This window comes from Micromonospora sp. NPDC049301 (assembly GCF_040678715.1).
Classification (GTDB): Bacteria; Actinomycetota; Actinomycetes; order Mycobacteriales; family Micromonosporaceae; genus Micromonospora.
Genome location: NZ_JBFAQO010000011.1, coordinates 1 through 113,947, shown reverse-complemented (window position 1 = coordinate 113,947; position 113,947 = coordinate 1). Strand labels below are relative to the sequence as shown.

At 73.4% G+C, this 113,947-nt stretch carries 106 protein-coding genes, 3 tRNA genes and 2 pseudogenes (1 of these 111 cut by a window edge); 40 read left to right on the top strand and 71 right to left on the bottom strand.

What is annotated here, in order from left to right; translation table 11 throughout:
* Positions 1-628, bottom strand: a pseudogene (locus AB0K07_RS27085) (hypothetical protein); it reaches 471 nt to the left of the window's first position.
* Positions 629-888: 260 nt separating this feature from the next.
* Here AB0K07_RS27085 and AB0K07_RS27080 point away from each other — a divergent pair.
* The 5 genes from AB0K07_RS27080 to AB0K07_RS27060 all read left to right on the top strand — a co-directional run bounded on the left by AB0K07_RS27080 (position 889) and on the right by AB0K07_RS27060 (position 6,524).
* Entirely contained in the window at positions 889-1,248 is a 360-nt protein-coding gene (locus AB0K07_RS27080; RefSeq protein ID WP_363759115.1) for a YraN family protein, read from the top strand.
* A 36-nt stretch (positions 1,249-1,284) separates the two neighbouring features.
* Entirely contained in the window at positions 1,285-2,805 is a 1,521-nt protein-coding gene (locus AB0K07_RS27075) for a YifB family Mg chelatase-like AAA ATPase (protein ID WP_363759112.1), read from the top strand.
* Positions 2,802-4,082, top strand: a complete 1,281-nt coding sequence (gene dprA, locus AB0K07_RS27070) for a DNA-processing protein DprA (RefSeq protein WP_363759109.1) — start codon at positions 2,802-2,804, stop codon at positions 4,080-4,082. Before AB0K07_RS27075 ends, dprA begins: the two co-directional genes overlap by 4 nt.
* 93 nt (positions 4,083-4,175) lie before the next feature.
* Positions 4,176-5,216 carry a tyrosine recombinase XerC gene (locus AB0K07_RS27065; RefSeq protein ID WP_363759106.1) on the top strand — a complete coding sequence of 347 codons (1,041 nt, stop codon included), beginning with the start codon at positions 4,176-4,178 and terminating at the stop codon, positions 5,214-5,216.
* Positions 5,217-5,342: 126 nt separating this feature from the next.
* Entirely contained in the window at positions 5,343-6,524 is a 1,182-nt protein-coding gene (locus AB0K07_RS27060; RefSeq protein WP_363759103.1) for an aminotransferase class V-fold PLP-dependent enzyme, read from the top strand.
* Here the strand turns inward: AB0K07_RS27060 and AB0K07_RS27055 are convergent.
* Positions 6,445-7,119 carry a M23 family metallopeptidase gene (locus AB0K07_RS27055; protein ID WP_363759099.1) on the bottom strand — a complete coding sequence of 225 codons (675 nt, stop codon included), beginning with the start codon at positions 7,117-7,119 and terminating at the stop codon, positions 6,445-6,447. The two genes, AB0K07_RS27060 and AB0K07_RS27055, sit on opposite strands and share 80 nt — an antisense overlap.
* Before the next feature lie 254 nt (positions 7,120-7,373).
* On the opposite strand from AB0K07_RS27055, the gene AB0K07_RS27050 reads away from it, so the two are divergent.
* Positions 7,374-8,552, top strand: a complete 1,179-nt coding sequence (locus AB0K07_RS27050) for a sulfite oxidase (RefSeq protein WP_363759096.1) — start codon at positions 7,374-7,376, stop codon at positions 8,550-8,552.
* Between the two features lie 63 nt (positions 8,553-8,615).
* On the opposite strand, the gene AB0K07_RS27045 is transcribed toward AB0K07_RS27050, so the two are convergent.
* The 12 genes from AB0K07_RS27045 to proS form a co-directional block, all read right to left on the bottom strand.
* Positions 8,616-8,939: a DUF2469 domain-containing protein gene (locus tag AB0K07_RS27045; RefSeq protein ID WP_007075222.1), complete on the bottom strand. Its 324-nt coding sequence runs from the start codon at positions 8,937-8,939 to the stop codon at positions 8,616-8,618.
* A complete protein-coding gene (locus AB0K07_RS27040; protein WP_363759093.1) occupies positions 8,936-9,748 on the bottom strand; it encodes a ribonuclease HII in 813 nt (270 codons plus the stop codon). The genes AB0K07_RS27045 and AB0K07_RS27040 overlap by 4 nt, the downstream gene beginning before the upstream one ends.
* A complete protein-coding gene (locus tag AB0K07_RS27035; RefSeq protein WP_363759090.1) occupies positions 9,742-10,230 on the bottom strand; it encodes an NUDIX domain-containing protein in 489 nt (162 codons plus the stop codon). Before AB0K07_RS27035 ends, AB0K07_RS27040 begins: the two co-directional genes overlap by 7 nt.
* A gap of 49 nt (positions 10,231-10,279) precedes the next feature.
* Positions 10,280-10,915 (bottom strand): signal peptidase I, encoded by a 636-nt coding sequence (lepB, locus tag AB0K07_RS27030; protein WP_363759087.1) that lies wholly within the window; start codon positions 10,913-10,915, stop codon positions 10,280-10,282.
* 10 nt (positions 10,916-10,925) lie between these two features.
* Positions 10,926-11,795 (bottom strand): signal peptidase I, encoded by an 870-nt coding sequence (gene lepB / locus AB0K07_RS27025; RefSeq protein ID WP_363759084.1) that lies wholly within the window; start codon positions 11,793-11,795, stop codon positions 10,926-10,928.
* 181 nt (positions 11,796-11,976) lie between these two features.
* A complete protein-coding gene (rplS, locus tag AB0K07_RS27020) occupies positions 11,977-12,333 on the bottom strand; it encodes a 50S ribosomal protein L19 (RefSeq protein WP_074317771.1) in 357 nt (118 codons plus the stop codon).
* A 143-nt stretch (positions 12,334-12,476) separates the two neighbouring features.
* Positions 12,477-13,250, bottom strand: coding sequence for a tRNA (guanosine(37)-N1)-methyltransferase TrmD (gene trmD, locus AB0K07_RS27015; protein ID WP_363759081.1), 774 nt, complete (start codon positions 13,248-13,250; stop codon positions 12,477-12,479).
* Positions 13,251-13,257: 7 nt separating this feature from the next.
* Positions 13,258-13,845, bottom strand: a complete 588-nt coding sequence (rimM, locus tag AB0K07_RS27010; protein WP_363759078.1) for a ribosome maturation factor RimM — start codon at positions 13,843-13,845, stop codon at positions 13,258-13,260.
* Entirely contained in the window at positions 13,845-14,105 is a 261-nt protein-coding gene (locus AB0K07_RS27005) for an RNA-binding protein (RefSeq protein WP_172862164.1), read from the bottom strand. Before AB0K07_RS27005 ends, rimM begins: the two co-directional genes overlap by 1 nt.
* Positions 14,080-14,553 (bottom strand): 30S ribosomal protein S16, encoded by a 474-nt coding sequence (gene rpsP / locus AB0K07_RS27000; RefSeq protein ID WP_363759075.1) that lies wholly within the window; start codon positions 14,551-14,553, stop codon positions 14,080-14,082. Before rpsP ends, AB0K07_RS27005 begins: the two co-directional genes overlap by 26 nt.
* Before the next feature lie 242 nt (positions 14,554-14,795).
* Positions 14,796-15,443 (bottom strand): DUF402 domain-containing protein, encoded by a 648-nt coding sequence (locus tag AB0K07_RS26995; RefSeq protein ID WP_363759072.1) that lies wholly within the window; start codon positions 15,441-15,443, stop codon positions 14,796-14,798.
* Positions 15,444-15,458: 15 nt separating this feature from the next.
* Positions 15,459-16,865 (bottom strand): proline--tRNA ligase, encoded by a 1,407-nt coding sequence (gene proS / locus AB0K07_RS26990; protein ID WP_363759069.1) that lies wholly within the window; start codon positions 16,863-16,865, stop codon positions 15,459-15,461.
* 143 nt (positions 16,866-17,008) lie between these two features.
* On the opposite strand from proS, the gene AB0K07_RS26985 reads away from it, so the two are divergent.
* Positions 17,009-17,611 carry a TetR family transcriptional regulator gene (locus tag AB0K07_RS26985; RefSeq protein WP_363759066.1) on the top strand — a complete coding sequence of 201 codons (603 nt, stop codon included), beginning with the start codon at positions 17,009-17,011 and terminating at the stop codon, positions 17,609-17,611.
* 409 nt (positions 17,612-18,020) lie between these two features.
* Here the strand turns inward: AB0K07_RS26985 and AB0K07_RS26980 are convergent, their stop codons facing one another.
* The 9 genes from AB0K07_RS26980 to ftsY form a co-directional block, all read right to left on the bottom strand.
* On the bottom strand, positions 18,021-19,100 hold the full coding sequence (locus AB0K07_RS26980) for an amidohydrolase family protein (protein WP_363759063.1): 1,080 nt from the start codon (positions 19,098-19,100) through the stop codon (positions 18,021-18,023).
* A gap of 48 nt (positions 19,101-19,148) precedes the next feature.
* Entirely contained in the window at positions 19,149-20,708 is a 1,560-nt protein-coding gene (ffh, locus tag AB0K07_RS26975) for a signal recognition particle protein (protein WP_363759060.1), read from the bottom strand.
* 162 nt (positions 20,709-20,870) lie between these two features.
* Positions 20,871-21,527 (bottom strand): response regulator transcription factor, encoded by a 657-nt coding sequence (locus AB0K07_RS26970; protein WP_363759057.1) that lies wholly within the window; start codon positions 21,525-21,527, stop codon positions 20,871-20,873.
* Entirely contained in the window at positions 21,524-22,681 is a 1,158-nt protein-coding gene (locus tag AB0K07_RS26965; RefSeq protein ID WP_363759054.1) for a sensor histidine kinase, read from the bottom strand. Before AB0K07_RS26965 ends, AB0K07_RS26970 begins: the two co-directional genes overlap by 4 nt.
* A 348-nt stretch (positions 22,682-23,029) precedes the next feature.
* Positions 23,030-25,306, bottom strand: a complete 2,277-nt coding sequence (locus tag AB0K07_RS26960) for a [protein-PII] uridylyltransferase (RefSeq protein WP_363759051.1) — start codon at positions 25,304-25,306, stop codon at positions 23,030-23,032.
* Positions 25,307-25,320: 14 nt separating this feature from the next.
* Positions 25,321-25,659, bottom strand: coding sequence for a P-II family nitrogen regulator (locus AB0K07_RS26955; RefSeq protein ID WP_007456507.1), 339 nt, complete (start codon positions 25,657-25,659; stop codon positions 25,321-25,323).
* 25 nt (positions 25,660-25,684) lie between these two features.
* Complete coding sequence (locus AB0K07_RS26950; RefSeq protein ID WP_363759048.1) at positions 25,685-27,097, bottom strand: ammonium transporter; 1,413 nt, start codon at positions 27,095-27,097, stop codon at positions 25,685-25,687.
* A gap of 273 nt (positions 27,098-27,370) precedes the next feature.
* Entirely contained in the window at positions 27,371-28,234 is an 864-nt protein-coding gene (locus tag AB0K07_RS26945) for an aminoglycoside phosphotransferase family protein (protein ID WP_363759045.1), read from the bottom strand.
* Between the two features lie 6 nt (positions 28,235-28,240).
* On the bottom strand, positions 28,241-29,431 hold the full coding sequence (gene ftsY, locus AB0K07_RS26940) for a signal recognition particle-docking protein FtsY (RefSeq protein ID WP_363759043.1): 1,191 nt from the start codon (positions 29,429-29,431) through the stop codon (positions 28,241-28,243).
* A gap of 85 nt (positions 29,432-29,516) precedes the next feature.
* Here ftsY and AB0K07_RS26935 point away from each other — a divergent pair, with 85 nt between their 5' ends.
* From AB0K07_RS26935 to AB0K07_RS26915, 5 genes are all read left to right on the top strand, one after another.
* Positions 29,517-31,229, top strand: coding sequence for an alkaline phosphatase D family protein (locus tag AB0K07_RS26935; protein ID WP_363759040.1), 1,713 nt, complete (start codon positions 29,517-29,519; stop codon positions 31,227-31,229).
* Between the two features lie 25 nt (positions 31,230-31,254).
* Positions 31,255-31,698: a MarR family transcriptional regulator gene (locus AB0K07_RS26930; RefSeq protein ID WP_363759037.1), complete on the top strand. Its 444-nt coding sequence runs from the start codon at positions 31,255-31,257 to the stop codon at positions 31,696-31,698.
* A 140-nt stretch (positions 31,699-31,838) separates the two neighbouring features.
* Positions 31,839-33,458, top strand: coding sequence for an MDR family MFS transporter (locus tag AB0K07_RS26925; RefSeq protein WP_363759034.1), 1,620 nt, complete (start codon positions 31,839-31,841; stop codon positions 33,456-33,458).
* 11 nt (positions 33,459-33,469) lie between these two features.
* Entirely contained in the window at positions 33,470-33,964 is a 495-nt protein-coding gene (locus tag AB0K07_RS26920; protein ID WP_363759031.1) for a universal stress protein, read from the top strand.
* A 44-nt stretch (positions 33,965-34,008) separates the two neighbouring features.
* Positions 34,009-34,530, top strand: coding sequence for a DinB family protein (locus AB0K07_RS26915; RefSeq protein ID WP_363759028.1), 522 nt, complete (start codon positions 34,009-34,011; stop codon positions 34,528-34,530).
* A gap of 7 nt (positions 34,531-34,537) precedes the next feature.
* On the opposite strand, the gene AB0K07_RS26910 is transcribed toward AB0K07_RS26915, so the two are convergent.
* From AB0K07_RS26910 to AB0K07_RS26900, 3 genes are all read right to left on the bottom strand, one after another.
* Positions 34,538-35,158, bottom strand: a complete 621-nt coding sequence (locus AB0K07_RS26910; RefSeq protein WP_363759025.1) for an HAD-IA family hydrolase — start codon at positions 35,156-35,158, stop codon at positions 34,538-34,540.
* Positions 35,158-38,772, bottom strand: coding sequence for a chromosome segregation protein SMC (gene smc, locus AB0K07_RS26905; protein WP_363759022.1), 3,615 nt, complete (start codon positions 38,770-38,772; stop codon positions 35,158-35,160). The genes AB0K07_RS26910 and smc overlap by 1 nt, the downstream gene beginning before the upstream one ends.
* 369 nt (positions 38,773-39,141) lie before the next feature.
* Complete coding sequence (locus AB0K07_RS26900; RefSeq protein WP_007456482.1) at positions 39,142-39,336, bottom strand: hypothetical protein; 195 nt, start codon at positions 39,334-39,336, stop codon at positions 39,142-39,144.
* 371 nt (positions 39,337-39,707) lie between these two features.
* On the opposite strand from AB0K07_RS26900, the gene AB0K07_RS26895 reads away from it, so the two are divergent.
* Complete coding sequence (locus AB0K07_RS26895; protein WP_363759019.1) at positions 39,708-40,832, top strand: CAP domain-containing protein; 1,125 nt, start codon at positions 39,708-39,710, stop codon at positions 40,830-40,832.
* A 117-nt stretch (positions 40,833-40,949) separates the two neighbouring features.
* Complete coding sequence (locus tag AB0K07_RS26890) at positions 40,950-41,792, top strand: endo alpha-1,4 polygalactosaminidase (protein WP_363759016.1); 843 nt, start codon at positions 40,950-40,952, stop codon at positions 41,790-41,792.
* A 78-nt stretch (positions 41,793-41,870) separates the two neighbouring features.
* On the opposite strand, the gene AB0K07_RS26885 is transcribed toward AB0K07_RS26890, so the two are convergent.
* The 9 genes and pseudogenes from AB0K07_RS26885 to rsmD form a co-directional block, all read right to left on the bottom strand.
* Complete coding sequence (locus AB0K07_RS26885; RefSeq protein WP_363759013.1) at positions 41,871-44,090, bottom strand: MMPL family transporter; 2,220 nt, start codon at positions 44,088-44,090, stop codon at positions 41,871-41,873.
* Positions 44,091-44,321: 231 nt separating this feature from the next.
* Complete coding sequence (gene mutM / locus AB0K07_RS26880) at positions 44,322-45,179, bottom strand: bifunctional DNA-formamidopyrimidine glycosylase/DNA-(apurinic or apyrimidinic site) lyase (protein WP_363759010.1); 858 nt, start codon at positions 45,177-45,179, stop codon at positions 44,322-44,324.
* A gap of 262 nt (positions 45,180-45,441) precedes the next feature.
* Positions 45,442-46,140 (bottom strand): annotated as a pseudogene (rnc, locus tag AB0K07_RS26875) (ribonuclease III); the annotation flags it as partial.
* A complete protein-coding gene (locus AB0K07_RS26870; protein ID WP_363759176.1) occupies positions 46,137-47,123 on the bottom strand; it encodes a phosphate acyltransferase PlsX in 987 nt (328 codons plus the stop codon). The gene AB0K07_RS26870 and the pseudogene rnc, both read right to left, overlap by 4 nt.
* 114 nt (positions 47,124-47,237) lie before the next feature.
* A complete protein-coding gene (gene rpmF, locus AB0K07_RS26865; RefSeq protein ID WP_074317731.1) occupies positions 47,238-47,411 on the bottom strand; it encodes a 50S ribosomal protein L32 in 174 nt (57 codons plus the stop codon).
* 5 nt (positions 47,412-47,416) lie between these two features.
* Positions 47,417-47,980, bottom strand: a complete 564-nt coding sequence (locus tag AB0K07_RS26860; RefSeq protein WP_363759007.1) for a YceD family protein — start codon at positions 47,978-47,980, stop codon at positions 47,417-47,419.
* A 110-nt stretch (positions 47,981-48,090) separates the two neighbouring features.
* Positions 48,091-48,588 carry a hypothetical protein gene (locus AB0K07_RS26855; protein ID WP_109816180.1) on the bottom strand — a complete coding sequence of 166 codons (498 nt, stop codon included), beginning with the start codon at positions 48,586-48,588 and terminating at the stop codon, positions 48,091-48,093.
* Positions 48,589-48,827: 239 nt separating this feature from the next.
* Positions 48,828-49,310 (bottom strand): pantetheine-phosphate adenylyltransferase, encoded by a 483-nt coding sequence (gene coaD / locus AB0K07_RS26850; RefSeq protein ID WP_109816179.1) that lies wholly within the window; start codon positions 49,308-49,310, stop codon positions 48,828-48,830.
* Positions 49,307-49,870, bottom strand: coding sequence for a 16S rRNA (guanine(966)-N(2))-methyltransferase RsmD (gene rsmD, locus AB0K07_RS26845; RefSeq protein ID WP_363759002.1), 564 nt, complete (start codon positions 49,868-49,870; stop codon positions 49,307-49,309). Before rsmD ends, coaD begins: the two co-directional genes overlap by 4 nt.
* 303 nt (positions 49,871-50,173) lie before the next feature.
* Here rsmD and AB0K07_RS26840 point away from each other — a divergent pair, with 303 nt between their 5' ends.
* From AB0K07_RS26840 to AB0K07_RS26830, 3 genes are all read left to right on the top strand, one after another.
* Positions 50,174-51,691: a cell wall anchor protein gene (locus tag AB0K07_RS26840; protein WP_363758999.1), complete on the top strand. Its 1,518-nt coding sequence runs from the start codon at positions 50,174-50,176 to the stop codon at positions 51,689-51,691.
* A gap of 327 nt (positions 51,692-52,018) precedes the next feature.
* Complete coding sequence (locus AB0K07_RS26835) at positions 52,019-53,011, top strand: LPXTG cell wall anchor domain-containing protein (RefSeq protein WP_363758996.1); 993 nt, start codon at positions 52,019-52,021, stop codon at positions 53,009-53,011.
* A 99-nt stretch (positions 53,012-53,110) separates the two neighbouring features.
* A complete protein-coding gene (locus AB0K07_RS26830) occupies positions 53,111-53,455 on the top strand; it encodes a hypothetical protein (RefSeq protein ID WP_363758993.1) in 345 nt (114 codons plus the stop codon).
* A gap of 44 nt (positions 53,456-53,499) precedes the next feature.
* On the opposite strand, the gene recG is transcribed toward AB0K07_RS26830, so the two are convergent.
* Together recG and AB0K07_RS26820 are read right to left on the bottom strand one after the other, a co-directional pair.
* Complete coding sequence (gene recG, locus AB0K07_RS26825; protein WP_363758990.1) at positions 53,500-55,698, bottom strand: ATP-dependent DNA helicase RecG; 2,199 nt, start codon at positions 55,696-55,698, stop codon at positions 53,500-53,502.
* Positions 55,695-57,308 carry a DAK2 domain-containing protein gene (locus AB0K07_RS26820; RefSeq protein WP_363758987.1) on the bottom strand — a complete coding sequence of 538 codons (1,614 nt, stop codon included), beginning with the start codon at positions 57,306-57,308 and terminating at the stop codon, positions 55,695-55,697. Before AB0K07_RS26820 ends, recG begins: the two co-directional genes overlap by 4 nt.
* A 296-nt stretch (positions 57,309-57,604) precedes the next feature.
* On the opposite strand from AB0K07_RS26820, the gene rpmB reads away from it, so the two are divergent.
* Positions 57,605-57,796, top strand: coding sequence for a 50S ribosomal protein L28 (rpmB, locus tag AB0K07_RS26815; protein WP_007456456.1), 192 nt, complete (start codon positions 57,605-57,607; stop codon positions 57,794-57,796).
* A gap of 179 nt (positions 57,797-57,975) precedes the next feature.
* A complete protein-coding gene (locus AB0K07_RS26810) occupies positions 57,976-59,232 on the top strand; it encodes an ATP-grasp domain-containing protein (RefSeq protein ID WP_363758984.1) in 1,257 nt (418 codons plus the stop codon).
* Positions 59,233-59,259: 27 nt separating this feature from the next.
* On the opposite strand, the gene AB0K07_RS26805 is transcribed toward AB0K07_RS26810, so the two are convergent.
* Positions 59,260-59,721 (bottom strand): GNAT family N-acetyltransferase, encoded by a 462-nt coding sequence (locus tag AB0K07_RS26805; protein ID WP_363758981.1) that lies wholly within the window; start codon positions 59,719-59,721, stop codon positions 59,260-59,262.
* Positions 59,722-59,750: 29 nt separating this feature from the next.
* A complete protein-coding gene (locus AB0K07_RS26800) occupies positions 59,751-60,740 on the bottom strand; it encodes a thiamine-phosphate kinase (RefSeq protein WP_363758978.1) in 990 nt (329 codons plus the stop codon).
* A gap of 96 nt (positions 60,741-60,836) precedes the next feature.
* Between AB0K07_RS26800 and AB0K07_RS26795 the strand changes: the two genes are divergently transcribed.
* Positions 60,837-61,070, top strand: coding sequence for an Lrp/AsnC ligand binding domain-containing protein (locus tag AB0K07_RS26795; protein ID WP_013284547.1), 234 nt, complete (start codon positions 60,837-60,839; stop codon positions 61,068-61,070).
* Between the two features lie 96 nt (positions 61,071-61,166).
* The gene (locus tag AB0K07_RS26790; RefSeq protein ID WP_363759173.1) at positions 61,167-61,772 is read left to right on the top strand and encodes a DUF3515 family protein; all 606 of its coding nucleotides are present in this window, start codon (positions 61,167-61,169) and stop codon (positions 61,770-61,772) included.
* An 80-nt stretch (positions 61,773-61,852) separates the two neighbouring features.
* Here the strand turns inward: AB0K07_RS26790 and AB0K07_RS26785 are convergent, their stop codons facing one another.
* Together AB0K07_RS26785 and AB0K07_RS26780 are read right to left on the bottom strand one after the other, a co-directional pair.
* The gene (locus AB0K07_RS26785; protein WP_363758975.1) at positions 61,853-62,953 is read right to left on the bottom strand and encodes a D-alanine--D-alanine ligase family protein; all 1,101 of its coding nucleotides are present in this window, start codon (positions 62,951-62,953) and stop codon (positions 61,853-61,855) included.
* 176 nt (positions 62,954-63,129) lie between these two features.
* Positions 63,130-63,348 (bottom strand): hypothetical protein, encoded by a 219-nt coding sequence (locus AB0K07_RS26780; RefSeq protein WP_121654023.1) that lies wholly within the window; start codon positions 63,346-63,348, stop codon positions 63,130-63,132.
* A gap of 276 nt (positions 63,349-63,624) precedes the next feature.
* Here AB0K07_RS26780 and AB0K07_RS26775 point away from each other — a divergent pair, with 276 nt between their 5' ends.
* Entirely contained in the window at positions 63,625-64,470 is an 846-nt protein-coding gene (locus tag AB0K07_RS26775; RefSeq protein WP_363758971.1) for a helix-turn-helix transcriptional regulator, read from the top strand.
* A 4-nt stretch (positions 64,471-64,474) separates the two neighbouring features.
* Positions 64,475-64,675: a DUF397 domain-containing protein gene (locus AB0K07_RS26770; RefSeq protein ID WP_363758968.1), complete on the top strand. Its 201-nt coding sequence runs from the start codon at positions 64,475-64,477 to the stop codon at positions 64,673-64,675.
* Between the two features lie 45 nt (positions 64,676-64,720).
* Here the strand turns inward: AB0K07_RS26770 and AB0K07_RS26765 are convergent, their stop codons facing one another.
* From AB0K07_RS26765 to AB0K07_RS26745, 5 genes are all read right to left on the bottom strand, one after another.
* A complete protein-coding gene (locus AB0K07_RS26765) occupies positions 64,721-65,770 on the bottom strand; it encodes an ROK family protein (protein WP_363758965.1) in 1,050 nt (349 codons plus the stop codon).
* 238 nt (positions 65,771-66,008) lie between these two features.
* Complete coding sequence (locus AB0K07_RS26760; RefSeq protein WP_363758962.1) at positions 66,009-66,797, bottom strand: putative protein N(5)-glutamine methyltransferase; 789 nt, start codon at positions 66,795-66,797, stop codon at positions 66,009-66,011.
* A 146-nt stretch (positions 66,798-66,943) separates the two neighbouring features.
* Positions 66,944-68,062, bottom strand: coding sequence for a cystathionine gamma-lyase (locus tag AB0K07_RS26755; protein WP_363758959.1), 1,119 nt, complete (start codon positions 68,060-68,062; stop codon positions 66,944-66,946).
* A 7-nt stretch (positions 68,063-68,069) separates the two neighbouring features.
* The gene (locus AB0K07_RS26750) at positions 68,070-69,077 is read right to left on the bottom strand and encodes an NAD(P)H-dependent glycerol-3-phosphate dehydrogenase (RefSeq protein WP_363758956.1); all 1,008 of its coding nucleotides are present in this window, start codon (positions 69,075-69,077) and stop codon (positions 68,070-68,072) included.
* The gene (locus AB0K07_RS26745; RefSeq protein ID WP_363758953.1) at positions 69,074-69,805 is read right to left on the bottom strand and encodes a lysophospholipid acyltransferase family protein; all 732 of its coding nucleotides are present in this window, start codon (positions 69,803-69,805) and stop codon (positions 69,074-69,076) included. Before AB0K07_RS26745 ends, AB0K07_RS26750 begins: the two co-directional genes overlap by 4 nt.
* A gap of 126 nt (positions 69,806-69,931) precedes the next feature.
* Between AB0K07_RS26745 and cofC the strand changes: the two genes are divergently transcribed.
* Genes cofC through AB0K07_RS26720 form a run of 5 tightly spaced genes read left to right on the top strand, consistent with a single transcriptional unit; the run spans position 69,932 to position 75,661 of the window.
* Entirely contained in the window at positions 69,932-70,573 is a 642-nt protein-coding gene (gene cofC, locus AB0K07_RS26740) for a 2-phospho-L-lactate guanylyltransferase (RefSeq protein ID WP_363758950.1), read from the top strand.
* A 22-nt stretch (positions 70,574-70,595) separates the two neighbouring features.
* On the top strand, positions 70,596-70,793 hold the full coding sequence (locus tag AB0K07_RS26735; protein ID WP_363758947.1) for a cold-shock protein: 198 nt from the start codon (positions 70,596-70,598) through the stop codon (positions 70,791-70,793).
* Positions 70,794-70,847: 54 nt separating this feature from the next.
* Positions 70,848-73,214 carry an RNA degradosome polyphosphate kinase gene (locus AB0K07_RS26730; RefSeq protein WP_363758944.1) on the top strand — a complete coding sequence of 789 codons (2,367 nt, stop codon included), beginning with the start codon at positions 70,848-70,850 and terminating at the stop codon, positions 73,212-73,214.
* 24 nt (positions 73,215-73,238) lie between these two features.
* Entirely contained in the window at positions 73,239-74,759 is a 1,521-nt protein-coding gene (locus AB0K07_RS26725) for a CYTH and CHAD domain-containing protein (RefSeq protein WP_363758941.1), read from the top strand.
* On the top strand, positions 74,747-75,661 hold the full coding sequence (locus tag AB0K07_RS26720) for an NUDIX hydrolase (RefSeq protein ID WP_363758939.1): 915 nt from the start codon (positions 74,747-74,749) through the stop codon (positions 75,659-75,661). Before AB0K07_RS26725 ends, AB0K07_RS26720 begins: the two co-directional genes overlap by 13 nt.
* A gap of 71 nt (positions 75,662-75,732) precedes the next feature.
* Here the strand turns inward: AB0K07_RS26720 and AB0K07_RS26715 are convergent, their stop codons facing one another.
* The 4 genes from AB0K07_RS26715 to leuC all read right to left on the bottom strand — a co-directional run bounded on the left by AB0K07_RS26715 (position 75,733) and on the right by leuC (position 80,679).
* Positions 75,733-77,676, bottom strand: coding sequence for an endonuclease/exonuclease/phosphatase family protein (locus AB0K07_RS26715; RefSeq protein ID WP_363758936.1), 1,944 nt, complete (start codon positions 77,674-77,676; stop codon positions 75,733-75,735).
* 138 nt (positions 77,677-77,814) lie between these two features.
* Positions 77,815-78,459 (bottom strand): HU family DNA-binding protein, encoded by a 645-nt coding sequence (locus AB0K07_RS26710; RefSeq protein ID WP_363758933.1) that lies wholly within the window; start codon positions 78,457-78,459, stop codon positions 77,815-77,817.
* A gap of 172 nt (positions 78,460-78,631) precedes the next feature.
* Complete coding sequence (gene leuD / locus AB0K07_RS26705) at positions 78,632-79,219, bottom strand: 3-isopropylmalate dehydratase small subunit (protein WP_363758930.1); 588 nt, start codon at positions 79,217-79,219, stop codon at positions 78,632-78,634.
* A 14-nt stretch (positions 79,220-79,233) separates the two neighbouring features.
* A complete protein-coding gene (gene leuC, locus AB0K07_RS26700; RefSeq protein WP_363758927.1) occupies positions 79,234-80,679 on the bottom strand; it encodes a 3-isopropylmalate dehydratase large subunit in 1,446 nt (481 codons plus the stop codon).
* A 49-nt stretch (positions 80,680-80,728) separates the two neighbouring features.
* Between leuC and AB0K07_RS26695 the strand changes: the two genes are divergently transcribed.
* Positions 80,729-81,415 carry an IclR family transcriptional regulator gene (locus AB0K07_RS26695; protein WP_036374687.1) on the top strand — a complete coding sequence of 229 codons (687 nt, stop codon included), beginning with the start codon at positions 80,729-80,731 and terminating at the stop codon, positions 81,413-81,415.
* Positions 81,416-81,574: 159 nt separating this feature from the next.
* Here the strand turns inward: AB0K07_RS26695 and AB0K07_RS26690 are convergent.
* The 4 genes from AB0K07_RS26690 to AB0K07_RS26675 form a co-directional block, all read right to left on the bottom strand.
* A tRNA-Glu gene (locus AB0K07_RS26690) sits at positions 81,575-81,647 on the bottom strand.
* A 164-nt stretch (positions 81,648-81,811) separates the two neighbouring features.
* Positions 81,812-81,884 (bottom strand) — tRNA-Glu (locus AB0K07_RS26685).
* A gap of 133 nt (positions 81,885-82,017) precedes the next feature.
* Positions 82,018-82,089, bottom strand: a tRNA-Gln gene (locus tag AB0K07_RS26680).
* A 108-nt stretch (positions 82,090-82,197) separates the two neighbouring features.
* Positions 82,198-83,001 carry a fumarylacetoacetate hydrolase family protein gene (locus AB0K07_RS26675; protein ID WP_363758923.1) on the bottom strand — a complete coding sequence of 268 codons (804 nt, stop codon included), beginning with the start codon at positions 82,999-83,001 and terminating at the stop codon, positions 82,198-82,200.
* 173 nt (positions 83,002-83,174) lie between these two features.
* Between AB0K07_RS26675 and AB0K07_RS26670 the strand changes: the two genes are divergently transcribed.
* Positions 83,175-84,623: a hypothetical protein gene (locus tag AB0K07_RS26670; protein WP_363758920.1), complete on the top strand. Its 1,449-nt coding sequence runs from the start codon at positions 83,175-83,177 to the stop codon at positions 84,621-84,623.
* A 34-nt stretch (positions 84,624-84,657) separates the two neighbouring features.
* Entirely contained in the window at positions 84,658-85,524 is an 867-nt protein-coding gene (locus AB0K07_RS26665) for a 3-methyladenine DNA glycosylase (protein ID WP_363758917.1), read from the top strand.
* A gap of 16 nt (positions 85,525-85,540) precedes the next feature.
* Here the strand turns inward: AB0K07_RS26665 and AB0K07_RS26660 are convergent, their stop codons facing one another.
* From AB0K07_RS26660 to AB0K07_RS26625, 8 genes are all read right to left on the bottom strand, one after another.
* Entirely contained in the window at positions 85,541-85,828 is a 288-nt protein-coding gene (locus AB0K07_RS26660; RefSeq protein WP_363759170.1) for a hypothetical protein, read from the bottom strand.
* 51 nt (positions 85,829-85,879) lie between these two features.
* Positions 85,880-86,305, bottom strand: coding sequence for an alternative ribosome rescue aminoacyl-tRNA hydrolase ArfB (gene arfB, locus AB0K07_RS26655; RefSeq protein ID WP_363758914.1), 426 nt, complete (start codon positions 86,303-86,305; stop codon positions 85,880-85,882).
* 34 nt (positions 86,306-86,339) lie between these two features.
* Entirely contained in the window at positions 86,340-86,636 is a 297-nt protein-coding gene (locus tag AB0K07_RS26650; RefSeq protein WP_363758911.1) for a hypothetical protein, read from the bottom strand.
* Between the two features lie 110 nt (positions 86,637-86,746).
* On the bottom strand, positions 86,747-87,607 hold the full coding sequence (locus AB0K07_RS26645) for a trypsin-like peptidase domain-containing protein (protein ID WP_363758908.1): 861 nt from the start codon (positions 87,605-87,607) through the stop codon (positions 86,747-86,749).
* Positions 87,608-87,646: 39 nt separating this feature from the next.
* Positions 87,647-88,606 carry a VWA domain-containing protein gene (locus AB0K07_RS26640; protein WP_363758905.1) on the bottom strand — a complete coding sequence of 320 codons (960 nt, stop codon included), beginning with the start codon at positions 88,604-88,606 and terminating at the stop codon, positions 87,647-87,649.
* Positions 88,603-89,628 carry a DUF58 domain-containing protein gene (locus tag AB0K07_RS26635; RefSeq protein ID WP_363758902.1) on the bottom strand — a complete coding sequence of 342 codons (1,026 nt, stop codon included), beginning with the start codon at positions 89,626-89,628 and terminating at the stop codon, positions 88,603-88,605. Before AB0K07_RS26635 ends, AB0K07_RS26640 begins: the two co-directional genes overlap by 4 nt.
* Complete coding sequence (locus AB0K07_RS26630; protein ID WP_363758899.1) at positions 89,625-90,674, bottom strand: MoxR family ATPase; 1,050 nt, start codon at positions 90,672-90,674, stop codon at positions 89,625-89,627. The genes AB0K07_RS26635 and AB0K07_RS26630 overlap by 4 nt, the downstream gene beginning before the upstream one ends.
* Before the next feature lie 236 nt (positions 90,675-90,910).
* Positions 90,911-91,420 (bottom strand): hypothetical protein, encoded by a 510-nt coding sequence (locus tag AB0K07_RS26625; RefSeq protein WP_363758896.1) that lies wholly within the window; start codon positions 91,418-91,420, stop codon positions 90,911-90,913.
* A gap of 341 nt (positions 91,421-91,761) precedes the next feature.
* Between AB0K07_RS26625 and AB0K07_RS26620 the strand changes: the two genes are divergently transcribed.
* Positions 91,762-92,757 carry an endonuclease/exonuclease/phosphatase family protein gene (locus AB0K07_RS26620; RefSeq protein ID WP_363758893.1) on the top strand — a complete coding sequence of 332 codons (996 nt, stop codon included), beginning with the start codon at positions 91,762-91,764 and terminating at the stop codon, positions 92,755-92,757.
* 96 nt (positions 92,758-92,853) lie between these two features.
* Here AB0K07_RS26620 and cimA read toward each other — a convergent pair whose 3' ends face one another.
* Positions 92,854-94,437, bottom strand: coding sequence for a citramalate synthase (gene cimA, locus AB0K07_RS26615; RefSeq protein WP_363758890.1), 1,584 nt, complete (start codon positions 94,435-94,437; stop codon positions 92,854-92,856).
* Between the two features lie 340 nt (positions 94,438-94,777).
* Between cimA and AB0K07_RS26610 the strand changes: the two genes are divergently transcribed.
* From AB0K07_RS26610 to AB0K07_RS26595, 4 genes are all read left to right on the top strand, one after another.
* Positions 94,778-95,338: a peroxiredoxin gene (locus AB0K07_RS26610; RefSeq protein WP_363758887.1), complete on the top strand. Its 561-nt coding sequence runs from the start codon at positions 94,778-94,780 to the stop codon at positions 95,336-95,338.
* 2 nt (positions 95,339-95,340) lie between these two features.
* Positions 95,341-95,871: a carboxymuconolactone decarboxylase family protein gene (locus AB0K07_RS26605; RefSeq protein WP_363758884.1), complete on the top strand. Its 531-nt coding sequence runs from the start codon at positions 95,341-95,343 to the stop codon at positions 95,869-95,871.
* A 138-nt stretch (positions 95,872-96,009) separates the two neighbouring features.
* Positions 96,010-96,468, top strand: a complete 459-nt coding sequence (locus tag AB0K07_RS26600) for a PRC-barrel domain containing protein (protein WP_363758881.1) — start codon at positions 96,010-96,012, stop codon at positions 96,466-96,468.
* A gap of 55 nt (positions 96,469-96,523) precedes the next feature.
* Positions 96,524-97,264 (top strand): tyrosine-protein phosphatase, encoded by a 741-nt coding sequence (locus tag AB0K07_RS26595; RefSeq protein WP_363758878.1) that lies wholly within the window; start codon positions 96,524-96,526, stop codon positions 97,262-97,264.
* Between the two features lie 83 nt (positions 97,265-97,347).
* On the opposite strand, the gene AB0K07_RS26590 is transcribed toward AB0K07_RS26595, so the two are convergent.
* Both AB0K07_RS26590 and AB0K07_RS26585 read right to left on the bottom strand, forming a co-directional pair.
* A complete protein-coding gene (locus AB0K07_RS26590; protein WP_363758875.1) occupies positions 97,348-98,445 on the bottom strand; it encodes a branched-chain amino acid aminotransferase in 1,098 nt (365 codons plus the stop codon).
* 165 nt (positions 98,446-98,610) lie between these two features.
* Positions 98,611-99,642: a 3-isopropylmalate dehydrogenase gene (locus AB0K07_RS26585; RefSeq protein WP_363758872.1), complete on the bottom strand. Its 1,032-nt coding sequence runs from the start codon at positions 99,640-99,642 to the stop codon at positions 98,611-98,613.
* Positions 99,643-99,868: 226 nt separating this feature from the next.
* Between AB0K07_RS26585 and AB0K07_RS26580 the strand changes: the two genes are divergently transcribed.
* Positions 99,869-100,711, top strand: a complete 843-nt coding sequence (locus AB0K07_RS26580; protein WP_363758869.1) for an FAD:protein FMN transferase — start codon at positions 99,869-99,871, stop codon at positions 100,709-100,711.
* 383 nt (positions 100,712-101,094) lie between these two features.
* Positions 101,095-101,451, top strand: a complete 357-nt coding sequence (locus AB0K07_RS26575; RefSeq protein ID WP_363758866.1) for a hypothetical protein — start codon at positions 101,095-101,097, stop codon at positions 101,449-101,451.
* An 84-nt stretch (positions 101,452-101,535) separates the two neighbouring features.
* On the opposite strand, the gene serA is transcribed toward AB0K07_RS26575, so the two are convergent.
* The 5 genes from serA to AB0K07_RS26550 all read right to left on the bottom strand — a co-directional run bounded on the left by serA (position 101,536) and on the right by AB0K07_RS26550 (position 109,768).
* Positions 101,536-103,134, bottom strand: a complete 1,599-nt coding sequence (gene serA, locus AB0K07_RS26570; protein WP_363758863.1) for a phosphoglycerate dehydrogenase — start codon at positions 103,132-103,134, stop codon at positions 101,536-101,538.
* A gap of 525 nt (positions 103,135-103,659) precedes the next feature.
* Positions 103,660-104,673, bottom strand: a complete 1,014-nt coding sequence (gene ilvC / locus AB0K07_RS26565) for a ketol-acid reductoisomerase (protein WP_363758860.1) — start codon at positions 104,671-104,673, stop codon at positions 103,660-103,662.
* Between the two features lie 57 nt (positions 104,674-104,730).
* Positions 104,731-105,246 carry an acetolactate synthase small subunit gene (gene ilvN, locus AB0K07_RS26560; protein WP_089017348.1) on the bottom strand — a complete coding sequence of 172 codons (516 nt, stop codon included), beginning with the start codon at positions 105,244-105,246 and terminating at the stop codon, positions 104,731-104,733.
* A gap of 81 nt (positions 105,247-105,327) precedes the next feature.
* Entirely contained in the window at positions 105,328-107,208 is a 1,881-nt protein-coding gene (locus tag AB0K07_RS26555; RefSeq protein ID WP_363758856.1) for an acetolactate synthase large subunit, read from the bottom strand.
* A gap of 187 nt (positions 107,209-107,395) precedes the next feature.
* Entirely contained in the window at positions 107,396-109,768 is a 2,373-nt protein-coding gene (locus AB0K07_RS26550) for an EAL domain-containing protein (RefSeq protein ID WP_363758853.1), read from the bottom strand.
* 111 nt (positions 109,769-109,879) lie between these two features.
* Here AB0K07_RS26550 and ilvD point away from each other — a divergent pair, with 111 nt between their 5' ends.
* Positions 109,880-111,727 (top strand): dihydroxy-acid dehydratase, encoded by a 1,848-nt coding sequence (ilvD, locus tag AB0K07_RS26545; protein WP_363758850.1) that lies wholly within the window; start codon positions 109,880-109,882, stop codon positions 111,725-111,727.
* Positions 111,728-111,757: 30 nt separating this feature from the next.
* Here the strand turns inward: ilvD and AB0K07_RS26540 are convergent, their stop codons facing one another.
* Positions 111,758-112,936 (bottom strand): ROK family transcriptional regulator, encoded by a 1,179-nt coding sequence (locus AB0K07_RS26540; protein WP_363758847.1) that lies wholly within the window; start codon positions 112,934-112,936, stop codon positions 111,758-111,760.
* A gap of 191 nt (positions 112,937-113,127) precedes the next feature.
* Here AB0K07_RS26540 and AB0K07_RS26535 point away from each other — a divergent pair, with 191 nt between their 5' ends.
* Complete coding sequence (locus tag AB0K07_RS26535; protein WP_363759167.1) at positions 113,128-113,856, top strand: amino acid ABC transporter ATP-binding protein; 729 nt, start codon at positions 113,128-113,130, stop codon at positions 113,854-113,856.
* Positions 113,857-113,947: the final 91 nt, after the last annotated feature.

The window sequence follows — 113,947 nt, the reverse complement described above, 5'->3', positions numbered from 1 at the left end:
GGCCAGCACGACGGCTGGTGGATCGCCGGGCGACGTCGCCTCGCGGGCGCCGTTCAGCGGCATCGGGTCCCGGCCGGTGGTCAGCGGCGAGGCCGCCGCACCCGGATCCCGGGCGGCCCGGCGGCCGGGAAGCTCACCGGAGACCTCCGAGGGATCGCGGTCCGCGCGCCGCGAGCGGGCAGCCCGGTAACCGTCGGCCTCCGACTCGACCGCCCCGAACCGTCCCGAGTCGTGCTCGGGCGTACCGAAGTGGCCAGCCTGGGTGCCGACGGCCCCGAAGCCGCCGGAGTCCGGTTCCGGGGCACCGAAGCGACCAGGGTCCACCGCGCCGAAACGGCCGGAGTCGCTCTCGGGTGGCGTCAGGTCGGTCCCGGTCGAGCCGAGCCGGGACGAATCCCGGCGTCGACCGGCGCCGGTGTCCTCGCCGTAGCGGCCCTCGTCGGCGCCACGCTGGTCGGGAACCCGGGCCTCGTCGTCCCGGTACCGCGGTTCGCCCGCGCCTCGCCACTCCGACTCGCCGTAGCCGCGACCCCGCTCGTCGGGATACCAGCGCGACTCCTGATCTTCGGGAAAGCTCCGTCGTCCGTCCACGTCCGGCACCGTATGCGACGGGCTCCCCCGACGCCATCTTGGCCCGGCCGGGACAGCCGACTCAGGCCCGCCAGCCATGATCACTTGATGGTGAGCAGTCGCCAGCCGGCCCGATGAGCTGCTCACCATCAACTGATCACGGGAGTGCCGCGTGCCTCGCGCGTGAGGCGATCGGCATGGGACATCCCTTAGCACAGCGCGCGGTTGATCGTTTGGTCGTCCACAGGACGCCCGTCGTCCACAGCCGGCCGCCGCCGGGGTCGCGGCGCTCGGGCCTGGGCGGGCACCGTGCCGGCCATGACGAAGCGGAACCAGGCCGTCGGCGCGTACGGCGAGCGCTGCGCGACCCGACACCTGATCGGGGCAGGGCTGCGCCCGGTCGCCCGGAACTGGCGCTGCCCGGACGGGGAGATCGACATCATCGCCTGGGACGGGCCGGTGCTCGCCTTCTGCGAGGTGAAGACCCGCCGTGGCGACAGCTTCGGCACCCCGGCCGAGGCTGTCGTACCCGCCAAGGCCCGCCGGTTGCGCGGCCTCGCCGCGCGCTGGTTGGCCGAGACCGGGACGTCCGCCGAGGAGGTGCGGTTCGACGTCCTCTCGGTGCGCCTGCCCGACGCCGGTCCGGCCCAGGTCGACCACCTCAAGGGCGCGTTCTGAGATGCGCGCTCCGCGAGGTCGGACGGTGGGCGCGCCATGAGTTACGCGAAGGTGCTCTCCGTGGGGCTGGTCGGCGTCACCGGTCACCTGGTCGAGGTGGAGGCGGATCTCGCCGCCGGCCTGCCGGCGGTGGTGATCTCCGGGCTGCCGGACACCGCCCTGCACGAGGCCCGGGACCGGGTCCGGGCGGCCGTGGTCAACTCGGGCCAGCGCTGGCCCAACCGGCGGATCACCCTGAACCTGTTGCCGGCGACACTGCCGAAGTTCGGCTCGGCGTTCGACCTGGCCATCGCCGCCGCACTGCTGGGCGGCTCGGGTGAGCTGCCGCTGCTGCCCCTGGAGGGGGTGGTGGTCCTCGGCGAGCTGGGGCTGGACGGGACCGTCCGCCCGGTACGCGGGGTGCTGCCGATGGTCGCCGCCGCCGCCCAGGAGGGGATCGATCGGGTGATCGTCCCGGTCGGCAACGCCGCCGAGGCCGCCGTCATCCCAGGGATCCGGGTACGGGCGGTGGACACGCTGCACCGGCTGGTCACCTTCGTGCGGGACGGCAGCCCGCTGATCGACCCCCCCGCGGACACACCGGCACCGCTCACCGGTGGCCCGGACCTGGCCGAGGTGGCCGGGCAGCAGGTGGGCAAGCGCGCGCTGGAGGTCGCCGCAGCCGGCGGGCACCACGTGGCACTGCTCGGCCCACCGGGTGCCGGCAAGACGATGCTCGCCGAACGGCTGCCGTCGATCCTGCCCGAACTGGACGACGACGCGGCACTGGAGGTGACCGCGCTGCACTCGATCGCCGGGCTGCTGCCACCCGGAGGCCGGTTGCTGCGCCGCCCGCCGCTCCAGGCGCCGCACCACACGGCGACCGTGCCGTCGCTGGTCGGTGGCGGTACGGGGCTGGCCCGGCCCGGCGCGGTGTCGCTGGCCCACCGCGGGGTGCTCTTCCTGGACGAGGCGCCCGAGTTCAGCAAGGGCGCGCTGGAGGCGCTGCGCCAGCCGCTGGAGCACGGCCGCGTCAAGTTGGCCCGCAGCGGAGGCGGCACCGAATATCCGGCCCGGACGCAGCTGGTGCTGGCCGCCAACCCCTGTCCCTGCGCGAAGCCGGCCGGGGATGCGCACTGCGAGTGCACCCCGCTCGTCCGTCGCCGTTACCTGGGCCGGCTCTCCGGGCCGCTGCTCGACCGGATCGACGTTCAGGTGCGACTGATGCCGGTCCGGGCGGCCGAGCTGATGGCGGCGGAGAGCGACGCCGAGTCCTCCGCCACGGTGGCCACGCGGGTGGTGGCGGCCCGGCAGGCCGCGGCCGCCCGCTGGGCCAGCCTCGGCCGGCGGCTCAACGCGGAGGTGGACGGCCCCCACCTGCGCCGACCGCCCTGGCGGCTGCCCGCCCGGGACACCGCCGAGCTGCGCGGGCGGCTCGACTCGGGCTCGCTGTCGGCACGCGGCTTCGACCGGGTGATCCGGATGGCGTGGACGATCGCCGATCTGGACGGCCGGGACCGGCCGGACCGCGAGGACGTCCGGGAGGCGATCCAACTGCGAACGGGGGAGGCGACGTGAACGTCGACGAGGAACGCAGGCTGGCCCGGGTGGCGCTCACCTGGCTGGCCGAGCCGGGCACCCGCGTGGTGCACCGGCTGGTCCAGCGGCTGGGCCCGGTGGCGGCACTGGACCTGCTGCTCGACGGCGGCAGCCCGGACGGCTGGCTGCACACCACGGTCGCCGCTCGTTCGGCCGCCGCCGACGCCCGGGCGGTGGCGGCCGAGGCAATGGACCGCGCGGATCGCCTCGGCGCCCGGCTGGTCACTCCGGACGACGACGAGTGGCCGGCCCGGGTGGCCGGCCTGGCCACGCTGCAGCTGCCGAACGTCACCCGGCGGGTCGACGGCGAGACCGCCCCACCGCTCTGCTTCTGGGTCCGTGGGAGCTGGCCGCTGGGCGAGGCGTTGGAACGGTCGGTGGCCGTGGTCGGGGCACGGGCGGCCACCGGCTACGGCCAGCACGTCGCCACCGAGTTGGGGTACGGACTGGCCGAGCGGGACTGGACGGTGGTCTCCGGCGGGGCGTTCGGCATCGACGCGGCCGCCCACCGGGGCGCCCTCAACGCCGGCGGGCTGACCGTCGCGGTGCTGGCGTGCGGGCTGGACCGGCCGTACCCGATGGGCAACACCGCGCTCTTCGACCGGATCGCCGACACCGGGCTGCTGGTCAGCGAGTGGCCGCCCGGCGCCGAGCCGCTGCGACCCCGGTTCCTGATCCGCAACCGCGTCATCGCCGGCGGCACCCTCGGCACCGTCGTGGTGGAGGCGTCGGCGCGCAGCGGCGCGACGCAGACCGCCCGGCGGGCCATCTACACGGGTCGAGCGGCCATGGTGGTGCCCGGGCCGGTGACCTCGGCGATGTCGGTCGGCGCGCACGAACTGCTCCGCGAGTTCCCCAAGGCTCGCCTCGTCACCGGGGTGGCGCACGTCCTGGAGGAGGTGGGCCGGATCGGCGCGGACCTGGCGCCGCTGGCCCGGGGCCCGCAGCGCCCGGTCGACGCCCTGGACGACGACGCGCGGTCGCTGCTGGAGGCGCTGCCTCGTCGACGCGCCCTGGGCGTGGACGGGCTGGCGGCCCGCGCCGGTGTCGACGTGCGCACCGCGCTGCGCAAACTGTCCCTCCTGGAGGAGCTGTCCCTGGTGGTCCGCCGCGAAGACGGCTACGCCCTCGCACCTTCCGCCGGACCGGCACGGAAGACACCCACCACGTCGGCACCGGCGACGCCGGCGCTGGCAGGGGACGGCACCGCCGACACAGCCGGCGACACCGGCAGCGGCGCGGCCGGCGATGGATGACGCTCGGCCGTAGGCTGGTGGCGTGCCAGCTGTCAGCGGGGGTGCGCGAGCCCATCGGAGGGCCCGCGCCACGGCGCCGCCAGGCTGGTGGCGATGAGCGGGCCTGCCCGGGGCACCCGGGTCATCCACCAGGAGCTGCCGCCAGCGCTGCGCGACGCGGTGGACGACTTCGCCGACCACCTGTCCCGGGTCCGCAACCGGTCGGCGCACACGGTCCGCGCGTACGTCACCGACCTGGTCTCACTGCTCGACCAGGCCGTACGCATGGGCTGCGTCGACCTGGCCGAGCTGGACCTGTCGGTGCTGCGCAGCTGGCTGGCCCGGCAACGGACCACCGGCGCCGCCCGCACGTCACTGGCCCGTAGGGCCGCGTCTGCGCGGGCCTTCAGCGCCTGGGCGTACCGCGCCGGACTGCTCCCCGCCGACGTGGGCGCCGCGCTGGCCAGCCCTCGCGCGCACCGGGAACTGCCCACCGTCCTGCGCGCCGACCAGGCCGCCGCCCTGGTCGAAGCACCGACCCGGCTGCCTCCCGCATCCCCAGCGACGGGGCCAGCAACGGCTGAGCCGACACCGGAGGGGGACCCGCCGGGCGCGACGGATCCCGGCACGGCGGAACGGGCGGCGGCCGAGGCGGTGCTGCTGCGCGACCGGGTGCTGCTGGAACTGCTCTACGCGACCGGCGTGCGGATCAGCGAGGCCTGTGGGTTGGACGTCGGGGACGTCGACCACGGCCGCCGGGTGATCCGGGTGTTCGGCAAGGGTGGGCGGGAGCGTTCGGTGCCGTACGGGGTGCCCGCGCAGCGAGCGCTGGACGACTGGCTGCGGCGGGGTCGCCCGGCCCTGGTCGGTGCCCGCTCGGGCGACGCGCTGCTGCTCGGTGCCCGGGGCGGTCGACTGAACCCGACCACCGCGCGCCAGATCGTCGGCGGGTACGCCGAGGCCGCCGGCCTCCCCCGGACCAGCCCGCACGGGCTGCGCCACTCCGCGGCCACCCACCTGCTGGAGGGCGGTGCGGACCTGCGCGCGGTGCAGGAGCTGCTCGGCCACTCGTCGCTGGCCAGCACGCAGATCTACACGCACGTGTCGGTGGAGCGGTTACGCGCCGCCTACCGCCAGGCCCACCCACGCGCCTGATCCCGGCAAGCTGGCCCACAAAGCCGGAACGTGACCGGCAGACGCGGCCGGCGAGGCCGATCGGCGCCCGGCGTACCCGACCAGCGAACCGCTCAGCGATGATCGACCGGCGGTTACGATCATCGGGTGAGCGTCCCGCAGCCCCCCGAGCCGATCCCGGGCGCCCGCCTGCTGTTCTCTCTCGATCCGGCGGTCAGCCACCTCAACCACGGCTCGTTCGGCGCGGTGCCGATCGCCGTACAGCGGGCACAGCAGCGGCTGCGCGACGAGATGGAGGCCAACCCGCTGCGCTTCTTCACCCAGGGGCTGGTCGACCGGATCGCGCACACCCGCCGGCACCTCGCCGGTTTCCTGGGCGCCGACCCGGACGGCAGCGCCCTGGTCGGCAACACCACCACCGGCGTCGCCGTGGTGCTCCAGTCGCTGGGGTTGCAGCCCGGCGACGAGGTGCTCAGCACCGACCACGGGTACGGGGCGGTGAGCCTGGCCATCCGGCGGGTGTGCCGCCGGACCGGGGCCGTCAGCAGGGTCCTGCCGATCCCGCTGACCGCGACCGACGAGCAGATCGTGCAGACCGTCCGCGCCGGCCTGCGCCCGGGGCGGACCCGGCTGCTCGTCGTCGATCAGCTCACCTCGGCCACCGCCCGGCTCTTCCCTGCCGCCGCCATCGTCGGGGTGGCCCGCGAACACGGCGTTCCGGTCCTGGTGGACGCCGCGCACGCGCCGGGCATGCTGCCGACCCCGGTGGCCAGCATCGGCGCCGACTTCTGGGTGGGCAACCTACACAAGTGGGGGTACGCCCCGCGCGGCACCGCCCTGCTGGCGGTGGCCCCGCCGTGGCGGGACCGGATCGAGCCGCTGGTGGTCTCGTGGGAGCAGGACGCCGGCTTCCCGGCCCGGATCGAGTGGCAGGCCACCCTGGACTACACGTCGTGGCTGGCCGCCCCGGCGGGCCTGTTCACGCTGCGCAGCCTGGGCGTCGACCGGGTCCGGGAGCACAACGCCGCGCTCGCCGCGTACGGCCAGCGGGTGGTGGGGGACGCGCTGGGGGTGCCCCCCGCCCAGCTGCCCGACCCCGGCGGGCCCACGGTCGCGCTACGGATCATCCCGCTGCCGGCCGGCACGGCCACCACCATCGACGCGGCGCGGGCGCTGCAGACGCGGATCGGTGAACGGCTCGGTGCGGAGGTGGCGGTGATGAGCTGGAACGCTCGGGGGTGGCTGCGGCTCACCGGTCAGGTCTACAACGCCGCCGAGGAGTACGAGCGGCTGGCCGTCCGACTGCCGGCACTGCTCGCCCAGCGCTGACCCCACCAGTCGGGAGCAGGCGTACCGGGCCGAGGCCGAGCAGGGCCAGCGGGTCGAGGTACTCCGCTCCCCGGCGCAGGCCCCAGTGCAGGCAGGCGGCGGCCGGGCAGCCCGGATGCCCGGGCAGCAGCTCGCCCAGCGGCGCACCTGCGGCGACCGCCTGGCCGGGGCGTACCGCCGGTCGCACCGGCTCGTGGGTCGTCCGCAGCCCGCCGGCGTGCCCCACGGTGACCACCGGCCGACCGGCCACCAGGCCCGCGAAGAGGACCGTGCCCGGACCGGCGCTGCGGACCACCACCCCGGCCGGGGCGGCCAGGTCCACCCCCCGGTGCCCGGCCAGCCACGGCCGGGGCGGCGGGTCGAACCGACGCACCGGGCGGGGCGGCCCGTCGATCGGCCAGCGGAACCGCCCCGGCCCGGCGTCGGCGGGCGCCACGACCGCGACCGGCACGGACGGAGTCGGCGGGTGGCCGGGCAGCGCCGCGACCAGCAGTGCCAGGCCGCAGAGCTGGACGGTGAGCGCAAGCGGAAACGCGGCGCAGAGCAGCACGGTGCTGCGGATCGAGGCGGTACGCGGGGCGGGTGGCGGACGCATGACGGCAGCCTGCGACCGCGCCGGGGCCGGCAACCACCCCGAGCGGGCGGGCTGTGGACAGGCGGCGGCGCTGTGGACGACCACCCGAAGACCTCGACGATCTGGTATGCGGCCGATCCCGGTACTCACGACCCACCACCCTGTCCGGCGCGCGTGACCGACCGCCGCGCAGGCGGCAGTGCCCGTGCCTCCGGGGAGGGCCTAGGCTGGTCCGGCGCGAGCGCAGCGCCGCCGTCCGGACCGGGGAGGCCCACATGACCGCTGTCGATGACCGGACGCCGGGTTCACGGCAGGACGAGTCGCCGCCGCACGGCAGGGCCGTCGGCGCGCCGACCGTGGCCGAGGTGAGCGGCCCGTCCCGGCTGGCCGAGCCGGACGAGGCGATCAGCGCCGAGGAGTTGCAGCTCGCCGCCCGCAACCACGGCATCCCGTTGGAGGCGCTGCGCTACGACGTCACGCCGGCGGGACTGCACTACCTGCTCATCCACTACGACATCCCCGAGCTGGACCCGGCCACGCACGCGCTGACCGTGGGCGGCGCGGTGGACCGGCCGCTGACCGTCAGCCTGGCGGAGCTTCGTGAGCGGCCCCGGGTCACCCACCGGGTCACCCTGGAGTGCGCCGGCAACGGTCGGGCCCTGCTGCACCCCCGGCCGGTCAGCCAGCCGTGGCTGGTCGAGGCGGTCGGCAACGCCGAGTGGACCGGCACCCCGCTGGCGCCGCTGCTGCGTGAGGCGGGTCTCGGGCCGGACGCGGTCGACGTGGTCTTCACCGGCGCCGATCACGGCGTCGAACGCGGGGTGGAGCAGGACTACCAGCGCGGGCTGCCGGTCGCCGACGCTCTGCGCGAAGAGGTGCTGCTGGCGTACGAGATGAACGGCGCTCCCCTGCTGCCGCAGCACGGTGCGCCGCTGCGGCTGATCGTGCCGGGCTGGTACGGCATGGCGCACGTCAAGTGGCTGCACTCGGTGGAGGTCCGGACCGAGCCGTTCGAGGGGTACCAGAACGCCGTCGCCTACCGGCTGCGCCGCGACGCCGACGATCCGGGCGTCCCGGTCACCCGGATCGAGCCCCGCGCGCTGGTCCGCCCGCCCGGCTTCCCCGACTTCATGTCCCGCCGCCGGGTGCTGCGACCGGGACCCTGCACTCTGGACGGGCGGGCCTGGTCGGGGCACGCGCCGGTGGTCTCCGTGGAGGTGACCACCGACGGTGGGACGACCTGGGAGCCGGCGGAGCTGGCCCCGCCGGAGGGCGGGGATTTCGCCTGGCGTCGGTGGCGGTACGAGTGGACAGCCACCCCGGGCCGGTACGTGCTCAGCGCGCGGGCGACGGATGCCTCCGGGCGGACCCAGCCGGTCGAGCAGCCGTGGAACCGGGGCGGCTTCGCCAACAACCTGGTGCAGCGTGTGGAGGTCGTGGTGCCGGCCGAGTGACCGGCTGCGGGGGGTGCGCCGCGGGTGGGGGGCCCGTGGTGCGGCCGGGCGGTACGGGTGCGGTCAGCCGCCGAAGCCGGAGTCGGCGGGCAGGGAGATGTCGGGCTTCTCCAGCTCCTCGACGTTGACGTCCTTGAAGGTCATTACCCGGACGTTCTTCACGAAGCGGGCAGGACGGTACATGTCCCACACCCAGGCGTCGTGCATCTCGACCTCGAAGTAGACCTCGCCGTCGGAGTTACGCACGTGCAGGTCGACCTGGTTGGCCAGGTAGAACCGGCGTTCCGTCTCCACCACGTAGGAGAACTGGCGGACAATGTCGCGGTACTCCCGGTAGAGCTGCAGCTCCATCTCGGTCTCGTACTTTTCGAGATCTTCCGCGCTCATCGCCCTCCGCCTTCCATGACCACATCTTCCCCCACCGGCGCCGGAGGCCGAAGCTGCTCGCCCAACGCCACGCCGACGGTACTCCCTGACGCCCAGGAGCGCTCCATCGGCTCGTCCGGGCCCGGTTGGACGGGCCGACGGGCGCGCGGCGGCCGGCCGTCACGGCCGGAGACCGCGGCGACGTTGACGTACGAGAACCGGTGCTCCCGGCACGGCCCGTGCTCCCGCAGCGCCGCGGAGTGCTCCGGGGTGATGTAGCCCTTGTGCTCGGCGAAGCCGTACGCCGGGAACACCCCGTCCAGCTCGACCATGATCCGGTCCCGGGTGACCTTGGCGAGCACGCTGGCGGCCGCCACGCAGGCGGCGACCTGGTCACCCTTCCACACCGCCAGCCCCGGCACGCCCAGGCCGTCCACGCCGAAGCCGTCGGTCAGCACGTACTCCGGACGGGTGGTGAGCGACGCGAGCGCCCGGCGCATCGCGGACAGGTTGCACACGTGCAGCCCCCGGGCGTCGACCTCCTCGGCCGGGATGACCACCACGGCGTACGCCAGCGCGCGCTCCACGACCTCCGCGTACACCCGCTCCCGGCTGGCCGGGGTGAGCAGCTTGGAGTCGGCCAACCCGTCGATCTCGCCGCGCCGCCCCTCGGGCAGCACCGCTGCGGCGGCGACCAGCGGGCCGGCGCACGCGCCCCGACCGGCCTCGTCGGCGCCGGCGACCTGCCGGAAGCCACGCCGTTGCAGCGCCCGCTCCAGCGCGTACAGCCCGGCCTCCCGGCGCACGACGGTGCGCGGCGGGGTCAGCACGACGCCTCGTCCCGGCCGGCGCCGGCGGTCGGTTGCAGGAGCCTGGTCAGCAGGGTGGGCAGCTCGGCCGGGTAGTACCGCTCAGCGCTGGCCGCCAACTCGTCCGGCGACCACCAGCGGTGGCCGGCGATGCTGCGCTGCTCGACGTCGTCGAAGCCCGCGGTGTCCACCTGCCACGACGGCACCCGGACCAGGAAGAAGACCTGCTGCTGGCGGTACCACACACCGTCGAACGGGAACTCGGTCGTATCGGACCAGACCGGCTCACCCAGGTCGGACGGGTCGAGCCGCAACCCGGTCTCCTCGGTCAACTCCCGGGCCGCGCCCGCCGCCGGTGACTCCGCCGGATCCAGCCCGCCGCCCGGGGTGAACCAGTAGCGGTGTCCGGGGCGGGCCGGGTCGAAGCCGTGGAAGAGCAGGACCCGGTCGGCCGCGTCGACGAGCAGCACGCGGGCGGCGCGTCGAGGGGTGTAGACGGTCACGGCCCCCAGCCTGCCAGACCGGCGGCCGATCGCCCACGCCCCCGTCGGCCTACGGCTTCGGAATGCCGTCGAACTGGTCGGGCACCGTCAGCCAGGTGGCCCGGTTGACCGGCCAGAACACGGTGAACGCCCGCCCGACCACCTCGTCCTCGGGGATGGTGGCCTCGGTGATGTTGTGCTCGGACTGCTGCCAGTGCTCCAGCGAGTCGCCCGAGGCCGACCGGTGGTCGCCCATCACCCACAGCCGCCCCTTCGGCACCGTGATGTCGAATTCCTGGTCGGCCGGCTTGTCGCGGATCCCGTCCATCGAGAAGATGTACGGCTCGTCGAGCGACTTGCCGTTGATCACCAGCCGCTCCTGCGGGTCGCAGCAGACCACGTGGTCGCCACCGACACCGATCACCCGCTTGATGAAGTCCTCGCCGTCGGGGTTGCCGCTCCACTCGATGGGCGCCTTGAAGACGATCACCTCGCCGCGATGCGGTGACCGGAAGTCGTAGACCAGCTTGTTGACCAACACCCGATCATCGATCTTGAGAGTGTTCTCCATGGACGGGGAGGGGATGAAGAAGGTCTGCAGCACGAAGGCGCGAACCAGCACCGCGACCAGGATCGCCACACCCAGCAGGATCGGCAGCTCCTTCCAGAAGGAGCTGCGGGGCTTGTCGGTCTGCTCGTCAATCACGCAAAGGAGCCTACGTTGCCGGGCCGGACGGCACCGTCCGGAACGCGCGGGAAGCCCCCAGCGCGGCCACCAGCGGAAGAAGCAGCAGCACACCGCCCTGCGGGGTCGGTCGGACCGGAGGCGGCCCCGAGGAGGCCGCGGCCGGCCCGGACACGTCGTCGAACGTCGACGGCACCGACAGCGGGGTCCACCGGGAGGACGGCCAGACCACCATGAAGGCACGGCCGACCACGTTGTCGATCGGCACCGGACCCTGGCAGCGGGCGTCCTGGGAGACCAGCCGGTGGTCGCCCATCACGAAGATCTGACCGGGCGGCACGACGACCTCGTCGAAACGCCGGGAACGGCACTCCCCCGGGTTGGGCGGCAGGTCCAGCGGGGAGTCGCGCAGCACGTACGGCTCGTTGAGCGGGGTGCCGTTGACGGTGACCCGGCCCTGGCTGTCGCAACACTTGACCCGGTCGCCGGGGAGGCCGATCACCCGTTTGATGAAGTCCTTCTCGCCGGGGCGGCTCACCCCGACCAGGTCGCCGACGGTCCGGGCGAGCTTGCCGGTGAAGCCCGGCTCCGGCTGCTCGTCGACCTGGGGCGCCCAGCGGTCGGTGCCCCGGAAGACCACCACCTCGCCGCGTACCGGGTCCCGGACGTCGTAGACGACCTTGTTGACCAGCACGCGGTCGCCGATCAGGAGGGTGTCCTCCATCGAGCCGGACGGGATGAAGAACGCCTGGAGCAGGAAGGTGCGGATCAGCACCGCGAGGCAGAACGCGACGACCAGCAGCAGCGGGAGCTCCTGCCAGAGGGGCATCTGCCGGCGGGTGCGGCGGGCCCGCCGACGCCACGGATCGACGGTGCCGTCCTCGTCAAGCGTCTGCACCACGCCACTCCCCGGTCCGCAGAAACACCACCGCCCGGGAGCCTCGTCGAGGCCCCACGGGCGGTTGTGGACAGCTGCCCGCCGTGTGGGCGGGGCCACCGCCTAGCTGCGCCCGTACGACCAGGGTAGTGCGGTCCGGTCGGTGCGGCATCCGCGCAGCTCAGGCGGCGTGGCGAGCGGGAAGTCAGCTGGGCTGCTTCTCCCGCTTCTCCTTGATCTTGGCCTTCTTGCCGCGCAGCTCGCGCAGGTAGTACAGCTTGGCGCGGCGCACGGCACCGCGGGTCACGATCTCGATCCGGTCGATGCCCGGGCCGTTGAGCGGGTAGGTCCGCTCGACGCCGACACCGAAGCTCACCTTGCGGACCGAGAAGGTCTCGCGCAGTCCGTCACCCTGGCGGCGGATGACGACGCCCTGGAAGATCTGGACACGGGACCGGTTGCCCTCGACGACCCGGGCGTGCACCTTGACGGTGTCACCGGCACGGAAGTCGGGAAGGTCGGTCCGCTTCGACTGGGCGTCAAGGGCGTCCAGGATGTTCATCGCTGCGTCCTCGTGAGGCTCACGGCGCACCGTCACTCGGTGCGCGGGTGGGTGATTCTGATTCCCGGGTGGTGGTCGGCGAGCCGACCCCGATCGGGGATCCTCGCAGCCGCCCACGGGCGCGGGCAGCTGCGGCAACCCCTCTACTTTGCCACATCCCCCGGCGGCAGCTGAAATCCGGCCCGGTCCAGTGCGGCGATGTCCCGTTTGTCGAGCTGTTCGGCGGGCAGGGCGGCCAGCAGATCCGGGCGCCGGGCGGCGGTACGCAGCAGGCCCTCCTCGCGCCGCCAGCGGGCGATCTTCCCGTGGTCGCCGGAGCGGAGCACGTCCGGCACGTCGTGCCCGCGCCAGCTCGGCGGCTTCGTGTAGATCGGCGCTTCGAGCAGCCCGTGCGCGTGCGATTCCTCGTCCAGCGAGCCGGCGTTGCCCAGCACACCGGGCAGCAGCCGGGTGACCGCCTCCATGATGACCAGCACGGCCACCTCGCCGCCGAAGAGCACGTAGTCGCCGAGCGACACCTCGGTGACCGGCATCCGCGTCGCGGCGTGCGCCAGCACCCGCTGGTCGATCCCCTCGTACCGGCCGCAGGCGAAGAGCAGGTGCGGCTCGGCGGCCAGCTCGTACGCCATGGCCTGGGTGAACGGCACGCCGGCCGGCGAGGGCACCAGCAGCCGCGGCGGCGGTGCCTCGGCCGGGGCGAGCGCGTCCAGCGCGCCGCCCCACGGCTCGGGACGCATCACCATGCCCGGCCCGCCGCCGTAGGGGGTGTCGTCGACCGTGCGGTGCACGTCGTGGGTCCAGGTCCGCAGGTCGTGCACGGCCAGCTGGAGTACGCCGTTGGCCCGCGCGCGGCCGATCAGCGACAGGTCGAGGGGTGCGAAGTACTCCGGAAAGATCGACACGATGTCGACGCGCATGGTGGTCCTAAAGATCGAGCAGTCCGGCCGGCGGGTCGACGATCACACGTCCACCGGCCAGGTCGACCTCCGGAACGATCGCCCGGACGAACGGGATCAACGCGACGCGCCCCTCGGGGCGCCGCAGCACCAGCAGGTCGGAGGAGGGCGCGTGGTCGATCCGGGCCACCTCGCCCAGCCGCTCACCCGCCGGGGTGACCACGGCCAGCCCGACGAGCTGGTGGTCGTGGAACTCCTCCGGGTCCTCCGGGGGCTCCACCTCGGCGCTGTCCACCACGAGCAGGGTGCCACGCAGCGCCTCGGCGGCGTCGCGGTCCAGGATCCCGGCGAACGCGACCAGCATCCGCCCCTGGTGCCAGCGCGCTTCCTCGATGGTCAGCTCCGCCGGAACCCGGAAAAGCACGCCAGGCCCGGACTCAGGCGCTGCCCCTGGCTCGGTGCGCGATGAGGACGCGGTCGGGGGCTTCGCCCCCGGCTCGGTGCGCAGCACCGTGCCAGGGGCGAAACGCGCTTCGGGCTCGTCGGTCCGCACCTCGACGGTGACCTCACCACGGACACCGTGCGGCTTGCCGATCCTGCCGACGACGAGCTGCATCAGTACGAGTCGACGATGTCGACGCGTACTCCGCGCCCGCCGATGGAGCCGATCACCTGGCGCAGCGCCTTGGCGGTCCGGCCGGACCGCCCGATCACAGTGCCGAGGTCCTCGGGGTGCACGCGGACTTCCAGCCGCTTGCCCCGACGGGAATCGACCATCCGCACCCGGACGTCATCCGGGTGGTCGACGATGCCCTTGACCAGGTGCTCCAACGCCGGACGCAGAGGCATGTCAGGCCTGCTCACCGGCGTCGGCAGCGGCAGCCGGGGCCTCGGCCGGAGCCTCGGTCTTCGGCGCCTCAGCCGGAGCCTCGGCAGCCTTGGCGGCCTTCTTGGCGGGCTTGGCCGGGGTCTCCGGGGTGAGCCCGGCGGCGGCCTTCGCCTCAGCCTCGTACGCCGCCTTGCGGTCGGCCCGCTCGGGGGCGACGAGCAGCGGCGGCGGGGCCGGCAGGCCCTTGAACTTCTGCCAGTCACCGGTCAGCTCCAGCAGCCGCTGCACCGCCTCGCTCGGCTGAGCGCCGACGGACAGCCAGTACTGGACCCGCTCCGACTTGACCTCGATGACCGAAGGGTCCTCCTTCGGCTGGTACACCCCGACGAACTCGATCGCCCGGCCGTCACGCTTGGTGCGCGAGTCGGCGATGACAATGCGGTACTGCGGGTTGCGGATCTTACCCATCCGCAGGAGCCGGATCTTTACGGCCACAGTTGTTTCGCTCCTGTTGCGATCTCACCAGCCCGGTACGGGCGGTGTGCACGGGTGAGCGCCGACCGGCACAGTGGGGTTGGGCCGGAGACTACTCGGTGGACTGGCGACGCGCCCGGGTTAGAGGGCGCCGGACGCGCGCCGGATACCAGCGACCTATTCTGCCAGATCGGGCGTCGATCTCCCGCACCGGACCCGAACATCACGCTCGGGGTCGCCGGGCCGGTGACCGGGAACACCTCTCAGCGCACCGGCGGGCGGTCCCAGCCCGGCGGAAGCTCGTCCGGTACGTCCCAGTCGGCCGGCGGTGTGAACTCGCACCAGGTGCCGTCGAACGGGAACTCGCCGGCTTCGGCGAGCGCGATCACCCGCTCGCCCTCGGCGCGGACCGCCTTCTCGTCGGTCACCCAGTAGTCGTCGGGGAAGGCGAGGCGCTCGGCGAACTCCTCCTCGTCCTTCCACTCCCAGCTGCGGTCCGGGCGCACCACCACGTCGAGGTCCTGGTCGACCACGTCGACGCCGGCCACCGGGCCGTCGTCCCAGCGCACGCCGGGTTCCTCCAGGTTGACGTACCAGTGGGCGAATCGTCCCCGCGCGTCCCGGAACCACCAGACGGAGTGCGCCGCGCCGGTGGGCAGGAACTTCAGCAGCGGTGGCCCGTTCCAGCGCCCGTGCGCCAGCCGGTACGTCGACGAGATCCACTGGGCGAACGGCATCGCCCGCATCCCGAGCCCCGCCTCGGTCACCTCGTGGACGACCGGCGAGTCCCGGGCGATCCAGACCAGCAGGCCCCGCTCGTCGTCGCTGACCACCCGGCCCGGCCGGACCCATCCGATCCGGCCGTGCCGCACGTTGCGGTGCATGATCAGCCGACCTGGCGCGAAGCGCACCGCCCTTCCCTGACCTCAGTAGGCGCGGGCGAGGATGGCGACCAGGTCGGGCTCGTCCTCGGAGTCCGGCACCGAGCCGTCGGCGCGCAGCAGGCAGCGGACGGTGACGCCCTGGCCGTTCGCCTCGGCCTCGCCGGCCACGCCCACCGCCGACCACGGCACCCGGGCCCAGCCGTTCGCGGCAGCCTCGATCGCCTCGGCGAGGGTGGCCACCTCCACCGTGCGCGACTCGCGGTTGGCCAGCGCCTGGTCGTGCAGCACCTGCTGGTCGGTCTCCAGCGCGGCCAGCACCGCGCCGACCACGTCGGCCACCGGCGTCGGGGCCTTCGACCCGTCCGTGCGGCGCACCACGACCGCGTTGCCCGCGGCCAGGTCGCGGGGGCCGACCTCGACGCGTACCGGATAGCCGCGCAGCTCGGCGTCGACGGCCCGGCGGCCGAACGCGGTGTCGGTGCGGTCGTCGAGCGCGACCCGGACACCGGCGTCGCGCAGGCCGTCACGCAGCTTGGCCGCCGCCTCGGCGACGCCCTCGCCGTCCTTGACGATCATGACGTACGCCTGCACCGGGGCCAGCCTCGGCGGCACCCGCAGGCCGTTGTCGTCGCCGTGCGCCATGATCAGGCCGCCCAGCATCCGGGTCGAGGTGCCCCAGGAGGTCGTCCAGGCGTGCTCCCGGCCGCCCTCGGCCGACGAGTAGCTGATGTCGAACGCCTTGGCGAAGTTCTGGCCCAGCTCGTGGCTGGTGCCCAGCTGGAGCGCCTTGCCGTCGCCCATCATGCCTTCGCAGGTGTACGTGGCCGTCGCGCCGGCGAACCGCTCGCGGGCCGTCTTCAGGCCCACCACCACCGGGATGCCGATCACGTTGACCATCAGGTCCTCGTACGCCTCGTGCAGGATCCGCCGGGCGTAGGCCCGGGCGTCCTCGCGGGTGGCGTGCGCGGTGTGCCCCTCCTGCCACAGGAACTCGCTGGTGCGCAGGAAGATCCGCGGGCGCAGCTCCCACCGGACCACGTTGGCCCACTGGTTGAGCAGCAGCGGCAGGTCCCGGTACGAGTCGATCCACTTGGCCATGAACTCGCCGATCACCGTCTCGCTGGTGGGGCGCACCACCACCGGCTCGGCGAGCTGCTTGCCGCCACCGTGGGTGACCACCGCCAGCTCCGGCGAGAAGCCCTCGACGTGCTGGGCCTCGCGCTTCAGGTAGCTCTCCGGGATGAACAGCGGGAAGTACGCGTTCTCCGCACCCGCCGCCTTGATCCGGGCGTCCATCTCGGCCTGCATCCGCTCCCAGATGGCGTAGCCGGCCGGACGGATGACCATGGTGCCGCGGACCGGGCCGTTGTCGGCCAGCTTCGCCTTGGCGATCAGGTCCTGGTACCAGCGGGGGAAGTCCTCCGCACGGGGAGTGAGCACGCGTGCCATGACCGCACATCCTATGCGCCGCGCGGGCGGACACCGCGCCCGGGAGGCGTCGCGCGGTGTCGTGCCGCGTCCCGCTCCCGCTCCGCGCAGCGTCGGGGCAGCCCTGGAAGGGTTGGGCCGGGCGACCGTAGACTTCGACCACCATGACTGCACCGACGGGCTCGCCGCGACAGCGGCTGCGAGACACGATCGTGGATGCCGCACGCGCGCGGGCCATCGCCGCAGGCTGGGACGCGGTACGGATGGGCGGGGTGGCCTCCACGGCCGGGGTGAGCCGGCAGACCGTCTACAACGAGTTCGGCAGCAAGGCCGGCCTGGCCGAGGCGCTCGCCCGCGCCGAGGTGGACCGGTTCGTCGGCGACGTTCGCGACGCGCTGCTCGCACACGGATCGGACGTGCGGGCCGGCGCGTACGCGGCCATCGCGCACACCCTCGCCACGGCGGCGGACAACCCTCTGGTCAAGGCGATCCTGACCAGCGCGCGGGGTGGCTCGGACGAGCTACTGCCGTACCTCACTACCCGGGCCGAGGTGGTGCTCACCGAGGCCTCCGGCGCGCTGATCGACTGGGTCGGCGACTACCTGCCGGGAGCGGACCGGGCCGCGCTGGCCTTCGCCGCCGACACGATCGTCCGCCTGGTGGTCAGCCACATCGTGCTCCCCCGGGAACCGATCGAGCAGACCGCGACGACCCTGGCCAACCTTGCCGTACACCTCTTCAGCGCCGCCGCCCGCCCAGCCCTCTAACCCCCACACCCCACCCACCCGCACCCGCGCCCGCTGACCGACACCGACGCACCCTGAGCCCCGCGCCCCGCGCCCGGGCGCCCCGCGCCCCCGCGGCCTGCACCCCGCACCCCCGCACCCCCGCGCCCCGCGCCCCGCGCCCCGCGTCATGATCCGAGCAACTTCCCGGATGTTGCTGCCTAGACCGCGCGGGAGGCAGCAACATCCCTGATGTTGCGCGGATCTTCCTCATTGCTCCCGCGGGGTGCCAAGATCGCGCTCGATCCTTGATGTAGTGGCATCCCCCGCCGCCGAGGCCACTACTTCCTGGATCGAGCACGACCTTGCGAAACACCCGACGCGACGCGACGCAGCCCAACGCGGTACGACACGACACGGCGCGGCGGGGCGGGGCGCGGCCTTGCGGGGGTCAGCGGATCACTCGGCCCCGGAGGATCGTGCGGGACGGGGCACGGACGACGCGCAGGTCGCTCCGGGGGTCCTCGGGGTAGACGGTCAGGTCGGCGAGGCCACCCTCGATCAGGCCGGGGAAGCCGAGCCACTCCCGGGCGCCCCAGGAGGCGGAGGCCAGCACGTCGAGCGGCGCCATCCCGGCCCGTTCGTGCAGCAGCAGCATCTCCTCGGCGGCCAGCCCGTGGTCGATGCCTCCGCCCGCGTCGGTGCCCACGTAGATCGGCACGCCCGCCTCGTGCGCGGCGCGCACCACCTCGGGGAAGCCGTCCCGCAGCGCCAGCATGTGCTCGGCGTACCCGGGGAACCTGGCCCGCGCCTGCTCGGCGATGCCCCCGAAGGTGGCAATGTTGATCATCGTGGGGACGAGCGCGGTGCCCTGGCGGGCCATCTCGTCGATCAGGTCGAGGCTCAGCCCGGTGCCGTGCTCCACCGAGTCCACCCCGGCCCGCACCATGATCTCCACGGCCGACTCGGAGAAGGTGTGCACCGCGGCCCGTACCCCGGCGTCGTGCGCGGCCCGCACGGCCGCGGTGAGGGTGTCCGCGTCCCAGGCCGGCGCCAGGTCGCCCACGCCGCGGTCGATCCAGTCGCCGACCAGCTTGACCCAACCGTTGCCGGCCCGCGCCTGCGCCGCCACCGTGGCGGCCACCTCGGCGGCGCCGACCTCCACCCCGATGTCACGCAGGTAGCGCTTCGGCGGCGCCACGTGCCGGCCGGCGCGGGCCAGTCGCGGCAGGTCCGGCTCGTCGTCCAACTCCGGGTACGGGTACGGCGATCCGGCGTCGCGGATCGCCAGCACCCCGGCGTCCCGGTCGATGTGGGCCAGCTCGCGGGCCTGGTCGAGAGAGGTGATCGGGGCGCCGCCGCGGGCGATGCCGATGTGGCAGTGCGCGTCGACCAGCCCGGGCAGGACGAAGCCACCGTCGACGACCGTCTCCGCCCCGGGCACCGGGGTGAGGGTCACCCGGTCGCCGACCAGCCAGAGATCCCGGACCTCGTCGTCGGGGAGCAGGACACCGCGCACATGAAGAGCCATGTGCACAGTCCTACCGGATCACCCCGGCGGCCGCGACGTCGCCCGCCGTCAGCGGGGACGGTTGTCGCCGCCCTTGCCGAACTTGTTGAAGTCGATCTTCGGGAGCTTGAAGCCGGGCGGCAGGCCCTGGCCGCCGGCCAGATCGTTCGGGTCCATGCCCGGCGGGAGCTGCGGCATGCCACCCGGGAAGCCGCCGGGCATGCCGGCGCCGGCCCCGGTACGCGGCCGGTTGCCACCCTTGGTGCCCTTGCGCTTGTTCTTCGGCGACTTGGTCGCCTTGCGCCGGCCGCCACCGGGGAGGCCCATCATGCCGCCCATCTGCTTCATCATCTTCTGCGCGTCGGCGAAGCGGTTGAGCAGCTGGTTGACGTCCATCACGGTGACCCCGGAGCCGTTGGCGATGCGCGCCCGGCGGGAACCGTTGATGATCTTCGGGTTGGTCCGCTCACCCGGGGTCATCGACCGGATGATCGCGGTGACCCGGTCGAAGTGGGTGTCGTCCAGGTCGGCCAGCTGGTCCTTCATCTGCCCCATGCCGGGCATCATGGCCAGCACGTTGGCGATCGGGCCCATCCGCCGCACCGCGATGAGCTGGTCGAGGAAGTCCTCCAGGGTGAACTGCTCGCCGCCCATCAGCTTGGCGGTCATCTTCTCCTTCTGATCGGAGTCGAAGGCCTGCTCGGCCTGCTCGATCAGAGTGAGGACGTCGCCCATGCCGAGGATCCGGCTGGCCATCCGGTCGGGGTGGAAGACGTCGAAGTCCTCCAGCTTCTCGCCGGTGGAGGCGAACAGGATCGGCTGCCCGGTGACCTCACGCACCGACAGCGCCGCGCCACCGCGGGCGTCGCCGTCGAGCTTGGAGAGCACCACGCCGGTGATGCCGACCCCGTCGCGGAACGCCTCGGCGGTGCGGACGGCGTCCTGACCGACCATCGCGTCGATGACGAAGATGACCTCGTCCGGCTGGACCGCGTCGCGGATGTCGGCGGCCTGCTGCATCATCTCGGCGTCGATGCCGAGCCGGCCGGCGGTGTCGACGATGACGATGTCCCGAGCCGCCCGCTTCGCGTGCTCGATCGACGCGCGGGCCACCTGGACCGGGTCGCCGACGCCGTTGCCGGGCTCCGGGGCGTACACCTCGACGCCGGCCCGCCCACCGAGCACCTGGAGCTGCCCGACGGCGTTGGGACGCTGGAGGTCGGCGGCGACCAGCAGCGGCTGGTGACCCTGGCCCTTGAGCCAGCGGGCCAGCTTGCCGGCCAGCGTGGTCTTACCGGAGCCCTGGAGGCCGGCCAGCATGATCACCGTGGGCGGCTGCTTGGCGAACTGGAGCCGCCGGCCCTCGCCGCCGAGCACGTTGATCAGCTCTTCGTTGACGATCTTGATGATCTGCTGGGCCGGGTTCAGCGCCTCGGAGACCTCCGCGCTGCGGGCCCGCTCCTTGACGTTCGCGATGAAGCCCTTGACGACCGGCAGCGCGACATCCGCCTCCAGCAGCGCAAGACGGATCTCGCGCGCGGTGGCGTCGATGTCGGCGTCGGTGAGCCGTCCCTTGCCGCGGAGCTTGGTGAAGATCCCGGACAGGCGGTCACTCAAGGTGTCAAACACACGAACATCCCGTTTGTCAGTGTTCCGGCGGGCACAACGCGGCCGGCAGTACGGAGTCCGGCCACCGCAAGGGTAGCGGGCCGGCCGCACGGCCGCTGTCGGCCGGCCCGGGCCCGCGTCCCGGCCGCCCCTGCCACCGCCCGCGCGGCGCTGCCGGCTCCGTCAACCGGACACCAGCCCCGACTGGTACGCGAAGACGACGAGCTGGGCCCGGTCCCGGGCTCCCAGCTTGCCCATCGCCCGGCTGACGTGGGTGCGCGCGGTCGCCGGGCTGACCACCAGCCGGGCGGCGATCTCCTCGTTGTTCAGGCCCTCACCGACCAGGCCGACCACCTGGCGCTCCCGGTCGGTGAGCGCGTCGAGCCGCGGGTGCGGACGGGGCGCCCGGGACGGCCGGGTGGCGAACTCCCGCACCACCCGCCGGGTCACCGACGGTGACAGCAGCGCCTCCCCCTCGGCGACCAGCCGGATCGCCCGCAGCAGCTCGGCCGGCCGGGTGTCCTTGGTGAGGAACCCGCTCGCACCGTGCCGCAGCGCGTCGAAGACGTACTCGTCAAGCTCGAAGGTGGTGAGCACCACCACCCGAGTGCCGGCCAGGTCGGGGTCGGCGACGATCCGCCGGGTGGCCTCGATCCCGTCGATGCCCGGCATCCGGATGTCCATCAGCACGACGTCCGGCCGTTCCCGACGGGCCAGCTCCACCGCGCGCAGCCCGTCGGCGGCCTCGCCGGCCAGCGCCAGGTCGTCCTCGCTCTCCACCAGCGCGCGCAGCCCGAGCCGGACCAGGTCCTGGTCGTCGGCGATCAGGACCCGGATCACGCGGACGGCTCCACCGGCAGCCAGGCGTGCACCCGGAAACCGCCGCCGGGACGCGGCCCGAGGACCAGCCGCCCACCCAGCGCGTCGACCCGCTCCCGCATCCCGGCCAGGCCATGCCCGGCGGTCCCGTCGTCGGCGTCGTCCAGCCAGTCGCCGCTGGCACCCGCGCCCCGATCGGCGACCTCGACGGTCAACGCGTCGGCGCGGTGGTCGACCGTCACCTCCGCGCTGCCCACCCCGGCGTGGCGCAGCACGTTGGTCAGCGCCTCCTGCACCACCCGGTACGCGGCCAGGTCCACCGCCGCCGGCAACTCCCGGGGTTCGCCGATCACCCGCAGTTCCACGGCGAGACCGGCCCCGGCGAGCCGGTCGCGTAACGCCGGAAGCCGGGCCAGGCCAGGCACCGGCCCACGCTCCGCGCCCCGCCGCACCGCGCCCAGGGTGACCCGCAGCTCGTCCAGCGCCTCCCGGCTGGTCCGGCTGATCGCCGTCAGCGCCGTCTCCGCCTGCTCCGGCCGTTTCGGCAACAGGTGCAGGGCGATCTCCGCCTGCATGCTGATCGCGGCCAGCCCGTGCCCCACCACGTCGTGCACCTCCTGCGCGATGCGCAGCCGCTCCTCGTCGGCCTGCCGCCGGGCCTGCTCGGCGCGGTCGCGAACCTGCTCTGCGCGGCTGCGGGCGGCCGCCTCGCGGTTGACCCGCACCACCACCCCCATTGCGAACGGTACGACCGCCCAGGCCGACGCGGGCAGCACTCCCGCCCAGCCCGGCGCCGGGCCCCGGGACCAGAAGACGTGGGTCAGCATCAGCACGAACGCGGCACCGGTGGCGAGCGCCGCCGGGCGCACCGGCAACCGCGCCGCCACGGTGTACACGGCGATCAGGAAGGTGAGCAGGATCGGCCCGTACGGGTAGCCGAGCACGAGGTACGTCGAGGTGGCCACGGTGACCACGGCGAGGGTGGCCACCGGGGCACGCCGCCGGGCCAGAAGGGCCAGCGCGGCGACCGCGATCAGCACCCGGCAGGCGGCGTCCACCGGCCTCGACCCCGGCTGGTTGTCCCCGGCCAGGCCGGTGGCGAGGAGCCCGAACGCGAGCAGCACCAGGGCGAGCACGGCGTCCGCCGCCGCCTGCTGCCGCCCGGTCCATCGCATGGCCGTCATTCTGCCCGCGTCGATGCCGCCGGGCGTGCGTCCACGAGCGGCACCGCGGCTACGCCCCCGGACGTACGCGCCGCCCCCAGCGCCGGCTCCCCGCGGCGCGCTTCCCGCCGGCGCGTTCCCGCGACGGCCCGCTACCCGGATACGCCGGGTCGGTGCCGGACACCTCCACGTGCGCTATGACTCTGAGGCATGAATATGACTCTGAGGTATCGCGCTCGTGCGCAAGATGGCCCGGTGCACGGCGGTCCGGCGGCCCGGCGGAGCGGCGGCCCGGCGGAGCGGCGGCTGTCGCGGCACTGACCGGCCCGACGTTCGGCGTCGGTCGGAACCGATCGCGGGTCAGACGGCGGCGAGGACCGCGGCCTCCAGACGGGCCCGGGTGGCGTCGTCCGGCCAGCCGCCGACCAGGTAGAAGGCGTCGACCACGTCGGCGCCGAGGGTGGAGATGCGGGCCGCGCGGACCAGGGCGCCGGCCTCGTCCAGCGCGCAGGTGACCCGGTAGAGCAGCCCGGCCGCGTCGGCGGCGCGCAGCTCCAGCAGCACCGCGTCGGTGGCCGCCTCGCGGTGCCAGACCACCCGGGGGGCCGCGCCGCCGCCCCGGGCGGCGAGCGCACGGCCGCGCAGCCGCTGGGTGACCGACACGTCGCCGGCGACCGCTCGGCGCAGGTCGGCGCTGAGCGGGACCGGGTCCGGCGGCAGGCCGTAGCGCGGCTGCACCCGGCACTCGACCAGGGCCCGGCCATCGACCGCGGAGGCGTCCGCGGAGATGACCTCCAACCGGTGCAGGGCCAGGCAGCCGGCCACCGTGGCGAGCAGGCCGCGCCGGTCCGCCGCGGCCACCGCCACCCGGTCCCCGGTCAGGTGGACGACCGGCAGCGGCCCGGCCAGCAGCGCCGGGTCGGGGGCCGGCGGCTCGGGGAGTACGCCGGTGTCCAGCGCGGTGCGGACCCGGGCGACCAGCTCGGCGACCAGTCGGCCCTTCCAGTCCGACCAGGCGGCCGGCCCGGTGGCCGCCGCGTCCGCGCGGACCAGCGCGTGCAGCAGGTCGAGGGTGCCGGTGTCGCCGACCGCCCCGGCCACCGAGGCGATGGTGACCGGGTCGGTCAGGTCCCGCCGGGTGGCCACGTCGGGCAGCAGCAGGTGCAGCCGGACCAGCGTGCCGATCAGCGCGGTCTCCCCGGCGGGCAGGCCGATCCGGGTCGCCACCGCCTCGGCCGGCGGCACACCGACGGTGCTGTGGTCGCCCGGCAGCCCCTTGCCGATGTCGTGCAGCAGGGCGCCGAGGAGCAGCAGGTCCGGCCGGTCCACCTCGCGGGCGTGCCGGCTGGCCTCGTGGGCGGTCTGCACCAGGTGCCGGTCGAGGGTATACCGGTGCACCGGGTTGTGCTGGGGCAGGCTGCGCAGCCGGGTCCACTCGGGCAGCCAGCCGTCGATCAGCCCGTACCGGTCGCAGGTCTCCCAGGCCGGCACCAGACCGGGACCGGCGCCGAGCAGGGTGGTCAGCGCGGCCCGGGCGTCGGCCGGCCAGGGTGCGGGCAGTGGCGGGCAGTACGCCGCCAGCCACTCGCACGTCGCACGGGCGATCGGCAGTCGGGTGGCGGCCGCGGCGGCGGCCACCCGCAGCGACAGGCTCGGGTCGGGGCGCGCACCGATCGCGGTACGGGCGAGCACCAGCTCGCCGTCGTGCTCGACCACGTCCCGGGCCACCGGGCGGCGCACCGGGCGGCCGTTCCCACCCCGGGAGCGGCCGGAGCGCAGCCGGTCGGCGGCCCGGAAGGCGTCGTCCAGGGCGTGGCCGACCGTGCGGGCGTCCCCGGCGACCCGGCGCAGGAGGGCGTCGCCGTCCTCGAGGGCGAGGAGCCCCGCCACTCCGTCGCGCTCCTGGGCGACCAGCCGGTCGACCCGCCGGCCGACCTGCTGGTGCAGGGCGTCCCGCGTGTCCAGCAGTCGCAGGTGGGCGGCGCGCACGGCGGGGCGCAGCGCGTCGGTGATCCCGGCGGCGGAGATCGCCCGCAACAGCCCCACGTCGCGCAGTCCGCCGGCGGCCTCCTTGAGGTCGCCCTCCAGTAGGAAGGCCAGCTCGCCGTGGGCCTGCCAGCGGGCGGCGGTGACCTCCCGCAGACCGGGCAGCTGGCGGACGGCGGTCCGCCGCCAGTGATCGGCGGCGGTACGGATCAGCGCGTCGGCCAGCGCGGGGTCGCCGGCCACCAGCCGGGCATCGAGCAACCCGAGGGCGACCTTGACGTCGTCCTGGGCCACCGAGAGCGCCTCGGCGACGGTCCGCACCGAGTGGTCCAGCCGCAGGCCGGCGTCCCAGATCGGATACCAGACGCTGGCGGCCAACTCGTCCGTCCCGGGTACCCCGGCGTGCAGCAGCACCAGGTCGAGGTCGCCGTACGGGGCGCACTGCCGCCGGCCCAGCCCACCGACGGCGAGCAGCGCCACGCCCTCGCGCGCCGGCAACAGCCCCCGCAGGAAGTCGTCGTACGCCGCCGCCCGGGCCAGCCGGGCCGGCTCGCCGATCCCCCCGGGTACGCCGACGACCTCGTTGATCAAGCGGCTCGCGTCGCCGTCGCCGGCATGCCCTGACGCGTTCCCGTTGATCAACGAGGTCATGTCGGTGATCCGGGTCAGAGTGCGTCGAGGCCGCGCTCGCCGGTACGCACCCGGACGACCTCCTCCACACCGGTGACCCAGACCTTGCCGTCGCCGATCTTGCCCGTGCGGGCCGCACCGACGATGGCGTCCACGATCTTCTCCACGTCGATCTCGTCGGTCAGCACCTCCACCCGGATCTTGGGCAGGAACTCGACCGTGTACTCGGCACCCCGGTAGACCTCGGTGTGCCCCTTCTGCCGCCCGTACCCCTGGACCTCGCTGACGGTCAGCCCGGCCACGCCGAGGGCGTGCAGAGCCTCCTTCACCGCGTCCAGCTGGTACGGCTTGATGACCGCGGTCACCAGCTTCATGTCCAACCCCTCCATCCCAGGAACGTTAACCGGCGACCTTCGCGCTGACCGGCTCGGCGGAGTCCGCCTCCGGCTTGGCACCGCTCGTCGCGCCGCCACCGGGGGTGCCGATGCCGGCCATCGCGAACGCGCTGCCCGTGCCGCCGCCCGCCGGGGACAGGTCGTAGCTGCTCTCGGCGTGCTCGGCGATGTCGATGCCCTCGACCTCGGCCTCGCCCTTCACACGGAAGCCGATCGTCTTCTCGATGACGAAGGCGAGCACCCAGGCGACGCCGAACGACCAGACCGAGACGATCACGCCGGCGAGCGCCTGCCGCCCGAGCTGGGTGAGGCCGCCACCGTAGAAGAGCCCGTCGGAGGCGCCCACCACGTCGCTGATCGCGGCGTTGACCGAGTTGGTGGCGAAGAGGCCGAGCCAGAGCGAGCCGATCCAGCCGCCGACGAAGTGCACGCCGACCACGTCGAGCGAGTCGTCGTAGCCCAGCCGGTACTTGAGGCTGACGGCGAGCGCGCACACGACCCCGGCGACGATGCCGAGCAGGACGGCCGCCCAGGGGGCGATGAAACCACAGGCCGGGGTGATGGCAACCAGACCGGCGATCGCACCGGACGAGGCGCCCACCATGGTCGGCTTCCGGTCCTTGATCCACTCGACCGCGATCCAGCCGAGCACCGCGGCCGCCGTGGCGAGCTGGGTGTTGATGAACGCGAGCCCGGCCACCGAGTCGACGGTCAGCTCCGAGCCGGCGTTGAAACCGAACCACCCGAACCACAGCAGACCGGCGCCGAGCGCGACCAGCGGGATGTTGTGCGGCTTCATGCCCTCACGCGGCCAGCCGAGCCGCTTGCCGAGCACCAGCGCCACGGCCAGGGCCGCCGCACCGGCGTTGATGTGCACCGCGGTGCCACCGGCGAAGTCCAGCGCGTGGATGTCACCGCCGATGATGCCGCCGCCCCAGACCCAGTGGGCGACCGGGAAGTAGACCAGGGTCGCCCAGCCGAAGGCGAACAGCAGCCAGCCGGCGAACTTGGCCCGGTCGGCGATGGCACCGCTGATCAGCGCCACGGTGATCACCGCGAAGACCATCTGGAACGCCATGAACACGTAGAGCGGTACCCCGATGCCGCTGGGGTTCTCCGCCGTGGCCCCCCACAGGTCGGTTTCGGCGAGGAAGGTCTTGGTGCCGAGGTACGCGCCCGGGTCGCCCCAGAAACCGTTCACGTCGGCCCCGAAGGCGACGCTGAAGCCGTAGAACCACCACAGAACGGAGATGAGCCCGATGGCGGAGAAGCTCATCATCATCATGTTGAGTACGCCCTTGGCCCGGTTGAGGCCGCCGTAGAACAGCGCCAGTCCCGGGGTCATGAGCAGCACGAGCGCGGTCGAAACCAGCAGCCAAACGGTATTGGCGCCGTCGATCGTCGGTGCTTCAGGCACGCTGGCCTCCTAAAGGTGAAGTCCTCCTTCGCGGCTTTCCGGGGCAGCGTCGCCCGTAGGCCGGTTGCGCGGAAGCTTCGCGGCCGGCTGTTTCACCCAGGGTCTCGGCCCGGTTTCCGTTTCGTGACGGGTTGTTTCGTACGTGTCACGAAGTCCGCACAGTCGGCGGCATGGACGGTGGTGGATCACCCGTACGGCGCGCGTCGATGCCCGACCGGCCGGACGCATCGACCGACGCGCCCACGGAACCGGCCGGAATCGTCCGGCCCGCGGTCAGCGGAGGGCGTTCTCCAGGGCGTGCCGCTCGTAGTCGAGCAGCCGCAGGTCGCGCATCGGCCGGCGCAAGTGCCCCTTGTGCACGATCCGGACGAACGCCGGCTCCCCGGCGGCGGCCATCCGGCGGATCCCCTCCACGTGGTCCACGATCCGCTTGCGGATGGTCCGGATGAGCCGGTGCCTGTCCCGGGGGATCAGCCCGTACGCGTCGGCGAAGAGCCGCAGCCGGCGCGGCCGGTCCGGGCGGTTCCAGCCCAGCGTGATCGAGTCCCGGTCGGCGAAGATCGGCACCCAGGTCCAGGCCGCGTACGCCACGTCGTAGATCCGGGAGCCCGGCGACGCCAGGTCGAAGTCGATCAGCCCGAGCGTGCCGTCCGGCCGCCAGATCACGTTGTGCGGCGCGGCGTCGTGGTGGCAGATCACCTCGGTGTCCGGCGGCGGCGGCCCGAACGAGCGCCAGACCGCACCGGGCGGCGGGGTGAAGCCGTACTGCGCGTCGTGGAACATCCGCAGCATGGTGGCCACGGTGACCAGCGCCTCGTCGGTCACCCAGTGCGGGGCGAGCGGGTACTCCCCGCACTCCCCCTCCAGGTACGACAGCACCTCGCGGTTGCGCTCGTCCATGCCCAGCGCCCGGGGGGCGCCGGTGAACCCGACGTACTCCAGGTGCCGCAGCAGGGCGTGCACGGACGGGGTCCACGGCCCGGCGTTGCGGCGGACCGTGTCTCCGACCCGCACCACGGTGCTCACGTTGCCGCCGTGCAGCGGGATCTCCTGCGAAGTCACGTACGGTCTCCCGAGGCGCTGCGAGGGGTGGCCGGGGTCGCGCCAGCCCGCGTACGCGCGATCGTCAGTGGTCACCCGAGACTACGCGTCCCGTCCGGCGGCCTCGGTGCCCAGCAACGCGTCGACGAACTGCGCCGGGTCGAACGGGGCCAGATCGTCCTTGCCCTCACCGAGGCCGACGAGCTTCACCGGGATGCCGAGCTTTCGCTGCACGGCGATCACGATGCCGCCCTTCGCGGTGCCGTCGAGCTTGGTCAGCACCACGCCTGTCACGTTGACCACCTCGGTGAAGACCCGGGCCTGTTCCAGGCCGTTCTGCCCTGTTGTGGCGTCCAGGATGAGCAGTGTCTCGTCGATGGGGCCCTGTTTCTCCACCACCCGCTTGACCTTGCCCAGCTCGTCCATGAGGCCGACCTTGTTCTGAAGCCGGCCGGCGGTGTCGATGAGCACGGTGTCCACGCCGATGTCGATGCCGCGCTTGACCGCGTCGAAGGCGACGCTGGCCGGGTCGGCGGCCTCCGGGCCGCGGACGGTCTCCGCGCCGACGCGTGACCCCCAGGTCTCCAGCTGGTCGGCGGCGGCGGCCCGGAAGGTGTCGGCCGCGCCGAGCAGCACGCTGCGGCCGTCGGCCACCAGCACCCGGGCGATCTTGCCGCAGGTGGTGGTCTTGCCGGCGCCGTTGACGCCGACCACCAGCAGCACCGCCGGAACGCCGTCCTTCGGGGCGGTGCGCAGCGACCGGTCCAGGCTCGGGTCGAGCGCGTTGACCAGCTCGGCGGCGAGCAGCGCGCGCAGCTCGGCGGCCGAGCGGGTGCCCAGCACCCGGGTCCGCTCGCGCAGCCGGTCGACGATCTCCCGGGTGGCGTCGATGCCGACGTCGGCGGTGATGAGGCTGTCCTCGATCTCCTCCCAGACGTCCTCGTCGAGGTGGTCGCGGGCGAGCAGGCCGAGCAGGCCCTTGCCGAAGACGTTCTGCGAGCGGGACAGCCGCGAGCGGAGCCGGACCAGCCGACCGGCGGTCGGCTCGGGCACCTCGACGGGCGGCGCGGGCGCCTCGATGACCGGCGGCGGCTCGACAAGGACACCGGTGGACAGATCGGACTCCGGTGCCTCGACCGGCGGGCCGGCGAGATCCTCTTCGGCCCGGGTGTCGACCTCGGTGCGGGGCAGCGGGGGCTCGGGCCGCCGCCGCAGGCGCGGCACGACCAGCCCGACTGTGCCGGCGATCAGCACACCGAGCAGGACCAGAGCGAGGACGAGATATTCGGCCATGCCGGAATCCTGTCAGATGCCGGGCGCGGCGTCCCAGCCGCCGCCACCCGGCCGCTGTCCGGTAACCGGCGGTAGGCTCGGCCGCATGCCCGCCGCACACCTGCTCATCGGCCCCCTCCTGCGGCGCGTGGTGGACACCCGGGCGACGATCTGGGTGGAGACGGCGGCGCCCGCCGTGGTCACCGTCCGCACCGCGGACGGCGCTACCGGTAGCGCACCCACCTTCTCGGCGTACGACCACCACTACGCGCTCGTGGTGGTGCAGGGGCTCACCCCGGACAGCGCGACCACCTACGAGGTGCTGGTCGACGACGAGGTGGTCTGGCCGGTGCCGAGCAGCGGCTTCCCGCCGAGTGTGATCCGCACCCGGGCGGCCGACGACCGGGACCAGCCGGTCAATCTGATCTTCGGCTCCTGCCGGGAGACCACCCAGCACGCCACCACCCGCAAGCTCCCGCCGGACGCGCTGGACGCGTACGCCCGGCGCCTGATGGCCGACCCCGAGCCGGGCGCGTTGCCCGACCTGCTGGTGCTGCTCGGCGACCAGGTCTACGCCGACGTCACCTCGCCGACGGTGCGCCGGCTGCTGCGCCGGCGCCGGCGGCGACCGAAGGGCGCCCCGGCCGACCAGGTGGTGAGCTTCGACGAGTACACGAAGCTCTACCTGGAGTCCTGGCGTGATCCGGAGATCCGCTGGCTGCTGTCCACCGTGCCGAGCGTGATGATCTTCGACGACCACGAGATCATCGACGACTGGAACACGTCGGCGTCCTGGCGCGCCGAGGTCCGCGAGCAGCCGTGGTGGTCCGAACGGATCGGCAGCGGCCTCGCCTCCTACTGGGTCTACCAGCACCTGGGCAACCTCTCCCCGGACGACATCGCCGCCGACCCGGTCTTCGCGAAGGTCGTCGCCGCCGAGGACGCCACCGGTGTGCTGCGCGAGTTCGGGCACCGGGTCGACCAGGAGTCCGACCTGGCGCACGACACCGAGCGCTGGCGCGCGGTGCAGTACCAGTGGAGCTACGCGCTGGACCTGGGCCGGACCCGGCTGGTGATGCTGGACAACCGGTGCAGCCGGGTGCTCGACCGGGGCAACCGGGCGATGCTGCCGCCGGGCGAGTGGTCCTGGTTCCTCGACCAGGCGCACGGTGTCTACGACCACCTCGTGGTCGGTGCCTCGCTGCCCTGGCTGCTGCCGCAGGGCATCCACCACATCGAGGCGTGGAACGAGAAGCTGGCCGACTCGCGCCGGCCCTGGGTGGCGCGCACGGCGGAGAAGCTGCGCAGGGCTCTGGACCTGGAGCACTGGGCGGCCTTCCGGCGCTCGTTCGAGGCGCTCGCGGAGACCTTCTCCCGGATCGGCACCGGCACCCCGAGCAGGTCCGGTGCGCGGGTCGGCGCCGGACCGGCGTACGCCCCGCCGGCGTCGATCAGCGTGCTCTCCGGGGACGTGCACCACTCGTACGTGGCCCGGGCCCGGTTCGCCGATCCGGCGGTGGTCACTCCGGTGCACCAGCTCACCTGTTCGCCGATCCACAACCAGGTGCCGGCCGGGATCCGTCCGCTGATGCGGCTGGGCTGGTCGGCGGGCCCGGCGGGGGCGACCCGGGCACTGGCCCGCTCGGCCGGTGTCCGCCGCCCGGGGGTGCGCTGGCGCAAGCTGGCCGGCCCGTACTTCGGCAACGCGGTGGCCACGCTGACCCACCGGGGCCGCGGGGCCGAGGTGACCATCGAGGGCACGACGAAGGATGGGCGACTACGCCCGGTGATGCACCACCGGCTCTCCGGCAACGGCTGAGCTGACCCCCCGTAGTCTCTACGTCGTGGACGACGAGCACCTGCCGGAGCCGATCCGGGCGGTCGAGCACGAACTGACGGCCCTGCTGCGTCGTGGCCGGGCGGTCTCCTGGGAGATCGCCCGGGAGGTGCACCCGAACCTCGAACCGAACACCTACGGGCTGCTGCTCTGGCTGCGCCGGAGTGGGTCGATCCGGTTGACCGAGCTGGCGGGACGCCTCGGGGTGGGCAAGGGGACGCTGAGCCGGCAGATCAACGGGCTGGAGGCGCTCGGCCTGGTCCACCGCGATCCCGATCCCAGCGATCGGCGGGCGGCGCAGATCAGCCTGACCGAGGAGGGCCAGCGCCGGTTCGACGTCGCCCGGTCGGCCCGCCTGGGGGAGTTTCTGCGCGCCCTGGACGGCTGGCCGGCCCGGGACGTCGAGGAGTTCGCCCGGCTGCTCGGCCGGTTCAACGACTCCTGGGTCTGAACCCCCGGGACGGGGAATGTCGCCGCAGTCCGACAGGTTGTTGCTTTAGGCAACTAAGGCATAGGTTGGTGCCGGCAACGCTCCGCTGGTCGCCGCACAGCCCTGCCGTTCGACCTCGACTCCACTCGGAGGCAGCAACGATGAGCCAGGCGACAGCGCCCACCCGGGCGACCGGCGTCGACATGACCCACCGGCAGATCCTGGAGGCCCTCTCCGGCCTGCTGCTGGGCATGTTCGTCGCGATCCTCTCCTCCACGGTCGTCTCGAACGCGCTGCCGCGGATCATCACCGAGCTGCACGGCGGTCAGTCCGCGTACACCTGGGTGGTCACCTCGGCCCTGCTCGCGACCACCGCGACCACCCCGATCTGGGGCAAGCTCGCCGACCTGACCAGCAAGAAGGCCCTGGTCCAGCTCTCCCTGGGGATCTACGTGCTGGGCTCGGTGCTGGCCGGCGCCGCCCAGGGCACCGGCGAGCTGATCGCCTGCCGGGTGCTCCAGGGCATCGGCGCCGGCGGCCTCACCGCGCTGGCCCAGGTGATCATGGCGACCATGATCGCGCCGCGTGAGCGGGGCCGCTACAGCGGCTACCTCGGCGCCGTGATGGCCGTCGGCACCATCGGCGGCCCGCTGATCGGTGGCGTGATCGTGGACACCTCCTGGCTCGGCTGGCGCTGGTGCTTCTACGTCGGCGTGCCGTTCGCCATCGCCGCGCTGGTCGTGCTCCAGAAGACCCTGCACCTGCCGGTCGTGAAGCGGAAGGCGCAGATCGACTGGTGGGGCGCCACCCTGATCACCGCGGCCGTGTCGGTGCTGCTGATCTGGGTCTCCCTGGCCGGCGACCAGTTCGCCTGGACGTCCTGGCAGAGCGCCGTCATGGTGGTCGGCGCCCTGGTGCTCGGCGCGCTGGCGATCCGGGTGGAGACCCGCGCCGCCGAGCCGATGATCCCGCCACGGCTGTTCCGCAACCGCACCATCACCCTGGCCGTCGTCGCCAGCATCGCGGTCGGCGTGGGCATGTTCGGCGCCTCGGTCTTCCTCGGCCAGTACTTCCAGATCAGCCGCGGTCAGAGCCCGACCATGTCCGGCCTGATGACCCTTCCGATGATCCTCGGCCTGCTGGTCTCCTCCACGCTGAGCGGCCGGATCATCACCCGTACCGGCCGGTGGAAGCGGTTCCTGGTGCTGGGTTCGGCGCTGCTCACCGTCGGCTTCGCGCTGATGGGCACCCTCCGGGCGGACACCAGCTTCACCCTGCTCAGCGTCTACATGGCGGTGATCGGCGTCGGCCTCGGCATGACCATGCAGAACCTGGTCCTCGCCGTGCAGAACACCGTCGACCCGCACGAGCTCGGCGCGGCCAGCTCAGTGGTGGCGTTCTTCCGCAGCCTGGGCGGCGCGATCGGGGTCTCGGCCCTCGGCGCGGTGCTCGCTCACAAGGTCAAGGACTACCTGGCCGAGGGGTTGGCCCAGCTCGGCATCCCGGCGTCCAGCTCGGGCAGCGACGGTGTCCTGCCCGACGTGCACACGCTGCCCGGCCCGCTGCGGGCCGTGGTGGAGAGCGCGTACGGCCACGGCGCCGGAGACATCTTCCTGGCCGCCGCCCCCTTCGCGCTGATCGCGCTGATCGCGGTGAGCTTCATCAAGGAGGTGCCGCTGCGGCAGCGCGCCGCCTCCCCGGTGACCGACGAGGTCGAGCGGGAGTCGACCGTGGCGGCCGGTGCCAGCGCAGCCGTCATCCGTACCGGCGAGCAGAGGTGAGGTAGCCAGCCATGAGCGTGGGAGCACCGGACCGCGAGGAGTACGGTCCCCGGACCCGTCCACTGCCCTTCGAACGCGGCACGGACGGTCCTCGGGTGGTGCTGGTCGGCGTGGACGGCACCCGCACGTCCGAGCGGGCCGGCTGGTACGCCGCCGGCCTGGCCCGCCGGCAGGGTGCCGCGCTGGTGGTGGTCTTCGTCAGCTCGGCGAGCGGGCTGACCGCCCTGGTTCCCGGGATGGACGCTGGCGCGGTGCAGCGGACCCACGACGAGCTGGCCGCCGAGCTGCGCCGGGAGTGCCGGCGCGGGGCCGAGGAGTTCGGCTTGCCGGTGACCTTCCTGTGCCGGCGCGGCGACGCGTACGGCGAGCTGTGCGCGGCGGCCGACGAGTTCCAGGCCGACATGGTGGTGGTGGGTGCCTCCGAGCAGGCCGGTCACCGGCTGGTCGGCTCGGTCGCCACCCGCCTCGTCCGCACCGGCCGCTGGCCGGTCGTCGTCGTGCCCTGATAACCCGTCGCGAACTGTCAGGTGTGCCGGGCAGGATGCGCGGCATGACCTGGATCGCACCGGAGATCACCCGGACCCCCGAACCGTACGTCGGCGACGAGCGCACCATGCTCGATGGCTGGCTCGACTACCACCGGCAGACGCTGCTGCTCAAGTGCGCCGGGCTGACCGAGGCCCAGCTGCGCACGCCCAGCGTGGAGCCGTCCGGGCTGACCCTGCTCGGCCTCGTGCGACACCTGGCCGAGGTGGAGGCCTGGTGGTTCCGCGAGAACTTCGCCGGGGAGCGCGTCGACTACCCGTACTTCACGCCGGAGACGCCGGACGCCGACCACGACGTCAGCGCCGCCGACGCCGAGGCCGACTTCGCCACGTTCCACCGCGAGGTCGCGCTGGCCCGCGAGGCCGCCGCCGGCCACTCGCTCGACGAGACGTTCACGGAGGTCGGCGCGAAGAAGCGCACCTTCAACCTGCGCTGGGTCTACGTGCACATGATCGAGGAGTACGCCCGGCACAACGGCCACGCCGACCTGGTCCGGGAACGCATCGACGGGGTCACCGGCGAGTGACCGACGCTCAGTAGTTCAGTGCCGCCCGCAGGTAGCGCAGGTCGGCGTGGCCGCCCCAGCGGTGCGCCGACAGCCCGGCGGCCCGGGCGCCCCGCACGGCCCAGTCCTCGTCGTCGACGAAGAGCACCCGGGACGGCGGGGTGGCCAACGCCGCGCAGGCGGCCTGGAAGTACTCCGGGGCCGGCTTGTGCACGCCGAGCGCGGAGGAGTTCACCACCACGTCCAGCTCACCGGTCAGGCCCAGCGTGGCCAGGTCCGCGTCGAGCAGGTCGGTGGCGTTGGTGGCCAGGCCGACCTTGATCCCGCCGGCCCGCGCCTCCCGGACGAAGTCGAGCACCTCGGTGTCCACCTCGCCCCGGTAGCGCTGCCACCGCTCCACCGCGGCCCGGGCCCGGTCCGGCCCGCCGGCCGGCTCGGCCAGCGCGTCGGCCACGCTGTTCACCCAGTCGGCGTGGTTGATCTGGCCGGTCAGCACCGGCTGGAGGCGACCCCACTGCATGGCGATCTCGGTGAGCACCCCGTCGGCCAGGCCGTACTCCCGCTCCACCCCGGCGGCCACCGCCGGGTCGAACCGGCGCAGCACGCCGTCCAGATCCAGCAGGAGCGCCGTCGCGCGTTCCCGAGCCACTACCCGTTCTCCTCGCCGCGGCTGCGCCGCTGGTCGTCCTCGTCGGCCCGGTTGAGCCGCTGACTGATCACCTGAGTGACTCCGCTGCGCATGGTCACGCCGTAGAGCGCGTCCGCGATCTCCATCGTCCGCTTCTGGTGCGTGATGACGATCAGCTGGCTCTTCTCCCGCAACTGTGCCAGCAGCGTGATCAGCCGGCCCAGGTTCACGTCGTCCAGGGCCGCCTCCACCTCGTCCATGATGTAGAACGGGCTGGGCCGGGCGCGGAAGATCGCCACCAGCATGGCCACCGCAGTCAGTGACCGCTCGCCACCGGAGAGCAGGGACAACCGCTTGATCTTCTTGCCCGGCGGGCGGGCCTCCACCTCGACGCCGGTGGTGAGCAGGTCCTCGGGGTCGGTGAGGATCAGCCGGCCCTCGCCGCCGGGGAAGAGCACGGTGAACACCTGCTCGAACTCCCGCGCCGTGTCCTCGAACGCGCTGGCGAAGACCTCCAGGATCCGCTCGTCGACGTCCTTGACCACGGTGAGCAGGTCCCGCCGGGTGGCCTTGAGGTCCTCCAGCTGCTCGGAGAGGAACTTGTAGCGCTCCTCCAGCGCGGCGAACTCCTCCAGCGCGAGCGGGTTGACCTTGCCGAGCAGGGCCAGTTCCCGTTCCGCCTTGGCGGCCCGCTTCTCCTGCACCGGCCGCTCGTAGCGGACCGGCTCGGGCACACCGAGCCCGTCGCGTTCGGCCGCCGCGACGTCGGCCTGGGTGGGCGGGACGGGCTGGGTGGGGCCGTACTCGGCGACCAGGGTCTCCACGTCCAGCCCGAAGTCCTCGGCGGCCTTCGCCTCCAACTGCTCGATGCGCAGCCGCTGCTCGGCGCGGGCCACCTCGTCCCGGTGGACCTGGCTGGTCAGCCGCTCCAGCTCCGCCCCGAACCGCTTGGCGGCCCCGCGTACCTCCTGGAGCTCCGCCTCGCGGGCGGCGCGTTCCCGGGCCACCGCGTCGCGGTGCTCCTCGGCCGCCGCGATCGAGGTGGTGAGCCGGGTGAGCGCCTCCCGGGCACCGGCGGCGACTGCCCGGGCGATGCCCGCGCCCCGGGTGCGCGCGGCCCGCCGGGCCGCGGCGCGTTCCCGGGCGGCCCGCTCCGCGGTGGCCTGCCGGGCCAGCGAGTCGGCCCGGCCGGCGATCGAGGAGACCCGCTCCTCGGCGGTACGCACCGCGAGCCGGACCTCCATCTCGTTCTGCCGCGCCTGCGGCACCATGGCGGCGAGCTGGTCCCGTTCCTCGGCGGAGGGCTCGGCGTCGACCGGGGTCTCCTCGGCCAGCCGCAGCCGCTCCTCCAGCTCGGCGAGCGCGGTGAGGTCCCGCTGCCGGGCCGCCTCGGCGCGGGCCCGGGACTCGCCGAGGCGGTCGGTCTCCGCCTTCGCCGAGCGGGCCGCCGCGCCCAGCTCGGCCAGCCGGCGGGCGGCGGCGTTGCGGTGGCTCTCCGCCTCGCGCTTCTCGGCGGCGGCGTGCTGCACGGCCTCCTTGGCGGCGGCCACCTCGGCGCGCGCCTCGACGAGCTGGTCGCGCAGCTCGGCGCCGGTGCGCTCGGCGGCGAGCCGGTTGGCGCGGGCCTCCTCGACGGCCGCCTGCACCTCGATGTAGCTGGGCGCCTTGGCCGACCCACCCGCCGCCGCGTACGCCCCGACCACGTCGCCGTCGGGGGTGACCGCGCGCAGCTCGGGGTTGCCGGCGACCAGGTCGGCCGCCGCGGCCAGATCGTCGACGAGCACCACGTCGCGCAGCGCCCGGTGCACCGCGGGCCGCAGCTCGGCGGCGCACTCCACCAGGTCGGGTGCCCAGTGGGCGCCGTCGGGCACCTTCGGGCGCAGCGCGTCGGCGGAGCCGGTCATGCCGGGCCCGGCCGGGCTGCCCACCAGCAGGCCGGCCCGGCCCGCGTCGGAGATCTTCAGCAGCCGCATCGCCTCGACGGCCTCGTCCACCCCGCTGACCGCGACCGCGTCGGCGAGGCCACCGAGCGCGGCGGCCAGCGCGGCCTCGTGACCCGGGGCGACGGTGAGCAGACCGGCCAGGCTGCCGAGCAGGCCGGGTACGTCGCCGGCTCGGGCGAGCAGCGCGCCCGCGCCGTCCTTGCGCCGCAGGCCCAGCGAGAGCGCCTCCTCCCGGGCCTTCCAGGTGGCCGCGTCCTTCTCCGCCGCCCGCTCCGCGTCGGCCAGTGACCGGACGGTGGCCTGCGCCCGCTCCTGCCCGGCGACCGCCTCGGCGTGCCGGGCATCCAGGTCGGCGTTGTCCCGGTCCGCCTCGGTGGACTGCGCGGAGACCGCGTCCAGGTCGGCCTGCGCCTGCTCGGCTCGGCCCATGGCATCGGCGTGCGCGACGGCGAGCCGTTCGATCTCCTCGCCGGCGCTGGTGGTCCGGGCACGGGCCGAGTTGACCTGGCCGGTGAGCCGCGCCAGCCCCTCCCGCCGATCGGCGATGGCCTTGGCGGCGGCGACCAGCTCCCGCTCGGCGGCGGCGAGCTGCCGTTCCAGCTCCTGGCGGTGCTCCACGGCCTCCGCCAGCCGGATCTGGTCGTCGGTGAGTGCCGCCCGCAGGTCCTCCTCCTGCTCGCGGACCCGCTCGGCCTCGGCCTCCAGCTGGTCCGGGTCGCGGCCGGTCCGTTCGTCGTCGCCGGTGGCGCTCAGGTGCCGCAGCCGTTCCCGGGCGAGCTGTTCGATCGACCGGAAGCGTTCCTGCAGTGCGGACAGCTTGTACCAGGTGTCCTGGGCGGCGGCGAGCAGCGGAGCGTCCTCGGCCAGCGCGGCCTCCAGCTCACCGAGCCGGCCCTGCACCTCGGCGTGCTCGGCCTCGACCTGCTCGCGCCGCTCCCGCAGCGCGGTCTCGTCGGCGATCTCCCGGTCCAGGGTGGTCCGCAGGGTGGCCAGGTCGTCGGCGAGCAGCCGCAGCCGGGCGTCGCGCAGGTTGGCCTGGATGGCGGCGGCACGCCGGGCCACCTCGGCCTGCCGGCCCAGCGGCTTGAGCTGGCGACGCAGCTCGGCCGTGAGGTCGGTCACGCGGTTGAGATTCACTTGCATCGCGTCGAGCTTGCGCAGCGCCTTTTCCTTGCGCTTGCGGTGCTTGAGGACGCCGGCGGCCTCCTCGATGAACGCCCGGCGGTCCTCCGGCTTGGCGTGCAGCATGCCGTCGAGCCGGCCCTGGCCGACGATGATGTGCATCTCCCGGCCGATACCGGAGTCGGAGAGCAGCTCCTGGATGTCCAGCAGGCGGCACGAGTTGCCGTTGATCTCGTACTCGCTCTCGCCGGAGCGGAACATCCGGCGGGTGATGGAGACCTCGGTGTACTCGATCGGCAGCGCGCCGTCGGTGTTGTCGATGGTGAGGGTGACCTCGGCGCGACCCAACGGCGCCCGGCCGGCGGTGCCGGCGAAGATGACGTCCTCCATCTTGCCGCCGCGCAGCGCCTTCGCGCCCTGCTCGCCGAGCACCCAGGCGATGGCGTCGACGACGTTGGACTTGCCGGAACCGTTCGGGCCCACCACGCAGGTGATCCCGGGCTCCAGCTTCAACGTCGTGGCGGAGGCGAAGGACTTGAAGCCCCGCACGGTCAGGCTCTTGAGATACACCTTCTCGATCCTCGTCCGGTGGCCGCCGTACCGTCGCCGGCTGCGCGGACCTGGGTGAACCCGCAGACTAACCCGGTGGCGGGACCCGTCGGGCACGCGACCCGCCTCGAAGTGCCGCCGGTGGGCGTGCGGGCCACGACCGCGAGCCGGCCGCGCTGTTGTTCGGGAGACGGCGAGAAAGACAAACAGCGTTCATGATCAGTACGCCGACCGATGCGTTTCCGGAAACGACTGGCGCGGTTCCACTGCCGCCCAACGCAAGATCACAAATCGTCGACCGGGAAAGGGGCCGGACAGCGTTGCGCGCCGGCACAGAGGTGTCGGCGCGCATTTTTGCGATGGTGCGATTCAGTTTTCCGACCCCGAAGATCAGGTCAGCGCCGGCTCGGCCAGACGAAGCAGGTCGTCCGCCTCCGCCGCAGCCGCCGCGAGCCGATCGTTGTCGGCACGCAGACGCGTGATCTCGAACTCCAGTGCCTGAACCCTGGCACGCAGTCGGGTGACCTCGTCGAGCAGACGCCGGTCGGGCGCTGCACCTACGTGGCCGTAGAGGGCCTTCGCCATGCTGACTCCTTGATATGCGCTGCCGGAAAGGCCGGCCAACGCGCGCCCATTTATACGCGACTGTCATTCCAGCTGTATCTGGGCATGACCGGGCGCGACTGGCGACACCTATATATTGAGCCGCAAACCCCTCCTTCGTCAAGTTCTCGCAGGCCGTAGATCATCTCTACGTCGACCTGTCCACTTGTCGGGGGGCTGCCTCAAGGCACGGACACTCTCTGTCCGGACACCTTTACTGTACGCCGAAATCCCCGGAAGTCCGCACCCTGGCGTCCGACTTCCCCTTAACTCTTCCTTAGCCACGTTGCCGCAGGTCGCGGCCTGGTCGTAGCGTCAGCCCGGCCCGCAACCGACCCCGTGGAGGCAGTGCCGTGTACGGCTCGACCGACCCGATGGACCCGAACGGCGCCCCCCGGCGTGCCGAGCGGCCGACCGACGAGCCGGACTGGCTGAGGGATCACCCGGAACCCCGCTCGGCCTACCTGTTCGGTGACGACCCCGACCAACCCGCCGACGAGTGGCACCGCGCGCAGCCGACCACCCGTTGGCAGCCGGAGCCGACGGCGCCGGACGGGCCGGCCGACGGCCACACCGCCGCCTGGCCGGCGTACGAGCCCGCCTACCGGCAGCACGACGAGCCGACCGTCGGCTGGCGCGGCGACGCTCCCGTCGAGGAGACCACCGGCGGCTGGCAGGCCGGTCCGACCGGTGGCGGCCGGCCGGGCGAGGGGCGGCACCGCTCCCCGCGGCGCTGGCGCCGACCGCTGATGATCGGCGGCGCTGCCGCGACGGCCACCCTCGTCGTGAGCCTCGGTGTCGGCGCGCTCGCGCTGCCCGGCGGCAACGACGCGGCCACCGAGCCGACCGCCGTCGACGACACCCTCGCCGCCGCGCCGGTGGACCCGACCGGAGAGCCGGCGGGCGACACCCTGGTCGCACCCTCCCCGACCGCCGCGGCCACCTCCGCCCGGCCGAGCCCGACGCCGAGCAAGGTCGTCAAGCCCACCCCGGCGTCGTCGCGCACCACGGCCGCCTCGCGGCGCAGCGCCCAGCGCAGCAGCGCGCCGAGCACCACCAAAGGCACGGGCTCCAGCAGCAGCGGCACCGGCACCGTCAGCGCCCAGGCCCGCGAGGTGGTAGACCTGGTCAACGCCGAACGGGCCAAGGCCGGCTGCAAGGCGCTGAGCATCGACGACAAGCTGATGACCGCCGCCCAGCGGCACAGCCAGGACCAGGCCGACCACCAGAACATGTCGCACACCGGCAGCGACGGCAGCAACGCCGGCGTCCGGCTGGACCGGGTCGGCTACACCTGGCGCACCTACGGCGAGAACGTGGCGTGGAACCAGAAGACCCCGGCCGCCGTGATGGACGCCTGGATGAACAGCTCCGGCCACCGGGCGAACATCCTGAACTGCGCGTTCACCGAGATCGGCGTCGGCATCGCCAACAGCAACGGCCCGTACTGGACGCAGGTCTTCGCGGCACCGCGCTGACCGCGCGTCGTCCCCGCCCCCGCGCTCGTTTGACCCGGTGAGGTACGCCGGGCCGGAGCGTGGGGGCGGCGTACCGGTGAGGGCGGCGACGGGCCGCCCGGGACCCGGGAGCTGCCGATGCGGATCCGGCCGCGGCGACGCGCCGTCGTATGCCCGCTGCGCCGCATCGTGTCGGCCTGCGTCGCGCTCGTCCTGGTGGTGCCGGCGTACGGCTGCCGGACCGAGTTCACCCCGCCCGGCGCGCCCACCCGGTGGCCGGCAGACCAGGCCCGGCACTGGCAGTGGCAGTGGCAGCTGCACGGCCCGCTCGACACGGCGGTGGACGCCGACGTCTTCCTGCTCGACCCGGTGGCCACCACCGCCGCCCAGACCGCCGAGCTGCGCGCTCGCGACCGCCGCCTGATCTGCCAGGTGTACGTCGGCTCGGTCCGCTCGGCCGACCCGGACGCCAGCCGGCTCCCGGCCGTCGCGCAGGGCTCGACCGGCCGCCAGCCCGGCAGCCGGTGGCTGGACGTCCGGCGGTGGGACGACCTCGAACCGGTGCTGGCCGACCGGTTCCGGCTCTGCCGGGGCAAGGGCTTCGGCGCGGTGGCGCTGGCCGACGCCGACGGGTACGCGCAGCACAGCGGCTTCCCGCTCGACTTCGACCACCAACTGCTGTTCAACCGCCGGCTGGCCCGCCTGGCCCGGTCGCTGGACCTCTCCCCCGGGCTGGTCAACGACGTGCCGCAGCTCGCCGCGCTGGCCCCGGACTTCGACTTCGCGGTGAACGAGGAGTGCGTCCGGCTGGATCAGTGCGCGAAGCTGCTGCCCTTCGCCGACGCCGACAAGCCGGTCTTCCACGTCGAGTACACCGGCTCGACCGACGACTTCTGCGTCACCACCGTCGGCTACGGCTTCGCGTCCATCCGCAAGGAGCGGACGCTGGACGACTGGCGGGAAGCCTGCCCCCTGCCCTGACCATCCCGCGCTGGTGGTCGACCGGGGCGCACGGCCGGGCCGAACCGCGGTCGCGGCCCGGCCCGGCGCGGAAGGCGGTCAGGACACCGACACCAGCTCCGGGGCGGAGGCCGGTGGGTCGGTCGGTGCGGGCGTCGGGCGCTGGCGCAGGAAGCGGGGGGCCCACCAGTTGGCGTCGCCGAGCATGGTCATCAGCGCCGGCAGCACCACGCCCCGGATGATCGTGGCGTCCAGCAGGATCGCCGCCGCCAGGCCGATGCCGAGCTGCTTCATGTCGATCGTGCTCAGCGTGGCGAAGATCGAGAACACCCCGACCATCACGATCGCCGCACTGGTCACCACGCCGGCCGAGGACGTGATCCCGTACGCCACCGCGTCCCGGTTGGACATGCCGGCCCGTACGCCCTCTCGGATCCGGCTGACCACGAAGACGTGATAGTCCATCGAGAGGCCGAAGAGCACCACGAAGAGGAACAGCGGCAGCCAGGACACGATCGCGCCCATCGAGGTGAAGCCGAGTGGCCCCGCCGCCCAGTCGCCCTGGAAGACCAGCACCAGCAGCCCGTACGCGGCGCCGGCGGAGAGCAGGTTCAGCGCGATCGCGCTGGCCGCCACCACCACCGACCGGAAGGTGAGCACCATGACCAGGAAGGTGAGCACCAGCACGAAGGCCATCACCAGCGGCAGCTTGTCCCGGACGTGCTGCGCGTAGTCCTCGCTGTCGGCCACGCTGCCGCCCACCGCGTACTCGACGCCGGGAATGCCCCGCAGCTCGGCCGGGACCAGGTCGCCGCGCAGCTTCTCCAGCGACTGCACCGACCGGTCGTCCCTGCTGGCGTACGGGGTGGCGACCTCCAGCACCGACACCCGCCGGTCGGTCGACACCTCGATCTTCGGGCCGTCCGCCTCGGTGGGCGCGAACAGCGGGTCGCCGGCCGCCCGGGTGGCCAGGTCGGTGAGCGCGCCGCGGACCCGGTCGGCCTGCTCGGCCGGCGCCCGGACGGCCACCACGTGGTTGGTGCCGGTGCTCGGGAAGGCGGCGGTGAGCCGGTCGTACGCCTGCATCGCCGGGGTGGTGCGCGGCAGGTCCTCCATGCCGGGGAACTTCAGCTTCATGCCGAGCGCCGGAGCGGCCAGCGCCAGCAGCAGCCCGACCGAGATGACCAGGGTCGGCACCGGGGCGCGCAGGGCGGGCCGGAGCACCGCCGGCCAGAGCCGGGGCGCGCGGGGCTGGCCGTGCCGGCCGGCGCGCGGCGCGGTCAGTCGCCAGAGCAGCGGCACCCGGGGCCGGTCGACCCAGCGACCCAGTTTGGCCAGCAGGGCGGGCAGCACGGTCAGCGAGCCGACCACCGCGACCGCGACCACCAGGATCGAGCCGACGGCCAGTGACGAGAAGACCACGTCGCCCGCGAGGAGCAGCCCGGCCATCGAGATGATCACCGCGAAGCCGGAGACCACCACGGCGTGCCCGGAGGTCTCCGCCGCGATCTCCACCGCGTCCAGGCCGGATCGGCCCTTGGCGCGTTCCTCCCGTTCCCGTCGGACGTAGAACAGTGAGTAGTCGACCCCGACCGCCATGCCGATCAGCAGGATCACCGGCGCCGTGGTGTCGGTGGCCGGCACGAGGTGCGAGGCGAGGGTGGAGAGACCCATCGCGGCGGCGACCGAGGAGAGCGCCAGCAGCACCGGCACGCTGGCCGCGATCAGCGCGCCGAACGCGATGATCAGGATGGCCAGGGTGACCGGCAGGCTGAGCAGCTCGGCGCGCTTGAAGTCCTTGCCGAGGGTGTCGTCGAGGGCCTGGCCGATCGACGGCCCGCCAACCTGCTCCACGCGCAGCTGCGGGTGCGCCTCCTGGACGGTGGCGGTGGCGTCGCGCAGCGGCTGCACCCGGTCGGACGCGGTGTCCGGATCGCCGGACATGGTGATCGGCAGCAGCAGCGCCGAGCCGTCCCGGGCGGTGACCGGCGGGCCGATCTCGGCGACGCCGGTGACCGAACGCAGGCGGGCCGCCGCGTCGTCCGCCGCCGCCTTCGCCGCCGCCGGGTCCAGCGCGCCGCCCCGCGAGGTGATCAGGACGTTCTCCACGGCCGGGTCGTCGAAGTCGCCGGCATCCACGATCAGGCTGGCCCGCCCGGCCTCACCGATCGCCTGGTCGCTGCTGGTCGCCTCGTTGAGGCCGGCGGCGTTGCCACCGAGGAAGCACACCGCCACGAACACGGCCCACAGCGCGATCGCCCGCCACGGGTGCTCGGCGCTCCACCGCGCCATCCGCACCGTCACCGGTCTTGTGCCCATCTCGGGTCCCCCTGTCACGTCAACCCCCTGTCAACGGTGCTGACGCTAGGGGCGTGACGAGACGGTCACATCGGGGATCCGCCCCGGCCGTCCCCGGATCCGGTCCACCCGGACGGCGGGGCCGCTCGGGCGACACCAGCGGGCATCACCCCGCGATCCGGACAACCGCCGGGGTCCACCCCGGACCGGTCGGACCCGACCCGCCGACGCCGACCCGGAGCCGGCTCCGGGTCATCCCCGAAGGGAACCCCGGGGGCGGGGCTGACAGCGCGGGCAGCTGTACGAGGAGCGGTTCATGAACGCCTCCCGGCGGACCGGCGTGCCGCACCGCCGGCACGGCTCACCCTCCCGGCCGTAGACGTTCAGCGCCCGGTCGAAGTAGCCGCTCTCGCCGTTGACGTTCACGTAGAGGGCGTCGAAGCTGGTGCCGCCCTCCTTGATCGCCTCGGCGAGCACGTCGCGGACGTGGCCGAGCAGGCGCTGTGCGGCCGGGCCGGTCAGCGCGTCGGTGGGGCGGGCGCCGTGCAGCCCCGCGCGCCAGAGCGCCTCGTCGGCGTAGATGTTGCCCACCCCGGAGATCAGGGTCTGGTCGAGCAGGGCCCGCTTCACCTCGGTACGGCGGCGGCGCAGCGCGGCGACGAACTCCGCGTCGGAGAACTCCGGGTCCATCGGGTCGCGGGCGATGTGTGCGATCTCCGCGGGCAGGTCGGCGCCGCCCTCGCTGACCGAGAGCCCGCCGAACGTGCGCTGGTCGACGAAGCGCAGCTCCGGCCCGTCGTCGGCGAAGCGGAACCGCACCCGCAGGTGGGTCTCGTCGGGCGTGCCGGGCGGCTGGAGCAGCAGCTGACCGGACATCCCGAGGTGCCCGATCACCGCGTGGCCGCTGTCCAGAGGCAGCCACAGGTACTTTCCGCGGCGGCGGACGTCCAGCACCGTCCGGCCGGCGAGCACGTCGGCGAAGTGCGCGCCGCCGGGGACGTGCCGGCGGACCGCGCGGGGGTGGCGGACCTCGACGGAGGCGATCCGGCGGCCGATGACCCACTGGGCCAGCCCCTGCCGGACGGTCTCCACCTCGGGCAGCTCAGGCACGTCGCAGCCCCGCCTCACGATCGGCGCCGGTCGCCTCGGCTGTCGTACGCGTGCCGTTGGCCCGGGCCTGCTCGGCACCGACGCCGGCCTGCTCGTCCGCGACGTCGGCCGACATGGCCTGCGCCCGGTGGTCGGCCTGCTCGCTCTGCGCCGCCCGCTCGGCCCGTTCCATCGGCCCGAACGGCTCATCCCGGTCGGTCCGCCCGCTCGCCCCGGCCTGACCGTCCTGACCAGCTTCGCCGTCCTCGCCGTCCGGATCGGCGAGCGTGCGCCAGGCCGCCTCGGCGGCACGCTGCTCGGCCTCCTTCTTGCTGCGCCCCTCGGCGCCGCCGTACCGGTTGCCGGCCACCACCACCCAGGCGGTGAACGTCTTGAGGTGGTCCGGGCCGGTGCCCTCGATCCGGTACTCCGGCACGCCGAGCCCGAGCGCCGCCGTCAACTCCTGGAGGCTCGTCTTCCAGTCCAGGGCGGCGCCCCGACCGGCCGACTCGGCCATCAACGGGTCGAAGAGCCGGTGGATGACGAGCCCGGCGGTGTCCAGCCCATACTGGAGGTAGATCGCGCCGAGCAGCGCCTCCAGGGTGTCGGCCAGGATGCTCGCCTTGTCCCGGCCGCCGGTGGTCTCCTCGCCCTTGCCGAGCAGCAGGTACGCGCCGAGGCCGTCCGGGCCCAGACCGCGGGCCACGTCGGCGAGCGCGCGCATGTTGACCACGCTGGCCCGCAGCTTCGCCAACTGCCCCTCGGGCAGGTCCGGGTGGTTGTGGAAGAGCGCCGTGGTGATCACCACACCGAGCACCGAGTCGCCGAGGAACTCCAGCCGCTCGTTGGTGGGCAGGCCGCCGTTCTCGTACGCGTACGAGCGGTGGGTCAGCGCGCGTTGCAGCAGGTCGGGATCCAGGCTCACGCCGAACGCGGCTTCCAGGTGACCGACGGACGCCCGCCGCCGCTTGTCGTTGCTCATGATGTGCGTACCTCGGTGTCGGTTGAGCGGTCGGTGCGGTGCGTCGCGGCGTCGCCGTCGAGCAACGCGGAGACCAGGTCGGTGGCGCGCCGCCGCCACAGGTGGGCGGCGAGGCCGATGCCGGAGGCGACGTCGGCGGCGCGAGCGGAGCCGTGGCAGACGACCACCGTCCCGGCTACGCCGAGCAGGGCGGCGGCGCGGGGGGCGCCACCACCGACGGGCGGGCCGCCCGCCATCGCGTACGCGCCCTCGATCGCCTTGAGCAGCACGTTACCGGTGAAGCCGTCGGTGACCACCACATCGGCGCGCGCGCCGAGGGCGACGTCGTACCCCTCGACCAGCCCGACGTAGCGCGCCCCGGCGGGCAGCGGTTCGACGGCGAGCAGCGGATCGGTGGCCCGGCGGACCCGGTCGCCCTTGCCGGCCTCGGTGCCGACGGAGAGCAGGCCGACGCGCGGCTCCGCGACCGAGTGCGCCACCGCGGCGTACGCGGCGCCGAGCACGGCGTGCCGGGCGAGGGTGGCCGGGCGGGGCTCCAGCGAGCCGCCGACGTCGAGCAGCACGACCGGCCCGGCGACGGCGGGCAGGGTGGCGACGAGGGCCGGTTGACGGATCTCGGGCCAGCGGCCGAGGCCGAGCACGGCGGCGGTGACGGTGGCACCGGTGGCGCCGGCGGAGACCAGGGCGTCGGCGGTGCCGTCGCGGACGGCGGTGACGGCGGCCCGCACGGTGCTCTCCGCGCGGGCGGCGCTGGGATGGTCGGCCATGCCGACCGCGTCGCGGACCGGCCGCACCGTGATCCGGGCGCGTTGGGCCGGATCGAGCGCAGCGATCAGCTCGTCGGCGACCTCGGCCGGGCCGACGAGAAGGAGATGCAGGTCAGGGTCGGCACGCACGGCCCGCAGAGCGCCGTCAACCACGACGGCGGGAGCGTCGTCCCCGCCGAGGAGGTCAACGGCGATCCGCGCGGCGCCCGGCTCCACTGGAACGCCGGCCGGAGTGGGCCGGCCGTCGTCGGAGGGAGCCGGGGCGCCGGGCGAATGCCAGGGTGCGCGCGCCGCCCGACCCGGGGTCGGGGGCGTCACTCGGCGTCCAGGTCAGACCTCGATGACCTGGCGGCCGTTGTAGGTGCCGCACACGGAGCAGGCGGCGTGCGGCAGCTTCGGGGACTTGCACTGCGGGCACGCGACGGTCGCGACCACGGTCGCCTTCCAGTTCGCCCGGCGGGACCGGGTGTTGCTGCGCGACATCTTGCGCTTCGGGACGGCCACGGTTCTTACTCCTCTGTACGGGTCAGTTGCGACAGGCCCGCCCAACGCGGGTCGATCTGCTGGTGACTGTGGTCGGCCGGCAGATCGTCCCAGTGCGTCCCGCATTCGGGACACAGTCCTGGGCAGTCCTCCCGGCAGAGCGGGTTGGTCGGCAGTGTGAGCACCAACGCGTCCCGCAGCGCCGGCTCCAGGTCGATCAGATCGCCCTGCATCCGGCCCACCTCGTCCTCGTCGGTCGTGGCGTCCGTGGTGCTGTTCTCGTACGCGTACAGCTCCTGGATCGTCACGGCCATCGAGTCGTTGATCTCGCGCAGGCAGCGCCCGCACTCGCCCCGGACGGGACCGGTGATGGTCCCGGAGACGAGCACGCCCTCGGACACCGACTCCAACCTCAGATCGAGGTCGAGGTCCGCGCCCTCCGGAACGCTGATCAACTCCACACCGAGGTCCGCCGGTGCCGGCACGACCCGCTGGACCGGACGCATCGCGCCAGGCCGGCGCGGCAGGTCCCTCGTGTCGAGGACCAGCGGCGACCTGGGGTCGAGTGTCGATGGCGAGTGTTTGGGCATAGTCAGACTCCGGCCGGTGTGAGGCCGACAAAAAAGGTTACCTGGGCGACCGCCGGACCGTCGAACCGGGGGCGACGCCCGCCTCAGAATGTCGGCTGGTGAGGTGCCGCTCAGAAGGGTAGCGGGCGTTCCGCCTCATCCCCACCGAAGGTGCCAATCTCACGCAGCGCGTGCATCTTGTCCCGGCCGCGCTCTATCGAGGCGAGCGCCCGGGTGAGGAACTGCTCGAAGTTGGCCAGCGCGGTGTCGACGTAGTCGTCGACCTCCTCGCGCAGGCGCTGCGCCTCGGCCCGGGCCTCGGCGATGATCCGGGCACCCTCGTGCTCGGCGGAGACGGTGATCTCGTTCACCGAGACGAGGCGGGCGTGTTCCGCCTCACCCTCGCTGATGATCCGGTCCGCCTCGCGCTTGCCGGCTTCCATGATCTTGTCCCGCTCGTCGAGCAGCGCGGAGGCGCGACGCAGGTCGGCGGGGAGGTCGGCGCGCATCTCGTCGAGAGCCGCGATCATCTCACCCCGGTCGACCATGCAGTTGTTCCGCGACATCGGGACGGAGCGGGCCTGCTCCACCATGGCGATCAGTTCGTCGATGCGATCGAGCGGGTCCACCGGTACCTCACTCCTGTCGTTCGTCGGCCGACCTCCATGATGCGGGCTACGGCCGGTTCCCCGCTCCACCAATCATGTCGTGCCCGCCCCACACCTGCCCGATCCACCCCGACCCGGCGCGTCGCGGCATCGTCACCGCACGCGACCGCGTCGGTGGGGACCCTGGCGATCGTGCACCTGCCACCCCGACAACCACCGCAAAGGCCGCCATTTCGGAGCTAGTGGTCGGCGCCGGAGGGTCAGGGGCGGGGCCCGAGGCGGGCCTGGAGGGCCTCACGGACCCGGTCGGGGACGTGGGCGGAGATGTCGCCGCCCCACTTGGCCACGTCCTTGACCAGACTGGAGGAGAGGAACGAGTAGAGCGGGTTGGTCGGCATGAACAGCGTCTCGACGCCGGCCAGCCCGATGTTCATCTGGGCCATCTGCAACTCGTAGTCGAAGTCGCTGACCGCCCGCAGGCCCTTGATCAGCACGCTCGCCTGCTGGGCCCGGCAGAAGTCCACCAGGAGCCCCCGGAACGACTCGACCCGCACGTTGCCGTACGAGGCGGTCACCTCGCGGAGCATGTCGATCCGCTCCTCGACCGTGAACAGGCCGCTCTTCGACTGGTTCACCAGCACGCCGACGATCACCTCGTCGAAGAGCCGGCTGGCCCGGCCGATGATGTCGAGGTGTCCGTTGGTGACCGGGTCGAACGAGCCGGGACACACCGCACGTCTCATGATCGGCGACCGTACCAAAGGGTGGTCTCGCCGTAACGGCGACTGCGCTCGGGCGTGATCCCGTCCACCCACTCGACCGGCCCGGTGCGGCTGGACCGCTCCAGCACCACCAGGGCGCCGCTCGCCAGCCAGCCGCCGTCGACCAGGGTGGTCAGCAGCGCGGTGATCTCCGCGTCCGGCACCGCGTACGGCGGGTCGGCGAAGACCACGTCGTACGGCCCGCCGTCCGGGCCGGCGGCCAGCACGGTCGCGACCTTGCCGGTCACCAGGCGGACCGCGGCGCCGGCCCGCAGGGCGGCCACGTTCTCCCGGATGACCCGGGCGGCCCGCGCATCGGACTCGACCAGCAGCACATGCCGGGCGCCCCGGGAGAGCGCCTCCAGCCCGACCGCGCCGGAGCCGGCGTACAGGTCCGCGAAGCGGGCGCCGTCGAGGTCGACCTCGGCCTGGACGGCGCTGAACAGCGCCTCCCGGACCCGGTCGGACGTTGGTCGGGTGCCGGCACCGGGGGGCGCGGCGATCCGCCGGCCGCCGAGGGTCCCGGCCACGATCCGGGTCACCGTCTCCTCCTGCTCATGACCCCGACGCTACGCGAGCCGACGGAGACCGCGTCCGACACCGCCCGTATCGTCCGAGCGACCACCTCATCACATTTCGTATATTGATGATCTCGTATTTATAACATCGGTCTTAACGAATCCTGAGCGCTGTATCACTTGCGGCGATCTCGCTAGGGTCGGCCGGTGCCGGCGTAAACCTGCCGGCCCATGGCTCGGGAGCGACCCCCGCATCCGGACGTGCAGTGACCGTCCACTGTCGCTCCCGTGCCACGCCCCTGACGCTTCAGCACTCCAGGAGTACCCGTGATCCGTCCCAAGCTGTCGCTACGGCGACCGCTGGCCGTCCTGGGAGCCGCCCTCATCGGCCTCACCGGGGTCGTCGCCGTGGCCACCCCAGCCAGCGCGCACCACACCACGATCACCGCGACCGCCGACTGTGACCAGCTCACCGGCGAGCGAGTGATCACGTGGAAGGTCGAGAACAGCGAGACCAACAAGGACGCAACGCTCCAGACGGTGACCGCCGATCCGGCCACCCCGGTGAACGTGCCCAGCACGAGCGCGAAGGAGGTGCAGCTGCAGGGCTACGTCATCGACCAGGCGTCCTCCACGCTGGCCGTCCAGCGGGTGCCGGGCAACACCACCACCGCCAGCCTCCAGGTGTACGCCGAGTGGCTGGTGGATGGACGCAAGACCGCGGAACACACCGACAAGGGCAGCATCAACCTCGCCGCCGACAAGTCCTGCGCTCCGGCCCCGAAGTGCGTCGAGGCCAGCGAGGCCAGGTACAACCACACCTTCGACGGCCCGAAGGGCACCGCCACCGTCAAGCTCGACGGCGACCTGCCGCTCTGCGGCGAGGGCAAGCAGTGGTTCACGCTGGTGTCGTACTTCGCGCCGCGGCCGCAGTTCGCCACCCCGCAGTACGTCTACGGCACGCCGGACAGCGACTGGATCGGTGGCACGCAGACCGAGATCGAGCTGAAGGTCGAGATCCCGGACTGCCACACCCAGGTCGATCTCATCTGGGGTGACGGCGAGCAGGTCATCGACCCGCTGGTCGAGGGCGGCAAGCGGTACGGCGACAAGAAGCTGGGTTCGGCGGGCGCGCCGGGCAACCGCTCGACCGGCCCGCAGGGTTGGTACAACGGCGGCGACAAGAGCTGCACCACCCCGGCCGCGACCTTCGCGTCCAACTGCGACGGCACGGTGGCCGTCTCGCTGAGCAACGACGGCAAGACCAGCAAGTACCCGGTCGAGTTCGAGGTCAAGGGCGAGAACGGCTGGTCCAAGAAGGTCTCCGTCGAGGCCGGCAAGGCCGACACCAGCATCGTGGTGCCCGCCGCGGACGCCGGCAAGATCGAGGTGCTGGTCGACGGCAAGGTGGTCGAGAACGGCACCTACTCGTGGCAGCGCCCCGAGGACTGCCCCCTGCCGGCCGTCACCACTGACGCCGACTGCAAGAACTTCGCCCTCACCGTCACCAACCCCGAGGGTGGGCTTCCGGTCAAGGCCACGTTCACCTACGGCGACAAGACCGAGACCCGGACCGTCGCGGCCGGCGGGTCGGAGACGGTGACCTTCAAGGCCGGCAAGACCAAGGCCGCACTCGTCGCCCTGCCGGACCTGGATCTGGAGCTGGAGGCGATCTACACGCCGGAGAAGGACTGCGGCGGCGGGGGCGCCGGCGGCGAGGAGCCGGGCCTTCCGGTCACCGGTGCGGCGGCGGGCGGCATCGCCGCCGGTGCGGTCGCCCTGCTGATCGCGGGCGCGGTGCTCTTCGTCATCGCACGGCGGCGTCGGGTGACCTTCACCGCCTGACCTGACCTGCTCACGGGCGCGTCGGCCATCCGGTCGGCGCGCCCGTGCCGTCTGTCGTGTCCATTGCGGAGCGGCACCGGACGCGGGGCCGCCGGTGAGCGACCCGCTACTGTCCGACCATCAATGATCACGAATCGATGACATTGCCTGATGGCAATGATCTGCACTCCCCACATTCATGACTCGTCAGTACAGTCACCCTCTGTCCCCGCTTCGCCGCGGGCACACCCCCACGTCGCGCGACGCCCGGTGAGTAGGTGACCCCTCGGTCGCGCCGCCTCCCGGCCTCCCGCCACGTGATCCGTAACCCCCTCACCAGGAGCAGGCGTGAACCCTCCCAAGTCTCCGTTCCGGCGCGTGGCGGCCATCGCCGCCGGCGCGCTGATCGGCATCGCTGGCGTCGCGACGGTCGCCACCCCGGCCTTCGCCCACCACTCGACCATCTCCGGCACCGCCTGTGAGACGGCCGAGGACGGCGTGTACCGCGTCCAGTGGACCGTGGTGAACAGCGAGGACGACCTCGCCGGCACGATCACCGAGGTGTGGACCCCGTCCAACACCACCGTCGTCGGCATCCCGGCCGGCCGGAACCTGCCGAAGTCGACCGACGGCAACGTGGTCGGCGTGCAGTACACCGCCAAGGGTGCGGCGCTCGACCTGAAGATCACCGCGGAGTGGACGCGCGACGGTCGGCTGCACACCAACACCGCCACCGGCACCGCCGTGCTGGACAAGACCTGCACCGCCGAGCCGCCGGCGACCGCCACCCCGACGCCGGAGGCACCCACGCCGACGCCGACCGTGACGCCGAGCGTCGAGCCCTCCAGCCCGGCCCCGACGACGCCGGCTCCCACTACCCCGGCCCCCACCACCGCGGTGCCGACCCCGCAGCCGAGCGAGCCCACCGGCCCGCTGGTGCCGGAGGAGCCCAACGCCCCGGTCTTCGAGATCATCTTCGACTGCGACGCCCTGGTCATCTCCGCCGACAACCCGGCGGACGGCGTCACCGCGACCATCGTGCTCACCACCGAGAAGGGCGTGAGCAAGAAGCTGGAGCTGACCCCGGGCAAGAAGACCGAGGTCTCCTTCGACGCGTACGAGGGGCTCACCGTCACTCCGAGCATCGAGGGCGAGGAGGGCGACCCGGCCGACGCCGTGAAGTGGGTCAAGCCGGCCGACTGTGGCGAGGGTGAGGGCGGCGGCCTGCCGCTCACCGGCGCGAACACCACCATGATCGCGGGTGGCGCGCTCGTCCTGCTGGCCGCGGGCGCGGGCCTCTTCGTGATGGCTCGTCGTCGCCGGCTCCGGTTCACCGTCTGAACCGAACCGCGCTGAACCCGAGGGCGTGTCGACCAACCGGTCGGCGCGCCCTCGGGCGTTTCCGCCCCACGCCCCCGCACCGAGATCCAGACCCGGCACGTGACCGTCGCGGGCGCGACCGACCCGATCGCCACCTACCTGTGGCAGGATCCGGGCAACTGCGCCTACGGCAGGGTCACCACCCGCTCCACCTGCGACACGTTCACGGTGGTCTTCACCGACCCGCCCAACGGCGACCGGTGGACGGTCACCTTCTCCCCCAACTACGGGAAGGTCCACACGCGGACCGTCCGGCCGGGTGAGACCGTCGAGGTCACCTTCCCGGGCCGGGAGGGGCAGTTCGTCGTCACCGGGTACGACTACTGGGATCCGGAGAGCGACGTCTTCGGCCCGTGGGAGTGGGAACAGCCCGAGGACTGCGGGGGCGTCAACGGCTCCCAGTGATCACCTGATGCTCAGCGTCAGGTGAGCCCGGCCCGGCCGACCCGTCAGCCCTTCTCCAGGTATTCGGCGCGGTCCTCGTCGACCAGGGCGGTGACCGACTTGGCCAGCGCCGGGTGCCGGGTCAGCTCCGGGTCCTCCTCGACCAGGGCGACCGCCTCGGCGCGGGCGTCGCGGATCAGGTCGGCGTCGCGCAGCAGGGACAGCAGCCGCAGGGTGGAGCGCCGCCCGGACTGGGTGGCGCCCAGCACGTCACCCTCGCGGCGCTGCTCCAGATCCAGCTCGGCGAGCTTGAAGCCGTCGCCGGTGGAGGCGACGGCGTCAAGCCGTTCCCGGGCCGGCGACCCCTCGGCCGCCTCGCTGACCAGCAGGCAGAGGCCGGCGGCGGCACCCCGGCCGACCCGGCCGCGCAGCTGGTGCAGTTGGGAGACACCGAACCGGTCGGCGTCCAGCACGATCATCACGGTCGCGTTCGGCACGTCCACGCCGACCTCGATCACGGTGGTGGCCACCAGCACGTCCAGGTCACCGGCGGCGAAGGAACGCATCACCGCGTCCTTCTCGTCGGCCGGCAGCCGGCCGTGCAGCACCCCGATCCGCAGCCCGTGCAGCGGCCCTTCGGCCAGCAGCGGCGCCACCTCGGTCACCGCCACCGGCGGCCGGCGGCCGTTGTCGTCCACCGGCGGCGGCTCCTCGTCGCTGACCGGCCCCTCACCGATGCGCGGGCAGACCACGTACGCCTGGTGCCCGGCGGCGACCTCCTCGCGCAGCCGGCGCCAGGCCCGATCCAGAAAGGCCGGCTTCTCGGCGGCCGGCACCACGTGCGAGGCGATCGGCGAGCGCCCCCGGGGCAGCTGGGAGAGCGTGGAGACCTCCAGGTCGCCGTAGACGGTCATCGCCACCGTGCGCGGGATCGGGGTGGCCGTCATCACCAGCACGTGCGGCGGCTGGTCGGCCTTGGCCCGCAACGCGTCGCGCTGCTCCACCCCGAAGCGGTGCTGCTCGTCGACCACCACCAGACCCAGGTCGGCGAAGTCCACTCCCTCGTAGAGCAGCGCGTGGGTGCCCAGCACGATGCCGGCGGCGCCGCTGGCCACCTCGCCGAGCGCGCGGCGGCGCGCGGCCACGCCCAGTGAGCCGGTCACCAGCTCCACCCGGGTGGCGTGCTCGGCGGAATCCAGCTCGCCGGCCCGCCCGAGCGGCCCGAGCAGGTCGAGCATGCCGCGGTAGTGCTGTGCGGCCAGCACCTCGGTTGGCGCCAGCAGCGCCGCCTGACCGCCCGCGTCCACCACCTGGAGCATCGCCCGCAGCGCCACCACCGTCTTGCCCGAGCCCACCTCGCCCTGCAACAACCGGTGCATCGGGTGCGGGGCGGCCAGGTCGGCGGCGATCTCCACGCCAACGTCGCGCTGACCGGCGGTCAGCTCGTACGGCAGCCGGGCGTCGAAGGCGTCCAGCAGCCCACCGGGGCGCGCCGGACGGGGGCGGGCCGGCCAGTCGGCGGCCCGGTGCTTGCGCTGCACCAGGGTCAGCTGGACGGCGAACGCCTCGTCCCACTTGAGCCGATGCCGCGCCCGGTAGAGGTCCTCCTTGCTGCTCGGCCGGTGGATCTCCCGCAGCGCGGCACCCAGCCCGACGAGGTTGCGGCTCGCCCGCACCGTCGCCGGCACCGGATCCTCCGGCGGGGTGAAGGTGTCCAGCACGACCCGCACGCAGCGGGCGATCACCCAGGTCGGCACCGCCGCCGCGGCCGGGTAGACGGGGATCAGCGCGCCGGCGAACTCCTCGATCTCGTCGCTGACCGCCGCCTCGCCGTCGCCGCCCTCACCGAGCAGGACGTACTCGGGGCCGTTGAGCTGGCGCTTGCCCCGGAACTCGGTGACCTTGCCGGCGAACAACCCCCACCGGCCCGGACGCAGTTCCCGCTCGCGCCACGCCTGGTTGCCGAAGAAGGTCAGCGTCAACAGGCCGCCGGAGCCGTCGCCGACGGTCACCTCCAGCAGGTTGCCCCGGCGCTGACGCATCGGGCGCACCGCCGTGCGCTGCACCTGGGCCAGCACGGTGACCTGCTCACCGACATCCAGCGAGCGGATGTCGGTGTGCTCGCCACGCTCGTCGTAGCGGCGCGGGAAGTGGTAGACGAGGTCACCCGCGGTGTGCAGGTCGAGGTGGGCGGCCAGCGCCTTGGCCGTCTTGTCCCCGACCAGCTTCTTGAGTGGGGTGTCCACGGTGGCCGGTTCGCTCATTCGATCCCTACCAGGAGCGGATAGTGCGGCTGGCCACCCGGGTACGCCTGCACCTCGACGAACGGCCAGCGCCGCGCGACGTGTGCGCGGACGGCTTCGGTGAGCCCGGCCGGCGCGTCCGCGCCGGCCAGCAGGGTGACCAGCTCCCCACCGCCGCCGAGCATCCGGTCGACCACCGCCGCGCAGGTGTCGATCAGGTCGGCGCCGATCAGGTGCACCTCCCCCTCGACCAACGCCAGCACGTCACCGGGGCGGCACGGGCCGGCGACGGTCAGCGCCTCCCTGCTGGCGTGGCAGACCTCGGCGTAGCGGCAGGCACCGGCCGCCTCGGCCATCGCGATCACGTCGTCCTCGAAGCGGCGGGTGCCGTCGCGGACCGCGAGGGCGGCCAGTGCCTGCACCGGCGAGCGGGTCGGCACCACGCTCACCTTGATGCCGAAGCGGTGCGCCTCGCGGGCCGCCGCGCTCGCCACCGCCCCCGTGTTGGGGTCGTTGGGCAGCACCACGACCCGGGCCGCGCCGGTGCTGCGTACCGCGTCCAGCAACTCCCCGGTGGACGGGTTGCCCGGCACCACGGTCGCGCCCTCCGCGGCGAACAGGTCGGCGATCCCGACGCCGGTGGCCACCACCACGGCGGCCCGGCCGTCCGCCGCCGGGCCGGGGGACGGCTCCGGCTGGTCGGCGAAGCGGGTCACCGAGATGCGGTACGGGCGGCCGGCGGCCACCCCCGCCTCGACCGCCGCGCCCACGTCGTTGACGTGCACGTGCACGTTCCAGGTGCCCTCCGGCTCGCGCCCGTCGCCGACGACGACCAGCGAATCCCCCAGCGCCGACAGCGCGCGGCGCATCCCGGTCACCGCCTCGGCCGGGGCGTCGAGCAGGAACTGCACCTCGTACGCGTACTCCTCGGAGCCGGTCTCCCGGGCGACGGTGGCCGCCGGCCGGGCGGCGCGCGGGGCCGGCGCGGCTCGCACGGCGCTCTCCCCGGTGAGCACCTCGACCAGGGCGTCGAGCAGCACGCAGAGCCCTCGGCCGCCGGCGTCGACGACGCCGGCGCGGGCCAGGGCCGGCAGCTGCTCCGGGGTGTGTGCCAGCGCCTCGGCCGCCGCCCGCGCCGCGACCCCGGCCACCGCCGGCAGGTCGTCGCTGTCCGCCCGCTCGGCCGCGTCGGCCGCCGCGCCGACCACGGTGAGCAGGGTGCCCTCCACCGGCCGGGTGACCGCGGTGTACGCGGCGACGGTGGCGCTCCGCAGCGCGGCGGCGAACTCCCGGCCGCGCACCGCCGGCGCGGCGGCGGCCGCGTCGGCGAAACCGCGCAGGATCTGCGAGAGGATCACCCCGGAGTTGCCACGCGCGCCGAGCAGCGCGCCCTGGGCCATCAGCCGCAACGTGTGCCCGTGCGCGGTCGGCCCGCTGTCGGGGAGCGTGTCCAGATCCATCGCCAGGGCCTGCTGGGCCGAGGTGAGGGTGAGCACCAGGTTGGTGCCGGTGTCGCCGTCGGGCACCGGGTAGACGTTGAGCTCGTCGATCTCGCCCTGGTGGCGCTTCAGCGCGGCCAGCCCGGTCGCACACCACCGACGGACCACGGCGGCGTCGAGGGTGTCCAGCACGGCCAGAAGCCTACTGGCGCGCACCGACAGGCGTCGGACTCGACCGGCGTGTCCGTTCGTCCCGGATCCGGCCCCGATGCCCGCTGCGGCGGTCGGGACGGCGGCCGCGGGTATCGTTGCCGCCGGACCGGCCCACCACCCGGCGGCCGGGCCCACCAGCACCTGCGGGTCGGGCCACGGACAGTCGCCCGACCGGGCCGGTTGGCCGGGTCGGCGGGTCATCGGGTAACCTGACCAGGTTGCCCGGGCAGCACCTGCCGGCGACCTCATGAACGTTTCAATCCCAGGAGTATCCCGTGGCTAGCGTGTGCGACGTCTGTGGCAAGGGACCGGGCTTCGGCCACAACGTGTCCCACTCGCACCGGCGGACCAACCGCCGCTGGAACCCGAACATCCAGTCGGTGCGTACCCCGGCCGGTGGCGGCAACACCAAGAAGTTGCAGGTCTGCACCTCGTGCATCAAGGCCGGCAAGGTCACCCGCGCCTGACGCGGTAGCACCCACCTTCTCGTACGGCTCAGCCGGCGGACCTCTGCGGTTCGCCGGCTCTGTCGTGTCCGCGCCACGTCGCTGACGACTTCGCGACGCGGCCGCCTTTCCCGGCAGCCCGCCCGGTTAGTGTCGCGCTGCGCGCCGGCGTCCGGTCCGGCCGGGCGGAGGGGTGACGGGTGCAGCTGGACCTGAGCCGGGACGAGATGGTCATGATGGGCTGCGCACTGGACCTGCTGCGCGGGCTCGGCGACGTGCTGCCCGCCGGCAGCGTGGTCGTGGTCGAGGAACCCGACCTCATCCGCCGCCGCGACCTCGAGCGGCACTGCGCCGCGCTGCCGTTCGTCTCCCGGCTGGTGGAGGCGGAGTACCAGACCGGCCTGGACCCGGCGGCGCTGCTGGCCCGGGAACCGGGGCTGGCCGCCGCGCGGCTGGTGGTGCCCGGCCAGGAGTACGCGGTGCTCGCCGCGGCCCGGCTGGCCGATGTGCTCGGCCTGCCCGGCGCCGGCGTAAAGGCCGCCGAGATCTTCACCGACAAGCACCGGATGCGGGTGCTCGCCGCGGCCGCCGGCCTGACCAACCCGGCGTTCGAGCTGGTCGGTACGGCCGCCGAGGCGACCGAGTTCGCCCACCGGCAGGGTGGGCGCTGCGTGCTGAAGCCGACCCGCCGCGCCGGCAGCCTCGGCGTGCAGATCGTCACCGACCCGGCGCTGGTCGCCGCCGCCTGGGCTGCCAGCGCCGATCCGGAGACGCCTCCCGACGCCACCGCCCGCGGTCTGCCCACCGAGGTCCTCGCCGAGCAGGTGCTGATCGGCAGCGAGCACAGCGTGGAGCTGCTGGTGGACGAGGGCGAGGTGCGCTTCGGCAACGTCACCGACAAGCGGGTGCTGGCCGGCGGGCGGCCGGTGGAGACCGGTCACACCGTGCCGTCCGCGCTGCCCGGCGACGCCCGGCGGGAGCTGCTCGACGTGGCCACCCGGCTGGCCGGCGCCGCGGGCTTCCGCACCGGCGTGCTGCACAGCGAGTGGATCCGCACCGCCGACGGCCCGGCGCTGGTGGAGTGCGCCGCCCGGCTGCCCGGCGACCTGATCACCGCACTGATCTCGATCGCCTACGAGTGCGGGTTCGTCGGTGCGTACCTGCGCACGCTGCGGGGAGAAAGCCCGACGCTGCCGGCCGGGCCGACCGGCGCGGCGGCGGTGGAGTTCCTGCTCGCCCCGCCCGGCACCGTCACCGTCGTGGACGGGGTGCGCGCGGCCGGTCGGGTGCCCGGCGTGCTGGACGCCAGGGTGGGCGTGACGGTGGGCGACCGGGTGGCCGAGGTCACCTCGTCGGTGCGGCGCAGCGGCCAGGTGCTGGCGTGGGGCGCCGACCCGGCGGAGGCCACCGCGGCGGTCGCCCGGGCCGCCGGGCAGATCCGGATCACCACCGGCTGAGCGCCGCCCGGTCGGCGACTGCCAGGGTCAGAGGGTGCGGCCGAAGGAGACGCAGCCCTCCGCGTCCTTGTAGAAGCCGAAGTTCGGGATCTGCTCGTAGCCGGCGGAGGTGTACATGCCGATCGCCTCGGGCTGCTTGTCCCCGCACTCCAGGACCATCCGCTTGCGGCCCTGCTCACGGGCCGAGCGCTCGACGGCGGCCAGCACCGTCCGGGCCACGCCCCGCCCCCGGGCCGCCGGGGCGGTGTACATCCGCTTCAGCTCGGCGGTGTCCGCACCGTGGCTGCGCCAGCCGCCGCAGCCGACCGGCTCGCCGGCCAGGTAGGCGACGAGGAACGCGCCGTCCGGCGGCTCGAACTCGGCCGCGTCCACCGGGGTGTCGTCGCCCGTGCCGCCGTAGCGGGCGCCGAGGTCGGCCAGCGCGTCGCGGATCAACCGCTGCGCCACCGGCGCGTCGAACCGCACCACCCGGATCTCGATCTCACTCACGGTGTCCAGGGTACGGCGGGCCCGAGGGTTCACCGGAAGTGGTCCCAGCCCCGCGGGCCGTCGTAGGGCGCGCCATCGACGGTGACTCCGGCACCGGCCGTGACCAGGCCGATCGGCCGCCAGTCGGCCGGCAACGTCACCGCCGGGGGGAAGGTCGCGGCCAACGCATGGTCCTCGCCACCGGCCAGGATCCAGGTGTACGGGTCGACGCCGAGAGCCTGCGCGGCGTCGGCCATCTGCCGGGGCACCTCGAACGCGTCCCGGCGCACGTTGATCGTCACCCCGCTGGCCGCGGCCACATGCCCGAGGTCGGCGAGCAGCCCGTCCGACACGTCGATCATGGAGGTGGCGCCGAGCCGGGCGGCCTGGGGGCCGGCCGCGTACGGCACCTGCGGCCGCCGGTACGCCTCGACCAGCAGTCGGGGGGTGCGGAAGCCACGGGTGAGCACGGTCAGGCCGGCCGCCGCGTACCCGGTGCGGCCGGCCAGGGCCAGCACGTCACCGGGGCGGGCGCCGGACCGCACCACGGGCGGCCGGCCGCCGAGGTCGCCCAGTGCGGTGACCGCGATGGTCAGGGTGGGGCTGGACGACATGTCCCCGCCGACCACGCTCGCGCCGACCGTGGCGGCCTCGGCGGCCAGCCCGTCGGCCAACTCCTCGGCCCAACTGGTTTCCAGGTCGGCCGGCATGCAGAGGGCGACCAGCAGGGCCGTCGGAGTGGCGCCCATCGCCGCGATGTCCGCCAGGTTGGCCCCCGCCGCCCGGTGCCCGACGTCCCGCGCCGAGCACCAGTCCCGCCGGAAGTGCCGGCCGTCGACCAGCACGTCGGTGGAGGCGGCCACCCGGGCGTCCGGGGCGGCCACCACCGCCGCGTCGTCCCCTGGGCCGAGCAGGGTCATCGGTCCGACCGGCAGTCGGGCGGTGACCCGGCCGATCAATCCGAACTCGCCGATCGCGGCCACGCTGGCGCCACTGCCGGCGTTCCGTCCGTTCTGCCCGGCACCGCCGCGCTCGCTCACTGCTGCTCCTTGACCACCGATAGGGATCAGACCTGGTCCGTAAGGTAGTTTCACCCTTCGGGCCGCCCCTGGGCGGCGACGGACGGAGGTCGAGTCGTGGTACAGGCGTACATCCTCATCCAGACCGAGGTCGGCCGCGCACGTGACGTGGCGGGTCTCATCGCGGACCTTGCCGGCGTGGTACGCGTCGACGCCGTCACCGGCCCGTACGACGTGGTCGTCCTCACCGAGGCGAACACCGTCGACGAGCTCGGCAAACTCATCGTCAGCAAGGTGCAGATGGTGCCCGGCATCACTCGCACCCTCACGTGTTCGGTGGTGCGGCTGTAAGTGGACGAGATCTCTACCTCCTCCGCCGCTCCCAACGACGACCGGGTCGCCGAGACGCGCGACGTGGCCGACGGTACGGCCGAGCGGGCTGACGGTATCCGCGAGCCGGCCGACCGGGCCGCCGACGCGCCGGCCGGCCGGGACCGGACCATCCGCGGCGCGGCCCTGCTGGCCACGTTGATCGCGTTGCCGGTCACGCTGCTGGTGGCCGTGCTGGCCTTCGCCAGGCTCTCCCCCGCCGAGCCGGGCGCCGCGCCGAGCCCCAGCCCGACCGCGGCCCGGGTGCAGTCCACCGCCCCGGTCGAGATGGCCGCTCCGGCGTTGGCCGCCCGCCCGGCCACGGTCTGCCGCGCCCTGCTCTCCCAACTGCCGCGGACCATCCGCGACCTGGCCCAGCGCCCGGTCACCGCCGGCCCGGAGCAGAACGCCGCGTACGGCGACCCCGCCCTCACCGTGGCCTGCGGCGGCCCCGAGCCGACCGTCCCGGCCACCGACGAGGTCTGGACGGTCAATTCGGTCTGCTGGCATTCCGTCGAGCAGGGCGACGCGACCGTGCTCACCACGGTCGACCGGGAGACGCCGGTGACGGTACGCATCCCACGCTCCTACGAGCAGCCGTTGCAGTGGGTGGCGCCGGTCTCCAGTGCGGTCGTCGCCTCGGTGCCCTCCGGCGGCGCCGTGCCCGCAGGCTGCCGGGCCTGACCCGACCCGCGTTCCGGCCGGCGTGACAGCGCGGGCCGGCGGGCGCCGGCTGGCTCAGGTGCGGGCCGGCGCCGGGTGGCTCAGTGCAGGCCGACGCCGCGACGCTGGGCGGTGCGGATCAGGCGGTTCACCAGCTTCGGGTACTCCAGGCCGGAGGCCGCCCACATGCGCGGGAACATCGACGTCGGGGTGAACCCGGGCATCGTGTTGATCTCGTTGAGGTAGACGTCCAGCTCCGGGGTGACGAAGAAGTCGGCCCGGGCCAGACCGGCGCAGTCCAGCGCCGTGAAGGCGCGGACGGCGTACTCCTGCACCTGACGCGTCACCTTCTCCGGCAGGCCGGCCGGAATGTCGTACTCGCAGGAGTCGTCGAGGTACTTCGCCTCGAAGTCGTAGAAGTCGTGGTCGGCGACGACGCGTACCTCGGCCAGCACGGACGCCTCCGGCGCACCACCGGCCTCCCCCTCCAGCACCCCGCACTCGATCTCGCGGCCGACGACCGCGGCCTCGATGATGACCTTCGGATCGAACTGCCGGGCGGTGGCGACGGCGGCGTCCAGCTGCGCCCAGTCGGTGACCCGAGTGATGCCGAACGACGAACCGGCCCGGGACGGCTTGACGAAGACGGGCAGGCCGAGCCGCTCCTTGTCCGGTTCGCTGAGCGTCATCCCGTTGCGCAGCACCGCGTACGGGCCGACCGGGATGCCCTCGACGGCGCAGAGCTTCTTGGTGAACTCCTTGTCCATCGCGGCGGCGGAGGCGAACACGTTCGCCCCGACGTAGGGGATGCCGGCCATCTCCAGCATTCCCTGGATGGTGCCGTCCTCGCCGTACGTGCCGTGCAGCACCGGGAAGACCACGTCCACGTCGGCCAGCGCGCGGGGGCCCTCGGTCGGGTCGAGCACCATCAGCCCGTTTCCGGTCGGGTCGGCGCGCAGCACGATGTCCTCGCCGGACTCGGCGGTGATCTCCGGCAGTTGGCGGGCGTTGATGGCGAGCTGTGCGGGGTCGCCGCTGGTCAGCACCCACTGGCCGGCCCGGGTGATGCCCACCGGCACCACCTCGTACTCGTCGGGATCGAGTGCGCCGAACACGCTGCCGGCGCTGACGCAGGAGATGCCGTGCTCCGGGCTGCGGCCGCCGAAGACGATCGCCACGCGGGTCTTGCCTGGGGTGGTCACTCCGGTCACCTCTTCGTACGCGACTGCGGCTGGTCGTGCTCGCCGGTGGCGCTCACCCGGTTGACCTTACTGTGCGTGGCGACAGGGCGAGGCGATACCCGGTGAGCCACGAATCAACACGGCAATCGGTCAACAGAGGATATACGGTGCGTGACGGGAGTTTGGGTGCTGGTGTATCAGTCCCGGGCGTGCCGGCGACCGACGGCGATCACCTTGACCCGCTGCCGCCCGGCCCGCACCATGCCCAACGCCATGAACGCCCCGGCGATCCGGTCGGCGGCCTCCCGACTGCTGGCGCCGACCACCTGCCGGCGCCGCTCGGGCGCGGTCCGCTCGTTGCGCTCGACGCCCTCGACGGGACGCACGTCGGTGAGCACCACCAGGAAGCGGGTCATGGCCGGCCGTCCGGTTGTACGGCGGGAGGCTGCGGACCGCTACGCACGTCGTCTCCTTCCGGCGGGTCGGGATGGCGGCGGCACGCGGCGATCGGGTACGGGGGAGAAACCCGATCGCCGCGCGCCCCATCCCCTCCGGTCGCTCACCACCACCGTCGCCACGACAACCGGCGGTGAGGACGCGGTAACAGATTGACACGTGTACAGCCGTGAATGCAACTCTCATCGACGTTCTCTCATGCAGACGTTCCCGTAAATGTGTGCGACCATCGATGCATGGCTCCGAAGACCGCCCGTGCCCGCCGGCTCGGCATCGCCCTGCGCCACCACCGGGAAGCCGCCGGGCTGACACTCGAGACCGCCGCGGACGAGATCAACAGCACCCGCAGCACCCTCTCGCGGTACGAGAACGCACAGACACTGATCAGCCCGGCCACCGTGCGCGCACTGCTCACCTCGTACGGGGTGGGCGCCGACGAGATGGCCGCGGCGGTGCAGCTCGCCAAGGACGCCCGCAAGCCGGGCTGGTGGGTGTCGTACTCCTACCTGCTGGACCCGCGCACCATCGACTTCATCGCCCTGGAGGCCGAGGCGACCGCCATCGCCAACTTCGAGCCCTCGGTGGTGCCCGGTCTGCTGCAGACCGCCGACTACATCCGTGGGGTCATGCGCGGCGGGCCGCACACCCTCGGCGACGACCTGGTGGAGCAGCGGGTCAAGGTCCGCCTCGACCGGCAACAGCGGCTCACCGCCGACGACCCGCCCATCTTCGACGCGATCATCGACGAGGGCGCGCTGCTCCGCCCGGTCGGCGACCGGTCCGTGATGGACGGGCAGTTACGGCACCTGGTCAAGATGGCCGAGCTGCCGAACATCTCCGTCCAGGTGATCCCACTCTCCGCCGGCTACCACCGGGGCACCCGGGGCTCGCTGCACATCCTGGAGTTCGCCGACCCGGAGGACCCGATCATCGCGTCGGTGGAGACCGTCGCCGGCCAGATGATCCTCGATCGGGCCGGCGAGACGCGCACCTGCACCAAGATCATGGAGCACCTGCGGAGCGTGGCACTCAGCCCGGCGGACAGCCGCGACCAGCTCCTGACACTCCTGAAGGGACGGTAGGACCATGACACCGACGATCACAGCGGCGCTGGCCGCGGCGGCGTGGCGCAAGAGCAGCCGCAGCGGCGATGAGGGCGCCTGCGTGGAGGTGGCCGCGATCCCGCGGCTGGTGGCCGTCCGCGACTCCAAGGACCCGACCGGCCCGGCCCTGCTGTTCGCGCCGGCCGCCTGGGCCGCCTTCGCCCAGGCCCCGCCCCGCCGCTGACGTCAGGACGTGCCGGCGCGTGGGCTGAGGCCGACGGGTCGAGGCTCAGGCGACCAGGGGACCCGGCTCCGGCACGGTGCGCAGCGCCTCCAGGGCGGCGATCGCCACCCCCCGGGCACCGGCCATGTCCCGCTCCGGCACCAGGGCGAAGGTGGCCACCGCCGCCTGCTCCTCCCGGAGCACGGTGTGCTCGCGCACCGTCGCCAGGAACCAGTCGCGGAATTCCGGCGCCGCCTCCACCACCCCGCCGCCGACGAAGTACGCGTGCGGGTCGGTGAAGTTGGCCGCCACGGTGAACAGCCGGCCCAGCGCCATCGCCTGCTGCGTGAAGAGGTCCCGGGCCAGCGCGTCCCCCCGCTCGCCGTAGCCCCGGACCAGCTTCGCCGCCCGGGCCACCGGCTCGGCGGCCAGCGGGTGCTCCGGGTGGCGGGTCAGCCAGTACGGCAGGAGATTGCGCTCGATGCCGGTCAGCGACGCGACGCTCTCGACGTCCCCGGTGAAGCCGCACGCGCAGGTGGGCTCCGGCTGCCCCGGGCCGAGCAGCCCGGTCAGCGGGATGTGCACGTGACCCAGCTCCCCGGCCATCCCGGCCGCGCCGGCGATCACGCGCCCACCCTCGACCACCCCGCCGCCCAGCCCGGTGCCGACGATCGCGGAGACCGACGACCGGTTCATGGCCTCCACGCCGAAGTACGCGTGGTGGGCGTAGAGCGCGGCCGCGTTGCCGTCGTTGTGGTAGATCACCGGCAGGCCGAGCCGCCGCTCCAGGGCGCCCCGCACGTCGAAGCCGCGCCAGGCCGGCTGGGAGAAGTTGGTCGAGCCGCGGGACGAGATGACGCCCGTGGCGCTCGCCGGCCCGGGGGTGTCCAGGCCGACCGCCCGGACCAGCTCGCGGGGCACGCCGGTCTGCGCGAGGGCGCCGTCCAGCGCCCGGGCCAGCGCCTCGATCGCCGCCTCCGGGCCCTCCCGTACCTCGCTGGGGATCTCCAGCAGCCCGTCCACCAGGAACCGGCCGTCCACCGTCAGAACGGTGGCGTTGTTGCTGGTGCCGCCGTTGTCCAGCCCGACGACCACCGGCACCCCTGCGCTGCCCACCGAAACCGCCTCCCGCCGTCATGATTGTGAGCCGAGGCTAGTGCCAAGACCCCTCCCCCGCCACGCCCGGCCTCCCCGGGCGGGCGGGCGTACCCCTGGGTCGACGTGCCGACGCTCGGGCCCTGCCACCGACGGTCGGGGGTCGGACAACCGGGTTGCTGTGCCGGCTCCCAAACGCTGTCGAACACGGGGGTCCGGCCGCCCGCAGCCCCCGTCCGGCTTCAGCCGGGGGCCGGCCTCAGCCGGGGCGGCGGGCGATCACCGCGGTGGCGTCCAGGTCCTCGTCCTGCCGCACGCTCGGCATCAGCCCGAGGGCGTCGAACGCCGCGCAGAGCGCGTCCGCCTGCACGGCGCTCACCTCCACCGCGAGATGTCCACCGGGCGCCAACCACCGGGCCGCGCCGTCGGCCACCCGGCGCAGCACGGCGAGCCCGTCCGGGCCGCCGTCGAGCGCCACCGGGGCCTCGTGCAGGCGCGCCTCCGGGGGCATCAGCGCCACCGCGTCGGTCGGCACGTACGGGGCGTTCGCGACCACCAGGTCCAGCCGACCCCGCCAGTGCTCGGGCAGCGGCGCGAACAGGTCACCCTCGAACACCTCGGCGGCCAGCCCGGCGAGGTTGCGGCGGGCGCACGCCACGGCCGCCGGATCGATGTCCGCGGCGGCCAGCCAGCGCGGCGCGAGCCGGTGCGCCAGCGCGACCGTGGTGGCCCCGGAGCCGCAGCAGAGATCGACCACGGCCGGCGCCGGGCCGGTGACCGCGGCTGCCGCGTCGACCAGCAGGGCGGTCCGGCCGCGCGGCACGAAGACGCCCGGGGCGACGGCGACCCGCAAACCGCAGAACTCCGCCCAGCCGAGCAGATGCTCCAGCGGTTCGCCGGCGACCCGGCGTTCGGTCAGGTCGGCCAGCGCCGCCGGGGTGTCGGCCGCGGCGAGCAGCAGGTCGGCCTCGTCCTCGGCGTAGACGCAGCCTGCGGTTCGCAGCCGGTGCACGAGGGCAGGCCGGTCGGTGCGGAACGGTGGTGCCATGGGATACCTCCGGGAAACGCTCAGCGGCGCTCCCGTGGCCGCTATCGCGGCGGGGACACGGGAGGAAGCGCCGGTCCTGTCGGCTGACGGATCGGACTCACCTCCTCCGGTCGGGGCCCGCCGCTGCGAGCCGCCGACACGATAACTCAGACCGGCCCGGCGGCATCCAGCGCAGTGGCGATGTCGGCCACCAGGTCGGCCGTGTCCTCCACCCCGCAGGAGAGCCGGACGAAGCCGGGAGCGGTGTCGTCGCCCCACTGCGCCCGCCGGTCGGCGGTGGTGTGCAGGCCACCGAACGAGGTGGCCGCGGCCACCAGCCGGGCGGCCTCGACGAAGCGGCTCACCCGGTCGGCGTCGCCCAGGTCGAACGAGAGCACCCCGGGCATCCGGCGCATCTGCGCCGACGCCACCGGGTACGCGGGGTCGTCGGGGCGCCCCGGCCAGCGCAGGCCGGTCACGTCCGGGCGGCCGGCGAGCAGGTCGGCGACCGCGGCGGCGTTCGCGCTCTGCCGCGCCAGCCGCAGGTCGAGCGTGCCCAGCGAGCGGTGGGCCAACCAGGCGTCGAACGCGCCCGGCACCGATCCGGTGGTGGTACGCCAGCCCGTCACCGCCTCGATCAGCTCGGCGGACCGGCTGGCCAGGTAGCCCAGCAGCAGGTCGGAGTGCCCGGTGAGCGCCTTGGTGCCCGAGGCGACCACCAGGTCGGCGCCGAGGTCCAGCGGACGCTGGCCGAGCGGGGTGGCCGTGGTGTTGTCCACGGCGAGCAGCGCGCCTGCGGCGTGCGCCCGTTGCGCCAGGGCGGCCACGTCGACCACGTCCAGGCCCGGGTTGGCCGGGGTCTCCACCAGCACCAGCCGGACGCCCTCCAGCGACGGGTACGGCCCGACGGTCGGGACGAAGAGCACCCGGACGCCGATCGCCTCCAGCACGTCGGTGGCGAACGCGCGGACCGGGAAGTAACCGTCGGTGGGCAGCACCACGGTGTCCCCCGGGCGCAGCAGGGTGAGCAGCAGGCCGGTGATCGCCGCCTGACCGGTGGCGAAGACCCGGCAGTCACCGCCCTCCAGCTCGCCCACGGCGGCCTCCAGCAGCCGCCGCGTCGGGTTGTCCGGGCGGCCGTAGCCGTTCGGCGAGCCGGCCGGCCCCTGCCACGGGTCGAGGTGGTACGGCGCGGCGAAGACCGGCCCGGGCAGGAAGGGGTCACCTGGCGCCGGCTCCGGCAGCCCGGCGTGCACGCAGCGGGTGCCGTCTCCCAGATCGCTCATCGGGTCCTCACTCGTACGACTCGGGTTTGGCTGTCCGGCTCATCAGGGTGTCCACGGCGAGGCGGGGGTCCATCCCCTCGTGGCAGATCCGCTCGACCTGCTCGGTGATCGGCATCTCGACGCCGTGCGCCCGCGCCAGGTCGCGGATCGCCAGGCAGCTCTTCACGCCCTCGGCGGTCTGCCGGGTGGCGGCCTGGGCCTGCTCCAGCGTCTCGCCCCGGCCCAGGTGCTCCCCGAAGGTGCGGTTGCGGGCCAGCGGCGACGAGCAGGAGGCGACCAGGTCACCCATGCCCGCCAGGCCGGCGAAGGTGATCGGGTCCGCGCCGAGCGCCACACCCAGGCGGGCCGTCTCGGCCAGCCCACGCGTCATCAACATGGCCCGGGTGTTGTCGCCGAAGCCCATCGCGGTGGCGATGCCGTACGACAGGGCGATCACGTTCTTGACCGCCCCGCCCAGCTCACAGCCGATCACGTCGTCGTTGGTGTATGGGCGCAGGTAGGGCGTACGGATGGACGCCTGCACCAGTGCCGTGCGGTGGCCGTTCGTTCCGGCGACCACGGTGGCGGCCGGCTGCTCGGCGGCGATCTCCGGGGCCAGGTTCGGGCCGGAGACCACGACCACCCGGTCCGCGGCCACACCGGCGGTCTCCACGATGACCTCGCTCATCCGCCTGGTGGTGCCGAGCTCGATGCCCTTCATCAGCGACACCAGCGTGGCGTCCGGGTGCAGGTGCCCGGCCCACTCGGCGAGGTTGCCGCGCAGGGTCTGCGACGGCACGGCCAGCACCACCAGCTCGGCGCCGGTGATCGCCTCGACCGCGTCATGGGTGGCGGTGACCCGGGCCGGCAACACCAGGTCCGGCAGGTACTCCGGGTTGCGGCGCTCGGTGCGGATGCTCTCCGCCACCAAGGCACGGCGCGCCCACACCGTCACGTCCCGTCCCGCGTCGGCGAGGATCTTGGCGAACGCCGTGCCCCAGGAGCCGGCGCCGAGCACCGCGACGTGCCCGCTCACGCGGCACCGCCCTGGCGCTCAGCGGACGGTCGGACCGGCCGTTCCCACAGCGGCGGCGGGGTGCCACCACGGATCTCGGCGAGCATGTCCCGCAGCCGCAGCATGATGGCGTCCGTCATCTCCTCGAGGATCGCCCTCGTCGGAGGGGCGCCCGCCCACCGGCTCAGGTCGATCGGTTCGCCGGCGACCACGGTCACCGGAATCCGCGGGCGCAGGTTGAGCCGGGTGGTCCGCGGATCGAAGATCCGCTCCGGCCCCCACATCACCAGCGGCACGACGGGCGCGCCGGTGGCCAGCGCCAGCCGGGCGGCGCCGGTCTTGGCCTTCATCGGCCACAGCTCCGGCTGGCGGGTGGTGGTGCCCTCCGGGTAGATCACCACCGCGCCGCCCTCGGCGAGCGCGGCGACCGAGGCGTCCAACGAACGGACGGCGTCCACGCTGCCCCGCTCGACCGGGATCTGCCGGCACCGGTGCAGGATCCAGCCGATCACCGGCACCCGGAACACGCTGGCCTTGCCCAGGTACTGCGGCCACCGGCCGGAGTCGTAGACGAAGTGGGCGGAGACCAGCGGGTCGGCGTGCGAGATGTGGTTCGCGACGATGATCACGCCGCCGTCCCCGGCGAGGTGCTCCATGCCGCTCCACGTGCGCCGGGTCCAGACGGTCATCACCGGCTTCACCAGCCCCACGGCGAACCGTTGCCAGAACCCCAGCCTCCGCCGTGCCACTGTGCCTCCTCGTCGCGCCCGACCCCGTCGCGGACCCCGTCGCCGACACCCGCAGCGGAAATCATGCCTGCTCGCCCCCGGTACGGCCAGCGAGGGTCCCGTCGTCCGGCTGGCAGGATTGCCGACGTGAGTCAGCCGAGGTGGGCCGTCGTGGTGCCGGTGAAGCGTCTGACCGCTGCCAAGAGCCGGCTGCGGGGCGCGCTGCCCGGCGTACCGCACGAGGAGCTGGCGCTGGCGCTGGCGGCCGACACGCTGCGCGCGGTGCTGGCCTGCCCGGCGGTCGCCGAGGTTCTGGTGGTGACCGACGACGCCCGGGTGGCGGCGACCGCGCGGACCGCCGGCGCACGCGTGCTGGCCGACGAGCCGGACGCCGGTCTGAACGCCGCGTTCCGGCACGGCGCGGCCGGAGTGCCCGCCGGGTGGGTGGCCGGCCTCACCGCCGACCTGCCGGCGCTGCGCCCGGCCGAGCTGGCCGCCGCGCTGCTCGCGGCGGGCCGAGCAGGGGTACGCCGGTTCGTGCCGGACGCACCGGGCGACGGCACGGTGCTGCTCGCGGCGGCGCCGGGCATCCCCCTGGACCCGCGGTTCGGAGTGGGCTCGGCGGCGGCGCACACGGCCAGCGGGGCGCTGCCCCTGACCGGGGACTGGCCCAGCCTGCGCCGGGACGTGGACACCGCCGGGGACCTGGCCGCCGCCGCCCGGCTCGGGCTGGGGCCGCGCACCGCCGCGCTGCTCGCCGCCGACCGCCCGGCCCGCTCCGCGGGCTGACCCGCCGGTGTACGGTGCCAGCATGCAAGGCACGGTGGCCAGCTACGACGCGGCGACACGCAGCGGCGTTCTGCTGCTCGACGACGGCACCGAGCTGCGCTTCCCCGCCCGGGCCTTCGACGCCTCCGGGCTGCGGCTGCTCCGGCTCGGCCAGCGGGTCCGCATCGACACCGATTCCGACGGCGAGGTCGTCCGGGTGACATTGCCGACGATGAACTGAGCCGGCGAGGCCAAGTTCATTTTGCGTTAACCGGAATCGGGTGATTATGAGCGGGTGAGCACCCCTCGCGAGCACCCGGCCAGCCCACCCGCCACCGACCCGGTCGTCCCCCGCAACGGCACCCGCACCCGCGGTGCCGGCGGCCGATCCCGCCCCGTCCGCGCCGAGCGGGCCGGCGCGGCCCGCGCCGACGCGCCCGACACCAACCCGGCCGCGGCCTCCTCCGGGCTGGACGAGGTCCTCGACCCCGCCGCCCGGCCCACCGAGACGGAGATCCCGGCAGCCGGTCAGGCGCGGCCGACCCTTCCGGAGGAACGGCCGGCAGGCGGCGAGCTGGACGAACCGCCGGCCGCCGCGCCGCTGCCGGAGGACCGGTTCCTCAACCGGGAGCTGTCCTGGCTCGACTTCAACGCCCGGGTCCTCACGCTCGCCGAGGACCAGCGCACTCCGCTGTTGGAACGGGCCAAGTTCCTGGCCATCTTCGCCAGCAACCTGGACGAGTTCTACATGGTGCGGATCGCGGGCCTGAAGCGCCGCCTCTCCGCCGGCCTCCCGGTACGCGGTGGCGACCGGCTGCCCCTGCGTACGCAACTGGAGCTGATCGCCGAGCGGACCGCCGAGCTGGTCGCCCGGCACGCCGCGTGCTTCGTCGACGACGTGCTGCCCAAGCTCGCCGACGAGGGCATCCGCATCCTGCGCTGGGGCGACCTGGGCGACGCCGAGCGGGAGCGGCTGCGCACCTACTTCCGGGAAGCCATCTTCCCGGTGCTGACCCCGCTCGCGGTGGACCCGGCGCACCCGTTCCCGTACATCTCCGGGCGGTCGCTCAACCTGGCGGTGGCGGTCCGTGACCCGGACGGCGGCACGGAGCTGTTCGCCCGCGTGAAGGTGCCCAACAACGTTCCCCGCTTCGTCCGGGTGGACCGGGACCAGCCGGGCGTACGGATGGTGCCGGTGGAGGACCTGATCTCGGTGCACCTGGGGCAGCTGTTCAGCGGCATGAAGGTGGTCGAGTGCCACCTCTTCCGGGTCACCCGTAACGCCGAGGTGGAGGTCGACGAGGACCGCGACGAGGACCTGCTCCAGGCCCTGGAACGGGAGCTGGCCCGGCGCCGGTTCGGTCCACCGGTCCGGCTGGAGGTGGCCGCGTCGATCTCCGATCACATGCTGGACCTGCTCGTCCGGGAACTGGACATGGACGACCAGGACGTGCTGCGGGTGCCCGGGCTGCTGGACCTCTCCGCGCTGTGGCAGGTCTACGGCGAGGCGGACCGGCCGGACCTCAAGGACCCGCCGTTCGTGCCGGCCACCCACCCCCGGCTCGCCGAGGGTGAGGTGCCGCGCAGCGTCTTCGCCACCCTGCGCGACGGGGACATCATGGTGCACCACCCGTACCACTCGTTCGCCACCAGCGTGCAGCGCTTCATCGAGCAGGCCGCCGCCGACCCGAACGTGCTGGCCATCAAGCAGACCCTCTACCGCACCAGCGGCGACTCTCCGATCGTCGACGCGTTGGTCGACGCGGCCGCCGCCGGCAAGCAGGTGGTGGTGCTGGTGGAGGTGAAGGCCCGCTTCGACGAGGTGGCCAACATCGGTTGGGCCCGCACCCTGGAACGGGCCGGGTGCCACGTCGTGTACGGCCTGGTCGGGCTGAAGACGCACTGCAAGACCGCGCTGGTGGTCCGGCAGGAGGGCAACCAGATCCGCCGCTACTGCCACATCGGCACCGGCAACTACCACCCGAAGACCGCCCGGCTGTACGAGGACTTCGGCATGCTCACCGCCGACCCGGAGATCGGCGCCGACCTCACCGACCTGTTCAACGTGCTCACCGGCTACAGCCGGCAGACCGCGTACCGGCGACTGCTGGTCGCCCCGCAGGGCATCCGCAGCGGTCTCATCGAGCGGATCGAGCGGGAGATCTCGCACGTCCGGCTGGGCATGCCCGGCCTGGTGCAGTTCAAGGTGAATTCCCTGGTGGACGAGGGCGTGACCGACGCGCTGTACCGGGCCTCCCAGGCCGGCGTGCACGTCGACCTGCTCATCCGCGGCATGTGCACGCTGCGCCCGGGGGTGCCGGGGCTGTCGGAGAACATCCGGGTCCGCTCGATCCTCGGCCGGTTCCTGGAGCACTCCCGGATCTTCCGGTTCGGCAACAACGGCAACGCCGAGTTCTGGATGGGCTCGGCGGACCTGATGCACCGCAACCTGGACCGGCGGGTGGAGGCGCTGGTGCAGGTGAGCGACCCGGTGGCCCGAGCCGAGCTGGACCACGTGCTGAACCTGGCGATGAGCCCGGACGTTGACGCGTTCGAGCTGGCCGGTGACGGCTGCTGGAGCCGGCGTACCGGCGGCGACGAGGCGGCCCGGCAGCATCTCCAGGAACTGCTGCTGCACCGCGTCGGTGGCACCGCCGGCTGACCGGTGGCGGCATAGGCTGACCTGATGGTGGAGGAGGAGCGGAAGCACGAGGTGGACGACACCTTCGTGCTTCCGGACCTGTCCGCCACCTCCCCGGCCGGCGGCCGGGTCCGCGCGCTGCCGCCGGTGACGTTGGTCGCCCGCTACATCGACACGGTCGACCTGCGGCTCGCCCGGGCCGGTGCCTCGCTGCGCCACCGCCGGGGCGACGAGCTGCCCTGGACGGTGAAGCTGCCGACGTCGACACCCGGCGTCCGGCACGAGATCTCCCGCCCGGGGCCGGTCGGGCAGCCGCCACCGGAGCTGGTGGAGCTGGTCACCGTCCTGCACCGGGGTGCACCGCTGGCGCCGGTGACGGTGGTGCGCACCGTCCGGCACGCCCACGAGGTGTGCGACGCGGCGGGCCGGGTGCTCGCCGAGGTGGTGGACGACCGGGTGACGGTGCTCGACGACGCCGGCGCCACCACCGGCACCTTCCGTGAGCTGGAGGTGGAGCTCAAGGCCGGCGACCGGAAGCTGCTGGACCGGATCGGCGCGGTGCTGCGGGAGGCCGGCGCGCGGGACGGGGCGTTCACCCCGAAGCACGTGCGGGCGCTGGGCGCGGCGGCGCAGGCCGAGCCGGACCTGGTCGCGCCGGCCGGGCTGCCGGCCGATCCGAGCGCCGGTGACGTGGTCACTGAGGCGATCCGCAAGGAGGTACGCCGGCTGCTGGCGTATGACCCGCTGGTCCGGCTGAACACCCCCAGCGACGGTGGCCGCAGCGCCGTCCACCAGATGCGCGTGGCCTGCCGGCGCCTCCGCAGCGACCTGCGCACCTTCGCGCCGCTGGTCCGCAGGAGCTGGTCGCGCCCGCTGCGCGCGGAACTGCGCTGGCTGGCCGGAGTGCTCGGCGCGGCCCGCGACGCCGAGGTGCTGCGCGACCGGCTGCGGCGCACCGCGTCCGCCGATCCGCTCAGCCCACTCGACCCGGCGGCGGTGGAGCGGCTGGACGAGGCGCTCGCCGGGCGGCAGCGGCAGGCGCTCGCCGCGATCCACGAGGCGCTGCGCTCCGCCCGTTACCTGGCCATGGTGGACGCCCTGGTGCTGACCTCCCGTGGCCCCCGGCTCACCCGCCGGGCGGCCGCCCCGGCGAAGCGTGCGCTGCCCCGGCTGGTGGTGCGCCCCTGGCGACAGCTGACCGGGCCGGACGGCGTCCACGCCCTCGACCCGCTGGCGCCGGACGACCTCTGGCACGCCGTGCGCAAGGAGGGCAAGCAGGCCCGGTACGCGGTCAACGCGGTGACCCCCGCGCTCGGCAAGGGTGCGCGCCGACTCTCCCGGGCGTTGGCGCGGGTGCAGGATGTGCTCGGCGAGCACCAGGACGCCGCCGTCGCCGCGGACACCTGGCTGGCGCTGGCCGCCGAACGACCGGACGACCACGAGCTGGCGGTCACCGCCGGTCGGCTGGCCGAGCGGGAGCGCGAGACGGTACGCCGGATGCGGGCCCGCTTCCCCGCCGCCTGGCACCGGGCCACCCGGCGACGGCGGACGCGATGGCTGCCGTGACCGGCATCCGGGCGGCCGGCGGGGTGGCCTGGCGCCAGTCCGACGACGGCGTGCAGGTCTGCCTGGTGCACCGTCCGCGCTACGGGGACTGGACGCTGCCGAAGGGCAAGTTGGAGCCCGGCGAGCACCCGCTGCTCGCGGCGGTACGCGAGGTGGCCGAGGAGTCCGACGTGCAGGGCGTGCCGCAGGTGCGGCTGCCGTCGGTGCGCTACCGCAGCGAGGGCCAGCCGAAGCTGGTCGACTACTGGTCGATGCTCGCGGTGGGCGCTGGCGGTTTCCAGCCCGGCACCGAGGTGGACGACGTGCGCTGGCTCGGCGTGGACGACGCGATCCGGCTGGTCAGCTACCCGCACGACGCCGAGGTGCTGGCCGCGTTCGCGGCGCTGCCACCGGTGACCGGGACGGTCGCGCTGGTGCGGCACGCTCACGCGGGCAAGCGGGCCACCTGGACCGGCCCGGACACCGGCCGGCCGCTGGACGCCGAGGGATGGGCGCAGGCCCACGCGCTGGCCGGGTTGGTGGCCGTGGTCCGGCCGGCCCGTCTGGTGTCGGCCTCGCCGCGCCGCTGTGTGCAGACGCTGGACCCGGCTGCCGCGCTGCTCGACCTGCCGATCGAGATCTGCGGCGACCTGGACGAGCCGCAGCCCGGCCAGCAGATCGACGAGCGGGTCCTCGCCACCGCCGCCCGGCTGCTGGAGCTGGCCAGCGCCGGTGGGCAGGTGGCGGTGTGCAGCCAGGGCAAGGTGCTGCCGGGCGCGTTGGAACAGCTGACCGGCCGCGCCGACGAGGACTTCACGACGCCGAAGGGCGGCGGCTGGCTGCTCGCCTTCACCGCCGACCGGCTGCTCGCCGCCGACCGGCTGCAGCCGTCGCCCGCCTGCGTGCGACCGTCGCCCTCGTGATCCACACGTTATCGGCGCTGTCGGAGTGTCCCGTTGGCCTGGAGACCCCGATATCGCTGATCCGGAGTGGATCAGGCGCGGGGTCGGCGGGGCGGAAGGGTGAGGGTGACCGCCACCGGCAAATGATCGCTGGCCGTGCCGCGTGGGGCGACCGCGCCGCCGGGTGTCAGGCCGGGCGAGACGAGGACGTGGTCGATCTGTTCGCGCGGATCGTCGGCGGGGCTGGTCACCAGCGGTCGGGCGGCCGCCAGCGCGTCGACCAGACCGGCCGCCACGAACTGCCCGAACGCCTCGTCACCGGGCTCCGTGTTCAGGTCGCCCGCCACCACCAGCGGCCGGCCGGCCGCGTACCCGGTGGCGAAGTCGGCGACCGCGCGGGCCTGGACCACCGGGCCCCGACCGGGCGGCGGTTGCAGGTGGGTGCTGACCACGGCGGTGCGGACACCGTCGCCGAGGTCCAGGGTGACGGCGAGGGCCTGCGCACCGGTGGGCGCCCCGACGACGGGCAACGGCAGCGTCCGTGGATCGCTCACCGGCCACCGGCTGAGCACCGCGTCGCCCCAAACGGGGTCGGCGGCCGGCGCGAAGACGTACGGCATGCCGAGCCGGTCGGACAGCAGGTCCAGCGTGTCGTGGCCGCCGTTGAGCAGCCAGCCCCGGTCCACCTCGCTGAGCAGCACCACGTCCGGCCGCTGCCGGTCGATGATGGCGGCCAGCCCGGCCAGGTCGAACCGGCCGTCCAGCCCGAAGCCCATCCGGATGTTGTACGCCACCACGGTCAGCCGCTCCGGCGGACCGTCCCGGTTGCCGGCCACCGGCACCCCGTCGGCGAGCAGCGGCGCCAGCAGGGCAAGAGCGGTGATCGCGGCGGTGGTCCGCAGCGGCGGCAACGGCGCCGGGGCTGGGCGGCCGACCGGACGGGCGGCGAGGGCCACGGCGGCGACCAGCGCGGCGACCACCACCGGCACCGCGGCGTTGGGGTAGCCGAGGTCGTAGGCGGAGTAGTAACCCACCGCGCCCAGCGCGAAGACGAGCATGCCGGCGGCGACCGCGTACCCCCGCCGGCCCGCCGCACGCGCGGCAGTGTCGGCGCTGTCGGCGCTGTCGGCGCCGCCGGCGTTGTCGGTGTTGTCGGCGAGGGCGAGGCAGGCGCCGAGACCCACGGCGGTGAGCAGGACGGCGGGGAGCAGCAGGTCGCCCCGGTCGAGGGCGAAGAGCAGCGCACCGGCCAGCAACGTGACCGGCCCGAGCGGCCGGCCCCACCGCCGGAGTGGGCCGGTCAGCGCGGCCAGCAGGAATCCGGCGACCGCCACCGGCACCGGGGCGAGCCCGAACAGCGGCGAGCTGGCCACGCCGCCCCCGGCGACGAGGTACGAGGTGCCGGTCCCGGCCACGGCCGGTGCGAGCGCCACCATTCCGGCCAGCAGCAGCGCCGGCCCGGCCAGCAGCCAGGCGCGGGCGCCACCGGGCCCGACAGGTAGCGCCGGTAGCGCCCACGGCGCCGGCCGGGCCCACAGGGCCACGCCGAGCAGGAACAGCGCCACCGCGACGGCGCTGAGCAGCCAGGCCACCCGGTCACCCCGCCAGACCAGGTCGTACGTGTCCAGCACCGCGTGGACGGCCGCGTTGGCCGCCAGCCCCAGCGCCAGCCCGGGCACCGGCCGGTCGGTGTCGGTGGCGACGCCGACCAGCCAGACCAGCCCGGCCAGCAGCCCGGCGGTGGCCAGCCAGAGCTGCGTACGCCCGCCCGGAGCGGCGGTGAGCGCGAGCCGGGCGGCAGCCAGCACAACGGCGGCGGCGACGGTGACCGGGCGGGCACCCACCCGGCGGACCAGCGCCGGTGCGGCCAGCGCGAGCACGAACCAGCCGAGCGCGAACGCGCCCATCAGCTCGGCCGGAGTGGACGCGGCCTGACCGAAGATGGTGATGATGCCGGGCAGCCAGACCCGCAGCACGTCGATGAGCAGGATGACGCCCAGCGCGAGCGATCCGGTGGTGAGCTGGCGGTAGCGCACCGGCGCCTCTTCCCGTCGGCGGGCCGGCGGAGGGGGCCGGCACGGGGATTCTGCGCGTGCCGGGCGGCCCGGTCAACGGGGCGGACTACGCCGAAAGGGCGCCCACCCCACGGGTGGACGCCCTTTCGTGCGGGTCGGTCAGCGCTTGCTGGCCGCCTTCTTGGCCGGGGCCTTCTTCGCCGGGGCCTTCTTGGCCGCCGTCTTCTTGGCCGCCGTGCTCCTGCTCGCCGCCGCGGTGGTCTTCTTCGCCGCGGTGGACCTGGTCGCCGCGGCGCTCTTCTTCGCCGGGGCGGTCTTCTTGCTGGCGGCCGTCTTGGTGGCCGTGGTGCTCTTGCCCGCCTTGGCCGGGGCGGTCTTCTTGGTGGCCGCCTTGGTCGCCGTCGCGGTCTTGCTCGCCTTGGCCGGGGCGGTCTTCTTACTGGCCGCCTTGGCCGTGGTGGCCTTGGTGCCGGTGGCCTTGGCCGTGGTGGTGGCGGTCTTCTTCGCCGCCACCGTGGCCTTCGGCACCTTGCCGCTGGCCACCATCTCCTTGAACCCGGCGCCGGGGCGGAAGGTGGGGACAGATGTCTTCTTGACCTTCACCGCCTCGCCGGTACGCGGGTTGCGCGCTGTTCGCGCGCCACGCACACGCTTTTCGAAGGCTCCGAATCCGGTGATCGCCACCTTCTCGCCCTTGGTAACCGCTGCCTGGACCTCAGTGAGGACCGCGTCGAGCGCGGCCGTCGCCGTTTTCCGGTCCCCCAGGCGAACGGCGAGCGCCTCGATGAGCTCGGCCTTGTTCACGACTTCCTCCCGATTGTGCAACTGACTCGACGCGAGCCATTCTGCGCGCACGGTATGCCCTGTGCTGCCGGGACACAAACATTCGGTAGAAAAAAGCCCTTGTGTCGTAACGGATTCGCCCCCACCGGTTGGACCGGTGGGGGCGGAATCCGCTGTGCGGTCGGGCGTACGGCTATGCCACGGAGGGCAGGAACGACAGCCGACCCGCCTCGTACGCGTCGATCTCGGCGGCGTGCCGGAGGGTGAGTCCAATGTCGTCCAGGCCCTCCAGCAACCGCCACCTGCTGAAGTCGTCCAGCGGAAACGACCAGCTGGCGTCCCCCGCCCGGAGCTGGCGGGCGGTCAGGTCGACGGTCACCGGGGTGGTCGGGTCGGCCTCCACGAGGTCCCACAATTCTTCGACGGCTTTCAATTCCAACTCGACCGGCAGCAGGCCCTCCTTGAGTGCGTTGCCGCGGAAGATGTCGCCGAAGCGCGGGGCCACGACTGCGCGAAAGCCCCAGTCCCGCAGCGCCCAGACGGCGTGCTCACGGGAGGAACCCGTGCCGAACTCCGGACCGGCGATGACGATCGACGCCCCGGAATACGATTGATCGTTGAGCACGAATGCCGGATCTTCCCGCCAGGCGCTGAACAGCCCGTCGGCGAAGCCGGTCCGAGTCACCCGCTTGAGGTACACGGCCGGGATGATCTGATCGGTGTCCACGTTGGAGCGCCGCAGCGGCACGGCGGTGCCGGTGTGGGTGGTGAACTTGTCCATCTCCTCGGTCCCTTCTACAGGTCGGCGGGGGCGGCCAGCCGCCCGAGGACGGCGGTGGCGGCGGCGACCGGCGGGGAGACCAGGTGAGTGCGACCGCCCCGGCCCTGACGGCCCTCGAAGTTGCGGTTGGAGGTGGAGGCCGAGCGCTCGCCCGGCTTCAGCGTGTCGGGGTTCATGCCCAGGCACATCGAGCAGCCGGCGAACCGCCACTCGGCGCCGGCGTCGGCGAAGACCTTGTCCAGCCCCTCGGCCTCGGCGGCCTCCCGCACGGCGGCGGAGCCGGGCACCACGAGCATCCGGACCCCGTCGGCGACCGTGTGGCCGCGCAGCACGTCGGCGGCGGCCCGCAGGTCCTCCAGCCGGCCGTTGGTACAGGAACCCACGAAGACCACGTCGATGGGCAGCTGCCGCAGCGGGGTGCCGGGGCGCAGGTCCATGTACTCCAGCGCGCGGCGGGCCGCGGCACGCTCGGAGTCGGTGGCGAACTCCTCCGGGTCCGGCACGGGCGCGCTCAGCGGCGCGCCCTGCCCGGGGTTGGTGCCCCAGGTGACGAACGGCGTGATCTGGCTGGCGTCCAGGGTCACCTCGGCGTCGAAGCGCGCGCCGTCGTCGGTGGGCAGCGTCCGCCACCACGCCACGGCCGCGTCCCAGTCGGTGCCCTGCGGCGCGTTCGGCCGACCCTTCAGGTAGGCGAAGGTGGTCTCGTCCGGCGCGATCATGCCGGCCTTGGCGCCCCACTCGATCGACATGTTGGCGATGGTCATCCGCCCCTCCATCGAGAGGGCACGGATGGCCTCGCCGCGGTACTCGACGATGTGCCCGCGACCACCGCCGGTGCCGACCTGGGCGATCAGCGCGAGCACCAGGTCCTTGGCGGTGACCCCGGGGGCGAGCCGGCCGGTGACGTTCACGGCCATGGTCTTCGGCCGGCTCTGCGGCAGCGTCTGGGTGGCCAGCACGTGCTCCACCTCGCTGGTGCCGATGCCGAAGGCGAGCGCGCCGAACGCGCCGTGGGTGGCCGTGTGCGAGTCGCCGCAGACGATCGTCATGCCGGGCTGGGTGAGCCCGAGCTGCGGACCGATCACGTGCACGATGCCCTGGTTGTCGTCGCCGAGCGGGTGCAGCCGCACGCCGAACTCGGCGCAGTTGCGGCGCAGCGTCTCGATCTGGGTGCGCGACGTGGGGTCCGCGATGGTGAGCAGGTCACCACGGCGGGACCGGAACGCCGGGTCGGCGTACCCGGTCGGGGTGTTGTGGTCCTCGGTCGCGAGCGTCAGGTCGGTACGGCGCACCCGGCGCCCGGCGAGCCGCAGCCCGTCGAACGCCTGCGGGCTGGTCACCTCGTGCAGCAGGTGCAGGTCGATGAAGAGCAGGTCCGGCTCACCAGCGGCGGACCGTACGACGTGCGCGTCCCAGACCTTCTCGGCCAGGGTCCTCGGCTCAGGAGTGACTCCCACCATCTGGACATCCTAAATTCTGGGAGGTAAGTTTCGGCTTGTGGGACACAGTATGAGCGGTGTCGGCGTTCTCGACAAGGCGGTGGTCATCCTGGCCGCCTGCGTCGACGGCGCCAGCCTGGCCGAACTCGTTGAGCGCACGAAGCTGCCCCGGGCCACCGCGCACCGGCTGGCACAGGCACTGGAGATCCATCGGATGCTGGTCCGGGACACACAGGGCCGCTGGCGCCCCGGCCCCCGGCTGGGCGAGCTGGCCAACGCCGCCCCGGACGTCCTGCTGACCGCCGCCGAGCCGCTGCTGGCCGCCCTGCGCGACGCCACCGGCGAAAGCGCACAGCTGTACCTGCGCCGCGCGGACGAGCGGATCTGCGTGGCGGCGGCGGAGCGCGCCAGCGGCCTGCGCGACACCGTTCCGGTGGGCTCGGTGCTGCCGATGACGGCCGGTTCCGCGGCCCAGATCCTGCTCGCCTGGGAGCCGCCGGAGGCGGTGATGCCGCTGCTGCCGCGCAGCAAGTTCACCGGCCGCACCCTGGCCGAGGTACGCCGCCGCGGCTGGGCGCAGAGCGTCGCCGAGCGGGAGGCGGGTGTGGCGAGCGTCTCCGCCCCGATCCGGGACCGCACGGGTCGGGTCATCGCCGCCGTCAGCATCTCCGGCCCCATCGAGCGCCTCGGCCGCCGCCCCGGCGAACGCCACGCCATGGCCGTGGTGCGAGCCGGCCAACGCCTCTCCGGCCTCTAACCCACCCCACCCCACCCCGCCCCGCCTCACCCCACTGCGGTGATCATGAAGTTAGCGGCGCGAAACGCCGGTGCCGGCGACGCTAACTTCATGATCACCGAGGCAGTCCGACGGAACGGGAAAGGCCCGTCTCGCGGGGCGAGACGGGCCTTTGGTTTGTAGCCCCGACCGGATTCGAACCGGCGCTACCGCCTTGAGAGGGCGGCGTCCTGGGCCACTAGACGACGGGGCCAGAACTTTCCTGCTTCACCGCTCTCGCGAGCGGTGCGGCTGTAGTCTAGCGGCACCGCACGCGGGGGCGAGCACGGGGTGCAGGGCCTCACGACCGCGTCGGCGGGACAGTGGGCGGACACGAAACAGCCCGCCTCACCAGGTGAGACGGGCTGTGTGCCGATGTAGCCCCGACCGGATTCGAACCGGCGCTACCGCCTTGAGAGGGCGGCGTCCTGGGCCGCTAGACGACGGGGCCAGAACCACTTCTGCTCCCCCACCCTCGCGGGCGGAGGAGCTGCACTCTACCGGAGACCACTCTCCGCCCCCGAGGGGCGGAGTCGAACTCCGTCAGAATCCAGCGTCCGGGATTCTCGCGAATCCCAGCTGCGCTGGGGTACCAGGACTCGAACCTAGACTAACTGAACCAGAATCAGTCGGGCTGCCAATTACCCCATACCCCATTGGCCCCTTGCGGCGCCGGGAGTGAACATTACCCTCCCGGTGCCGGCAGGCCAAATCCGATCCCCCCGAACCGCCCGTGAGCTGCGGAAACAGGGGCATCGGACGGATCAGGCGACGGGAACCACCGGGTTGCTCAGCTCGCCGATGCCCTCGATCCGCACGGTGACCGTATCCCCCTCGACGAGGGGGCTAACCCCTGCCGGCGTGCCGGTGAGCACCACGTCGCCGGGCAGCAGCGTCATCACGTGCGAGATGTACGACACCAGGCCGGGCACGTCGAAGACCATGTCCTTCGTCCGGCCGAGCTGGCGTACCTCCATCTCGTCGGGGTTACGGCCGACCTCACACCGGATCTCCAGGTCGGAGACGTCCAGCCCGGTGGTGATCCACGGACCGATCGGGCAGAACGAGTCGAAGCCCTTGGCCCGGGTCCACTGCCCGTCGGAACGCTGGAGATCCCGGGCGGTGACGTCGTTGGCGCAGGTGTAGCCGAAGATGGCGCGTTCGGCGGCGGCGCGGTCGGCGCGGCGTGCCCCCGGCGCGCCGATCACGACGGCCAGCTCGGCCTCGTGCTCCACCTGCTTGGAGAAGATCGGCAGCCGGATCGCGTCCCGAGGACCGATCACGGAGGTCGACGGCTTGAGGAAGAGCAACGGTTCCTTGGGCACCTCGGTGCCGTGCTCGGCGGCGTGGTCGGCGTAGTTGCGACCCACGCAGACCACCTTGCTGGGCAGGATCGGCGAGAGCAGCCGGACGTCGGAGAGGGCCCAGCGAGCCCCACTGAAGGAGAGCTGGCCGAACGGGTGGCCTTCGATCTCGGCGATGGTCAGGCCCTGCGGCCCGGCCTCCGGCTCGCCCTCGACGACCCCGAACGACATTCCCTTGGCATGAGCGAAACGAGCGATACGCACCTGGCCAATCTAGCCCCGCCGACCGGTTTACCGGCCAGGACTGGCTGCCGGTGTGCTCAAGCCGTCACGGCGGGGCACCCTACCCGAGGCGGCGACGGGCGGGGCCGGCTTCCCGACTTCGTACCCGCACGGAGGCGGCGCGCCCCTAGCGTCGGCTCCGGAGGTTCGTTCGTATGCCTGCATCGACACGACACCACAGAGCCCTCGCAGTGCTCGTGCACTGCCTCGGCATCCTCGCCGCCGTGCCGGCCCTGCCGCCGGCGGCTCCGGAGGCGGCGGCCGCGCCACGACCACCGGCCGTCACGCCACAACCAACGGCGGCCACGCCACGACCAGCGGCGGCCACGCCCGGCCCGGCGGCGACGACGCCACCGGTGACCGGCACGCCGCCACCGGTGGCGGTGGCCGCCCGGGCGCCCGTCGCGGCGCCCACCCCACCGTCGGCGCCGCCGGCGATGGCACCACCCTCGCGGAAACCGGCGACGACACTCCCGCCGCCCGTCACGGTGGCGGTCGCGCCGGAGAGCAGCCCCGCGCCGCGATACCGGATCCACGTCCGTAACAGGGGCAACTCGCCGGTCGACACCACCGTGCGCCAGGAGCTGCCACCGGGCGCCTCGGCCACGGCGATCAGCGCCGGTGGCCGGGCCACTCCCGTCGGCGGGTCCGCCGCCGAGGTGACCTGGCGGCTGAAGCTGCCCGCGCACAGCGCCACCACGCTGGGCACGGCGCTCACGGCGACCGCGCCGGGCCAACCGATGACCGCGCCGGCCTGCGCGTTCACCAGCGACGGCAGCCGGCCGTACGACTGCGCCACCGCCACCTGGCAGGCGGCGGCGACACCCGCGCCCAAGGTCACCGAGGCGCCGCCCTGGCAGCGGATCCCGGTGCTGCTGGCCGGGCTGGCCGTCCTGCTGCTGCTCTGCGCCGGCGTGTTCTGGGTGTGGCGCCGGTGGCGTGGGCGGCGGGTGAGGGCCGCGGCCCTGGCCTCCAGCGGGACGCCCGACGACGGACGCGGAACCGTCTACCCGCGCCCGTCGGCCCCGAGCCCCGCACGGCGTCGGCGTACCCCGCCGGTCTGGTTGCTGGTCGGTGCTGCGGTGGTCGTGCTGGCCGCCGTCATCGGCACGGCGGGCTGGACGGCGACACGCCGGGTCGCGGCGATCGACACCCAGAAGCAGCCGACCAGCGGCGCGTGGATGGGCACCTCGGTCACCGGCCCGCTGGGCGTGCCGCTGCGCGAGTCGGCGTTCGAGTTCACCGTGTACCGGATTTCCTGCGGTGCCGCCGCTGCCGCCCAGCCGGCCGACGGTGGTGGTACGGCTCCGGCCGCCGGTCGGCGCTGCCAGGCCACCGTCGGTGTGCGCAACGTCACCGGCGATCAGCAGCCCTGGCACGGCCAGATGCAACGGGCCTACCTGCCCGGCGGGCGCTGGGTGAGCACGGACGAGCCGGCCACGCAGGCGGCCAACCTGGGTCGGGACGTCTTCGCCGATCCGGTTGCCGCGGGCAGCCGGGTGGTGCTCCCGCTGGTCTTCACAGTCGACGGGCGGGACCCGCCCCGGCAGCTGGAGCTGCGCAGCGGGATCTTCTCCGCCGGCGTACGGGTGGACGTGCCCTGACCGGTGGGCGGGCGGCGGTCGTACCCTGGGGTCCGTGACCGCCGCCCTCGCCCCCGCCGTGCTCGACGTGGCGGCGTGGCAGGCCCGCCGCCGGGCCCACGAGGAGCGGGTGGACGCCTGGCTGACCCCGCACCTGGCCCGCCGGCGCCACGGCGAGCGGCACCCGGTGGCCGACTTCCTGTTCACCTACTACTCGCACCGCCCGGCCCAGCTGCGTCGCTGGCACCCCGGCGCCGGAGTCGAGCTGCTCGGCGCGGAGCCGGCCGATTTCGGCCGGGACTACCGCGCCAGCAGCGCCGGGGTCACCCTCGACACCGCTGCCGTACGCGCGCGGCGCGGCGACTCGATCGACTGGATCCGCTCGTTGCTGGCGGCCACCGCCGGGCGGACGCCGCACTTCGGCTGCTTCGGGATGCACGAGTGGGCGATGGTCTACCGGCAGACCCGCGAGGAGCTGCGGCACAACGCCTGGCCGTTGCGGCTGGACCCGGAGCGGACCGCCGCGGTCGTCGAGGAGCGGGGCGTGCGGTGCAGCCACTTCGACGCGTTCCGGTTCTTCACGCCGCCGGCCCGCCCGTTGAACGTGCTCACCCCGACACGGGAGACCCAGCACGCGCACGAGCAGCCGGGCTGCCTGCACGCCAACATGGACCTTTACAAGTGGGCGTACAAGCTGTCGCCGCTGGTGCCCTCGGAACTCGTCGCGGACTGCTTCGAGCTGGCCCGGGAGATCCGCACCCTCGACATGCGGGCCTCCCCGTACGACCTGGCGGCGCTCGGTCATCCACCGGTCCGGGTGGAGACCCCGGAGGGCCGGGCGGAGTACGCCGCCGCGCAGCGCGGCTTCGCCGACCGGGCCGCCGTGCTGCGCGACCGGCTGCTCGCCGCCGTTCCGGCCTGATCCGGCAGCGTCCGGCTCAGCTCGCCGGGCGGGTACGCAGGCCGTCGATGAGCAGCGCGACCACCGCTGCCATGTCGTCGTCGATGCCCGGCTCACTCCACTCGCTGCGGTGCGCCGGGTGGTGGAACCGGGCGGTGGCCTGCAACAGCGCCCGGCCGGCCACCGCCGGGTCGGGCACGCTGAACTCGCCGGCCGCCACGCCGTCCGCGACGATCAGGCTGAGCTGACCGGCGAGGATCTCCAGGTGGTTGGCGACCGCACCCTCGGAGAGCGTGGCGAGCCTCCTTTGACTGACAGATTCCAGATTCTGTCATCCGATAGCCGCAGAGACCCCGACCCTTCCGCAGGTGAAGTACTACTCGCCGTCGACGCGGCGGTCGCGTTTGCGCTGGGACTGGCGCTTCTTCTCGGCCAGCCGGCGCTCCTTGGCCCCCCGGGACGGGCGGGTCGCCCGGCGGGGCGGTGGCGGCGGCGCCGCGGCCTCCCGCAGCAGCGCGACCATTCGCTCGCGGGCCGCCTCCCGGTTGGCCAACTGCGCGCGGTGCTCGCTGGCGGCGACCGTCAGCACCCCGTCCACCAGGCGGTTGGCGAGCCGCGCCAGCGCCCGGGACCGGACCGACTCGGGCACGGCCGGCGAGTTGGCCAGGTCGTAGCTCAGCTCGACCCGGGAGTCGGCGGTGTTCACGCCCTGCCCACCCGGCCCGGACGAGCGGGAGAAGCGCTCCCGCAGCTCCCCGGCGGGGACGACCCACCGGTCGGTCACCCGCAGTCCGTCGTCCACGCCCCGAGGCTAACCCGCACCGGCGCTCCCAGGGTCACCGGTGCGGTCGTTCACTCTGCGTCGTGGACGGACTGGGAGCCGGGCCGGCAGTCTCGTCGTCCGAGCCGACCGCCGCGTACGCCGCGGCGCCGAACAGCAGCAGCGCGATCACCCCGGCCTTGGTGGCGACGGCCCGGATCAGCAGCCACGCACTGCGCCGGGCACCCGGCACCGATTTCTTGATGGTCTGGTAGTCGCTCCACCCGCGCCGCGCGCGGGCGTACGCCGACCCCACTGCACATCCGATGACCAGGCCCACCAGCAGGAGGACCGCGATAAGAGGACGCTCCACCTCCGCCAGTATCCATACCGAGCGTAATATTTCCATGGCCCGATGCTCACGGGCCGGATATCCGACAGTGGCGGCGATCCCACGGGCCGTCGCCAGGCTGTACGAGCAGCTCAGCCGCCCTTGCCGATGATCGTGTCGGCGGTCTGCTGCACCTGCTCGATCGGGATGGCGAAGCCGATGCCGATCGATCCGTTTCCGTCGATGGTGGCGATCGCGGTGTTCACCCCGACCACCTCGCCACGGGCGTTGACCAACGGCCCGCCCGAGTTGCCGGGATTGATCGACGCGTCGGTCTGCACCGCGCTGTGCCGGTTGTTGCCCAACCGCACCTGCCGGTCCAAGGCGCTGACGATCCCCGCGGTGACCGTCCCGGCCAGGCCGAGCGGCGAGCCCACCGCGAGGACCGGCTCACCGACCCGGGTGGCACCCGGCTTGGCCAGCGGCAACGGGGCGAGCCCGGCCGACGCGGGCACCTTCAGCACGGCCAGGTCGCTGCGCGGCTCCCGGCCGACCACCTCGGCGGCGAACCGGCGGCCATCGGGCAGCTCCACAGTCACCGGCCCGCCGCCACCCTTCGCCAGGATGTGGTCGTTGGTGATCAGGTGCTGCTGGTCGTCGATGGCGAAGCCCGAGCCGGTCGCGGACGAGCCGGTCGTGCCGCCGGCGAGCACCGACACCACTCCGGGCACGGTCCGCTCGGCGGCGGTGACCAGCTCCGCCGGCACCGGGGCGGCGGACGCCGCGGCCTCGCCGGGAGCGCCGTCCCGGCTCGCCACCACGCCACCGGCCACCGCACCCGAGACGGCCGAGAGCGCCACCACCGCCAGCGCGGCGAGCAGCCGGCCCGGTCGCCGTCCTCCGGGCTCCCGCCCGCCGCCGGGTGCGTCCCACCACCCGCGCCCGTCCGGGTCGAGTTCCGGCGAGATGAACCAGGGACCGCGCGGTTCGCCCAGTCCGGTCTGCACTGCCATGCGTACTCCTCACGGTCGTACTCGGTTGCGCGCGGCGGGTCAGGGCAGCCGGGAGAACCAGCGCATCGAGCCGGCGGCGGCGCCCATCGCGAAGACCAGTCCGAGGCCGATGAACCGGGCCGAGACGTCCTGCCGCTCGGTGCGGTAGCCGACCGAGCTGCCGATGTCGTCGTAGACCGCGCGCAACTCCTCGGTGGTGCTGGCCTCGTGGAACATCCCGCCGGTCTCCTCGGCGACCGCCTTGAGGGTCTGCCCGTCGACCGGCACCTGGATCGGCCGCCCGCCCCGGTCCACGAACCCGGACGGGGTGCCGAAGGAGATGGCGTGCACCGGCACCTCCGCCGCGACCGCGTCCGCGGCCGCCTCCATCGGGTCCATCCCGGACGTGTTCGCCCCGTCGGAGAGCAGGATGATCCGGGCCGGCGGGGTCTCGGTGGCGGCCTGGTTGTCCAGGCCCTTGACCGCGCCGAGCGAGGTGTTGATGGCCTCGCCGATCGCGGTGCCCTGCACGCCGGTCACCCCCTCAGCGAGCCGACCGATGCCCTCTTCCAGGGCCTCCCGGTCGGTGCCGGGAGGCACCAGCACGGCCGCGCTGCCGGCGAACGCGACCAGACCGACGTTGAACTCGTCGGGCAGACCCTCGACGAAGCGCCGCGCCGCCTGCTTGGCCGCGGTCAGCCGGTCCGGGTCCACGTCGGTGGCGAGCATCGAGGTGGACACGTCCACCGCCACCATCACGGTGGCGCGTTCCCGGGGCACCCGCACCTCGGCGGTGGGCCGGGCGAAGCCGACCACGAGCAGCGCCAGCATGGCCAGGAACAGCCCGGCCGGGACGTGCCGACGCCACGCCGGGCGCTCCGGCGCCACCCGGTCCAGCAGTCGCAGGTTGGTGAAGCGGACCGCGTACCGGCTGCGCCGACGCTGCATCACCAGGTACGCCACGACCAGCGCGAGCACGCCCAGCAGCAGCCAGAGTCGCAGCGGCGACTGCCAGATCACGCGGCACCTCCCCGGGCGACTCCGGCCGGCGCGGCGGCCATCCGGCGTTGAGCGTGCACGTGCCGGACGATGTCCGCGCTCCAGTCCCGGTCGGTGCGCAGCGCCAGGTGGGTGGCCGCACTGCGCCGCAGCGCCTGGTGGACCTGGTCCCGCTGGGCGGCGGCGGCCTCGGCGTACCGCTCCCGCAGCCGGCGGTCCGATGTGCACACCTCGCGCCGGCGACCGGTCTCCGGGTCGACCAGCGTGATCAGGCCGACGTCCGGCAGCTCCAGCTCCCGCGGGTCGGTCACCTCGATGGCCAGCACCTGGTGCCGGGCGGCCAGCCGGCGCAGGGTCCGCTCCCAGGGGGGCGGCTCGTCGGGGTCGTCGGGTAGGCCGTCGAGGAAGTCGGAGACCACCACGACGAGCCCGCGCCGGTTGGCGACCCGGTGCAGGGCGTCGAGCCCTTCCGCCAGCTCCGGCGGCCCGGCCGGCACCGACACCCCGGTCGACGGCCCGGACCGGTCGCCGGGCGCGGTGGCACGCGGAGCCGCCAGCAGAGCGCGGAGCAGCCCGAGCAGATGGGTACGCCCACTGCGGGCCGGGAAGCGGCGGACCCCGTCGGCGCGCAGCACCTGGGCCCCGAGCCGGTTGCCGACCCCGGCGGTCAGGAAGCCGATCGCGGCGACCGCGGCCACCGCCAGCTCCCGCTTGTCCAGCTCGGCGGTGCCGAACTCCATGCTGGCGCTGGCGTCGACCAGCAGCCAGGTGGTCAGTTCCCGGTCGGCGTCGACCTGCCGGACGTGCGGCACGGCGGTCCGGGCGGTCACCGCCCAGTCCATCCGGCGGACCTCGTCCTCGCCCGGCCGGTACTCGCGACTGCCGGCGGGCTCGCTGCCCGGCCCGGGCAGCAGGCCACGGTACTGACCGTGCAACAGGCCGTTCAGGCGGCGGGTGACGGTCAGCTCCAGGCGGCGCAGCCGCTGGTCCGGAGCCAGCTCGGCGAGGCCGGGGTCGGCCGGCGCGGCGACCACGCGCCTCATGCCGCCGCCAGGTCGGGGGCCTGCTGCGGGTGCCCGTCGGCCAGCCGGGGCGGTGGCACCGCCTCCACCAGCCGGCGCACCACACCCTCGGCCGAGACCCCGTCGGCCACCGCGTCGAAGGAGAGCACCAGCCGGTGGGCGAGGACGTCCACCGCCAGCTCCCGGACGTCCTCGGGCAGCACGTACTCCCGCCCGCGCAGCAGCGCCCGGGCCCGGGCCGCCGCGACCAGGCCGAGGGTGGCCCGCGGGCTGGCACCGTACGCCAGCAGCGGGGCCATCTCGGCCAGCCCGAACCGGCCCGGGTCGCGGGTGGCGAGGATGAGCCGGACCACGTACTCCGCCAACGCGTGGTGGACGAAGACCCGCTCGGCGTGGATCTGGAGGTCCCGCAGCCGTTGCGCGTCGAGCACCTGGCGCGGGCTCGGCCGGTCGGTGCTCATCCGGTAGAGGATCGCCAGCTCCTCGGCGTCGCTCGGGTAGTCCACCACCACCTTCATCAGGAACCGGTCGCGCTGCGCCTCCGGGAGTTGGTAGACCCCCTCGGACTCGATCGGGTTCTGGGTGGCCAGCACCAGGAACGGCGTCGGGACCGGCCAGCTGCGTCCGCCGATGGAGACCTGCCGCTCCGCCATCGCCTCCAGCAGCGCCGACTGGACCTTCGCCGGCGCCCGGTTGATCTCGTCGGCCAGCACCAGGTTGGCCATGATCGGGCCCAGCTCGATGTCGAAGGTCTCCTTGGAGGCCCGGTAGATCCGGGTGCCGACGATGTCGGAGGGGACCAGGTCCGGGGTGAACTGGATCCGGGAGAAGGTGCCGCCGACCACGGTGGCGAGGGTCTGCGCCGCCAGCGTCTTGGCCACGCCGGGGACGCCCTCGAGGAGGCAGTGCCCGTTGGCGACCAGGGCGATGAGCAGGCGTTCGACGAGCCGATCCTGCCCGACGATCACGCGTTTGACCTCGAAGAGGGTCTGTTCCAGCTCGACGCCGGTCGGTTCTGGATCGACCGGGCTGGGCACGCTGGCCAGGGTGTCCGAGATGTCCGTCACGGTGCTTGCTTCCCGGGGCGGGAGCCCGGCAAACGTCGGATTATCAGCGCCGAAGTGCCCGATGGTGCCCCGGCCCGGGATGAACTGTCCGGTCGGGTGACAACGGCCCCGGGACGGCACGAAGCCACGCGGACGGCGGCAGACCGGATGCAGGGCGAAGCCGCCGGGCGGGCCGGCGGCTTCATTCGGGGACAACCCGGGGTGCCGGCCCCTGTCCAGGACCGGCACCGGGACCGTCAGGCGAGGTGGACGACCAGGTGGAAGCCCAGGTCGGCGGCAACCCCCGCCGAGTTGCGGGTCTGCACGAAGACCCCGTTCGGCGTGCTGAGCCGGGGCGCGACCGAGATCTCGCCGGACGACGGGATGCAGCAGGAGTCACCCCTCCCGATGGTGGCCACGATGACGCCGGACGTGATGATGTGACCGAACTGGATCTCGTACTGGCCGACGCCGTACTTGATCACGGTGCCGACGCCGCGCGCCTTGGTGCCGTTGGCGTTGACGACCACGATGCTGGTGCTGGCGACGAGTGTGCTTGCCGCACCGGACTTCAGTGCCGCCTTCGCTTTGCGGGCGGACTCCGCCGTCACCGGCGGCTGGGCGTTCGTGCTGCGCGCCGCCGGCTGGACGGCGTCCACCGGTGCCTTCGCGTTCGGCTGGGCGACGGCGATCCCGCCCCCGGCCAGGCTCAGGCCCAGGACAGCGAACGTGACCGCCGCCGCCTTACGTCGGAAAGTTGTGCTCATGACAGGTCCCCCTTGTGTGACCGTGCGAATTCGGCCGACCCGCGGGGCGGGACGGATGACTGCCTGTAATAGGTGGACGACGACAATGAGACCGGCGGAAGAATTTATCTCACGCGCACCTAGTGAGGTTGATTTCTCAACGATCTACATCCGGCCTGAGCAGGCATTACTACTCAGCGTTGCGTCGTATAGGCCAGATGGAACGTAGCATCGGAAAAAGCCGAACGTCAATAGTCGATCTCGCTTTAACAAGCTGTTAGTCAGCCGTCAGATAATTGTGAAAGGTGAGCGCATCACTATTCACGAAATGGGTGCGGAAAGTTGCCGCTAGGCTGATCGCCATGATCGTCGACGCTCCGCCCGCGCCGGCCCGACGCCGCGCCGACCGGATCGGCACCGTTCTCTGCTGGTTGGCGGTCGTACCGACGGCCGCCTGGGCCGCCGCCCGGTTGGCCGGTCTGGACCGGGGGCCGCTGGTGCAGGCGCTCGCCTTCACCCCGTACGTCGCGGGCTGGAGCGTGCTGGCCCTCGTGCTCGCCCTCGCGTTGCGGCGCCGGTGGCCGGCGGTGGTCGCGGCGGTGGCCGCGGCGGCGCTGCTCGGCGTGGTCGCACCCCGGGCACTCCCGGCCGGGCAACCGTCGGCCGGCGGGCCCACCGTACGGCTGCTCACCGCCAACCTGCTCGCCGGCTCCGCTGACGCGCCGACGCTGGTCGACCTGGTCCGGCGGCACCGGGTGGACGTGCTCGCCGTGCAGGAGTTCACCCCGGACGCGCAGGCCGCCCTGGACCGGCTCGGGCTCGACCGGTTGCTGCCCCACCGGCAGCTCAACGCGCAGGTCGGCACCCCCGGCTCCGGGCTCTACTCGCGCTGGCCGATCACCGACGCCGGCATCCGGCACAACCGCGGCGGGTGGGGCTTCAGCCAGGCGTACGGCACGCTGGCCGTCCCCGGCGCGCCCCCGGTCCGCGTCGAGTCGGCCCACCCCTCGGCGCCGTACGCGCTGGACCAGGTCGACGCCTGGCGTGGCGACCTGACCACCCAACCACCGGCCACTCCGGACGGTGGCCTGCGGATCCTCGCCGGGGACTTCAACGCCACCCTCGACCACGGCCCGCTGCGGGCCCTGCTGCGCACCGGCTACGTCGACGCCGCCGACGCCACCGGGGCGGGGCTGACCGGCACCTGGGGCCCGTACGACGGCGACCTGATCCCTCCGGTCACCATCGACCACGTGCTGGTCGACCGCCGCGTCGCGGTCCGCTCGGTGACGGTGCACGACCTGCCCGGCACCGACCACCGTCCCGTCCTGGCCACCCTCCGCCTCCCCGCCCCGTAATCCGAAACCCCGGCCCCGCCCCACGCCCGGCCAGACGAGTCGATCATGGAGTTGTGGTGGGCGGGGCGAGGGCGCGGGGACGGGCCGCGCGCGGGGTCAGACGGGGGTGGGGGCCAGGCCGTAGGTGAGGGCGTCGACGAGGGCGTGCCAACTGGCCTCGACCACGTTGGGGTGCACGCCCACGGTGGTCCAGTCCCGGCCGCCGCCGTCGGCCGTCTCCAGCAGCACGCGGGTGACGGCGCCGGTGCCGTGGCTGCCCTCCAGGATGCGCACCTTGTAGTCGGCCAGCTCGAAGTCGCGCAGCTGGGGATAGTGCCTGGCCAGTCCCACCCGCAGCGCCTCGTCCAGGGCGTTGACCGGGCCGTTGCCCTCGGCGGTGGCGATCACCCGCTCACCGCGTACCCGGATCTTGACGGTCGCCTCGGAGACCACCGCGCCGTCCTCGCGGTGCTCGACCAGCACCCGGTACGACTCCAGGGTGAACGGCCGCGCCGGGCCGCCCTCCGGCAACTCCGAGCGGACCAGCAGCTCGAAGGAGGCGTCCGCCGCCTCGAAGGACCAGCCGCCGGCCTCCAGCTCCTTGACCCGCTTTGTGACCCGGGTCAGCGCCTCCGGACGGCCGGCCAGGTCCAGGCCCAGCTCACGACTCTTGAGCTCGACGCTGGCCCGGCCGGCCATCTCGGTCACCAGGATCCGCATGTCGTTGCCCACCACCGACGGGTCCACGTGGTTGTAGAGCAACGGGTCGACCTTGATCGCACTCGCGTGCAGCCCCGCCTTGTGGGCGAAGGCCGCGGCCCCGACGTAGGCCTGGTGGGTGTCGGGTGCGATGTTGGCGATCTCGGCGATGGCGTGCGAGACGCGCACCATCTGCGCCAGGCAGCCCTCCGGTAGGACGGGCATGCCGAGCTTGAGTTGAAGGTTCGCGACGACCGCGAAGAGGTCGGCGTTGCCGGGGCGCTCGCCGTACCCGTTGGCGGTGCCCTGGACGTGGCGGACGCCCGCCTCCACCGCGGCGATCGTGTTGGCCACCGCGCACGACGTGTCGTTCTGCGCGTGCATGCCGAGCAGCCCCGCGTCGATCCCGAGCCGGTCGGTCAGGTCGGCGATCACGGCGGTCACCTGGGACGGCAGCATCCCGCCGTTGGTGTCGCAGAGCACCATCCGCTCGGCGCCGGCGGCCAGTGCGGTCTGCACCACCGCCGCGCCGTACGCCGGGTCGTGCCGGTAGCCGTCGAAGAAGTGTTCGCCGTCGACGAAGACCCGGCGGCCCTCGCCGACGAGGTGGCTGACGGTGTCGTGGATCATCGCCAGGTTCTCCGCGCCGGTGGTGCGCAGCGCGCGTTCGACGTGCCGGGTGTCGGCCTTCGCGACCAGCGCCACCGCCGGCGTCTGCGCGTCCAGCAGGCCGCGCACCTGGGGGTCGTCGGCCACCGCCACGCCGGCCTTGCGGGTGGCGCCGAACGCGACCAGCACGCCGTGCCGCAGGTCCAGCTCGGTGCGTGCCCGGCGGAAGAACTCGGTGTCCTTGGGCACCGCGCCCGGCCAGCCGCCCTCGATGAAGCCGACGCCGAACTCGTCGAGCAGTCGGGCCACCGCCAGCTTGTCGACAACCGAGTAGGTGAGCCCCTCGCGCTGGGCACCGTCGCGCAACGTCGTGTCGTAGACCTGGAACGTCATCAGGATCCTTTCTCGGAGCAACAAAAAGACCCCCCGCGGATGCGGGAGGTCTGCGCGCTCGGCGGAGGGGAGGGCCGGCGCGCTAGGTCGCAATAATCAGGGCGGTGCTGTTCACGATCGTTACTCTGCCACCGCCTCCCTGGTTTTGGGAGGAACAATCCACATGGCGGGACGGTAACGCTCGGTTGCGACACCGCGGTCGCCGCCGAGCGGCTGCCGCGACCCGCCGCTCGTGATCGGCTTCACAAGTCACCTGCCCGCCCAGCGGCGAAAACGCGCCTACGGAAGCATCTGGAACCGATCCAGTTACCGGCCCTCGTGCCGCTCCCAAGGAGGACCCTTGCTCACTGTGGGTGACCGCTTCCCCGAGTACGAACTCACCGCCTGCGTGTCCCTGGACGCCGACAAGGCGTTCGAGACGCTCACCCACAAGTCCCACGAGGGCAAGTGGCGGGTGGTCTTCTTCTGGCCGAAGGACTTCACCTTCATCTGCCCGACGGAGATCGCCGAGTTCGGCCGGCTCAACGGCGAGTTCGCCGACCGGGACGCGCAGGTGCTCGGGGCGTCGGTCGACAACGAGTACGTCCACTACGCGTGGCGCAAGGACCACCCGGACCTGCGGGAGCTGCCGTTCCCGATGCTCAGCGACATCAAGCGCGAGCTGGCCGCCGCCTGTGGCGTGCTCGGCGAGGACGGCGTGGCCCAGCGCGCGACGTTCATCGTCGACCCGAACAACGAGATCCAGTTCGCCATGGTCACCGCCGGCTCGGTCGGCCGCAACGTCTCCGAGGTCCTGCGGGTGCTCGACGCGCTGCAGACCGACGAGCTGTGCCCCTGCAACTGGAACAAGGGCGGCGAGACCCTCGACGCCAACGCCCTCCTCGCCGGCGCCGGGGCCTGACCGTGGGTCTGGACGCGATCAAGGCGGCCCTGCCCGAGTACGCCAAGGACATCAAGCTCAACCTCGGCTCCACCGTCGGCACCTCGACGCTGACCCCGGTGCAGGCCTGGGGCACCGCGCTGGCCTGCGCGGTGGCCGCCCGCAACCCGGTGGTGCTGCGTGAGATCGCCGCCGAGGCGCTCGGACACCTCGGGCCGGAGGGAGTCGAGGCGGCCAAGGGCGCCGCGGCCATCATGGCGATGAACAACGTCTACTACCGGGCCAAGCACCTCATCGGCGACGAGCAGTACGCCTCGATGCCGGCCCGGCTGCGGATGCAGATCATCGCCCGGCCCGGGGTGGACAAGGGCGACTTCGAGCTGTGGTGCCTCGCCGTCTCGGCGATCACCGGCTGCGGGGTCTGCCTGGAGTCGCACGAGAAGGCGCTGCGCGGCAGCGGCTTCACCCGCGAGCAGGTGCACGAGGCGCTGCGGATCTCCGCCGTGGTGCACGCCGCGGCGGTCACCCTGGACGCCGAAGCCGCCCTCGCCTGAGCAGGTACGCCCCGACGGGCCGACGCCGCACCCGCGGCGTCGGCCCGTCGCCGTTTCCGGCCCCCGGCGGCCGGGTAGCTCCTGCGGGGACGCACTCGCCTACGCCGCGATCATCGGCGACAGTCAGGAGTGAACGGCATGGACAGGATCGACCCGCACGCGACGCACGCCGCGCCGGAGCCGCTGCGCGGAGGCGACCAGGGCACCGTGCCCGGCGGCGCGCCGGCCGGCGCCTTCGACCCGTGGCGCTACCGCGACCAGGCCGGGGTGGCCGACTCCGACCTGGTCGGCTACAAGGTCGAGGCCACCGACGGTGGAATCGGCAGGATCGACAGCGCCAGCCACGAGGTGGACGGCAGCTACCTGGTGGTGGACACCGGCCCGTGGATCTTCGGCAAGAAGGTCATGCTGCCGGCCGGCACGGTCAACCAGGTCGACCACGACCAGCGCACCGTCTCCGTGGACCGGACCCGCGACCAGATCAAGGCCGCCCCGGAGTACGACGAGACCAGCCACAGCGACCCGGCGTACCGGGACCAGCTGGGCGGCTACTACGACGAGACGTACGGCGCGCTCCCACCCGGCACCGCGCGGTAGACGATCGGACCGACGGCCGGTGGGATGCTGTCCCACCGGCCGTTACCGTGTGAGCGTGGACGCCATCGAAGACGATCGACACATCTCACTACCCGCGACCTTCAACTTCCGTGACGTCGGTGGCTACCCCGGCCACGACGGTCGCACCGTGCGCCGGGGGCGGCTCTACCGCTCCGACTCCCTGCACCGCCTCGACGAGCAGGATCGGGACGCGTTCGCCGCGCTCGGCATCCGTACCGTCATCGACCTGCGCCGCCCGGCCGAGGTGGCCCGGGACGGCCGGGTCCCGGCGTACCAGGGGCTCACCTACCGGCACATCCACCCCGAGCACGCGGACTGGGCCGCGCAGCGGTACGAGGAGGGCGTCAGTCTGGCCCGCTATCTCGCGGACCTGTACGCCGGCCTGGCGCAGACCGGCACGGCCGGGTTGGCCGAGGCGATCGGGCTGATCGCGGACTCCGCGAACGCCCCGGTGGTGGTGCACTGCGTCGCCGGCAAGGACCGCACCGGCATCGTCTGCGCGTTGGTCCTCGCCGTGCTCGGCGTCGACGACGCGGACATCGTCGCGGACTACGCGCTCAGCACCGAGGCGTCGGCCCGGTTCAGCGCCTGGCTGGCGGCCACGAACCCGGCTGGGGTGGACGTGCCGGCGCCGTTCCTGGCCTCGCCCGCCGAGGCGATGGAGATCTTCCTCGCCGAGCTGCGCGAGGGTCACGGCTCGGTCGAGGGGTACCTGCGCCACGCCGGGGTGACCGACGAACAGCTCGCCGCCCTCCGCCACCACCTGCTGGACTGACCCGTCGGGGCGATGCCTCAGGGTCACCGCGGTGACCCTGAGGCATCGCGCCCGGACGGAAGCGCACCACCCGTGCCGGCGCGTCAGATGACCCGGTGCACCCAGCCCTGCGGGTCGGCGGCCTTGCCGCGCTGGATGTCGACCAGCTGCTGGCGCAGTGCCATGGTGACCCGGCCCGGCTCACCGCCGCCGATCAGGAACTCGCCGTCGGGGAAGCGGACCCCGCCGATCGGGGTGATCACCGCGGCGGTGCCGCAGGCGAAGACCTCGCGCAGTCGCCCGCTGGCCGCGTCGGCCTGCCAGTCGGCGAAGGTGACCGGCCGCTCCTCGACCCGGTGCCCGGCCGCGCCGGCCAGCGTGAGGACCGCGTCCCGGGTGATGCCCGGCAGGATCGTGCCGGTCAGCGGCGGCGTGACGACCGTGTCGTCGTCGTAGACGAAGAAGACGTTCATGCCGCCCAGCTCGTCGACGAAGCGGCGCTCCACCGCGTCCAGGAAGACCACCTGGTCGCAGCCGGCCTCGATGGCCTCGGCCTGCGCCGCCAGCGACGCGGCGTAGTTGCCGCCGCACTTGGCGGCGCCGGTGCCACCGGGCGCGGCCCGGGTGTAGTCCGGCGAGACCCAGACGGTGACCGGCTTGACCCCGCCGGTGAAGTACGCCCCGACCGGCGACGCGATCACCATGTAGAGGTACTCGTTGGCCGGGCGGACGCCGAGGAAGACCTCGCTGGCGAACATGAACGGTCGCAGGTAGAGGCTGCCGTCCTCGCCGGTCGGGATCCACTCCCGGTCGACCTCGATCAGCTTGTGCAGCGAGTCGATGAAGACCTCGGGCGGCAGCGCCGGCATCGCCATCCGCTGCGCCGAGGCGGCGAACCGGGCGGCGTTGGCGTCCGGCCGGAACATCGTCACTCCGTCGTCGGCGGTCCGGTACGCCTTCAGCCCCTCGAAGATCTCCTGCGCGTAGTGCAGCACCGCGCTGGCCGGGTCCATCGGGATCGGCCCGCGCGCCTCCACCCGGGCGTCGTACCAGCCCTTGCCGTCGGCGTACCGGACGGTGACCATGTGGTCGGTGAAGACCCGGCCGAACCCGGGGTTGGCCAGCAGGGCGACCCGGTCGGCGGCGGATACCGGCGCGGGATTCGGACGGATCTCGAATTCGAGCTTGTCACCACCGCTCATCGCGCTGACCTCCCTGCGGGACAACGGCATGCGGGATCGCACACCGACATGGCTGTGCCAGAAACTTACCCCGAACGGTCGTTCAGCGGGTAGCGCCGCTCGGGGCATGGACAACCCCCGATGGCCCTCGCCGGACCGACCGCCCCGGCCGTCGGCCGGGGCGGGTCAGGCTACGGCGTGGGTGGCGAGCCGGTCGCCGACCTCGGCGGTACGCAGCGCCACGCCCGGAGTCCGGCCGGCAAGCTCGGCGGCGACCGCCGCGTTGACCCGCGCCGCGGCCTCGGCGTGCCCGAGCTGCTCCAGCAGCAGCGCGGCCGAGAGCACCGCGGCGACCGGGTCGGCGATGCCCTGCCCGGCGATGTCCGGCGCCGAGCCGTGCACCGGCTCGAACATCGAGGGGTACGCGCCCTCGGGGTTGATGCAGCCGCTGGCGGCCAAGCCGATCCCGCCGGTGACCGCGGCGGCGATGTCGGTGAGGATGTCGCCGAACAGGTTGTCGGTGACCACCACGTCGTACCGCTGCGGCTGGGTGACCAGGAACATCGCGGCCGCGTCGACGTGCTGGTACTCGGTGTCGACGTCCGGGTGCTCGGCGGCGACGGCGTCGAAGGTGCGCGCCCAGAGCGACCCGGCGTGGGTCAGCACGTTGGTCTTGTGCACCAGGGTGACCTTGCGCCGCTCCCGGCGGCCGGCCCGGGCGAACGCGTCGCGGATCACGCGCTCCACGCCGTGGCGGGTGTTCAGGCTCTCCTCGGTGGCGACCTCGGCGGGGGTGTCCCGGTGCAGCGAACCGCCGGCGCCGGCGTAGAGCCCCTCGGTGCCCTCACGCACCACCACGAGGTCGACCTCGCCCGGCTTCACGTTGCCCAACGGGCCGGCGACACCGGGCCAGAGCCGGGACGGGCGCAGGTTGACGTACTGGTCGAAGGCGAAGCGGAGCTTGAGCAGCAGGCCCCGCTCCAGCACTCCCGGCGGAACCGTCGGGTCACCGACCGCGCCGAGCAGGATCGCGTCGTGGCCGGCCAGCTCGGCCAGCACCGAGTCGGGCAGGACCTCTCCGGTACGGTGCCAACGGGCCGCACCGAGGTCGTACTCGGTGGCCTGGATGCCGGGCAGCACGGCGTCGAGGACCTTGCGGGCCTGCGCGACCACCTCGGGCCCGATGCCGTCCCCGGCCACCACCGCGATCCGCGCCACGCCCGCACTCCTCTGTTCGCCTGCACCGTCGCCGCAACGGTACGTCTCCGTCCCGCCTCCCGGTACGCAGCTTCCACGATCTGGGAAATGCCGATACACAGGACCCTCTCAGGCGGGACTCATGTGGCGGTCATCTCCGCTGCCTACGGTGGGGGCAGCGAGTCACGGGGGCCCGTGACCCGGGGTCGCCGACGACGCGACTGAAGACTGCGAGGGGGCAGGCGTCATGCGCATCGACGAGCAGCCGCGGACCCGCTGGCCCGATCCGGCGGCCTTCCGGAACCGCCGGCCGGACCTCCGGCTCGGAAGCCGCCGGCACCGGATCGACCCGGCGGCCGCCAGCCAGGGACGGATCGCGGTGCAGCACACCGTGCGCACCCCGACCGCCGAGTACACCCTGCTGCTCAACGCACCGGAGTGGCTCGGCCGCCGGGGCGTCGGCGAGGCCCTGCGGGACAGCGTCGCGGAGCTGCGCGCCATCGACCTCACCTACGGGCCGAACCGGCCGGAGAGCCTCGTCTCCATGCTGCGCCGGGGCGAGATCAGTCCCGACTCGTACCCCCCGCTGGCCGACCTGGTGGACCGCTGCACCGCGATGCGCGCCGCCACCGACGGATGGTTCGACGCCTGGGCCGTGCCCGGCGGCTTCGACCCGGGTGGCCTGCTCGGCGGCTGGGCGGTGGAGCGCGCCGCCGCCCGCCTGCGCGCCGCGGGCATCCACGACTACGCCGTGCTCACCGGCGCCGACCTGGTGGTCCGCGGCCGTGCGCCGCACGGCGGGCCGTGGCGGGTGGCGGTGCACCACCCGACCACACCCGAACGCGCGCCGCTGGTGCTGGAGATGACCGCCGGCGCGGTCGGCACGTCCGGGGTCACCGGACGACAGGGGCACGTGGTGGACCCGCACACCGGCGAGCCGGCGAACCAACTTGTCGCCGCCACGGTCGTCGGCCCCGACCTGACGGTCGCCGACGCCTACGCCACCGCGCTCTACGCCGCCGGCACCACCGGTCTCGCCTGGTTCCGTGCCGGCTCCGAGTACCGCGCGCTCTTCGCCCACCGGCGCTGACCGGGACGTCGCCGCACCGAGCCCGTCTCCCCATGGTGCTCCGGCCCGATTTCGCACCTCGGCCGCCCCTCGGGCAGCCGGTCGGGCTGCGATCGGCCCCCACGGTCTCGGCAACGGCCGTGGGGGCCGGTCAGCGACGAGTGCGCGTGGCTCGCACAATCGAGGGGTGCGGACCGGTCGGGCCGGACGTCGACCGCGCCACCCGAAGACGGGCCGACGCCGCGAACTCGGCCAGTGACCGCAGTCGGTACGCTAGCGAATCGACGCAACTCAACGCAAGAGTCTCCACAGCGGACCGTCGCGGCCGGAGCGTGGCAGATCAGTGATTGGCCTGCGGCGAGGCAGTTTCGACATGGTGAACGACGGATGGCACGCTGTCCGCCGTGAGTTTCGATCTGAGTGTGTGGGCCCTGGAGGACGGGGCGACGCCCGAGGACGTACGGGCCGCGGTCGAGGGTTGCCGGCAGGGGCGGCACGTGGACCGTTACCCGGACCCGCGGGTGGTCGCCTTCTATCGGGCGATCACCGCCTCCTACCCGGACCGGCACCCCGGCCCGGACAGCCCGTGGGCCGCGGCGCCACTGCATGCCGCCCACGACCATGTCGAGCTGAACCTGCACCCGACCTGCGCGGACCAGGTGCTGCTGGACATCGAGCGGCTGGCCGGCGAGCACGGGCTGATGCTCTTCGACCCGCAGGACGGCTCGGTCTACCCTCCCCCGGCCCGACTGCCCGGCTGACCAGGCCGGGCGGCAGGACACCCGAGCCCGGGGTACGACAGAGGGGCCCAGCGGAACGCCGGGCCCCCCGTTGCGCTGCCGTGACTACTCGTCGCGCAGATCCGCCGCGCTGGCCGCCGTCGCGCCGATCGAGTCGGCCGCCGAGGTGAGCAGGTCGGCGCCGAGCGCCTGGTCGACGGTGAGGGTCATCAGCGTCTCGCCACCCGCCTCGCGCCGGGCCACCTGCATCGCGGCGATGTTGATGCCCGACTCGCCGAGCAGGGTGCCGACGGTGCCGACGACGCCGGGCCGGTCGGCGTAGCGCAGGAAGAGCAGGATGCCCTCCGCGCCGATCTCCACGTCGAAGCCGTCCACCTCGGTCAGCTTCAGCACGTCCCGGGCGCCGGAGTGGGTGACCGTGCCGGAGACGCTGACCGTCCGGCCGTCCGGCAGGGCGCCGCGCACCGTGACCAGGGTGGGCTGCTCCGCCGTCTCGGCCAGGCTGGCCAGGGTGACCTCGACACCACGCTCGGCGGCCAGGTGCGGGGCGTTGACGTAGGTGACCTGCTCCTCGACGACCGAGCTGAACAGGCCCTTGGTGGCGGCGAGCTTGAGCACCGACACGTCGTGGCTGACGATCTCGCCACGGACCTCGACCGTGACGCTGGCGGCGACCCCGCCGGCGACCGCGGTGAACGCGCGACCGAGCTTCTCGGCCAGCGGGAGCAGCGGCCGGACGTCCTCGGCGACGACGCCACCGGCCTGCACGTTGACCGCGTCCGGGACGAACTCGCCCTGCAACGCCAGCTTCACGCTCCTGGCCACCGCCAGGCCGGCCTTGTCCTGCGCCTCGTGCGTGGAGGCGCCCAGGTGCGGGGTGGCCACCACGTTGTCGAAGGCGAACAGCGGCGAGGAGGTGCAGGGCTCCTTGGAGTACACGTCGACGCCCGCGCCGGCCACCCGGCCCTCGGCGATCGCGTCCGCGAGCGCCTGCTCGTCGACCAGACCACCGCGGGCGGCGTTGACGATGCGCACGCCCGGCTTGACGATCGCCAGCTCCTTCTCACCGATCAGGCCCACCGTCTCGGGGGTCTTCGGGAGGTGGATGGAGATGAAGTCGCTCTCCCGCAGCAGCTCCTCCAGCCCGACCAGGCGTACGCCGAGCTGCGCCGCCCGGGCCGGCTGGATGTACGGGTCGTACGCGATCAGCCGAGTGCCGAACGCGGCGATCCGCTGCGCGAACAGCACCCCGATGCGGCCGAGCCCGACCACGCCGACGGTCTTGCCCTGCACCTCGACACCCGTGTACTTCGACCGCTTCCACTCCCCCGCCTTGAGCGCGGCGCTGGCGCTCGCGGTGTTGCGGGCCACGGCGAGCAGCAGCGCGACGGCCTGCTCCGCGGCGGAGACGATGTTCGAGGTGGGCGCGTTGACGACCATGACGCCCCGCGCGGTGGCGGCCGGCACCTCGACGTTGTCCAGCCCGACGCCCGCCCGGGCGACCACCTTGAGCCGCGGCGCGGCGGCGATCGCCTCAGCGTCGATCTGGGTCGCGCTGCGCACGATGACGGCGTCGGCCTCGGAGAGCGCCGAGAGCAGGGCCGGACGGTCGGTGCCGTCGACATGACGGACGTCGAAGTCGTGGGCGAGCACCTCGATGGCGGCGGGGGCGAGTTCTTCGGCGATCAGTACGACAGGATTCATCGGTCCTCGTAGAGGTCGTGTTTGCGATCGGCGCGGGCGGCAGGGCGCCGCACTGCGCCCTGCGCTGATCCGTGCCGTGGCCGTCAGGTGCGGGCTGCGCACCTACCCGCGATCGTAGGGGCCGCGCTGGTCGGCATGTTCCGGTCTCCGGGGTGAGGGCCCTCACAGGACGGGTCGGACGCCGGACATCACCTGTTCACCCGACTGTCATCGTCGCCCACGCCCCACGGCGCCGCCGGCCGCGCACCCGCTACCGGGCCCGCCCCCACCTGCTGCCGGCCGGCGGGTTGCACACTTCTGACCGCGATACCTGTGAGTCATAGATATGACTCACAGGTATCAGGCTCAACAGACATGTCGCCGGCGGCCGACGCCGCCGGCTCGGCCGATCCAAGTCGATCTCTGCCCCGTCGGCGGAGACTGGCCGAGGCGTTGGTCACCCGGTCCCAGCAGGTGAGCATCGACGAGATGGACGCGGGGACCGTCCGGCCGCGTCTGGACGGTCGGACGATCCCCGCGGCGACGTCAGGCGGTCTCGGTGATCGGGCGGTCGACCCAGCTCATCATGCCGCGCAGCTTCCGGCCGGTCTCCTCGATCGGGTGCGCCGCACCCTCGGCCTGCCACTTGGTGAAGTTGGGCCGGCCCGCCTCGTCCTCGGCGACCCACTCACGGGCGAACTCGCCGGACTGGATCTCCCCGAGGATCTTGCGCATCTCGTCCTTGACCCGGGAGTCGATCACCCGCGGGCCGCGGGAGAGGTCGCCGTACTCGGCGGTGTCGGAGATGCTGTACCGCATCTTCGCGATGCCGCCCTCGTACATGAGGTCGACGATCAGCTTCAGCTCGTGCAGGCACTCGAAGTAGGCCACCTCGGGGGCGTAGCCCGCCTCGGTGAGCACCTCGAAACCGGTCTGCACCAGCGCCGCCGCGCCGCCGCAGAGCACCGCCTGCTCGCCGAAGAGGTCGGTCTCGGTCTCCTCGGTGAAGGTGGTCCTGATCGCGCCGGCGCGGGTGCCGCCGATCCCCTTCGCGTACGCGAGGGCGAGCGCGAGCGCGTTGCCGCTGGCGTCCTGCTCGACGGCGACCAGGCAGGGCACGCCCTTGCCGTCGGCGTACTGGCGGCGGACCAGGTGGCCGGGGCCCTTCGGGGCGACCATCGCCACGTCCACCTCGGCCGGCGGCTTGATGAGGCCGTACCGGATGTTGAAGCCGTGGCCGAAGAAGATCGCCTTGCCCGGGGCGAGGTGCGGGGCGATCGACTCGGTGTAGAGGGCGCGCTGGGCGGTGTCCGGCGCGAGCACCATGATGACATCGGCCTCGGCGGCGGCCTGCGCCGGCGTGACGACCCGCAGGCCCTGCTCCTCGGCCTTGGGACGGCTCTTCGAGCCCTCCGGCAGACCGATCACCACGTCGACGCCGGAGTCGCGCAGCGACAGCGCGTGGGCGTGGCCCTGGCTGCCGTAGCCGATCACCGCGACCTTCTTGGCCTGGATCAGGCCGAGGTCGGCATCGTCGTCGTAGTACACCTCAACGCTCATGAGACTTTCCCTTTCGTACGACGGCCCGAGCGGCCCGTCGTGGTCTGTGCGGATGGGTCAGGCGGCCCGCAGCGCGGGACCGGCGGTGATCGAACGCGAGCCGCGCCCGATCGCCACCAGCCCGGACTGGACCATTTCCTTGATGCCGAAGGGCTCGAGGTCGCGCAGCAGCGCGTCGAGCTTGTCCGGGGTGCCGGTGGCCTCGATGGTCAGCGTGTCCGGTGCCACGTCGACCACCCGGGCGCGGAACAGGTTGACCGTCTCCAGCACCTGGGTCCGTGCGGACCGGTCGGCGCGGACCTTCACCAGCAGCAACTCCCGGGCGACCGAGACCTGCGGATCCAGCTCGACGATCTTGAGTACGTTCACCAGCTTGTTGAGCTGCTTGGTGACCTGTTCCAGCGGGGACGACTCCGCGTTGACCACGATGGTGATCCGGGAGACGTCCGGGTTCTCGGTCTCACCCACCGCGAGGCTGTCGATGTTGAAGCCGCGCCGGGAGAACAGGCCGGAGACCCGGGCGAGCACACCGGGCTTGTTCTCCACGAGCACGGACAGCGTGTGCATGGTCATGCCACGACCTCGCTCCGCTCGGTCGTGCCCTGACCAAGCGCAAGACTGAGCTTGCTGATTCGTTCGCTGTGCTCACTCATGTCAGATGTCATCCTCGTCGAAGACCGGGCGGACGCCGCGGGCGAACATGATCTCGTCGTTGCTGGTGCCGGCGGCGACCATCGGCCAGACCATCGCGTCCTTGCCGACCACGAAGTCGATCACCACCGGGGCGTCGTTGATCTCCATGGCGGCGGCGATGGTCTTGTCGACGTCGTCGGCGTTCTCGCAACGCAGCCCGACGCAGCCCAGCGCCTCGGCGAGCTTCACGAAGTCGGGAATGCGGTGCTTGTGGGTGCCGAGGTCGGTGTTGGAGTAGCGCTCGTTGTAGAACAGGGTCTGCCACTGCCGGACCATGCCGAGATTGCCGTTGTTGATCAGGGCGATCTTGACCGGGATGCCCTCCAGCGCGCAGGTGGCCAGCTCCTGGTTGGTCATCTGGAAGCAGCCGTCACCGTCCACCGCCCAGACCACCGTGTCCGGCCTGCCGACCTTGGCGCCCATCGCCGCCGGCACCGCGTAGCCCATCGTGCCGAGCCCGCCGGAGTTCAACCAGGTGTGCGGCTTCTCGTACGAGATGAACTGCGACGCCCACATCTGGTGCTGGCCCACGCCGGCCACGTAGATCGCGTCCGAGCCGACGATCTCGCCCAGCCGCTTGATCACGTACTGCGGGGAGAGCGTGCCGTCGGCCGGCTCGTCGTAGCCCAGCGGGTAACGGTTGCGCAGGTCGTCCAGCTGCGTCCACCAGTCGCCCAGGTCGCTGTCGTGCCCGGCCGACCGCTCGACGGTCACCGCCGCGATCAGCTCGTCGATGACGTGCCCGGCGTCGCCGACGATCGGCACGTCCGCGTGCCGGTTCTTGCCGATCTCCGCGGGGTCGATGTCGGCGTGCACCACCGTCGCGTCCGGGGCGAACGAGTCCAGCTTGCCGGTGACCCGGTCGTCGAACCGGGCACCCAGCGCGACGATCAGATCCGCCTTCTGCAGGCCGTAGACCGCGGCGACGGTGCCGTGCATGCCGGGCATCCCCAGGTGCTGCGGGTGCGAGTCGGGGAACGCGCCGAGCGCCATCAGCGTGGTGACCACCGGGATCCCGGTCAGCTCGGCCAGCCGGCGCAGCCCGTCGGTGGCACCGGCCTTGAGCACCCCACCACCCACGTAGAGCACCGGCCGGCGGGCGCTCGCCATCAGCCGGGCCGCCTCCCGGATCTGCTTGCCGTGCGGATGCAGCGTGGGCCGGTAACCGGGCAGGTCCAGGGTGGGCGGCCAGGCGAAGGTGGTCGGCGCCTGGAGGACGTCCTTGGGGATGTCGACCAGCACCGGGCCGGGCCGGCCGGTGCTGGCCAGGTGGAACGCCTCGGCCAGCACCCGCGGGATCTCCTCGGGGGTCTGCACCAGGAAGTTGTGCTTGGTGATCGGCAGGGTGATGCCCTGGATGTCCGCCTCCTGGAAGGCGTCGGTGCCGATCGACGGGCGGGCCACCTGACCGGTGATCGCCACCATCGCCACCGAGTCCATGTACGCGTCGGCGATCGGGGTGACCAGGTTGGTCGCGCCCGGGCCGGAGGTGGCCATGCAGACGCCCACCTTGCCGGTGGCCTGCGCGTACCCGGTGGCCGCGTGGCCGGCGCCCTGCTCGTGGCGGACCAGGATGTGCCGGACGGTGGAGTCGTAGAGCGGGTCGTACGCCGGCAGGATCGCGCCGCCCGGAATGCCGAAGACGACGTCGACGCCGAGCGCCTCCAGGGACCGCACGAGCGAACCGGCGCCGGAGACCTGCCCGGGATCGGGTGTCCGTACCGCCGGAACGGCTGGGGTGGCCGCGGCGCGCGCGGCGGGGTCGACGTCGCCGGCCGGCTCGGCGGCCGCGCGGGCGCGCCGGGCGGTGTGGGCGAGGGTCTCGGGCGTGGGTCTCGTCATGGCGGTTCTGGCCTTCGGCTGGAATGGCTGGGGCTTGTCAAGCGAAGCGACGCGGGCGGGGCCCGCCCCGACAGGTTCCGATGGCAATAAAAACGGCCCTCGTGCAGATGCACGGGGCCAGCGCACTCTCGATGAGGGAGAGTGCGCTCAGGTAAGTACTCGCAGCGACCGGTACGACGACATGTGGCTAAGCCTGACGCATCTCACGCGATGAGTCAACTGATCCCACATGTTGGTTAACGGAGCGCGGCGCGTCGGGCGGGGACGCGCCCTCGGCAACCGGGATGACCTGCCCTGACCCGCCCGAGACCCGGCGTGGCGTGGGCAGCTGGGTGGGCCGCGCACCCGGCGAGGTGGCTGCCTCCAGCATCGCCTCCAGGTGCTCGGCCGGCACGCCCCAGCCGAAGAGCGCGCCCTGACCGAACCGGCAACCGGCGGCCACCACCGCGGCCAGCTCGGTGGGCGTGGTGACCCCCTCGGCGATCACCTCCAGCCCGAGCTGGTGGCCCAGTCGCATCACGATGTCGACCATCGGCGCGAACGCCGGACCGTCCGCGCCGACCGGGCGGACCGGCTCGTGCTCGGCGACCAGGCTGTGGTCGATCTTCAGGATGTCGATCGGCAGCCGGCGCAGCTGCCCGAGCGAGGAGTAGCCGGCGCCGAAGTCGTCCAGCGCGATCCGGACGCCGGTCAGCCGCAGCGCGGTCAGCCGGCGGATCAGCTCGTCCAGGTCGGTGGCGACCGCGTGCTCGGTGACCTCCAGCACCAGCCGCTGCGGCGGCACGTGGTGGGCGCGCAGCGCCTCGGCGACCTGCACCACGTACTCCGGGGCGTGCAGCTCGCGCGGGGAGACGTTCACCGAGACCCAGACGTCGTGCCCGTCGGCCAGCCAGCGGGAGAGCTGGTAGCAGGCCTGGTGCAGCACCCAGGCGCCGAGAGTGGCGATCATCCCGCACTCCTCGGCCAGCGGGATGAACTCGTCCGGGCGGACGTTGCCCAGCTCGGGGTGGTGCCACCGGAGCAGCGCCTCGGCGCCGACCGGCCGCACCGACGGCAGCGAGGCCACCGGCTGGAAGGCCAGCCGCAGCTCGTCGCGGTCGATGGCGCCGCGCAGCTCGTGCTCCAGCGTGGTGCGCCGGCGCAGCAGCTGGTCGTACGTGGCGTCGTAGCGCTCGATCCGGTTCTTGCCGCGCTGCTTGGCGTAGCGCAGCGCCAGGTCGGCGTGGCGCAGCAGCAGCTCCACGTCCGGCTCGCCGGCCCACCCGGCCACCCCGATGCTCACCGACAGGAAGACGGGCCCCTCCGGCTGGTCGTACGGCCGGTTGAGCACCCCGAGCAGCCGCTCGGCGACCCGGTCCGCGTCGGCGGGCCGGCCCGCCATGAGCACGGCGAACTCGTCGCCGCCGAGTCGGGCCGCCACGTCGCCGGGGCGCAGGTTGCCGCGCAGCCGCCGGCCCACCTCGGCCAGCACGGCGTCGCCCACGTCGTGGCCGCGCATGTCGTTGACGTTCTTGAAGCCGTCCAGGTCCAGCCCGAGCAGCACGCACGGGGTGCCGGCCGCCGCGCTGTCGTGCAGCGCGCGCAGCAGCCCGCGCCGGTTGGCCAGCGTGGTCAGCGGGTCGGTGTGCGCCAGCTCGCGGAAGTGCGCCTCCCGCTCGGCCAGCCGGCCGGCGTAGTTGCGGACGTCGGAGAGCGTGAGGTACTGCCGGGCCACCAGCGCGAAGCCCTCGACGCTGCCGGCGACGATGCCCGCCGCGGTGAACCGGCCGTCCTGGAGGAGGTGGTACATCGCCGAGGCGGCCATGGCCAGCATCGGGGCGATGGCGTACTCGCCGTCGCGGCCGATCAGATCCAGGTCGACCTGACCCGGCCGGTCGGCGCGGTGCACCGCGAGCGCCACGGTCAGCAGACCGGCGGCGAGCACTGCCGCGCCGGTCAGCGCCATGGACGGCCCGGCCTGGCAGAGCCCGGCGGCGAGACCCAGACCGCCGCAGGTCACCGCGCTGATGCCGGCGCCGAGTGCGGCCAGCCGCCGGCGCGGGGCGGCGGCCCGGAAGACGACGATCACGACGAGCCCGGCGCCGAGGGCGGCGCTCACCGTCGCCACGAGGATCGCCGGACAGGCCACCGGGGTGGCGGCGCCGAGCAGTCGGGTGGGCTCGGAGAAGAGCACCCAGCCGACGAACCACAGCGCGGCGGCCATGATCAACCCGTCCAGGGCGAGCCGGGCGGTCCCCGCCGCGGTGGCGGCCACCCCGGGCAGCCGGAGCAGACCGGCGGCGAAGGCCAGCCCGCTCACCGCCGTGCCGATCGCCACCGCGGTGGCCCACCCGGTGCGCTGCCCCTGCTGGTGCGCCCAGTGCTCGCCCGTGGCGAGCACGGCCGTCACCCCCAGCAGGAGGCTGAGCAGGGCGGCGCCGGCGGCCGCCGCGAGCAGCACGTGCGCCGGACGGCGGGGGCCGGTGCGCCGCCGGGCGACCACGGTCAGCAGTGCGGCGGCGGCAGCTGCGACGAGCCCGCTCAGCGCCGCCACAGCGACCATGCCCGGGGGGAAGTGCACGCATCCAAGAGTGCCGGATGAGCGCTAGTCGTGGGGGACCGGGTGTGCATCTGTTGGGACACGGCCCCCGCTCCGGCCGGCCGGCGCGCCGGCGGTGTCATGCTGGTACGCATGCCTGAGCTGCGGTCGAGGACCTCCACACACGGTCGGACGATGGCCGGCGCCCGGGCCCTCTGGCGGGCCACCGGGATGACCGACGACGATTTCGGCAAGCCGATCGTCGCCATCGCCAACAGTTTCACCCAGTTCGTGCCGGGTCACGTACACCTGAAGGACATGGGCGGCCTGGTCGCCGACGCGGTGGCCGAGGCCGGCGGGGTGGGGCGGGAGTTCAACACCATCGCCGTCGACGACGGCATCGCGATGGGCCACGGCGGCATGCTCTACTCGCTGCCCAGCCGTGAGCTGATCGCCGACGCGGTGGAGTACATGGTCAACGCGCACTGCGCGGACGCCCTGGTCTGCATCTCGAACTGCGACAAGATCACGCCCGGCATGCTGCTGGCCGCGCTGCGGCTCAACATCCCGACCGTCTTCGTCTCCGGCGGCCCGATGGAGGCTGGCAAGACGATGGCGATCGAGGGCGTCGTGCACAGCAAGATCGACCTGATCGACGCGATGATCGCCTCCTCGAACGAGGCGGTGACCGACGAGCAGCTCGGCGAGATCGAGCGCTCCGCCTGCCCCACCTGCGGCTCCTGCTCCGGGATGTTCACCGCCAACTCGATGAACTGCCTCACCGAGGCGATCGGGCTGGCGCTGCCCGGCAACGGCTCGACACTGGCCACCCACGCCGCGCGCCGGTCGCTCTTCGTCGAGGCCGGGCGCACCGTCGTGGAGATCGCCAAGCGCTGGTACGACGGTGACGACGACTCGGTGCTGCCCCGTACGGTCGCTTCCAAGGCCGCGTTCGAGAACGCGGTGGCCCTGGACGTGGCGATGGGCGGCTCCACCAACACGGTGCTGCACCTGCTCGCCGCCGCCCGCGAGGCGGAGCTGGACTTCGGCGTCGCCGACATCGACGCGATCTCCCGGCGGGTGCCGTGCCTGGCCAAGGTCGCACCGAACTCGCCGAATTACCACATGGAGGACGTGCACCGGGCCGGTGGCATCCCGGCGATCCTCGGCGAGCTGGACCGGGCCGGGCAGCTCAACCGGGACGTGCACGCCGTGCACTCCCCCTCGCTGGCACAGTGGCTGACCGACTGGGACGTGCGGGGCGGCTCGCCGACGCCGACGGCGGTCGAGCTGTTCCACGCCGCACCGGGCGGGGTGCGCACCACCGAGCCGTTCTCCACCACCAACCGCTGGTCGTCACTCGACACCGACGCGGCCGGCGGCTGCATCCGCGACCGCGAGCACGCCTACTCCGCCGACGGCGGCCTGGCCATCCTGCACGGCAACCTGGCTCCGGACGGCTGCGTCGTGAAGACCGCCGGTGTCCCGGACGAGTGCCTGACCTTCCACGGCCCGGCGAAGGTCTACGAGTCCCAGGACGACGCCGTGACCGCGATCCTCGCCAAGGAGATCGTCGCGGGCGACGTGGTCGTGATCCGGTACGAGGGCCCCAAGGGCGGCCCCGGCATGCAGGAGATGCTCTACCCCACCTCGTTCCTCAAGGGTCGGGGGCTGGGGCGGTCCTGCGCGCTGCTCACCGACGGCCGCTTCTCCGGCGGCACCTCCGGGCTCTCCATCGGGCACGTCTCCCCGGAGGCGGCCTCCGGCGGGCTGATCGCTCTGGTGCGCGAGGGCGACGAGATCGTCATCGACATCCCGGGCCGGTCCATCGAGCTGAACGTGCCGGCCGACGAGCTGGAGGCGCGACGGGTGGCCGAGGAGAAGCGCGACAGGCCGTACACCCCGACCGACCGCCAGCGGCCGGTGTCGGCGGCACTGCGCGCGTACGCCTCGATGGCCACCTCGGCCAGCGACGGCGCCTACCGCCGCGTCCCGGAGTAGCCCCGGGCGCACGCCGTCTGACCAACGCGGTCAGCTGGCCGCCACGACGTGGTCGATCACCAGGTGGGCGGCGCCCATGATGCCGACGTCCTGGCCGGTGGTGACCCGCTCGATGAGCAGGGTCTGGGTGGCCAGCGGCAGGCACCGCTCGTAGAGGGTGGCCCGCACGCTGGCGAGCAGGGGTTCGCAGTCGGCGAGCCGGCCGCCGATGGCCACCACCTGCGGGTTGAAGAAGTTGACCACCACGGCCAGGATCTCGCCGATGGCCCGCCCGGCCTGCCGGGCGAGCGCGGTGGCCTGCCGGTCGCCGTCGTCGATCAGGCGGATCACGCCGGTCAGGTCGGAGACCGGCACGCCCTGGTCGCGTAGCGCGGTGACCAGGGCGGCGCCGCTGGCCACCGCCTCCAGGCAACCGGCGTTGCCGCAGGTGCACGGTGGCGCCGGGTCGGCGACGACCCGGCAGTGGCTGATGTCCCCGGCCGACCCCTGCGCGCCCCGGTGCAGCCGTCCACCGGAGATCACTCCGGAGCCGATCCCGGTGCCGGCCTTGATGTAGACGGCGTGGTCCAGCTCGGGGTGGGCCGTGCGGTGCGCGCCGAGCGCCATCAGGTTGGCGTCGTTGTCGACGATGACGGGCACCTCGACCCGGTCGGCGCAGAAGGCGGCGACGTCGAACCCGTTCCAGCCGGGCATCCGGGATGGGCTGACGATCCGCCCGGTCGTGTGCTGCACCGGCCCGGGGATGCCGATGCCGATGCCGCGCAGCGCGCCCGCCGCCGACGCGGCGCCGATCACCTCCGGCGCGGCGGCCAGCGCGGCGACCTCGGACAACAGCGCACCGAGCACGACCTCCGGACCGTCCTCGATGGACACCGGCAGGGTGCGGGCCTGGACGACCCGGCCGGAGAGATCCAGCGTGCCGATGCGCGCGTGGTGTGCGCCCAGGTCGATGGCGCCGACCACCGCGCCACCGGTCGGCACGGCGAGCTGGCGCGGCCGTCGGCCTCCGCGCGACCGGCCGGCGCCGGTCTCCTCCAGCAACCCCTGGTTGATCAACGCCTCGACCCGCTGGGAGACCGTCGACGGCGAGAGCCCGGAGAGCCGGGACAGGTCGGCCCGACTGACGGCCGCCCCACTGGCCACCCACCGCAGCAGCTCCCGGGGGCCGCCCCGGAGCAGGGCGTCGCGCGGCGCGTCGTCAATCGTCACGTCAGGTTCTTAGCATCCGCAGTTTGTTCAAGCAACCGGTTGACTTCGTTTGCTGTCTACCTTTAGATGACGCTGTTGCTTCGATCTGAAGCGAACTTGCTTTTGCTCTCGAAGAAAGTAGGCGTGTAGTGGCACCGACGACGGCGTCCGACCTCGCCGGCCGGCCCGGGACGACAGGGCCGGACCGGCCGATGGTGTCGGTCCGTGGCCTGCACAAGTGGTTCGGTCCGCTGCACGTGCTCAAGGACATCGACCTCACGGTGGCCGCCGGCGAGGTGGTCGTCGTGGTGGGGCCGTCCGGCTCCGGCAAGTCGACCCTGTGCCGCTGCCTCAACCGGCTGGAGACGGCCGGGCAGGGCAGCATCGAGGTCGACGGTGAGCCGCTGCCGGCCGAGGGGCGGGCACTGGCCCGGCTGCGCGCCGACGTCGGCATGGTCTTCCAGTCCTTCAACCTCTTCGGGCACAAGACGGTGCTGGACAACATCACCCTCGGCCCGACCCGGGTCCGCCGCGTCTCCCGGGCGGAGGCGCGCCAGCAGGCGATGGCGCTGCTGGAGCGGGTCGGTATCGCCGACAAGGCGGACCACTACCCGGCGCAGCTCTCCGGCGGGCAGCAGCAGCGGGCCGCCATCGCCCGGGCACTTGCCATGCGGCCGAAGGTGCTGCTCTTCGACGAGCCGACGTCGGCCCTCGACCCCGAGATGGTCAACGAGGTGCTCGACGTGATGATCTCCCTCGCCGCCGAGGGAATGACGATGATCGTGGTCACCCACGAGATGGGCTTCGCCCGCCGCGCCGCCGACCGGGTCGTCTTCATGGACGACGGCCGGATCGTCGAGTCCGGCACCCCCGACGACTTCTTCGCAGCCCCTCGCAGCGAGCGGGCCCGCGACTTCCTGTCCAAGATCCTCCAGCACTAGTGCCTCGTCTTTGAACGTTGATCGTGTAATCCGTCGGTTCTGAGGACTCGTCCGGCAGGCTGTCTCTCATCGTTCACGGTGGGAGGTGGTG

Excerpts from the sequence above, each read along its gene's own strand:
- AB0K07_RS26885 (WP_363759013.1), bottom strand. The coding sequence starts at position 44,090 with ATGGGCACAAGACCGGTGACGGTGCGGATGGCGCGGTGGAGCGCCGAG.
- serA (WP_363758863.1), bottom strand. The coding sequence starts at position 103,134 with ATGAATCCTGTCGTACTGATCGCCGAAGAACTCGCCCCCGCCGCCATC.
- rimM (WP_363759078.1), bottom strand. The coding sequence starts at position 13,845 with ATGCAGCTCGTCGTCGGCAGGATCGGCAAGCCGCACGGTGTCCGTGGT.
- leuD (WP_363758930.1), bottom strand. The coding sequence starts at position 79,219 with ATGGACAAGTTCACCACCCACACCGGCACCGCCGTGCCGCTGCGGCGC.
- AB0K07_RS26890 (WP_363759016.1), top strand. The coding sequence starts at position 40,950 with ATGCGGATCCGGCCGCGGCGACGCGCCGTCGTATGCCCGCTGCGCCGC.
- AB0K07_RS26860 (WP_363759007.1), bottom strand. The coding sequence starts at position 47,980 with ATGCCCAAACACTCGCCATCGACACTCGACCCCAGGTCGCCGCTGGTC.
- AB0K07_RS26725 (WP_363758941.1), top strand. The coding sequence starts at position 73,239 with ATGGTGGAGGAGGAGCGGAAGCACGAGGTGGACGACACCTTCGTGCTT.
- AB0K07_RS26720 (WP_363758939.1), top strand. The coding sequence starts at position 74,747 with ATGGCTGCCGTGACCGGCATCCGGGCGGCCGGCGGGGTGGCCTGGCGC.
- AB0K07_RS26935 (WP_363759040.1), top strand. The coding sequence starts at position 29,517 with ATGCCCGCCGCACACCTGCTCATCGGCCCCCTCCTGCGGCGCGTGGTG.
- AB0K07_RS26760 (WP_363758962.1), bottom strand. The coding sequence starts at position 66,797 with ATGGCACCACCGTTCCGCACCGACCGGCCTGCCCTCGTGCACCGGCTG.
- AB0K07_RS26925 (WP_363759034.1), top strand. The coding sequence starts at position 31,839 with ATGAGCCAGGCGACAGCGCCCACCCGGGCGACCGGCGTCGACATGACC.
- AB0K07_RS26625 (WP_363758896.1), bottom strand. The coding sequence starts at position 91,420 with ATGAGCACAACTTTCCGACGTAAGGCGGCGGCGGTCACGTTCGCTGTC.
- ilvD (WP_363758850.1), top strand. The coding sequence starts at position 109,880 with ATGCCTGAGCTGCGGTCGAGGACCTCCACACACGGTCGGACGATGGCC.
- AB0K07_RS26965 (WP_363759054.1), bottom strand. The coding sequence starts at position 22,681 with ATGCGATGGACCGGGCGGCAGCAGGCGGCGGCGGACGCCGTGCTCGCC.
- ilvC (WP_363758860.1), bottom strand. The coding sequence starts at position 104,673 with ATGAGCGTTGAGGTGTACTACGACGACGATGCCGACCTCGGCCTGATC.
- cimA (WP_363758890.1), bottom strand. The coding sequence starts at position 94,437 with ATGACGTTCCAGGTCTACGACACGACGTTGCGCGACGGTGCCCAGCGC.
- AB0K07_RS26600 (WP_363758881.1), top strand. The coding sequence starts at position 96,010 with ATGGACAGGATCGACCCGCACGCGACGCACGCCGCGCCGGAGCCGCTG.
- AB0K07_RS26960 (WP_363759051.1), bottom strand. The coding sequence starts at position 25,306 with ATGACCTCGTTGATCAACGGGAACGCGTCAGGGCATGCCGGCGACGGC.
- AB0K07_RS26535 (WP_363759167.1), top strand. The coding sequence starts at position 113,128 with ATGGTGTCGGTCCGTGGCCTGCACAAGTGGTTCGGTCCGCTGCACGTG.
- AB0K07_RS26590 (WP_363758875.1), bottom strand. The coding sequence starts at position 98,445 with ATGAGCGGTGGTGACAAGCTCGAATTCGAGATCCGTCCGAATCCCGCG.
- AB0K07_RS27050 (WP_363759096.1), top strand. The coding sequence starts at position 7,374 with ATGACCGCTGTCGATGACCGGACGCCGGGTTCACGGCAGGACGAGTCG.
- AB0K07_RS27065 (WP_363759106.1), top strand. The coding sequence starts at position 4,176 with ATGAGCGGGCCTGCCCGGGGCACCCGGGTCATCCACCAGGAGCTGCCG.
- AB0K07_RS27080 (WP_363759115.1), top strand. The coding sequence starts at position 889 with ATGACGAAGCGGAACCAGGCCGTCGGCGCGTACGGCGAGCGCTGCGCG.
- AB0K07_RS26695 (WP_036374687.1), top strand. The coding sequence starts at position 80,729 with ATGAGCGGTGTCGGCGTTCTCGACAAGGCGGTGGTCATCCTGGCCGCC.
- AB0K07_RS26770 (WP_363758968.1), top strand. The coding sequence starts at position 64,475 with ATGACACCGACGATCACAGCGGCGCTGGCCGCGGCGGCGTGGCGCAAG.
- recG (WP_363758990.1), bottom strand. The coding sequence starts at position 55,698 with ATGAGCGAACCGGCCACCGTGGACACCCCACTCAAGAAGCTGGTCGGG.
- AB0K07_RS26555 (WP_363758856.1), bottom strand. The coding sequence starts at position 107,208 with ATGACGAGACCCACGCCCGAGACCCTCGCCCACACCGCCCGGCGCGCC.
- AB0K07_RS26915 (WP_363759028.1), top strand. The coding sequence starts at position 34,009 with ATGACCTGGATCGCACCGGAGATCACCCGGACCCCCGAACCGTACGTC.
- AB0K07_RS26620 (WP_363758893.1), top strand. The coding sequence starts at position 91,762 with ATGATCGTCGACGCTCCGCCCGCGCCGGCCCGACGCCGCGCCGACCGG.
- leuC (WP_363758927.1), bottom strand. The coding sequence starts at position 80,679 with ATGGTGGGAGTCACTCCTGAGCCGAGGACCCTGGCCGAGAAGGTCTGG.
- AB0K07_RS26580 (WP_363758869.1), top strand. The coding sequence starts at position 99,869 with ATGCGCATCGACGAGCAGCCGCGGACCCGCTGGCCCGATCCGGCGGCC.
- AB0K07_RS26780 (WP_121654023.1), bottom strand. The coding sequence starts at position 63,348 with ATGACCCGCTTCCTGGTGGTGCTCACCGACGTGCGTCCCGTCGAGGGC.
- rplS (WP_074317771.1), bottom strand. The coding sequence starts at position 12,333 with ATGAACATCCTGGACGCCCTTGACGCCCAGTCGAAGCGGACCGACCTT.
- AB0K07_RS27055 (WP_363759099.1), bottom strand. The coding sequence starts at position 7,119 with ATGCGTCCGCCACCCGCCCCGCGTACCGCCTCGATCCGCAGCACCGTG.
- ilvN (WP_089017348.1), bottom strand. The coding sequence starts at position 105,246 with ATGACCATGCACACGCTGTCCGTGCTCGTGGAGAACAAGCCCGGTGTG.
- ftsY (WP_363759043.1), bottom strand. The coding sequence starts at position 29,431 with ATGGCCGAATATCTCGTCCTCGCTCTGGTCCTGCTCGGTGTGCTGATC.
- AB0K07_RS26635 (WP_363758902.1), bottom strand. The coding sequence starts at position 89,628 with ATGAGGCGCGTGGTCGCCGCGCCGGCCGACCCCGGCCTCGCCGAGCTG.
- AB0K07_RS26955 (WP_007456507.1), bottom strand. The coding sequence starts at position 25,659 with ATGAAGCTGGTGACCGCGGTCATCAAGCCGTACCAGCTGGACGCGGTG.
- AB0K07_RS26985 (WP_363759066.1), top strand. The coding sequence starts at position 17,009 with ATGACTGCACCGACGGGCTCGCCGCGACAGCGGCTGCGAGACACGATC.
- AB0K07_RS26775 (WP_363758971.1), top strand. The coding sequence starts at position 63,625 with ATGGCTCCGAAGACCGCCCGTGCCCGCCGGCTCGGCATCGCCCTGCGC.
- coaD (WP_109816179.1), bottom strand. The coding sequence starts at position 49,310 with ATGAGACGTGCGGTGTGTCCCGGCTCGTTCGACCCGGTCACCAACGGA.
- AB0K07_RS26980 (WP_363759063.1), bottom strand. The coding sequence starts at position 19,100 with ATGGCTCTTCATGTGCGCGGTGTCCTGCTCCCCGACGACGAGGTCCGG.
- AB0K07_RS27045 (WP_007075222.1), bottom strand. The coding sequence starts at position 8,939 with ATGAGCGCGGAAGATCTCGAAAAGTACGAGACCGAGATGGAGCTGCAG.
- AB0K07_RS26735 (WP_363758947.1), top strand. The coding sequence starts at position 70,596 with ATGCAAGGCACGGTGGCCAGCTACGACGCGGCGACACGCAGCGGCGTT.
- AB0K07_RS26645 (WP_363758908.1), bottom strand. The coding sequence starts at position 87,607 with ATGGCAGTGCAGACCGGACTGGGCGAACCGCGCGGTCCCTGGTTCATC.
- AB0K07_RS26670 (WP_363758920.1), top strand. The coding sequence starts at position 83,175 with ATGCCTGCATCGACACGACACCACAGAGCCCTCGCAGTGCTCGTGCAC.
- AB0K07_RS26900 (WP_007456482.1), bottom strand. The coding sequence starts at position 39,336 with ATGGCGAAGGCCCTCTACGGCCACGTAGGTGCAGCGCCCGACCGGCGT.
- AB0K07_RS26920 (WP_363759031.1), top strand. The coding sequence starts at position 33,470 with ATGAGCGTGGGAGCACCGGACCGCGAGGAGTACGGTCCCCGGACCCGT.
- trmD (WP_363759081.1), bottom strand. The coding sequence starts at position 13,250 with ATGCGCGTCGACATCGTGTCGATCTTTCCGGAGTACTTCGCACCCCTC.
- proS (WP_363759069.1), bottom strand. The coding sequence starts at position 16,865 with ATGGCACGCGTGCTCACTCCCCGTGCGGAGGACTTCCCCCGCTGGTAC.
- AB0K07_RS26755 (WP_363758959.1), bottom strand. The coding sequence starts at position 68,062 with ATGAGCGATCTGGGAGACGGCACCCGCTGCGTGCACGCCGGGCTGCCG.
- AB0K07_RS27075 (WP_363759112.1), top strand. The coding sequence starts at position 1,285 with ATGAGTTACGCGAAGGTGCTCTCCGTGGGGCTGGTCGGCGTCACCGGT.